This is a genomic window from Herminiimonas sp. KBW02 (genome assembly GCF_003852535.1).
Classification (GTDB): Bacteria; Pseudomonadota; Gammaproteobacteria; order Burkholderiales; family Burkholderiaceae_D; genus Oxalicibacterium.
Map to the genome: position 1 here is coordinate 53,945 of NZ_QAJP01000002.1, position 115,343 is coordinate 169,287.

100 protein-coding genes (1 of these 100 cut by a window edge) are annotated in these 115,343 nt (G+C 55.3%); 39 read left to right on the plus strand and 61 right to left on the minus strand.

Annotated elements, in window-relative coordinates:
• The 4 genes from asd to DBR37_RS00800 all read right to left on the minus strand — a co-directional run.
• Nucleotides 1–550, minus strand: the 5' portion of a protein-coding gene (gene asd / locus DBR37_RS00785; RefSeq protein WP_124572398.1) for an archaetidylserine decarboxylase. It extends 338 nt beyond the left edge of the window; 550 of the gene's 888 nt are visible here — the first part of the coding sequence; its start codon is at nucleotides 548–550; its stop codon lies beyond the left edge, outside the window.
• Nucleotides 551–628: 78 nt separating this feature from the next.
• Entirely contained in the window at nucleotides 629–856 is a 228-nt protein-coding gene (locus tag DBR37_RS00790; RefSeq protein WP_124572399.1) for a hypothetical protein, read from the minus strand.
• Nucleotides 857–968: 112 nt separating this feature from the next.
• Nucleotides 969–2,879, minus strand: coding sequence for an AsmA family protein (locus DBR37_RS00795; RefSeq protein ID WP_124572400.1), 1,911 nt, complete (start codon nucleotides 2,877–2,879; stop codon nucleotides 969–971).
• 130 nt (nucleotides 2,880–3,009) lie between these two features.
• Entirely contained in the window at nucleotides 3,010–4,182 is a 1,173-nt protein-coding gene (locus tag DBR37_RS00800) for a nitronate monooxygenase family protein (protein ID WP_124572401.1), read from the minus strand.
• A 194-nt stretch (nucleotides 4,183–4,376) separates the two neighbouring features.
• Between DBR37_RS00800 and DBR37_RS00805 the strand changes: the two genes are divergently transcribed.
• The 3 genes from DBR37_RS00805 (at nucleotide 4,377) to DBR37_RS00815 (ending at nucleotide 6,426) form a co-directional block, all read left to right on the plus strand.
• Entirely contained in the window at nucleotides 4,377–5,072 is a 696-nt protein-coding gene (locus DBR37_RS00805; RefSeq protein WP_124572402.1) for a VIT family protein, read from the plus strand.
• Nucleotides 5,073–5,154: 82 nt separating this feature from the next.
• Nucleotides 5,155–6,099 carry a DnaJ C-terminal domain-containing protein gene (locus DBR37_RS00810; protein WP_124572403.1) on the plus strand — a complete coding sequence of 315 codons (945 nt, stop codon included), beginning with the start codon at nucleotides 5,155–5,157 and terminating at the stop codon, nucleotides 6,097–6,099.
• 12 nt (nucleotides 6,100–6,111) lie between these two features.
• Nucleotides 6,112–6,426: a chaperone modulator CbpM gene (locus tag DBR37_RS00815; RefSeq protein WP_124572404.1), complete on the plus strand. Its 315-nt coding sequence runs from the start codon at nucleotides 6,112–6,114 to the stop codon at nucleotides 6,424–6,426.
• Nucleotides 6,427–6,439: 13 nt separating this feature from the next.
• Here the strand turns inward: DBR37_RS00815 and DBR37_RS00820 are convergent, their stop codons facing one another.
• Nucleotides 6,440–7,420, minus strand: a complete 981-nt coding sequence (locus tag DBR37_RS00820) for a formylglycine-generating enzyme family protein (RefSeq protein ID WP_124572405.1) — start codon at nucleotides 7,418–7,420, stop codon at nucleotides 6,440–6,442.
• Nucleotides 7,421–7,635: 215 nt separating this feature from the next.
• Here DBR37_RS00820 and DBR37_RS00825 point away from each other — a divergent pair, with 215 nt between their 5' ends.
• Complete coding sequence (locus DBR37_RS00825) at nucleotides 7,636–8,388, plus strand: sulfite exporter TauE/SafE family protein (RefSeq protein WP_124572406.1); 753 nt, start codon at nucleotides 7,636–7,638, stop codon at nucleotides 8,386–8,388.
• Here DBR37_RS00825 and DBR37_RS00830 read toward each other — a convergent pair.
• Nucleotides 8,385–8,975 carry a GNAT family N-acetyltransferase gene (locus DBR37_RS00830; RefSeq protein WP_124572407.1) on the minus strand — a complete coding sequence of 197 codons (591 nt, stop codon included), beginning with the start codon at nucleotides 8,973–8,975 and terminating at the stop codon, nucleotides 8,385–8,387. The genes DBR37_RS00825 and DBR37_RS00830 overlap by 4 nt on opposite strands.
• 245 nt (nucleotides 8,976–9,220) lie before the next feature.
• Between DBR37_RS00830 and imuA (DBR37_RS00835) the strand changes: the two genes are divergently transcribed.
• The 3 genes from imuA (DBR37_RS00835) to DBR37_RS00845 are packed head-to-tail and all read left to right on the plus strand — an operon-like array spanning nucleotide 9,221 to nucleotide 14,615.
• The gene (gene imuA, locus DBR37_RS00835) at nucleotides 9,221–10,015 is read left to right on the plus strand and encodes a translesion DNA synthesis-associated protein ImuA (protein WP_124572408.1); all 795 of its coding nucleotides are present in this window, start codon (nucleotides 9,221–9,223) and stop codon (nucleotides 10,013–10,015) included.
• Nucleotides 9,951–11,465: a DNA polymerase Y family protein gene (locus DBR37_RS00840; RefSeq protein ID WP_124572409.1), complete on the plus strand. Its 1,515-nt coding sequence runs from the start codon at nucleotides 9,951–9,953 to the stop codon at nucleotides 11,463–11,465. The genes imuA (DBR37_RS00835) and DBR37_RS00840 overlap by 65 nt, the downstream gene beginning before the upstream one ends.
• An 18-nt stretch (nucleotides 11,466–11,483) precedes the next feature.
• Nucleotides 11,484–14,615, plus strand: a complete 3,132-nt coding sequence (locus DBR37_RS00845; RefSeq protein WP_124572410.1) for an error-prone DNA polymerase — start codon at nucleotides 11,484–11,486, stop codon at nucleotides 14,613–14,615.
• A 15-nt stretch (nucleotides 14,616–14,630) separates the two neighbouring features.
• Here DBR37_RS00845 and DBR37_RS00850 read toward each other — a convergent pair whose 3' ends face one another.
• The 6 genes from DBR37_RS00850 to soxR form a co-directional block, all read right to left on the minus strand.
• On the minus strand, nucleotides 14,631–15,332 hold the full coding sequence (locus DBR37_RS00850; protein ID WP_124572411.1) for an anti-sigma factor domain-containing protein: 702 nt from the start codon (nucleotides 15,330–15,332) through the stop codon (nucleotides 14,631–14,633).
• The gene (locus DBR37_RS00855; protein WP_124572412.1) at nucleotides 15,329–15,979 is read right to left on the minus strand and encodes a sigma-70 family RNA polymerase sigma factor; all 651 of its coding nucleotides are present in this window, start codon (nucleotides 15,977–15,979) and stop codon (nucleotides 15,329–15,331) included. Before DBR37_RS00855 ends, DBR37_RS00850 begins: the two co-directional genes overlap by 4 nt.
• Nucleotides 15,979–16,512: a DUF3455 domain-containing protein gene (locus tag DBR37_RS00860; protein WP_124572413.1), complete on the minus strand. Its 534-nt coding sequence runs from the start codon at nucleotides 16,510–16,512 to the stop codon at nucleotides 15,979–15,981. Before DBR37_RS00860 ends, DBR37_RS00855 begins: the two co-directional genes overlap by 1 nt.
• 155 nt (nucleotides 16,513–16,667) lie before the next feature.
• Entirely contained in the window at nucleotides 16,668–18,206 is a 1,539-nt protein-coding gene (locus tag DBR37_RS00865) for a CYTH and CHAD domain-containing protein (protein WP_233588237.1), read from the minus strand.
• 206 nt (nucleotides 18,207–18,412) lie between these two features.
• The gene (ycaC, locus tag DBR37_RS00870) at nucleotides 18,413–19,039 is read right to left on the minus strand and encodes an isochorismate family cysteine hydrolase YcaC (RefSeq protein ID WP_124572414.1); all 627 of its coding nucleotides are present in this window, start codon (nucleotides 19,037–19,039) and stop codon (nucleotides 18,413–18,415) included.
• Between the two features lie 147 nt (nucleotides 19,040–19,186).
• The gene (gene soxR / locus DBR37_RS00875; RefSeq protein ID WP_124572415.1) at nucleotides 19,187–19,657 is read right to left on the minus strand and encodes a redox-sensitive transcriptional activator SoxR; all 471 of its coding nucleotides are present in this window, start codon (nucleotides 19,655–19,657) and stop codon (nucleotides 19,187–19,189) included.
• A gap of 212 nt (nucleotides 19,658–19,869) precedes the next feature.
• Between soxR and DBR37_RS00880 the strand changes: the two genes are divergently transcribed.
• The gene (locus tag DBR37_RS00880) at nucleotides 19,870–20,487 is read left to right on the plus strand and encodes an NADPH-dependent FMN reductase (protein WP_124572416.1); all 618 of its coding nucleotides are present in this window, start codon (nucleotides 19,870–19,872) and stop codon (nucleotides 20,485–20,487) included.
• A 44-nt stretch (nucleotides 20,488–20,531) separates the two neighbouring features.
• Here the strand turns inward: DBR37_RS00880 and DBR37_RS00885 are convergent, their stop codons facing one another.
• From DBR37_RS00885 to DBR37_RS00905, 5 genes are read right to left on the minus strand one after another with little or no spacing between them, the layout of a single operon-like run.
• Entirely contained in the window at nucleotides 20,532–21,401 is an 870-nt protein-coding gene (locus DBR37_RS00885; RefSeq protein ID WP_124572417.1) for an HlyD family secretion protein, read from the minus strand.
• Nucleotides 21,402–21,412: 11 nt separating this feature from the next.
• On the minus strand, nucleotides 21,413–21,610 hold the full coding sequence (locus tag DBR37_RS00890) for a DUF1656 domain-containing protein (RefSeq protein WP_012079785.1): 198 nt from the start codon (nucleotides 21,608–21,610) through the stop codon (nucleotides 21,413–21,415).
• A complete protein-coding gene (locus DBR37_RS00895; RefSeq protein ID WP_124572418.1) occupies nucleotides 21,600–23,822 on the minus strand; it encodes an FUSC family protein in 2,223 nt (740 codons plus the stop codon). Before DBR37_RS00895 ends, DBR37_RS00890 begins: the two co-directional genes overlap by 11 nt.
• Nucleotides 23,819–24,322: a MarR family winged helix-turn-helix transcriptional regulator gene (locus tag DBR37_RS00900; RefSeq protein WP_124572419.1), complete on the minus strand. Its 504-nt coding sequence runs from the start codon at nucleotides 24,320–24,322 to the stop codon at nucleotides 23,819–23,821. Before DBR37_RS00900 ends, DBR37_RS00895 begins: the two co-directional genes overlap by 4 nt.
• Complete coding sequence (locus DBR37_RS00905; RefSeq protein ID WP_124572420.1) at nucleotides 24,319–25,791, minus strand: efflux transporter outer membrane subunit; 1,473 nt, start codon at nucleotides 25,789–25,791, stop codon at nucleotides 24,319–24,321. The genes DBR37_RS00900 and DBR37_RS00905 overlap by 4 nt, the downstream gene beginning before the upstream one ends.
• 368 nt (nucleotides 25,792–26,159) lie before the next feature.
• Here DBR37_RS00905 and DBR37_RS00910 point away from each other — a divergent pair, with 368 nt between their 5' ends.
• Nucleotides 26,160–27,947, plus strand: a complete 1,788-nt coding sequence (locus tag DBR37_RS00910; protein WP_124572421.1) for a monovalent cation:proton antiporter-2 (CPA2) family protein — start codon at nucleotides 26,160–26,162, stop codon at nucleotides 27,945–27,947.
• Between the two features lie 282 nt (nucleotides 27,948–28,229).
• Here DBR37_RS00910 and DBR37_RS00915 read toward each other — a convergent pair whose 3' ends face one another.
• Nucleotides 28,230–29,174, minus strand: coding sequence for a LysR family transcriptional regulator (locus tag DBR37_RS00915; protein ID WP_124572422.1), 945 nt, complete (start codon nucleotides 29,172–29,174; stop codon nucleotides 28,230–28,232).
• Between the two features lie 130 nt (nucleotides 29,175–29,304).
• Between DBR37_RS00915 and DBR37_RS00920 the strand changes: the two genes are divergently transcribed.
• Nucleotides 29,305–29,571 (plus strand): DUF2798 domain-containing protein, encoded by a 267-nt coding sequence (locus DBR37_RS00920; protein WP_124572423.1) that lies wholly within the window; start codon nucleotides 29,305–29,307, stop codon nucleotides 29,569–29,571.
• Between the two features lie 193 nt (nucleotides 29,572–29,764).
• Here the strand turns inward: DBR37_RS00920 and DBR37_RS00925 are convergent, their stop codons facing one another.
• The 5 genes from DBR37_RS00925 to DBR37_RS00945 all read right to left on the minus strand — a co-directional run bounded on the left by DBR37_RS00925 (nucleotide 29,765) and on the right by DBR37_RS00945 (nucleotide 32,543).
• Entirely contained in the window at nucleotides 29,765–30,007 is a 243-nt protein-coding gene (locus DBR37_RS00925) for a hypothetical protein (protein WP_124572424.1), read from the minus strand.
• Nucleotides 30,008–30,196: 189 nt separating this feature from the next.
• Nucleotides 30,197–31,096 (minus strand): DMT family transporter, encoded by a 900-nt coding sequence (locus DBR37_RS00930; RefSeq protein WP_124572425.1) that lies wholly within the window; start codon nucleotides 31,094–31,096, stop codon nucleotides 30,197–30,199.
• Nucleotides 31,097–31,213: 117 nt separating this feature from the next.
• Nucleotides 31,214–31,606, minus strand: a complete 393-nt coding sequence (locus DBR37_RS00935; RefSeq protein ID WP_124572426.1) for a VOC family protein — start codon at nucleotides 31,604–31,606, stop codon at nucleotides 31,214–31,216.
• A gap of 80 nt (nucleotides 31,607–31,686) precedes the next feature.
• The gene (locus DBR37_RS00940) at nucleotides 31,687–32,079 is read right to left on the minus strand and encodes a 4-oxalocrotonate tautomerase family protein (protein WP_124572427.1); all 393 of its coding nucleotides are present in this window, start codon (nucleotides 32,077–32,079) and stop codon (nucleotides 31,687–31,689) included.
• A 47-nt stretch (nucleotides 32,080–32,126) separates the two neighbouring features.
• Nucleotides 32,127–32,543, minus strand: coding sequence for a MarR family winged helix-turn-helix transcriptional regulator (locus DBR37_RS00945; protein WP_124572428.1), 417 nt, complete (start codon nucleotides 32,541–32,543; stop codon nucleotides 32,127–32,129).
• A 175-nt stretch (nucleotides 32,544–32,718) separates the two neighbouring features.
• Here DBR37_RS00945 and DBR37_RS00950 point away from each other — a divergent pair, with 175 nt between their 5' ends.
• Complete coding sequence (locus DBR37_RS00950; RefSeq protein ID WP_199739004.1) at nucleotides 32,719–33,651, plus strand: chromate resistance protein ChrB domain-containing protein; 933 nt, start codon at nucleotides 32,719–32,721, stop codon at nucleotides 33,649–33,651.
• Nucleotides 33,648–35,018, plus strand: a complete 1,371-nt coding sequence (chrA, locus tag DBR37_RS00955) for a chromate efflux transporter (RefSeq protein ID WP_124572430.1) — start codon at nucleotides 33,648–33,650, stop codon at nucleotides 35,016–35,018. Before DBR37_RS00950 ends, chrA begins: the two co-directional genes overlap by 4 nt.
• A 103-nt stretch (nucleotides 35,019–35,121) precedes the next feature.
• On the opposite strand, the gene aceB is transcribed toward chrA, so the two are convergent.
• A complete protein-coding gene (gene aceB / locus DBR37_RS00960) occupies nucleotides 35,122–36,720 on the minus strand; it encodes a malate synthase A (protein WP_124572431.1) in 1,599 nt (532 codons plus the stop codon).
• 93 nt (nucleotides 36,721–36,813) lie between these two features.
• On the minus strand, nucleotides 36,814–38,136 hold the full coding sequence (gene aceA / locus DBR37_RS00965) for an isocitrate lyase (protein ID WP_124572432.1): 1,323 nt from the start codon (nucleotides 38,134–38,136) through the stop codon (nucleotides 36,814–36,816).
• A gap of 574 nt (nucleotides 38,137–38,710) precedes the next feature.
• On the opposite strand from aceA, the gene DBR37_RS00970 reads away from it, so the two are divergent.
• Both DBR37_RS00970 and dbpA read left to right on the plus strand, forming a co-directional pair.
• Nucleotides 38,711–39,880, plus strand: a complete 1,170-nt coding sequence (locus DBR37_RS00970) for a GGDEF domain-containing protein (protein WP_124572433.1) — start codon at nucleotides 38,711–38,713, stop codon at nucleotides 39,878–39,880.
• 148 nt (nucleotides 39,881–40,028) lie between these two features.
• On the plus strand, nucleotides 40,029–41,423 hold the full coding sequence (dbpA, locus tag DBR37_RS00975) for an ATP-dependent RNA helicase DbpA (protein ID WP_124572434.1): 1,395 nt from the start codon (nucleotides 40,029–40,031) through the stop codon (nucleotides 41,421–41,423).
• A 28-nt stretch (nucleotides 41,424–41,451) separates the two neighbouring features.
• Here dbpA and DBR37_RS00980 read toward each other — a convergent pair whose 3' ends face one another.
• The 3 genes from DBR37_RS00980 to DBR37_RS00990 form a co-directional block, all read right to left on the minus strand.
• Nucleotides 41,452–41,670, minus strand: coding sequence for a hypothetical protein (locus DBR37_RS00980; protein ID WP_124572435.1), 219 nt, complete (start codon nucleotides 41,668–41,670; stop codon nucleotides 41,452–41,454).
• A gap of 69 nt (nucleotides 41,671–41,739) precedes the next feature.
• Entirely contained in the window at nucleotides 41,740–42,882 is a 1,143-nt protein-coding gene (locus DBR37_RS00985) for a class I SAM-dependent methyltransferase (RefSeq protein ID WP_124572436.1), read from the minus strand.
• A gap of 113 nt (nucleotides 42,883–42,995) precedes the next feature.
• A complete protein-coding gene (locus tag DBR37_RS00990; RefSeq protein WP_124572437.1) occupies nucleotides 42,996–43,223 on the minus strand; it encodes a hypothetical protein in 228 nt (75 codons plus the stop codon).
• Between the two features lie 301 nt (nucleotides 43,224–43,524).
• On the opposite strand from DBR37_RS00990, the gene DBR37_RS00995 reads away from it, so the two are divergent.
• Both DBR37_RS00995 and ppnN read left to right on the plus strand, forming a co-directional pair.
• Entirely contained in the window at nucleotides 43,525–44,508 is a 984-nt protein-coding gene (locus DBR37_RS00995) for a DnaJ C-terminal domain-containing protein (RefSeq protein WP_124572438.1), read from the plus strand.
• Between the two features lie 211 nt (nucleotides 44,509–44,719).
• Nucleotides 44,720–46,090, plus strand: a complete 1,371-nt coding sequence (ppnN, locus tag DBR37_RS01000) for a nucleotide 5'-monophosphate nucleosidase PpnN (protein ID WP_124572439.1) — start codon at nucleotides 44,720–44,722, stop codon at nucleotides 46,088–46,090.
• A gap of 24 nt (nucleotides 46,091–46,114) precedes the next feature.
• On the opposite strand, the gene DBR37_RS01005 is transcribed toward ppnN, so the two are convergent.
• Together DBR37_RS01005 and DBR37_RS01010 are read right to left on the minus strand one after the other, a co-directional pair.
• Nucleotides 46,115–48,523: a DUF1631 family protein gene (locus tag DBR37_RS01005; protein WP_124572440.1), complete on the minus strand. Its 2,409-nt coding sequence runs from the start codon at nucleotides 48,521–48,523 to the stop codon at nucleotides 46,115–46,117.
• A gap of 260 nt (nucleotides 48,524–48,783) precedes the next feature.
• The gene (locus DBR37_RS01010) at nucleotides 48,784–49,500 is read right to left on the minus strand and encodes a pseudouridine synthase (protein ID WP_124572580.1); all 717 of its coding nucleotides are present in this window, start codon (nucleotides 49,498–49,500) and stop codon (nucleotides 48,784–48,786) included.
• Nucleotides 49,501–49,700: 200 nt separating this feature from the next.
• Here DBR37_RS01010 and hisC point away from each other — a divergent pair, with 200 nt between their 5' ends.
• Both hisC and DBR37_RS01020 read left to right on the plus strand, forming a co-directional pair.
• Nucleotides 49,701–50,768 carry a histidinol-phosphate transaminase gene (gene hisC, locus DBR37_RS01015; protein ID WP_124572441.1) on the plus strand — a complete coding sequence of 356 codons (1,068 nt, stop codon included), beginning with the start codon at nucleotides 49,701–49,703 and terminating at the stop codon, nucleotides 50,766–50,768.
• A gap of 108 nt (nucleotides 50,769–50,876) precedes the next feature.
• A complete protein-coding gene (locus DBR37_RS01020) occupies nucleotides 50,877–51,092 on the plus strand; it encodes a DUF2970 domain-containing protein (protein WP_233588238.1) in 216 nt (71 codons plus the stop codon).
• Nucleotides 51,093–51,149: 57 nt separating this feature from the next.
• Here the strand turns inward: DBR37_RS01020 and DBR37_RS01025 are convergent, their stop codons facing one another.
• Both DBR37_RS01025 and DBR37_RS01030 read right to left on the minus strand, forming a co-directional pair.
• Nucleotides 51,150–52,082 (minus strand): methyltransferase domain-containing protein, encoded by a 933-nt coding sequence (locus tag DBR37_RS01025; RefSeq protein WP_124572442.1) that lies wholly within the window; start codon nucleotides 52,080–52,082, stop codon nucleotides 51,150–51,152.
• A 201-nt stretch (nucleotides 52,083–52,283) separates the two neighbouring features.
• The gene (locus DBR37_RS01030; protein WP_124572443.1) at nucleotides 52,284–61,064 is read right to left on the minus strand and encodes a GH36-type glycosyl hydrolase domain-containing protein; all 8,781 of its coding nucleotides are present in this window, start codon (nucleotides 61,062–61,064) and stop codon (nucleotides 52,284–52,286) included.
• 396 nt (nucleotides 61,065–61,460) lie between these two features.
• Between DBR37_RS01030 and DBR37_RS01035 the strand changes: the two genes are divergently transcribed.
• Nucleotides 61,461–61,898, plus strand: coding sequence for a PPC domain-containing DNA-binding protein (locus DBR37_RS01035; protein WP_124572444.1), 438 nt, complete (start codon nucleotides 61,461–61,463; stop codon nucleotides 61,896–61,898).
• 76 nt (nucleotides 61,899–61,974) lie between these two features.
• Here DBR37_RS01035 and DBR37_RS01040 read toward each other — a convergent pair whose 3' ends face one another.
• Nucleotides 61,975–62,730 carry a fused MFS/spermidine synthase gene (locus tag DBR37_RS01040; RefSeq protein WP_124572445.1) on the minus strand — a complete coding sequence of 252 codons (756 nt, stop codon included), beginning with the start codon at nucleotides 62,728–62,730 and terminating at the stop codon, nucleotides 61,975–61,977.
• Nucleotides 62,731–62,865: 135 nt separating this feature from the next.
• Between DBR37_RS01040 and DBR37_RS01045 the strand changes: the two genes are divergently transcribed.
• The 6 genes from DBR37_RS01045 to DBR37_RS01070 all read left to right on the plus strand — a co-directional run bounded on the left by DBR37_RS01045 (nucleotide 62,866) and on the right by DBR37_RS01070 (nucleotide 68,604).
• Nucleotides 62,866–63,681 (plus strand): ABC transporter permease, encoded by an 816-nt coding sequence (locus DBR37_RS01045; RefSeq protein ID WP_124572446.1) that lies wholly within the window; start codon nucleotides 62,866–62,868, stop codon nucleotides 63,679–63,681.
• A gap of 27 nt (nucleotides 63,682–63,708) precedes the next feature.
• Entirely contained in the window at nucleotides 63,709–64,692 is a 984-nt protein-coding gene (locus DBR37_RS01050; RefSeq protein WP_124572447.1) for an MlaD family protein, read from the plus strand.
• Nucleotides 64,689–65,363, plus strand: a complete 675-nt coding sequence (locus tag DBR37_RS01055; RefSeq protein ID WP_233588239.1) for a hypothetical protein — start codon at nucleotides 64,689–64,691, stop codon at nucleotides 65,361–65,363. Before DBR37_RS01050 ends, DBR37_RS01055 begins: the two co-directional genes overlap by 4 nt.
• Before the next feature lie 149 nt (nucleotides 65,364–65,512).
• Nucleotides 65,513–66,274, plus strand: coding sequence for a translesion DNA synthesis-associated protein ImuA (gene imuA, locus DBR37_RS01060; RefSeq protein ID WP_124572449.1), 762 nt, complete (start codon nucleotides 65,513–65,515; stop codon nucleotides 66,272–66,274).
• Nucleotides 66,275–66,373: 99 nt separating this feature from the next.
• On the plus strand, nucleotides 66,374–68,002 hold the full coding sequence (locus DBR37_RS01065) for a tetratricopeptide repeat protein (RefSeq protein ID WP_124572450.1): 1,629 nt from the start codon (nucleotides 66,374–66,376) through the stop codon (nucleotides 68,000–68,002).
• 2 nt (nucleotides 68,003–68,004) lie between these two features.
• On the plus strand, nucleotides 68,005–68,604 hold the full coding sequence (locus DBR37_RS01070) for a sensor histidine kinase KdpD (protein ID WP_124572451.1): 600 nt from the start codon (nucleotides 68,005–68,007) through the stop codon (nucleotides 68,602–68,604).
• A gap of 18 nt (nucleotides 68,605–68,622) precedes the next feature.
• Here the strand turns inward: DBR37_RS01070 and DBR37_RS01075 are convergent, their stop codons facing one another.
• From DBR37_RS01075 to apbC, 14 genes are all read right to left on the minus strand, one after another.
• Entirely contained in the window at nucleotides 68,623–69,312 is a 690-nt protein-coding gene (locus DBR37_RS01075; protein ID WP_124572452.1) for an energy-coupling factor ABC transporter ATP-binding protein, read from the minus strand.
• Complete coding sequence (locus DBR37_RS01080; protein ID WP_124572453.1) at nucleotides 69,312–70,016, minus strand: ABC transporter permease; 705 nt, start codon at nucleotides 70,014–70,016, stop codon at nucleotides 69,312–69,314. Before DBR37_RS01080 ends, DBR37_RS01075 begins: the two co-directional genes overlap by 1 nt.
• 111 nt (nucleotides 70,017–70,127) lie before the next feature.
• Nucleotides 70,128–70,973 carry a formate dehydrogenase accessory sulfurtransferase FdhD gene (locus DBR37_RS01085; RefSeq protein WP_124572454.1) on the minus strand — a complete coding sequence of 282 codons (846 nt, stop codon included), beginning with the start codon at nucleotides 70,971–70,973 and terminating at the stop codon, nucleotides 70,128–70,130.
• Nucleotides 70,974–71,194: 221 nt separating this feature from the next.
• Nucleotides 71,195–71,521: a hypothetical protein gene (locus DBR37_RS01090; protein ID WP_124572455.1), complete on the minus strand. Its 327-nt coding sequence runs from the start codon at nucleotides 71,519–71,521 to the stop codon at nucleotides 71,195–71,197.
• Between the two features lie 12 nt (nucleotides 71,522–71,533).
• On the minus strand, nucleotides 71,534–72,679 hold the full coding sequence (locus DBR37_RS01095) for a formate dehydrogenase subunit gamma (RefSeq protein ID WP_124572456.1): 1,146 nt from the start codon (nucleotides 72,677–72,679) through the stop codon (nucleotides 71,534–71,536).
• A gap of 22 nt (nucleotides 72,680–72,701) precedes the next feature.
• Entirely contained in the window at nucleotides 72,702–72,929 is a 228-nt protein-coding gene (locus DBR37_RS01100; protein ID WP_124572457.1) for a hypothetical protein, read from the minus strand.
• The gene (gene fdh3B, locus DBR37_RS01105; RefSeq protein WP_124572458.1) at nucleotides 72,926–73,555 is read right to left on the minus strand and encodes a formate dehydrogenase FDH3 subunit beta; all 630 of its coding nucleotides are present in this window, start codon (nucleotides 73,553–73,555) and stop codon (nucleotides 72,926–72,928) included. Before fdh3B ends, DBR37_RS01100 begins: the two co-directional genes overlap by 4 nt.
• A 65-nt stretch (nucleotides 73,556–73,620) precedes the next feature.
• A complete protein-coding gene (locus DBR37_RS01110; protein ID WP_124572459.1) occupies nucleotides 73,621–76,584 on the minus strand; it encodes a formate dehydrogenase subunit alpha in 2,964 nt (987 codons plus the stop codon).
• A 15-nt stretch (nucleotides 76,585–76,599) separates the two neighbouring features.
• On the minus strand, nucleotides 76,600–76,800 hold the full coding sequence (locus DBR37_RS01115; protein WP_124572460.1) for a hypothetical protein: 201 nt from the start codon (nucleotides 76,798–76,800) through the stop codon (nucleotides 76,600–76,602).
• 161 nt (nucleotides 76,801–76,961) lie between these two features.
• Entirely contained in the window at nucleotides 76,962–77,582 is a 621-nt protein-coding gene (locus DBR37_RS01120) for a molecular chaperone (protein ID WP_124572461.1), read from the minus strand.
• A gap of 63 nt (nucleotides 77,583–77,645) precedes the next feature.
• Complete coding sequence (locus tag DBR37_RS01125; protein WP_124572462.1) at nucleotides 77,646–79,748, minus strand: 4Fe-4S binding protein; 2,103 nt, start codon at nucleotides 79,746–79,748, stop codon at nucleotides 77,646–77,648.
• Nucleotides 79,749–79,780: 32 nt separating this feature from the next.
• Nucleotides 79,781–80,395, minus strand: a complete 615-nt coding sequence (locus tag DBR37_RS01130) for a DUF3306 domain-containing protein (RefSeq protein ID WP_124572463.1) — start codon at nucleotides 80,393–80,395, stop codon at nucleotides 79,781–79,783.
• Entirely contained in the window at nucleotides 80,385–80,903 is a 519-nt protein-coding gene (locus tag DBR37_RS01135) for a DUF3305 domain-containing protein (protein ID WP_124572464.1), read from the minus strand. The genes DBR37_RS01130 and DBR37_RS01135 overlap by 11 nt, the downstream gene beginning before the upstream one ends.
• Nucleotides 80,904–81,109: 206 nt before the next feature.
• Nucleotides 81,110–82,198: an iron-sulfur cluster carrier protein ApbC gene (gene apbC, locus DBR37_RS01140; RefSeq protein ID WP_124572465.1), complete on the minus strand. Its 1,089-nt coding sequence runs from the start codon at nucleotides 82,196–82,198 to the stop codon at nucleotides 81,110–81,112.
• Nucleotides 82,199–82,411: 213 nt separating this feature from the next.
• Between apbC and moaA the strand changes: the two genes are divergently transcribed.
• From moaA to DBR37_RS01160, 4 genes are all read left to right on the plus strand, one after another.
• The gene (gene moaA, locus DBR37_RS01145; protein ID WP_124572466.1) at nucleotides 82,412–83,524 is read left to right on the plus strand and encodes a GTP 3',8-cyclase MoaA; all 1,113 of its coding nucleotides are present in this window, start codon (nucleotides 82,412–82,414) and stop codon (nucleotides 83,522–83,524) included.
• A 53-nt stretch (nucleotides 83,525–83,577) separates the two neighbouring features.
• Nucleotides 83,578–84,174, plus strand: coding sequence for a molybdenum cofactor guanylyltransferase MobA (mobA, locus tag DBR37_RS01150; RefSeq protein WP_124572467.1), 597 nt, complete (start codon nucleotides 83,578–83,580; stop codon nucleotides 84,172–84,174).
• A gap of 59 nt (nucleotides 84,175–84,233) precedes the next feature.
• On the plus strand, nucleotides 84,234–85,553 hold the full coding sequence (glp, locus tag DBR37_RS01155; protein ID WP_124572582.1) for a gephyrin-like molybdotransferase Glp: 1,320 nt from the start codon (nucleotides 84,234–84,236) through the stop codon (nucleotides 85,551–85,553).
• Between the two features lie 251 nt (nucleotides 85,554–85,804).
• Nucleotides 85,805–86,659, plus strand: a complete 855-nt coding sequence (locus tag DBR37_RS01160; RefSeq protein WP_233588240.1) for an HDOD domain-containing protein — start codon at nucleotides 85,805–85,807, stop codon at nucleotides 86,657–86,659.
• A 15-nt stretch (nucleotides 86,660–86,674) separates the two neighbouring features.
• On the opposite strand, the gene DBR37_RS01165 is transcribed toward DBR37_RS01160, so the two are convergent.
• The 7 genes from DBR37_RS01165 to mltG form a co-directional block, all read right to left on the minus strand.
• Nucleotides 86,675–87,358, minus strand: coding sequence for an ankyrin repeat domain-containing protein (locus DBR37_RS01165; protein ID WP_233588241.1), 684 nt, complete (start codon nucleotides 87,356–87,358; stop codon nucleotides 86,675–86,677).
• Between the two features lie 19 nt (nucleotides 87,359–87,377).
• Nucleotides 87,378–88,157 (minus strand): TatD family hydrolase, encoded by a 780-nt coding sequence (locus tag DBR37_RS01170; RefSeq protein ID WP_124572470.1) that lies wholly within the window; start codon nucleotides 88,155–88,157, stop codon nucleotides 87,378–87,380.
• A gap of 77 nt (nucleotides 88,158–88,234) precedes the next feature.
• Entirely contained in the window at nucleotides 88,235–88,732 is a 498-nt protein-coding gene (locus DBR37_RS01175; protein WP_124572471.1) for a GNAT family N-acetyltransferase, read from the minus strand.
• Between the two features lie 39 nt (nucleotides 88,733–88,771).
• The gene (locus DBR37_RS01180; protein WP_124572472.1) at nucleotides 88,772–89,149 is read right to left on the minus strand and encodes a PilZ domain-containing protein; all 378 of its coding nucleotides are present in this window, start codon (nucleotides 89,147–89,149) and stop codon (nucleotides 88,772–88,774) included.
• 10 nt (nucleotides 89,150–89,159) lie between these two features.
• Complete coding sequence (locus DBR37_RS01185) at nucleotides 89,160–90,194, minus strand: DNA polymerase III subunit delta' (RefSeq protein WP_124572473.1); 1,035 nt, start codon at nucleotides 90,192–90,194, stop codon at nucleotides 89,160–89,162.
• A complete protein-coding gene (tmk, locus tag DBR37_RS01190; RefSeq protein ID WP_124572474.1) occupies nucleotides 90,191–90,805 on the minus strand; it encodes a dTMP kinase in 615 nt (204 codons plus the stop codon). The genes DBR37_RS01185 and tmk overlap by 4 nt, the downstream gene beginning before the upstream one ends.
• Before the next feature lie 29 nt (nucleotides 90,806–90,834).
• Nucleotides 90,835–91,824, minus strand: a complete 990-nt coding sequence (gene mltG, locus DBR37_RS01195) for an endolytic transglycosylase MltG (RefSeq protein WP_124572475.1) — start codon at nucleotides 91,822–91,824, stop codon at nucleotides 90,835–90,837.
• Between the two features lie 114 nt (nucleotides 91,825–91,938).
• Between mltG and DBR37_RS01200 the strand changes: the two genes are divergently transcribed.
• Genes DBR37_RS01200 through DBR37_RS01210 form a run of 3 tightly spaced genes read left to right on the plus strand, consistent with a single transcriptional unit; the run spans nucleotide 91,939 to nucleotide 94,042 of the window.
• Complete coding sequence (locus DBR37_RS01200; protein ID WP_124572476.1) at nucleotides 91,939–92,988, plus strand: folate-binding protein YgfZ; 1,050 nt, start codon at nucleotides 91,939–91,941, stop codon at nucleotides 92,986–92,988.
• A gap of 41 nt (nucleotides 92,989–93,029) precedes the next feature.
• On the plus strand, nucleotides 93,030–93,317 hold the full coding sequence (locus tag DBR37_RS01205; protein WP_124572477.1) for a DUF4936 family protein: 288 nt from the start codon (nucleotides 93,030–93,032) through the stop codon (nucleotides 93,315–93,317).
• Nucleotides 93,308–94,042, plus strand: a complete 735-nt coding sequence (locus DBR37_RS01210; protein WP_124572478.1) for an NRDE family protein — start codon at nucleotides 93,308–93,310, stop codon at nucleotides 94,040–94,042. Before DBR37_RS01205 ends, DBR37_RS01210 begins: the two co-directional genes overlap by 10 nt.
• A 36-nt stretch (nucleotides 94,043–94,078) precedes the next feature.
• Here DBR37_RS01210 and DBR37_RS01215 read toward each other — a convergent pair whose 3' ends face one another.
• Nucleotides 94,079–94,981 carry an SDR family oxidoreductase gene (locus tag DBR37_RS01215; RefSeq protein WP_124572479.1) on the minus strand — a complete coding sequence of 301 codons (903 nt, stop codon included), beginning with the start codon at nucleotides 94,979–94,981 and terminating at the stop codon, nucleotides 94,079–94,081.
• Nucleotides 94,982–95,011: 30 nt separating this feature from the next.
• Entirely contained in the window at nucleotides 95,012–95,446 is a 435-nt protein-coding gene (locus DBR37_RS01220; RefSeq protein WP_124572480.1) for a PaaI family thioesterase, read from the minus strand.
• Nucleotides 95,447–95,718: 272 nt separating this feature from the next.
• Here DBR37_RS01220 and DBR37_RS01225 point away from each other — a divergent pair, with 272 nt between their 5' ends.
• The 3 genes from DBR37_RS01225 to DBR37_RS01235 all read left to right on the plus strand — a co-directional run bounded on the left by DBR37_RS01225 (nucleotide 95,719) and on the right by DBR37_RS01235 (nucleotide 101,461).
• On the plus strand, nucleotides 95,719–97,380 hold the full coding sequence (locus DBR37_RS01225; protein ID WP_124572481.1) for an MFS transporter: 1,662 nt from the start codon (nucleotides 95,719–95,721) through the stop codon (nucleotides 97,378–97,380).
• A 230-nt stretch (nucleotides 97,381–97,610) separates the two neighbouring features.
• On the plus strand, nucleotides 97,611–98,831 hold the full coding sequence (gene purT / locus DBR37_RS01230) for a formate-dependent phosphoribosylglycinamide formyltransferase (RefSeq protein ID WP_124572482.1): 1,221 nt from the start codon (nucleotides 97,611–97,613) through the stop codon (nucleotides 98,829–98,831).
• Nucleotides 98,831–101,461: an EAL domain-containing protein gene (locus tag DBR37_RS01235; RefSeq protein WP_124572483.1), complete on the plus strand. Its 2,631-nt coding sequence runs from the start codon at nucleotides 98,831–98,833 to the stop codon at nucleotides 101,459–101,461. The genes purT and DBR37_RS01235 overlap by 1 nt, the downstream gene beginning before the upstream one ends.
• Before the next feature lie 21 nt (nucleotides 101,462–101,482).
• Here the strand turns inward: DBR37_RS01235 and DBR37_RS01240 are convergent, their stop codons facing one another.
• Nucleotides 101,483–102,802, minus strand: coding sequence for a dicarboxylate/amino acid:cation symporter (locus DBR37_RS01240; RefSeq protein ID WP_124572484.1), 1,320 nt, complete (start codon nucleotides 102,800–102,802; stop codon nucleotides 101,483–101,485).
• Between the two features lie 411 nt (nucleotides 102,803–103,213).
• Here DBR37_RS01240 and nadB point away from each other — a divergent pair, with 411 nt between their 5' ends.
• Nucleotides 103,214–104,818 (plus strand): L-aspartate oxidase, encoded by a 1,605-nt coding sequence (gene nadB / locus DBR37_RS01245; RefSeq protein ID WP_124572485.1) that lies wholly within the window; start codon nucleotides 103,214–103,216, stop codon nucleotides 104,816–104,818.
• A 267-nt stretch (nucleotides 104,819–105,085) separates the two neighbouring features.
• On the opposite strand, the gene purL is transcribed toward nadB, so the two are convergent.
• From purL to DBR37_RS01260, 3 genes are all read right to left on the minus strand, one after another.
• The gene (gene purL / locus DBR37_RS01250) at nucleotides 105,086–109,090 is read right to left on the minus strand and encodes a phosphoribosylformylglycinamidine synthase (RefSeq protein WP_124572486.1); all 4,005 of its coding nucleotides are present in this window, start codon (nucleotides 109,088–109,090) and stop codon (nucleotides 105,086–105,088) included.
• Between the two features lie 209 nt (nucleotides 109,091–109,299).
• On the minus strand, nucleotides 109,300–109,704 hold the full coding sequence (locus tag DBR37_RS01255; RefSeq protein WP_124572487.1) for a DoxX family protein: 405 nt from the start codon (nucleotides 109,702–109,704) through the stop codon (nucleotides 109,300–109,302).
• Nucleotides 109,705–109,855: 151 nt separating this feature from the next.
• Nucleotides 109,856–111,028: an AI-2E family transporter gene (locus DBR37_RS01260; RefSeq protein WP_124572488.1), complete on the minus strand. Its 1,173-nt coding sequence runs from the start codon at nucleotides 111,026–111,028 to the stop codon at nucleotides 109,856–109,858.
• Nucleotides 111,029–111,283: 255 nt separating this feature from the next.
• Between DBR37_RS01260 and DBR37_RS01265 the strand changes: the two genes are divergently transcribed.
• From DBR37_RS01265 to DBR37_RS01275, 3 genes are all read left to right on the plus strand, one after another.
• Nucleotides 111,284–111,433 (plus strand): lmo0937 family membrane protein, encoded by a 150-nt coding sequence (locus DBR37_RS01265; RefSeq protein WP_124572489.1) that lies wholly within the window; start codon nucleotides 111,284–111,286, stop codon nucleotides 111,431–111,433.
• 281 nt (nucleotides 111,434–111,714) lie between these two features.
• Nucleotides 111,715–112,959, plus strand: a complete 1,245-nt coding sequence (locus DBR37_RS01270; RefSeq protein WP_124572490.1) for a D-amino acid dehydrogenase — start codon at nucleotides 111,715–111,717, stop codon at nucleotides 112,957–112,959.
• Nucleotides 112,960–113,060: 101 nt separating this feature from the next.
• Complete coding sequence (locus DBR37_RS01275) at nucleotides 113,061–114,575, plus strand: NAD(P)H-hydrate dehydratase (protein ID WP_124572491.1); 1,515 nt, start codon at nucleotides 113,061–113,063, stop codon at nucleotides 114,573–114,575.
• 13 nt (nucleotides 114,576–114,588) lie between these two features.
• Here DBR37_RS01275 and DBR37_RS01280 read toward each other — a convergent pair whose 3' ends face one another.
• On the minus strand, nucleotides 114,589–115,278 hold the full coding sequence (locus DBR37_RS01280) for an ABC transporter ATP-binding protein (RefSeq protein WP_124572492.1): 690 nt from the start codon (nucleotides 115,276–115,278) through the stop codon (nucleotides 114,589–114,591).
• Nucleotides 115,279–115,343 lie beyond the last annotated feature (65 nt).

A 115,343-nucleotide genomic window follows, 5' to 3' on the forward strand; every position in this document is an offset into this window, starting at 1 on the left:
CCACGCGCTCGTTACGGGCAAACAAACCCGGTACACCACGCGCCGTAGTCGGATTAACCGAGAACAAGGTACCCGGCACATAAATCATGCGCAGCAAACGACCATCGCACGGCATATGAATGCGGTGATAATCACGCGGACTCAGATACAGCGTAGCAAAGCTACCATTCTCGAATTGCGCAGCGAGTTCGGCATTGCCGCCGACCAGCGCGGTCGTTGAATAGCTATGGCCTTTGGCCTGGAAGATCTGGTCTTGTTCAATCTTGCCAAACTGGCTGATCGCACCATCGACCGGACAAATGAAATCGGCGTCTGCCAATGGACGTGCGCCGGAGCGCAAGGCACGTGTAAAAAATTCGTTAAAACTGGCGTAGCTGGCGATATTCGGATTCGCCGCTTCCGTCATGTTCACATTGTATTTGCCGACGAACCAGCGTATCAGCGCAGTTGTCAGACGTCCCGCTTTGGCGCCCGCGACCAGCCCGGCAAAGGCGGTCAGGGCCTTTTTTGGCAGTAGGTATTGCGGTAATACAGGCAAGCGATTGGACACGATAAATAGTGTGATTAATAGTGCAAATAAGTAAGCACGGGAAATAAAAGAAAGCGTGATTGTAGTGCTTGTTTCGCTTTATTTTTCTGTAGTGATTTTTCTGACGGTAATCCGGTCTATGAAAAACTCACCATCACGGCAGCAACGGTGCGGCACACCAGCCAGCTCGAATCCGGGCGGGCCGTCTTCCAGCCAGACCTGTACCAGGGTATCGAACTCTTCAGGTTCCAGTCGCAGCATCTGCGCAGACACGACAAACTGCGCGCCCTCCTTCTGCTTGCTGACGATATCGTCGATTGTGGCCATCGCCATCCCCATTACGAAACAAAAACTGCCGCCATCATAGCTTTTGTTGCGCTGCAATTCCATTTATTAAGCTTTTTTCTTGTACTTTGGGACCCTGGCCAGGGCCGCAGCCTTACTTCTTTTTACCTGCGCGCGAAGAAAATACAATCTGGCAAGGGTCAGATTTGGGATTGGCACCATCCCAGATCGAAGTCGCGACTATGCTTACACCGCTTGTAAGAATAGCCGCACCTATGCGTGCAATGGCACTCAGCGCGCCGGACTCGTCCAGCTTCAGCTCGGGCTTGCCGAGTGCACCGACTATCTTTACTTCATCCGAAAAATTGGAGATGCCCAGGCTGAAGCCGGAACGCACTCTGACGCGCCCGCGTAAATCAACTGTCTGATTACGCAAACTGACCTGGCCGCTGGTCAGCAACTGACTGGCATCACTGCGTGCGCCGACTATGCCCTCGCCTTTCGCCACACCAGATATAAATGGCAGACGCGCACTGGCACAGGCCATATCTATGCGTTTGGAATCTTTGGTCGAAAACAAACCAGTCAGCCAGAATTCTGCCTGCCCGGCAGCAGGTGACAAGATTTGCGCGCTGCCTATCCGTATCTCCACCGGCCCGTTCAATCCTGCCGCCAAATCTTTCATCGAACTGCCGTGCGTCGTGATCTTTGCATCCACCTTCATGGCGCCGCCATTGACGACGATTTTCTTGCCGCTGGCCTTCAGCATCGCACCCAGCGAGGTATCGTTGAGTTGCAGATTGAGTTTAACGGCCTGCTTTTTTCCTTCCAGTACGATATCGCCATGCACATTGCCACCCAGCAGCTTGCCAGAGAACTCAGGCAAGGCCAGCGTATCGTCATGCAGGCGCAGCTCGGCCTTGATGTCATCGACTTCCACGCCAGAACGCAGCTTCAGATTGTCTATCGCAACTGCCACCTTGGCATCAACTGCATTTACTTGGGCTAACAACGGCCACGCAAGCGGCTTATCACGAAACAACTCACCTTCTTTTTTCTCTGGCAGCGGCGCTTGCCCTATATCGAGAAAGGTTTGTTTCATATCGATGTGATCGGCATGCAGGCTGGCATTCAGGTTTGTTCTGCCATTCTGTTTATTCCACTGCCCTGCACCACTCAGCTTCAGTTTGCCCGACTGCAGCTTCAGGTCTTTAAAGGCATGCTGCTGTTTTTTGGCCTGCATATGTACACTGGCTTGCAGTGGTACAGGAGAAGAACGATTTATCTGCAAGTAGCCATACAACTCCCGCAGCGACTCCGCTTCAACTGCGACAGCAACATCGTATTCCTGCAAGTCACTATCCAGCGGCAACTGACCGGTTACCGTGGCCTGCGCCTGACCTGACTGCACGATCAGCATGCCCTTGCTGACAGCACCTGGTTTACCCAGACCCGATAAGTCATCAAGCTGGCCATTGAATTGCACCGTGTATTGTTCACGCACCAGGCGTCCGCTGAATACCAGATTGCGCAAACCGTTAGCGCCTTTCGCGCGCAAGGTATCGAGTTGCCAGCTTCTCATTTCATGTTGAGGTGTACGGAAATTGATCTTGCTGACATCTGCACGCAAGGCCAGTAAATCGAATTGAGAAGTACGCAATTGTCGCGTGGCGGGCAAGTCCCAGCTGCGACGACCGTCTGCCGCCACTTCCAGATTGAGTGTCAAACCATTGATAAGTAAACCTTCGATCACCACATCGCCGCGTAACAAAGGAGCGAGCGCCAGGCGTGCCCGTACATCTTCCGCCTGCAGCAAATACTTGTCCTGCGTCCAGTCCGGATTGGAGATGCGTACATCACTGGCACGCAAACGTGGATAGGGCAGCAAGTCGAGCGACAAGCCACCTATAGTCAGTTCTCTATCCCAGTTTTGTTTGAGACTGCTACGTGCCAGCCCGGTCAGATGTGCGCCGTCGGTCAGTCTATGCAGCGCATAGCCGCCGCATGCCGCCAACACAAGCACCAGCGCCGCCACCGACAGTAATACCTTGTGCCACTTGCGCATGCTCTCCATCCTTGTCTGGAACCAACATTGGGTTGCGGACTAGCGTGATTAAGTGTGGTCGAGGATATAACAGATGCGCATCTGCGTCACCCGTTGTGGCAAAGAGTGACGCATGCTGATTGTGCAAAATTTACACGCTGACCAGCGGTGCAGGCAGGATGCCGTTCAAGAGGTAATCGATCAGTTCACGCACCGGACGGATTTCGTTACCAAAAGGCAGGCGTTCCGAGCCACGGAAAAACAAGCCGCGTTTTACGTCGCCCTTCAGCGCAAAGCCGAGTTGGGTATCGATACAGAATTGCCCTGCTTTCGCGATACCGTCGCGCAAACCACACTGATGCAGACAATCGAAGCCGACCGTACATTCCTTGGGTCCGGCTTTGCCCTGCAGCTTGGCTTCCTTGTCGAGATAGTTGGTCAGCCATTGCGTCTTCACTGCACGCGCTGGCAAACCAGCACAACTCATGAAGGTCACGATGTCTTCAGGTTGTGCCTGCGTCAGCACTTTTTTGAAATTGATATGCGCATCACCTTCCGTACTCACGGCAAACGGCGTGCCAAGCTGTACTGCACTCGCACCCAGCGCAAACAGTTCACGTACCTGTTCCGGGCTGTGTATGCCACCGGCGGTAATCAGCGGGATATTTTCATTCTCGAGACCGAGCTGTTTGAACAGTTGCAGCGTTTCTTCCAGCACCACGGAGAATGCAAAGTGCGGATCATTGACGCTATCCAGTCCTGCGGCACCGAGGTGACCGGCGGCGTATTGCGGATTCTCGATAACGATGGCATCCGGCAAACGCTTGCGACGCATCCATTTTTTCAGGATGAGTGAGATCCCGCGTGCATCGGACAAAATTGGTATCAGGGCGACATCCGGGAATTCCGCCGTCAGTTCCGGTAAATCCATAGGCAAACCGGCACCCACCACGATCGCATCAGCACCACTCTCACAGGATTGCCGCACATAAGCAGCATACTCGGCAACCGCGCGCATCACATTCACGGCAATCACGCCATTGCCTGCTGCGATGTCTTTCGCTGCACGTATCTCACGATCCAGCGCAATCAGGTTCGCTTCATTGATCAGGGCCTTGTCGCGGGTTTTATCGGTCCGCGCCATCAGATCAGGATGATGACGGCGCAGATCGACGCTGGAAATGGTGCCGATCGCACCCAGCCGGGCAACGCTACCGGCCAGGCCATTTGCAGAAATACCGACGCCCATGCCGCCCTGCACGACAGGCAGTAGCAATTTATTCTTCAGTTTCAATTTAGGAAAGTCGGTATCCAACACAATCATCCTTCGTTTTCATAGCGATGGCTGACTGTAGCAAAGCGAAATGAGAATGGATTGATGTGGATCAAAAATGCGCCAGTCTGCAAGACTTGAAGCAGCCGCTCGCCGCCACCATCATGCTTACTGTCAGATCGCTGTTGCGCCCTGCTGTTACGCCCGTTACCATGCATAACAACTATTTAACACGGAGCTAGTCCATGCCTGATCATCGTTCCGAGAAACACTTTAATGGCCGCATAGGATGGTTGCGTGCGGCAGTGCTCGGTGCGAACGACGGCATCATCTCCACTGCCTGCCTGTTACTGGGCGTCGCTTCTGCCAATCTGGCCCGGAATGAAATGCTGCTGACCGGCATCGCCGCACTCGTTGCAGGTGCCATGTCGATGGCCGCGGGTGAATACGTATCCGTCAGCTCGCAAGCCGATACCGAGCAGGCAGAGCTGGATCGTGAACAGCAGGAATTATTGGACAAGCCGGATGCCGAACACCGCGAACTCGCATCGATATATGTTGCGCGCGGCCTGACTCCGGATCTGGCCAGACAGGTAGCGCAACAACTGATGGCGCACGATGCACTCAGTGCGCATGCACGTGACGAGCTGGGCATACATGAAGCATCGGCGGCACGTCCGGTGCAGGCAGCGATTACTTCGGCTATCACCTTCTCGCTGGGTGCGGCACTGCCGCTGCTGACAGCCTTGCTGGTGCCGGCAACGATCCTGGTTCCGGCACTGGGTCTGACTTCGTTGCTGTTCCTGGTCGGCCTCGGCACTGTGGCTGCCAAAGCTGGTGGTGCGCCATTACTACCAGCCGCCTTGCGGGTCGGTTTCTGGGGTGCCCTGGCGATGATAGTCACCTCTGTCATCGGTGATTTCTTCGGCACGATGATTTAACAGTACGCTGTAACGATCACTGAAACGATGACTGAATAAGCAGACACAGTTTTTTCCCTGAACAAGTTGCGAGGTCGTAACCATGAAATTCAAGGATTACTACGAAACGCTGGGTGTAAAACGCGATGCGACGCAAGATGAAATCAAAAATGCATATCGTAAACTCGCGCGCAAATTTCACCCCGATGTCAGCAAGGAAGCCGATGCCGAAGCACGCTTCAAGGAAATGGGCGAAGCCTACAAAGTCCTGAAAGATCCCGAGAAGCGCGCATCCTACGATCAGCTCGGCGCCAACTGGCAAAACGGCCAGGACTTCCAGCCGCCACCTAACGGCGATGCCGGTTTTGAATTCAGCGGCCGTGGCGGTCATCCCGGCTTCGGCGACAGCAGCGACTTCGGCGATTACTTCGAACAAATGTTTGGCCAGCAAACCGGTTGGGGTCGTAGCCACAGACGTTCCATGCATGCACAGGGCGAAGACCATCACGCCAAGGTCCAGATCGACCTGGAGGATGCCTATCGCGGTGCCGAACGCAGCATCTCGTTGCGCCTGCCGGTCGTCGATGAAAACGGCCACGTCACCACGCGCGAACGCACGCTCAGCGTCACCATTCCGAAAGGCATACGTGCCGGGCAAACCTTGCGCCTTGCCGGCCAGGGCGGCGCAGGTATAGGTGAAGGCAAAGCGGGTGACCTCTACCTCGAAATCGCCTTCCGTCCGCATCCACGCTATCGGGTCGATGGCCGCGATGTGTATCTGGACCTGCCGCTCGCACCGTGGGAAGCCGCACTCGGCGCCAGCGTCACAGTGCCGACGCCGGAAGGCTCGGTGGAATTGACGATACCGGCCAACTCAAGTTCGGGCCGCAAATTGCGTCTCAAGGGTAAGGGTATCCCGGGCAAGGAAGCGGGCGACCTGTATGTCGTACTGAATATCGCCTTGCCGCCAGCTGACAGCGAAGCAGCGAAAGAAGCTTATCGCACGCTGCAGCAAGCCTTTGATTTCAATCCACGCGCATCGCTGTAAGGAGGCCGCATCATGAACCAGACCACAAGTGTTTATTGCGCAAGCCAGCTGCTTGATGATGATGTGACGCTTACCCTGATCGAGCTGTCGCAAGCCTGCAATGCGCCGCAGGAACTGATCACCGCCTGGGTGGTGGAAGGTGTGCTGGAACCGGCCGGACAGCGACCGCAGGAATGGCGTTTCAGTGGCACCGCCTTGCGCCGCGCGAGGGTCGCACAACACCTGACGCAAGACCTTGAAGTCAACACGCCGGGGGTCGCGCTGGCGCTGGACTTGCTGGAGCGTATCGATGCGCTGGAAGCACAACTCAAACGCAGAAGCCGCTGATATAGCGCAGCTGTTAATCCGCCTCACGCAGCAAGCGCATGCCCACCAATGTGTAACGCGTATCCTGCGAATTCCAGTTGCGATACGACGAGCGCGCATAGAAAGACCAGGTATGCCAGGAGCCGCCACGTCGCACGCGCACCGTGCCAGTGGTGGGTCCTTGCGGATCATCTACCGGTGAATAGCTGTAGTAACGATCGTCATGCCAGTCGGCCGTCCATTCCCAGGCATTGCCGTGGATGTCGTACAAACCGAAGGCGTTTGGCGCGAAGCTGCCGACCGGCGCGGTAAACGCAAAGCCATCCGGCCCGTCCAGCGCAAATTTCCGCCACTGCTGCCAGTTCTTCGCGGCATCGGTATCGAATACATTCGCCGCACTCAACAGGGATTGCGGATCATCACCGCTGTAATAACGGGTACGGGTACCGGCACGCCCGGCGTATTCCCACTCCGCTTCAGTCGGCAAGCGATACGTGCGGCCTTCCGTCTTGCTCAGCCATTTGCACATCGCCACCGCATCGTTCCACGTCACATTCACGACCGGATGATGCTCGCCTTGCGGGAAGCCGGGATTGCGCCATGAATACTTCTGATTGCGTCCTTCAAAGGCATCGCCGCGGCTTGATTTGGCCGGATCATAATCCGGGTTATAGCCATAGCCGCCAGTGCCGTCTGCTTCCGATTCAGGCAGGTAGCCGGAAGCCTCGACAAAGCGACGGAACTCGCCCACCGTCACTTCGTACTGGCCTAAATAAAATGGATGGGTAATACGCACCTTGTGCGCCGGACCTTCGTCGCTCAGTTCGACGAAACGTTTGTGATCGTATTGCGGATAATGCTGCGCCAGCGCTTCGGCTGATTCATCGCTGCCCATGACAAACTCGCCGGGCGGGATCAGCACGAATTTCATGCCCAGTGAGTTTTGGATATGGTTATCCAGCGACCACGCGCAGGATGCTGCCAGGCTCAGCCCAAGAAAAAGTATCGTCCGCATAAACACTTAAAAATAAGAAAAAATGCACAGCCCCGATACTTCCAGACAGGGGATCATCAATGCATGCTGACACGAAAAAATCGCCAGCGCAATATCACCAGCGCGCCATGTGCAGCTCACGTAAATGCGCCCGTCTCTGGCATAATCCTATAGATGATTTCACACAAGAATGTGCCAGCGAGCTGCCGCCCCAGCAGCATGAAAGTCAGCATCACATGCTAAGTATGGCCAGCGCGGCACTCATGCTGCCGGCCATCTTGCTGACCGGTGCACTGATAGGTGCTTGCGGTATAGGCGGCGTGCTGCTGGTTCCGATCCTGACGCATCTCGGCGGCATACCCTTGCCGCAGGCGATAGCCGCCGCTTCCCTCAGTTTTGCCCTGCCTGCCCTCGTTGCCCTGCGTCCGATGCGACGTCAACCCGAATTGCTGCAACGCTGCCTGCCGCTGCTGGCTGGTGCTTTGCCAGGTGCTGCCGGTGGTGCGCTGACCGTGCACTTCTTATCCGCAGGCAGCCTGATGTCTGGTGTGATGTTGCTGGTTTTATTTGCCGGCTGGCGCGGTTTGCGCCCGCTCGATGTCGCGGCAACTCCGGCCGCCCTTCTCAGCACGCACAGCCTGCTTATGCTGGGCGCTGTGATCGGCTTTGGTTCGGCCCTGACCGGCACCGGTGGCCCGGTGCTGATCCTGCCGCTATTGATGTTGATGCGTCAGCCGCTGCCCTTCGCCGTCGTCGCAGCACAGGCGATACAGTTTCCGATCGCCATCGCGAGCAGTACCGTGCATGCGCTGGAAGGACGGCTGGATATCAAACTCGCACTGATCTGTGGTGTGCTGATGCTGCTCGGCTCTTTCGCCGGACAACGTGCGGCGGCTGCCTTGAATGTGGCGCAACTGCAGCGCATGGTGGCGCTGCTCTTGCTGGCGGTAGGTCTGTGGTTGGGCTGCTTACTGCTGCGCCTGCCTTAGCGCACCATCTTTTGTGCCAGCATCGCCTTCACCTCATTCCACTCTGTATCGATGATGCTGAAGCGTACCGAATTGCGCTTGCGGCCATCCGGCATGATGCGTTCATGCCGGACTATGCCCTCCTGCTTCGCGCCTATGCGCAAAATCGCCGCGCGTGATTTCTCATTCAATTCATCCGTCGTGAATTGCACGCGTATCGCCTGCATGGTTTCGAAGGCATGCGTCAACAGCAAATACTTGGCTTCGGTATTGATGCCGGAACGCTGGGTCGAACTGCCTAACCAGGTGTGACCGATTTCCATCTTGCGGTTCGCCAGGTCTACCTTCCAGAAACGCGTGCTGCCGACGATCTGTCCGGTATCGCGGCGGATGATGACGTAAGGCATGACGGTGCCGTTGTCACGTCCTTCCAGCGCCGTCGCAATGTATTTATCTACGCTGTCCGGCCCCGGAATCACGGTCACCTTCATATTCCATAACTCGCCATCGGCCGCAGCCTTTACCAGCTGTGCGGCATCTTCTTTTTGCAAAGGACGGAGTTCTACGGTCGGGCCTGTCAGTACAGGCTGAATGAGCTGCTGTTTCATTGATAGCTGTTTGCGTGTCGTTACGTTACCGGACTCTCATCATAAAACGCGCAGGAAAACTGATGCAAAAATATTGCCAAGTGGAATCCGCAAGCCGGAAGCAACGCCGCCGATAGCATTCCGGCAAGCCCTGCAAATAAATCCGCACCTTTTCGACCAAAGCTTTTATACTGTACATATATACAGTATATTGACACATGTAAATCAATAAAAGCTTTATCGCCAAGCAATACTTTGGAGGTCGTATGGCTGCCGCCCTGCACTTATCCCGATCCTTTGCCCTACCTGTCGCCGCCCCCGAGCATCCGTCCACACTGCCGGATGCCGTCTGGCGCGCTGATCAGATGGGTTCTTATCGTTCAACCCCGGTTCCATCCGGCTACCAGGCACTGGATCGCGAATTACCAAACGGCGGCTGGCCACCTTCTGTATTGATTGAATTACTCATGGCACAGCCCGGCATAGGCGAGCTGCGTTTGCTCGCACCTGCGCTGGCACGTCTCACGCAAGCCGACAAAACCGTAATCCTGCTGGGGCCACCACATATACCCTACCCAGCCGCACTGGAAGATCTGGGCATACGTTTAAAGAAACTGATCCTGATCGAAACCGACAAGCCTGCTGATCGTATCTGGGCCATAGAACAAACCTTGAAAAGCGCCAGCTTCGGTGCGCTGCTGTGCTGGTTGCCGCAAGCCCGCACTGATCATTTACGTCGCCTGCAACTGGCAGCGGCTGGTGGTGAAGGCCTGAGCTTTGTCTTTCGCCCGCTCAATACGCAAGACACTTCGTCACCCGCACCGCTGCGCATCGCCTGCCAGCCAGCCGCCGCCGGACGCATGTCGGTTGAACTCATCAAACGGCGTGGCCCCATACACGCCGCCCCCTTAATCCTGCCGCTGGCCATACCTGAGATCCTGCGGCAGCCACTCACTCATCGCATGTCAGGCAAAACCTTTTCTGATACTTCTACCTATGCTGTGGATCGCCCTACACTTGCCGCAACTGCCGCTAGACGCCGCGCTACGTTGCCGGCTTAGGCATACCTCCTGCGAGCCGGATCCATATGACCATACCCCTATCGTCATATGCGAACGGAACATCGTAGGCTGGTGCAATCAACTGGCGGATGATGCAGGCATACGCGCGGGCAGTTCGGAAGCCAGTGCACGCGCGCTGGCGGCTGACCTGCAATCATTGCTGCGCGATCCTGCGCAGGAAACAAAAGCATTGGAAGAAGCCGCGCTGTGGAGTTTGCACTTCACCCCGCATGTCGTCTTGCGTCCTGACGGATTGCTGCTGGAAGTCGGTGCCAGCCTGCGCCTGTTCGGCGGCCACCAACGCATCGCCACACAATTACTCAGCGGCTTGCTGGAACTCGGCCTGCATGCACGCCTGGCCAGTGCCGCTACCGCAGGCGGAGCATGGTTACGGGCGCAAACGGAAGGCATCACACAAGTGTTTGCACATGATGGCGACATCAGCGCTGCGCTCGATCCCCTTCCCTTGCATGTGCTGGATCATGCGCAAGCGCATCTGGATACGCTGGATGGCATAGGCTGTCACTGCCTCGCTGACTTGCGTCAATTGCCACGAGCCGGTGTCGCGCGTCGCTTCGGCCAGGCGCTGCTGAGTGAACTGGATCGTGCTTACGGCACGGAAGCAGAGGCACACCAGTGGTTTGAAGCACCCGCCACCTTCGACGTCAAACTGGAGTTGCCGGCGCGTGTCGAACATACCGAAGCACTGCTGTTTGCCGCACGTCGTTTGCTGCTGCAACTGACAGGATGGCTCAGTGCACGTCATGCTGCAGTCGCCGGTATCACACTCCACCTGCATCATGAATCGACACGGCAGCGCGATCATCGCAGCACCGCCGTCAGCATTCAGCTCGGTATGCCGAGTCGCGACATCGATCATCTGGCGCTCTTGTTACGCGAACGCATGGGGCAACTCGACTTGATTGCACCCGTTATCGAGATCAGTCTGAAGGCAGATCAGATCACCGCGCAGGCAGCACCGAATACCGAGTTATTCCCGACCCCGACCTCGGATGCAGAAAATACCGGACGTCTGGTCGAACGCCTGCAAAGCCGACTCGGCAATGACGCGGTGCGCCAGCTCTCGGTATTTGCCGATCACAGGCCGGAAAAAAGTGTCATGAGCAAGGTACTCAGCCATCAACAAGCTGTACGACGCAATGCACGCAATGAAGTTGCTGACACACACCCCCATTGCGTGCGACCGACCTGGCTGCTGCCGCAACCGCTAGCCTTGCACACGCATCAACACAAGCCTTTTTACCAAAGTCCGCTGACCTTGCTGACCGGGCCGGAACGCATAGAATCCGGCTGGTGGGATGATGGACTCGCCACGCGCGATTACTTCATTGCACAAAACGAACAGCATGTATTGCTCTGGATCTTCCGCTTGCGCACCACCAGCAGTACGCACGGTTCAGGCTGGTTCCTGCATGGCTTATTCGCCTGATATGCGACACAGAAGCTCATGCTGCCCAGCCTGCCCTCCTATGCGGAATTGCATTGCCGCTCCAACTTCAGCTTCCTGCATGGCGCTTCGCATCCGGAAGAACTGGTAGAACGCTCCTGCGACCTCGGTTACAGCAGCCTCGCCATTACCGATGAATGCTCGCTGGCTGGTGTGGTGCGCGCACATGTGGAAGCAAAGAAGCGCGAACTGCACCTGATCATAGGCAGCGAAATCAAACTGGCTTGCGGCACGAAGCTGCTCTTCCTCGCACGCAACAAAACAGGCTATGGCAATTTATCCGAACTGATCACGCTGGCGCGACGCCGTGCCGCGAAAGGCAGCTACACCCTCTATCGCAGCGACCTCGATGCACAGCCTGATGACAGCGCGGCGCATCTGATGCATTTACCGGATTGCCTCGCCATCCTGCTGCCGCAACGTTCTGTCAGTCTTGACGAACTAAGCGAGCAGGCAGCATGGCTCAAACAGACATTCGGCAAGCGTGCATGGATCGCTGTTGAGTTGCTGCACTGGTCAGGTGATGAGCACTGGCTGACACAACTCAGGCACGTGGCGGCACAACAATCGCTGTCATTGGTGGCCATGGGCGATGTGCTCATGCATGTGCGTTCACGCAAACCTTTGCAAGACACGCTGACGGCAGTGCGCCTAGGCAAATCGATAGCCGAATGCGGAATGGCGCTGCAGCCGAATGCCGAACAGCATCTGCGTTCGCGTTTACGGCTGTCGCAGGTTTATCCGGCAGCCTTGCTGGAAGAAACACTCAAGTTGGCTGCGCTCTGTACTTTTTCGCTGGAAGAACTCCGCTATCAATATCCGAAAGAGATCGTCCCGGATGGTGTAACGATGGCAGCCTATCTGCGCCGTCTGACGTATGAAGGTGCCACGCAAAGACGCTACAAAAATGGCCTTCCTGAGCATCTACGCACACAGATAGAACATGAACTCAGCCTGATCCACGAACTGCGTTATGAGCCTTACTTCCTCACGGTGTACGACATCGTCAAGTTTGCCCGCAGCCGGGACATCCTGTGCCAGGGACGCGGCTCGGCGGCCAACTCCATCGTCTGCTATTGCCTCGGCATCACTGAAGTCGATCCGTCGCGCAGCAGCGTCCTGTTTGAACGTTTCATTTCACGTGAACGCAATGAACCGCCGGACATTGATGTCGATTTCGAGCACCAGCGACGTGAAGAAGTCATGCAATACATTTACGGCAAATACGGCCGTCATCGTGCCGCATTAACCGCAGCCCTGATCACCTATCGCCCACGTTCGGCGATGAAAGATGTCGGCAAGGCGCTGGGCCTGGACTTTGAACAGGTCAATCGCCTGTCGCAATCGCATAAATGGTGGGACGGCAAACAAATCGGCGCAGATCGCCTGCAGGAAAACGGTTTTGATCCGGCCTCACCTATCGTACAGAAACTGGTGGAGCTGACGCACACCCTGATCGGTTTTCCGCGTCATCTGTCACAACATACCGGTGGCTTTGTCATCTCACACGATAGTCTGGCGCGCCTGGTACCGATCGAAAATGCCGCAATGAAAGACCGCAACGTCATTGAATGGGACAAGGACGATCTGGATGCCCTGGGTTTGCTCAAAGTCGATGTACTCGCGCTCGGCATGCTGTCTGCGATACAGCGTGCGCTGAAGATGATAGGTCAACGGCGCGGTACTGACTTCGAACTACAGGACATCCATGATGACGACGCTGCCACCTACGAAATGATCTGCGCCGCCGACACCATAGGCGTATTCCAGATCGAATCGCGCGCGCAAATGTCGATGCTGCCGCGCCTGCGCCCGACCTGTTACTACGACCTGGTGATACAGGTCGCCATCGTCAGGCCGGGGCCTATACAAGGCGGCATGGTGCATCCTTACCTGAAGAACCGGCGCATGAATAAGGACGACATTATTTACCCCGGTGATGAAATAGAAGAAGCGCTATCCCGTACTTGTGGCGTTCCCATCTTCCAGGAACAGGTCATGCAAATCGCGGTACTTGCGGCTGGATACTCTGCCGGTGAAGCGGATGATTTGCGGCGCTCGATGGCCGCATGGAAACGCAAAGGCAATCTGGAAAAACACGAAAAAAAACTCAAGGACGGACTCGCGGCAAATGGCTACGACCCGACTTTCGCCGACCGCCTGTTCGAACAAATCAAAGGCTTCGGTGAATACGGCTTCCCCGAATCGCATGCCGCCAGTTTCGCGCTGCTGGTCTATGTCTCGGCATGGATCAAGTGCCATGAACCGGCGGCTTTCCTCGCGGCCCTGCTGAACTCACAACCGATGGGATTTTATTCTGCGTCGCAACTGGTGCAGGATGCGAAGCGCCATGGCGTACCGGTACGTCCGGTCGACATCATGATCAGCGCAACAGATTCAACGATGGAAGACATACACGCGCCCTATCCGGCAGTACGCCTTGGCTTGCATATGGTCAAAGGCTTATCACTGGCCGCAGCCGGGCGCATAGTCGCAGCGCGTGCGCGTCGCAGCTTTAACAATATCGATGATCTGGCACGTCGCGCCGCACTGGATCAGCATGAGCTCAGTGCACTGGCACGTGCCAACGCACTGCTCGCGCTGAGCGGTCATCGTCGCCAGGCCAAATGGGAAGTCGCCGGCATGCTGCCGCCGCCAGCCTTGTTGCGCGATGCACCGATAGTGGAAGCGCCGTTAATCCTGCCGCCAGCCAGCGAAGGCCAGGAAATCATCGCCGACTATGCCAGCACCGGCCTGACCCTGCAGCGCCATCCGCTCGCATTGCTGCGACCACGACTCAAGCAAATGAATTTGTCGACGGCACTGGAAATGAAAGGCTTTGCCAACCGCAAGCTGGCGCGCACCACCGGCATCGTCACGATGCGACAACGGCCACCGACCGCCAAAGGCACCATGTTCGTCACACTGGAAGATGAAACCGGCATCACCAACGTCATCATCTGGCCCGATCTGGTCGACAAACAGCGCAAGGAAATCCTGCATGCGCAATTAATGACCGTCTACGGCATCTGGCAATCGAAAGACGATGTACGTCATCTGGTCGCCAAACGCATCGTCGATCATTCCGAACTACTCGGCGAACTCTCTATCTCCAGTCGGGACTTCCAGTAAGCGCCAAGTACCGTTTCAAGTCGTCAGTTTGACGGCACGACCGATATAGAGGATAGGTCCGGTCGGACGACCTATAGGCGAACCGGCTTCAGGCTCCAGGGTGATTTCGAAGAGCTGGTTCGCCTGCATAGGAGGTAAATGATCCAGCGTATAAGTCGCATCCTTGCCTGGACTGACCAGGCCCAGCGATACCGGACCGTTCCAGCCGTCGCCCTTGGTCCAGAACTGCAAGGACTTGTTGGCAGGGACCTCTTCCTTGCCCAATGGTTGCAACTGCAATTGTTGTCCCAGCTTGGCTTGTACTATCCAGCCCGGCGTCTGTCCTTTAGGATCGACCAGCACCACCATGAACTTGGTTTCGGTCGCGACCGGACGTGTCACCATCAGCACAGCCAGCAAGACAGCGGCAGCCATGCTGCCGGCACTGAGCAAGCGCCATAAACGTACGTTATTCCACAAGCCGACCCAGCCGGACTCCAGTGCGCGCGTCGCCGGCCGTATGCTGGCGGCAATACGTGGCCATAACTGCGGTGGCAATTCCTGTGGCTCCGGGATAGCCGTGAGTGGCATCAGACGCTGCTCCCACTGTTGGACGGCATGACGCAGTGCGTCTTCCCGTGGCAGGCGAGCTTCCACTTCCTTGCGTTGCGCAGCGTTCAGCGTGCCGAGAACATATTCACCGGCGAGCTGTTGCAACTCGTCATCCGATTCATTCATCCCATGCACTCCCGTAACGCCAGCAAACCTCGTTTAATCCACGCCTTGACCGATCCTACCGGCGACTTCATGCGCTCCGCAATTTCGCGATGACTACAACCGTCGACATATGCATACAGCAGACTACTGCGTTTAGCCTGATCCAGATGCGACAGGCAGTCATCCAGCTTGCCGAGATTGACATGCGTTTCAAACGGATCATGTGCATCCTCGCCCTGCTGTGCATCCAGTGCATCTACCGTGTCCTCGTCAGTATAAATTTCCTGCTGACGATCACGCATCAGATTCAGCGCCTGGTGCCGCACTATGCTGTGTATCCAGCCACGTCCCGCACCGCGTGCCGCATCGAAACTGCCCGCCTTGCGCCAGATATTGACGAAGGCGTCATGCAACACGTCCTCTGCCAATGCCCGCTGCCGCACGATACGCAGGGCGACGCCCAGCAGACGTTGGCCATCCTGCCGGTAGATCTGCTGTAGCGCTTCTTGCTCACCGCGGGCACAAGCCCGCAAGGCGGCATCGTAATCAAAGGAGTCTTCGTTCAAGGATAAATACGCCAGTAAGTAATCGGCTGCAAACAGTCTTGTCAGCCGATTATAACTGCTGCAACTTTGCCCGCCGACAATTGTGACGGGCAAGGATGACATTACATGGCTTTCCAGAAGATGTAGTCAGCCTGGTACTTGACGATTTGCTTGGCGCCCAGATTGGCTGCGGCACAAGCCGAAGCTGGTGCTACGCCGCCTTTGGTCGCTACGCGCTGGATGAAGGTCACGCCACTCATTGCGCCGTTACCCATAGCAGGATTGGCCTTGACCAGTTGCAGCGGAATGTTGCCAGTGCCGCCAGGGGAGACTGCCAGCTGGGTAGCTGTGATTTTCGAACCATCATTGCTTTCCCAGGTTGCTGGTGGGCCAAAGTATTTGCCTACGGCCTTGCCGCTACGATCCGACAAGACAGCGTCAGGACCAACGAATACCCATTCATGCTGGTCTGTCGTGTCTTTTTTGACTTTGCATTCATAGGTAATATCACCGGCGCCTACTGTTTCCAGTGCGACCTTGTTGCCTGCAGGAACCTGAACTGCTGCTGGAAGTGCATCTTGTGAAAACGGCGCAGCCCATGCGCTGGAAAATGCGGCAAAACCGGCCAGGACGACAACGGAATGGAGCTTATTCATGATGGTTTCCTTTTTGTAGTGGATAAGTGTGACCAACAAGAGCTACCGCTATTGCGATAATCCGGTTGATGCAGGTACTACCCACGGGAAACCAATTTGGAGGCAGGGTCAGGAAAATATTTTTAAATTATTTTTAATCTACGCCCTGCCGCAGCCTACCCGGGTAACTGCTTCGCTTTAAACTTCTTCCACAATTTCCTGACTTTGCGTTCATCTTCCTCTGCACGCGCAGCAAGGTAACCGCGGATAAAGCCGCCAATCCCGCTCAGCCCGAATTGATCCTTTTCGATTTGCAGCAATAATTCTTCCCCTACAGCGACATCATTCAGCCAGCCCAGGCCATCCTGCAGATTCGCCAATGCGGCCACATACTCTTTTGTCTCATTTGACGGATAAAGTGACTGGAAGAATTCGGTGTTATAGCGCATCTTCTTCGCTGCTATGCGTACACGGTGGCGCGTGCTGGCATCTGCATCTTTCAACTGGCGACCGCGTTTTTTCAAACGTTGCTGGTCTTTTTCCAGCATGTCCTGCGAAAACATTTTCAGGCGTTTACGCAAATCCTTACCCTTCAACTGCGGCAATGTTTCACGCCACTCCGAGCCAAGCAGCCAACGGGCGAAGGACAATACGAGTCGGGTGTAGCGCACCGAGCCGACCGCTGCGGCAGCATGCTTGTGCAAGGCAGCCGCTTTTTCCTGCGCAGCTTTTTTGACCTCAGCCAGCTCCTTGTCCACCGCTTCGGTCTTGATGGATTCCAGCGTTTTGCTTGCCAGCACATCCCAGTCACGCGCCGCACTGATGGCATCAGACAGCCATTCCAGTTCCAGCTGCAACTCCTCGGGCAAGACAATCAACTCCTGGAATAGCTTGAGAGCTGAGCGCAATCTGCGCAGTCCTATGCGCATCTGATGCAGGTGTTCCATGCTGTTCCCGGCAATTACACCGGGAGCGTTCGCCTGTATTTGTCGGAAACAGTTTTCAACGATAACCTCGAAAGCCTGGTTGATCGTCATTTTTCTGGACAACTGCAAATTCCCAGCCTTCACCGCGCCGTGCTTTTCCTGCGCGTGCAATATATATCCACGCTCCGCCTTGCTGAGATTCTCTATGCGCAAAGGTACTTTCTTAAGCAACGCCAATGCGAAATCAAACAGATGCGCAGGCTTGCCGGATTTCAGCTCCAGCTCAATTTCACTGACCGCGTCATGACGATCTGCATGGCTGATATTGCCCTGATCCAGCACGCATTCGATTTCACTGCCGCTGGGCAGCTGCAATTGCCAGATCGTCCGGCTAATCGTAGTCGTAAAAATCGGATGCAGGCGGGCGACAAATTTGGGCGACGAGAGCAAGTCATCCCACGCGCCGCGCACATCGATCAACTTGCGTAATGCATACAGATCAGGCTCTGCGCGATGCACGACCGATTCCCATTCGTGCCGCTGATGCAAGCCGCTGCCAACCTCGCCACCTGCTTTCAAGGTTTGCGTCCAGACCTTGGCCGCTTGTCGCACCCGCAAACCAGCATCAGATTTGCGCAACTCATGGGTATCGGTATCAAAATAAATCCCGACCTGTTCCTGCACCACGGGCACTGACTGTGCATACTTCTTAAGCAAAGGATGCTTCTTGAAAGATGCGATATCTCGCGGATGGATAAATAGTTTCAGTTCGACTTCCATGTCACCCATACTTTCATGCGCTGTATATTTAGTCGCTATATTAGCGCGCCGAATTTTTCCGGCAGATGAATTTAGGCAGGCATGTGAAAAAATTAGTGCAAGATGTTGAATGCCTGCACACGTCATCGAACGGTCACATTCAATATAGCGCTGATGAAATAAACAAAAAGCCCATGTGTCACATGGGCTTTTATCTTTAACTATCTCTGCCAGGCTTACTTCGCTTTGGTCAGCGTGTTGTAGCTGGTGATCAGGTTGCGATAGTCAGGAATATGGTTGGAGAACAGAGTTCCGAGGCCCTCCACATCATTACGCCAGTCGCGGTGCAGTTCACAGGCAACACCAAACCAGCTCATCAATTGCGCCCCGGCTCGCGACATGCGATCCCATGCTGCGTCACGCGTCATTTCATTGAAGGTGCCGGAAGCATCGGTAACGACGAACACTTCATAACCTTCGGCCAGTGCAGACAAAGCCGGAAATGCCACGCACACTTCAGTTACCACACCAGCGATCAGTAATTGCTTCTTGCCGGTAGCCTTGATCGCCTTGACGAAGTCTTCGTTATCCCAGGCATTGATCTGGCCAGGACGTGCGATGTAGGGGGCATCCGGGAATTGCGCTTTCAGCTCCGGCACCAGAGGGCCGTTCGGGCCGTCTTCGAAGCTGGTGGTCAGGATGGTCGGCAGTTTGAAGTAGCTGGCAAGGTCAGCCAGAGCCAGCACATTGTTCTTGAATTTGTCCGGATCGATATCGCGCACCAGCGATAACAAACCAGCCTGGTGATCTACCAATAGAACGGCAACATCGTTTTTATCGAGACGGGTGTAAGGTTGGGACATGGCTATTTCTCCTTTAAATTATCGAATTTGTCTGAATTGTGCACGGTTGATTCCGGCCACAGACGAACAATAATTGCAAAGGAAAATGCCCGGTAGATAGCAATTTCTCTCTTAACCGTCCTATTTTTAGAACGATTGTTTTTATTCTTACCCCGCCTTTATATCGTCCAGCAGATGCGGTCCCGCTCCCTGCTCTGCCAATTGATCGCCCGGATTGCGCAAGCCGCAGTGCTCTATCGAGAGGCAACCGCAACCTATGCACTGATCCAACTGATCACGCAACTGCATCATCTTCGCTATGCGCTCATCCAGCTCAGCGCGCCAGGTCGCAGACAATCGTGCCCAATCCTTGATAGTCGGCGTCCGGCCTTGCGGCAAGCTGGCGAGCGCTGTAGCGATCGAAGCCAGCGGAATGCCAGAGCGCTGCGCTACCTTGATCACCGCCACCCGACGCAACACATCACGCGCATAACGCCGCTGGTTACCTGCATTGCGACGACTGCTGATTAAGCCTTTCGCCTCATAGAAATGCACGGCCGACACAGCCACGCCACTGCGCTCGGCGACTTCTCCGACTGTCAGTTCTGCGTGAATACTCCCATCCTGGATTTTTTTCATGGCGACCTCTTGACCTCAAGTTAAGTTGAGGTTTTACACTAAGCCGTCATCGTTGCGCAAGCCCCATGCACTGCCAGGCATCGCTTTATGCCTGCATCAGCAGGTTGAACAAGGGATGTAATTATTTCTTTTTAACTGTATGTATATACAGTATATTATCAGCGCGCCACTTGTCCGACGCATCGTCTAAAACAACAGCATTTGGAGGTTCAATGTCAGCACTACTACCAAGCATAGCCACCAGGGAATTAAGCACGTCTAGCGAAAAACTCAATCTCGTCCTGATTTACGGCAGCATCCGCGAAGGACGGTACTGCGACATCGTGGCGAACTGGGCCAGCACGCAAGTCCGCAAGCATCAGGAATTCGCATTGGAAATCGTCGATCCGGCCAAGCTGTCCTTGCAGCCACAGAGCGATCAGAACCCGGATCTGCATGTGCTCAGGACATGCCTGGAACGCGCCGATGCCTTTATCGTGGTCACGCCTGAATACAACCATGGCTACCCTGCACCACTCAAACACCTGATCGATTCTGTATCGCGGGAATGGCAAGCCAAACCACTGGCTTTTGTTTCTTATGGCGGTGTGTCTGGCGGCTTGCGTGCGGTCGAACAATTACGACAAGTGTTTACAGAGCTGCATGTCGCCACCATGCGCAACAGCGTCAGCTTTGCCAATGCGTGGGAGCAGTTCGACGACCAGGGTCGTTTATACGCGGCGACGCGTGCGGAAAAGTCGATGGAGATGATGCTGGCGCAACTGCAATGGTGGGCAGTCGCGCTGAAGGATGCGCGGCGCACGATACCTTACGGCATCGTCGCCACCTGAGGCGGGATCAGAGATCCGCAGAAAAAACCACCACGAACGACTGCTTACTTCTTGCCCGGCTGGACGATCACGGTACAAGTCATGCCCGCCACCAGTTGATGATCTTTATCCAGGTCGTCTATACGTATGCGCACCGGCACCCGTTGCGCCAGGCGTACCCAGTTAAAGGTCGGATTGATATCGGCCAGTAATTCACGGCCGGTGCTGGCTTCACGATCAGTAATGCCACGGGAAACACTTTCGATATGACCTTGCAAGGTCGCACCGCCACTCATCAGACGTATTTCCACCTTGTCGTTAACCTTCAGGTAAGGCAATTTGGTTTCTTCAAAATAGCCACTGACATAGTAGGAATTGCTGTCGATAACGGCCAGTTGCGCGACGCCAGCCGTTGCAAAATCACCTGCATATACATGCAAATTGGTGACATAGCCATCGACCGGCGCACGCACATCAGTACGCTCCAGATTCAATTGCGCAGTATCACGTGCAGCGGCGGCTGCCTGGTACTTGGCTCCGGCTATCGATGACAGCGAAGCCGCGGCTTCACGATTTTCGCTGGTGACGATGGAAGAATCCAGTCCGCTGCGACGTGCTGCTTCCTTGCTACGCATCCCCTTCTCTGCCTGCTGCGCGGCCAGCGTCGCTTCCGCTTGCGTCAACACGTGTGCATAACGGCTCTTGTCAATAGTGAACAGGATATCGCCCTTGTGCACAAACTGATTGTCCTTCACCTCGACCCTGGTCACGATGCCAGAGACATCAGGTGCAATGTGGATGATGTTGGCCTTGACGCGACCGTCACGCGTCCATGGCGAATACATATTGTCATCCCACAAATACTTGCCAAACAAAATGGCCAGCAGCAGGAAGACGCCTGTGATGATGTAGCGGAGATAAGCGGAGGTACGCATAGCGATGATCCCTAGTAAATAACAAGCGCGAGTGCGCCGAATATGCAAACCAGCAGGCACAAGCGGAATAGCGAGCGATGCCAGACATGTTTATAAATGCCGAAGTGGCCGCACAGCCAGTCCACACCAATGTGGATGACGACTGCCAGCAGGAAGACCAGCAGCAGCGATGGCGCCAATACGCCAAAAATGGAAATCTCACGCGGCATGATGGTTTGCTCCGTTCGTCAATGCGGCTTCGGTAGAAAATTCGTTCAGTGACTGATCCAGCAAGGATGCGTGGATCAGGTGCAAGTCGGTCAGCGCACGCTGCAATTGCGCCGCTTCGCTTGCCTGCAATGACTCTTTATTCAGCAGCAGGCTGCGCAACATCACACCTGCGGCCTGGGTCTCTGCCAGTGCGCGTGCATGCTGCGGCGCTTGCGGCTTGCGGAAGTAATCCGCCAGGCTGGCCACGCATTTCTCTTTCGCGACACGCGCCGGATGGCCTGGTTTCAGGCGCGCACTCAAATCACGTAAATCGATAATGGCATGACCGATTTCGAGCAAGGTAATCGCCTGGTTCAGGATACGACGCGTGGCAGCGTCTGCCGTACCGCGTATGCTCATGCTCAATTGGTTCAGCAAGTCACGTACCCGGCTTTCAAAATGATGACGCAGGTTGGCCGCATCGCTGATGCACAGGCGCAGCGCCTCCCCCCACAAGGAATCGGCGATATGGCGACGCGAACCCTGTTTATGTTCAGGCAGAATTAATGCAAACATCAGACCGGCGAGGATCAGACCAAGGACTTGCGCCATGCTGTCATTGATGAAGTTGAGCACATCGAAGCGCATCAGGTTTTCCGGCGCGATCATTTGCGCAAACATCAGGTTGAAGCCGATGCCGATACCCGCCACCTTGCGCCAGGTACTGATGTACGCACCCACCAGCAAGAACGGCAACATCGCCAATACCAGCATCATGTAACCTTCGACGTGATTCAGCATGAAGAAGGCACAAAAGAATGCAAACGGCGTCGCACTGGCAAAGCCCAGCGTGGTCTGGCGTATCAAGTCGCCAGGATCAGGCGACGATGCGGCGAGCCCGCAAAAAATCACAGTGATGATGACCGCGCCACCCGCACTCGGCCAGTTCAGCCCATGCCATGCCAGCGTCAGCAGCAACAAGGCCGCAGCACTGCGCAAACCTGCCGCCAGCGCAATCATGGGTGGCGTCTTCGCGCTGTAGCTGAGGATCTGCCCGGCATTTTTCGCAGGCTGCTCCGACAGGCGTTTAGGCAGATCGTGATAAATCACTACCAGCTGATAAAACTCATCACTGAAGCGTTGCATCAGCTCCAGCGCCGTATCCAGGTTCAGCCTTTGCACATCGTTATATTCATGACGCTGAAAATTCTCACGCGCCTCGACTATCATCTGCGGCAAGACTGCCTGCAAGGCGTTCAGTTTTTCGCGGGTAACGCCGACTTCGACTGCGGTACGCGCCGGGATATTCGTCACCAGCAAGGCATTTGAGAACGCATCGTATAAAGGCAACATCACATCCGGCACCAGCATATCGCCGCGATTGCGCAGGCGCTGCATCAATTGATGCAAGGTATGGAAGGTGGTCAGGCCGACCATCGCTGCCGCATTGAACGCGTGCAATTGCTGGTTGCGGGTACGGATATCGCCAGCTTCAAAAAAAGCCGCGGCGCGACCGGATTCCAGCGCGGCCACTTCGGTGGCAAATTGCAGGTGCAAACGTTCCAGCTGCTCCGGGCTTAAGCGCCCTTGCATCGCATCGCTGCATAACTGCGCAATATTGCGATACAGGCGACGCACAGCCTGCACCAATTGTTCACTCTGGTGCCTGGGAAATAATGCATCGTTCACCAGTGCCGCGCACAGAATACCCAAAGAAATTTCCGTCACACGCGACACCGCAAGATTAAACACATGCAACGGCGCATCGATAGCGGGCACAGCGATCATGCAGGCGGTATATCCGGCCAGCACAAAACCATAGGAACGCGCATTGCGCATCAGGGCAGAACCAGCGGTACACAAGGCAACCCAGAATGCGAGTGCGATGAAGAGCAACATTGCCTGTTGCGGGAACAAGGCAATCAGGGTCAGCGCAGCGGCACAACCGACCAGCGTGCCTAACAAGCGATAAATACTTTTTTCCAGCGCCATGCCGCTACTTGGCAAGGCCACGATGAATACCGTCATCATCGCACTGCGTGGCGAATCAAAGCCGAGACGGAACGCGATCCATAAAGCGAGGAAAGCCGCCAGCAAGGTTTTCAGCACGAAGACCCAACGCTGACCTTCCGTCTCCAGCCAGTCCTGCGCAATCACACGCGCACGGCGGTGCCATGCAGCAGGTGGTGCCGGCGTCGTGGCTGGTGCAGTGACTTCGGCGGCGCTATTCATTCCGGACTTCTTGCTTCCAGGTTGCTGAGTTGACGTCGGAGCATGGCTTCCTGCTGCGACAGTTCTTTTTCAGTCAGGCCTTCATAGGTCTGATGCAGGATGGCCCAGTAATCCGGCGACACTTGTTCGACGCGTTTGCGACCTGCAGTCGTCAGCGATATCTCTACACTACGACGATCTTCCAGGCTGAAGCGACGTTTGATCAGACCCTGCTTTTCGAGGTCGTTACAAATGCGCGTCAGATTGGCTGGTTTTTCCGAGCAGGCATCACCCAGATCCGAAGCGCGCTGCGTTTCTTCATCCGAACCATAGAGCACCATCAGCGCGGTGTAGCTGACGCTGGTCAGGCCGTGTTCTTTCATCACCGCATTCAACTGATCCTGGGTACGCTTCTGGATGTGATACGCCAGACGGCTCAGGGTTACCAATTGCTTGGGATGTTCGGGCATGCGTTCACCACAACGCGCGATGCGACGTACGGTACTGTCAAAGTTACTCATGGCTTATCCTTGTTGCTGTTTGTTTGTTGCGACTGCGGTTCCGGTTGATATCCACCACCCAATGCCAACATCAGCGCGGCGTGACTTTCCAGCATGCGCGCAGTGATTTGCGCACGTTGCTGTTCCTGCGTCAGCAAGGCAACTTCGCTATTGAGCAATACCAGGAAGTCGGTCATGCCGGCGGCAAAACCCTTGCTGGCCAGCGTACGCGCCTTGCTCGCCGTTAGCAGTGCGCCATCGTTCAGGGTTTTCTGTTGCTGCAATGATTGTGCAACGACCAGTGTGTTGGCCACGCTTTCCAGCGCGTGGATCAGGGTGCCGTTATAACTCTCGACGGCAATATCGTAAGCCGCAGTATGTGCACCCAGATTGCTGCGCAGGCGACCACCATCAAAAATCGGTAGTGAAATGGCTGGTCCTATGCCGCGTATAGCCGAATCGCCTTTGAGGAAATTCGAAAAGCCTATGCCCTGGAAGCCAATAAAGGCCATCAGGTTGATGTCGGGATAAAACGCAGCCTTGGCCGCTTCGATTTGTTTACCAGCTGCTTCTACACCCCAGCGACGTGCTGCCACGTCAGGCCGACGGCCGATCAGGTCCGCTGGCAGTACTGCAGGCAAACGCAACCAGGCATTATTGTCCAGCGCCAGCGTCGGACGCTTGATCTTCTCGCCTTCTGCCGGACCTTTGCCGGTAAATGCGGCAAGCTGATTACGCAACACGACGATGGCTTCGTCGTATTGCTCTATCTGTATATGCAAGGGCGGAATCGCGGCTTCCAGCTGCGTCACATCCATCTCGGTGGCCAGGCCTGCAGCCAGGCGTTTGCGCATCACCTGCAAACCTTTTTCGCGATGCGACAGGGTGTCTTCGGCGATATCCTTCAATGCATATTGCAGGGACAGCTGCACATAGCTGCGCACGATATTGTTTTCCAGCGCCAGTCGCGCCATCTGTGATTCAGCTGCAGATACTTTTACTTCATCCAGCGCTGCCGCCAGCTCCTGACGATGCCTGCCCCACAGGTCAAGATCATAAGTCGCTTCTACCGCGACGCGGTTATACCAGGCGTAATTGCCGGCTTCTGGTGGCGGAATGAAATCATGTGCGGAGAATAATTGACGCGTCATCGATGTCGATGCACTGACATTCGGCAAGGTCGCCGACTCGGCCAGACCGGCATACGACTGCGCCTGACGCACGCGCGCTTCAGCGATGTGCAGGTTCGGGCTGTCACTCAGCGCTGTAGCAATCAGCGCATCCAGTTGTGCATCACCATAGGCACGCCACCACTGCTGCTGCGGCCATAGCGCCGCATCGTTGGCCGCGGACTGGCTGATCGCCGAGCCACTACCCAGCGTATTCGCATCCATGCGCTGCGCTTGTGGCTTGATATTGCCCATATCAGCACAGGCGCTCAGCAGCACCGTCATGCAGGCAATACCCAAATAAGCAATTCTTCGATTCATGATGCAAACACCTGTTAGCTTGTGACCGTGCTTTATTTTACTCCAATATATTTTACTAATGAACTATAATTTTCTGAAAATTTACAAATGATTTATTTCATCAATAAAAATGTCGTCTTACCAATATAGGCAAGACGACAAGATTATCCAGGGAAATGTGGTGCCCAAAATCAACGTTGTACATTTCTCCGAATAAGAGCATAATCAGTTCGCGTTGAGGCAACTCGCGCCAGGTTTTGCACTTTCCACTATAGGACTGGTGAAACCCTCATATCAAGCCTGCTACCTTTTGGTCGCGGGCTTTTTTGTTTGCCGTCCTGCATACAACATCGCCCTTCGAGCTTCACACACAGAATCAGGAAAACTTTATGGCCATCGAAGGAAGCCCCAGCCAACTGGTAGGCATCGTAACTCTCCTCGGCGCTGCCGTCGTTGCCGTGCCACTGTTCAAGCGCATAGGCCTGGGCTCCGTCCTGGGCTACCTGGCCGCCGGACTGGCAATAGGACCATCCGGTTTGGGCCTGATGTCCGATGCGCAGACCATCATCCATGTCGCAGAACTGGGCGTCGTCATGTTTCTCTTCATCATCGGCCTGGAAATGAAACCGTCGCATCTGTGGAGCTTGCGCGGACAGATTTTCGGTCTGGGCAGCATGCAGGTGGTGCTGAGTTCGGTCTTGCTGACAGGCGTAGGCATCGCCTTCGGCTTCCCGTGGCAAGTATCCTTTATCGCTGGCGCAGGATTCGTGTTGACGTCAACCGCCATCGTGATGCAAGTACTCAGCGAACGCGGCGACATTCAAACACCCACAGGACAACGCATCGTTTCCATCTTATTGTTTGAAGATTTGCTGATCGTTCCTTTGCTGGCCATCGTCGCCTTCCTGGCACCAGCCGATGCCGCCGCCACACATGGCGCACCGGTTGCGCAAAAAATCATCTTCGCGGCCTTGTCCTTAAGCGCATTGATAGCTGCCGGCATCTGGCTGCTTAATCCACTGTTCCGTGTACTGGCCAAGGCAAAGGCACGCGAAGTCATGACTGCCGCCGCCTTGCTGGTGGTGCTTGGTGCCGCGCTACTGATGGAGTTGGGCGGATTGTCGATGGCGATGGGAGCGTTTCTGGCAGGCGTACTGTTGTCGGAATCGACCTTCCGCCATCAGCTGGAAGCAGACATAGAACCGTTCCGCGGTTTGTTGCTGGGCCTGTTCTTCCTTGGCGTCGGCATGGCATTGAATGTGGATGTCGTCGCCAGAAACTGGCAACTGGTCATTGCCGGCGTATTGGCACTCATGATCACCAAGGCTTTTTGTATCTACTGTGTCGCACGTCTGGCCAAAAGCAATCATGCAGAAGCAATCGACCGCGCCATCCTCATGGCGCAAGGCGGTGAATTCGCCTTCGTGCTTTTTACCGAAGCACTCAAGCTAAATGTGATTTCCGCTGAAATCAATGCCAACATTACCGCCATCGTCGTGCTGTCGATGGCCTTGACACCACTGGTCGTGGTCTTGCACAAACGCTTCGGCGGCAAATTAATAGCCTCACTCGATGGAATAGAAGAACCCAGGGACGTACAAGCCAGCGTCCTCATCATAGGCTTTGGCCGGGTTGGCCAGATCGCCAGCCAGGGTCCGCTGGCCAAGGGAGCGAAACTTTCCATCATCGATAGCGACCCGGACGTCATACGCGCCGTGGAGCCTTATGGCTTCAAGGTTTTTTATGGTGATGGTGGTCGCCCGGATATCCTGCATGCAGCAGGCGCATTACAAGCTTCAGTCATCCTGGTCTGTATCAACGATAAACACGCCGTCACCCGTATTGTTGAAACAGCGCGGCAGGAATGCCCGCATATCAAACTCGTAGTACGTGCTTTCGACCGTGAACATGCTCTCGAACTGGTCAAACACAATGCCGACTTCGTGGTCCGCGAAACCTTTGAAGCATCGCTGCAAATGGCCAGACAAGCCGTCATCCTGCTGGGCTCCGAGCCACAGGAAGCGGAAGATTTGATAGCTGAGGTACGTAGCCGCGATGCCGAACGTTTTGCACTGGAGACTACTGGCGGCCTGTTTGCCGGTCGTGCGCTGGTTCTGGGAAATATTGAATATATTCCGCCGCCCGGAGCAGATGAAGATGAGCCCAAGGATGGCTAGTTAGGCAGTGCGACTATTTGCTTCGTCTGCGTTTGTCGCACCGATTTTTACCGGACATGTCAGAACGAATGCATTTAGAGCAGCCAGTCATTGCTCAAAATCCTAATCAAGACTTTGTATGGATATTCAACCTGACAACAGAATTTACTTTACCGTCTTCGAAGCGCAATCATAATGTTGCTCTAAACCATACGCATCGAAACACTCGCATCCACTCTCCGACACGATATAGATGTTGCATCTCGTAGAGCCAACAGTCGGCTATAAGAAGTCATGCAATTATCATGGCCGCCACTCCGGCGGTATACTTTGCTGCAGATAATCCAGCAATAGCCGCAGCTTGCCATTCGCAGCGCGCCTGTCCTGGTAGCAGGCATAAAGATTCAATGGTTCAATATCAGCAAGCACAGTATCTGCGTTCGCCTTTTTGCTGCCATTCTGTCGGGCTTCAAACAAGGGTTGCAACAGGCCCTGAGCTATCAATGGATCGGCAATAAATGCCCCTAGCCGCGCGATCCCTGCACCGTCCAGAGCGAAGCGCGCCAGGCATTCGATGTCGTTACTGATCATGGTGGGATTGAGACGGGGTTCAAACCGTACGCCATTCCGAAAAAATCCCCAGCCCAGCAAGCGGCCATCCATATGTGAGCGAAACAGCAGACACTGATGCGCATGCAATGCCTCCGGCGTGTCCGGTATGCCGTGTTGTGCAAAATAGGAAGGTGAAGCGCACAGTCGCAGTGGTACGCAGGCGATGTGCCGCGCGACCAGACCCGGCTCCACTTGCTGGGCAAAGCGGATGCTGATGTCTATGTCTTCACTGATGTGATCGACATAATGATCAGCCAGCACCAGCTCTATCATCAACCGCGGATATACACGTGCAAATGCAGGGATCAGCGGCGCCAGCACGATGCGGCCGAAGGCCGAAGAACAAGCTATCCGCAGCTTGCCCTGCGGCACCCCATGCAGATCCGCTACCTCGGCCTGCGCTTGCTCCAGTTCCCGTACGATGGCCTGCACCCGCTGGAAATATACCTGCCCGCTTTCCGTTAATGCCAGTTGCCGCGTGGTGCGCGCCAGCAAACGTGTGTTGAGCTGCTGCTCCAGCCGGGCAATATTCTGGCTGGCTGCGGCAGCCGATATGCCGAGTCGGCGACCTGCACCGGCAATGCTTCCCTCTTCCACCGCCTTGACGAAGCATTCCACGCCTTTGAAGCTGTCCATACTGCTTTTCTCATAGTGAAGTAATCAACAGTCATAAGTTTAACTTAATAAAACATATAGCTATTAACCACTACTTACTTATGATTCTTAAGGCTAAAGTACGGTCTTTGCAATCAAGAGCCGTCAATTCATGCCTTTTAGCTTTTTCCGCCGTATAAACGCCTTGCGCGTTCCCGCTCGCTTTACCCCGTTTGTCTTTGCTTTTTATATGTCTTCTATCATGGGTATGCTGATGTGCTTAGTCATCGTCGGTGCTGGTACCGGTGTGCATGATGGTTACGGCATGCGCGTCTGGCAGGCGTACAAACTCGCGATGCCTGTCGCATTCGTTTGTGTCCTGATCGTACGTCCGCTCGTGGTCAGACTCGTGCTGCTATCGGTACGACAAGTGGCTTGATGCACTGCAACCGATGGGTGAGATATGTGATTGGATGCATCGAGTTGTCAGCGCTCTGCAACGAGGCCGCTTATCTCCATGCTTATCGGAGAGAACACTAAAGGCTATGCAAATAGCATGAAGGTGCAATGATGCGACTGCTGACGTTGCTCTATAGCCGCATCACCGGATAACGGCAGGCCACTCTTTGCCATTATGGGAGGGTCAAGTCCAGACCGAGCTTATTGCCAAGGACGAAGGTGACGAGAACCAGGCACAGAACTGCCACTGTGAAAACGGCGACTACCTTGACACCGGCGCGTAACACCGCGCGCCGTTCCTTCGCCTTCTCAGGGTCCTTCTTCCCCTGATCGTAATGCCACTTGATGGCAAAAAACATACCCGTGGCGAGCACGACAGCCTTGAAGGCAACGAAGATTATAAGAACCCAATCCATCTTTTGAATATATCCAGGCGATTACTTGACACTATCTATCATGAAGAACACAGCTGCAAAACGCTGCATGACATCTCAATCGAAGTCGGTTTATTCTATGACAAGCGAACAGTGATCAACATTGGACATAAAGCCCTAGGACATAATGTCCCTACTGACTTGTCAGACCTTCTGCCTGGCGAATTTGCATCAGCGACGTGAAGAAACGACAATCCCGCCGACAATCAGTATGAAGGCAATGCCGTGATAAAAATGCGGCATCTCGCCAAGGAAAGCCGATGACATCAATGCGGCGAATAACGGAGTCAGGTTGCTGAAGAAACCGGCTACCGTCGGCCCTACCCTTTGCACACCGATACCCCAGCAACGCAATGCGATGATGGCAGGGCCTATCGCGACGAAGATCAGCGCCGCAATCAATGGCCAGCCCCAATCTATGTGCAGATCGCCGAGCGCCCATTCGCCAGCGGTAAACATACATGACCAGGCCACGCCGAAAGCGACCTGTGCCAGCAGGAAGGCAGCCCAGTTGCTGCGTATCTCTTCCGGGTCTTTCGGCAGCGTCAGCAACCAGCTATAGAAAGACCAGACTATGGCGGCGATGATCATGAAAATATCACCGGCCACCAGACGCAAGGCCAGCAGTTGCCGCAACTCACCCCGGCTCAACACGATGAGCACGCCGACGATAGATAACACTGCGCCCACGCCTTGCTTGAACGACACACGTACACCAAAAAACAGCGTCCCTATCAGCAACATCCACACCGGCATGCTGGCCGCAACCAGCGTGACGTTAATCGGAGAAGAAGTCTGCAGCGCCAGGTATTGCAGGGTGTTGTACAAGCCGACGCCAAGCAGACCCAACAAGGAAAAGCGTCGCCAGTTACTCCAGAACGGACTGTTGCGACGGAAAATCCAGCTCGCCAGCGGCAACAGGATCAGCATCGCTATCGCCCAGCGCAGCAAATTCAAGGTGACCGGCGGCACCATCGCATTCACCGAACGGCCAACAATCGCATTCCCGGCCCACATCATGGGCGCGAGTGTCAGCAGCAGTACAGTCGATGGCGTAATCTTGTGAGTCATGGCTAAAAAGAGAAAGCCTTTGCAAGTCCTGACTATGCAAAGGCAAATGTAAACAATCCGAGAGGATACTTGATAAGGCTGACTCGTGTCTGACGCCGCTTTATTCAAGCGTTAACACTATCCGGCATCGACGATACGATTCGACACCTCTATCAGATTGAAATCAGGATCGCGCAGATAGAGCGACAGGATGGGGCCGGTGGCGCCGGTACGACGTATCGGCCCTTCCAATACAGTCACGCCGCATTGATTGAAATGTTGCAGCACGTCATCCAGTGGCACACTGGTGATGAAGCACAGATCAGCAGAACCCGGTGTCGGATGTTCGGCCTTCGGTTCAAATTCCTTGCCGTACTGATGCAGATTGATTTTCTGGGTACCGAAAGTCAGCGCCTTGCGCCCCGCCCCGAAAATCACAACTTCCATCCCCAGCACGCGCTGATAAAAGGCAATCGTCAGATCTATATCCTTGACTGTCAGGACGAAGTGATCAAGTTGATCCAGTTTCATGGCGACCACGCATGGAATTTAATAGAGCTCCATTATGTGCCAAAACCCTGAACCGAAAAATACCCCGTCCTGCACATCGTTCAGCCATGCTGATAACGATACTCCTGCGTATAACCGCCATAGCCGTATGAAGCCGCCCGCACATCCTGCACATAGATATAACTTTCTTCATGCAGATTACCCAGGATGCGCTCAAAACCGGCAAACGCTTCCCTGATGTACAACGCCTTTTCATCCTTGGTGTTGGTTTCATCTGTAATCTTGATGTCGAAGTAAAAGCTGTTCTTCTTTTGTTCACTCAACAGATGGCCGCCGACTACCCAGCTATCGTGGCTCACGTAATCAATGGCGATCGCCGTGACTTCGCGTTTCTTTTTAAGGATACGGGTCGTCAGATCCAGCAGTAACCCGGCGATTTGCCTGGTCAGTTCCGGTGTTTTTTCTGCGCTTACTTTCACGTTCAGGATAGGCATTTTCAGCTCCTTTTTAGTTTGCTATACAACTATTTATTTAAAAAAACTCAGGCAATGACTGAGCGGACTTTTTTTACTTTACTAACGGTTTCTTCAAAATACGCCGGGCCCAGCTCTTTCTTCAGGCGCCGGGTTACTTCTCCGCTGGCCGCATCCAGTTGCTCTCTCAATGCGACGCCTGCGGCACTTGGTTCGATCGCCGACTCGCGGCCATCACGCTCAGTCGCCACCCTTTGCAGCAAGCCCACATGCTGCAAACCATCCAGCGTGCGGGTCGCCGTTGAACGAGAGATAGCCAAAGTAGCAGCAAGCTCGCTCTGCAACATCCCCGGATGAGCCAATACTGCACGCAACATGAAAGCCTGCGACGGCGTCAGACCGAATGGTTTGAAAGCCTTGGTCCATTCGCGCTCGAGAACGCGGGCAAGGGCTGTCGTATTGAAATAGAGGCAGTGATCAAACATGACTGCAGCATAGATCAAACTAATTCGCTATGCAACTAAATTTATAACTATCGATTTAAACACGCGCTGCTCACAAGAACTATCAGCGTCGCACATGCCAACCGGAAACGGCCTGCTCGCTGGCAAAGAAAAAATAGTAGAGATATTTACATTTATGTAGACTACAATACATATTATGAAATACTTATTACTGATACTCACTCTGCCCACAGGCAATGCCACCGCCCGCATGCGTGCATGGCGCGCGCTGAAAACTTCGGGCGCAGCAGTCATGCGTGACGGCGTGTATGTATTGCCAGAGCGGGATGCCTGCAAGGCGACGCTATCCGATATCGCAAGCGATATCGACAACAATGGTGGCACTACCCATTTATTACACACCAGCACGGACGACGACGCATACCTGGCCTTGTTTGATCGTGCGGCGGAATTCGCAGAGTTAGCCCATGACATAGCGCAGTGTCAGGCCAGGCTGGCAGAAGATAAAGCGTCTGACATCATCAAACAGGCACGCAAACTACGTAAGAACTTTGAACAACTGGCGACGATAGATTTCTTTCCCGGCGAAGCGCAAAAACAAACGGCTGCCTTGCTGCAGGATTTGGAAACGGCAGCGCTACGCAGTGCATCGCCGGATGAGCCACATTTCGTTGCAGGAGAAATACCGCGCCTGTCATCGGCCGATTATCGCGGCCGGATATGGGCCACGCGCGCACGTCCGTGGATGGACAGACTGGCAAGCGCATGGCTAATACGTCGCTTTATCGATCCCGAGGCAAGCATACTATGGCTGGCCTCCGCCAGCGACTGTCCATCCGACGCATTGGGATTCGATTTTGATGGCGCGACCTTCACACATATCGGTGCCAAAGTAACGTTCGAAACCCTGTTAGCCAGCTTCGGCCTTGACTCTCCTGCGCTCTCCCGTTTGGGCGGCATCGTGCACTTTATCGACGTCGGCGGCATCCAGCCGCCAGAGGCCAGCGGCATCGAACGCGCATTGGCAGGCGTGCGGTCAACCATTACCGATGACGACCAGTTACTCGCCATCGCATCAGGCATTTTCGATGGCCTGCTCACCACTTTTGAACAGGACCTTTCCGCATGAACGACATTACCGCTACTACGTTACCGGATACAGATGAACCTTCACGTCCCGACCACGTTCCGTTCTGGATAGCACTTAAACTATGGTTCAAATTAGGCTTCATAGGCTTCGGTGGGCCTGCTGCACAAATCTCCCTGATGCATCGTGAACTGGTCGAGCAAAGACGCTGGATCAGTGAACGGCGGTTCCTGCATGCGCTCAACTACTGCATGCTCTTACCCGGCCCGGAAGGACAGCAACTCGCCACTTATATGGGCTGGCTGATGCACAAAACCAAGGGCGGTATCGCCGCCGGTGTATTGTTCGTTCTGCCTTCGCTGTTTTTCCTGATCACGCTGTCCTGGCTGTATATCGCTTACGGTCACGTGCCATTGGTCGCTGGTCTGTTTTACGGCATCAAACCGGCGATCACAGCTGTCGTCGTGCACGCCGTCCATCGTATAGGTTCCCGCGCCCTGAAGAACGGCTGGATGTGGGCAATCGCCGCCGCATCGTTTGTTGCGATATTTGCGATGAATGTGCCCTTCCCCGTCATCGTCGCGACAGCTGCACTGGCAGGCTTCCTCGGTGGCCGTTATATGCCAGCCAAGTTCACGGTTGGCGGCGCGCACAAGCAAGCCGATAAATCATATGGCCCGGCCCTGATCGACGACGATACGCCGACACCAGCACATGCACAGTTCCGCTGGCCCAAGCTGATCAAAATCCTGCTGGTCGGAGCTGTATTGTGGTGCGTTCCGATGGCTATCCTGACCCTCAAACTGGGCTGGGATCATACGCTGACACAAATGGGCTGGTTCTTTACCAAGGCTGCATTACTGACCTTTGGCGGTGCTTATGCGGTGCTGCCATATATCTATCAGGGCGCGATCAGTCATTACAACTGGCTGACGCCGACGCAAATGATAGATGGCCTGGCACTGGGTGAAGCCAATCCCGGCCCGTTGATTATGGTGGTGGCTTTTGTCGGCTTTGTGGGTGCTTATGTGCAATCCGTATTCGGCCCGGACCTGCAGTTTGTTGCGGGTAGCACGGCGGCGGTGCTGGTGACCTGGTTCACTTTCCTGCCCTCGTTCATCTTCATCCTGGCGGGCGGCCCGCTGGTTGAATCCACGCATGGCAATCTGAAATTCACCGCACCGCTGACTGGCATTACCGCGGCAGTCGTCGGCGTGATCCTGAACCTGGCGGTGTTCTTCGCCTACCATGTGCTGTGGCCGACCGGATTTGCCGGTAGCTTTGACTGGATTGCTGCATGCATGGCTATCGTCGCAGCTATCGCACTAGTGCGTTACAAGCGCAATGTCATCCACGTCATCGCGGCCAGCGCCGTGATCGGTTTGCTGCTGAAAACACTGATCCTGTAAAAAAAACGGAGTTGCCTTGTGAGGCAACTCCGGATAAAGAGAAGGCACTATGCAGCGCTATCCCAGACACATCAATTATTTCTACGTCTCAGATTTCTTCGCTTTAAATCTCTTCATATAAAGGCAGCGTCAGGAATTCTGCAAATGCAGTTGCCGTAGACATTTCCTCGAAGATTTGTGCCGCACGCACATAGCTGGGGCTGCTGCCGTTCGGCGCGTCCTGCTTCACCTTCAACAACTCTTCCTGGATCATCGGACGCACCATCTCTGCAGTGATTTTGCGGCCGTCATCCAGCACACCTTTGCCCGAACGTATCCATTGCCAGACTTGCGAGCGGCTGATTTCTGCCGTCGCTGCGTCTTCCATCAGGTTATGGATAGGCACGCAGCCATTACCGTCCAGCCAGCTGCCGAGGTAGTGAATACCGACGTTGATGTTGTAGCGCAAACCAGCTTCAGTGATCGGCGTTTCCGGCTGGAAGGCCAGCAAGTCGGCTGCCGTTGCATGCACGTCGTCGCGCTGCTTGCTGATCTGGTTAGGCTTGTCGCCCAAAACTTTTTTGAATTCCGTCATAGCCAGATCAACCAGACCCGGATGCGCAACCCAGCCACCATCGTAGCCGTCTACCGCATCACGTTCCTTGTCTATCCGTACGGCATTCATCGCCAGCTCATTCTTGACCGGATCATTTTTGATCGGGATCAGCGCGGCCATGCCACCCATCGCATGCGCGCCGCGACGATGACACGTTTTCAGCAGCAGCAAGGCGTAAGAACGCATGAAAGGCACCGTCATCGTAACCTTGGCACGATCGGCCAGACAGAAGTCTTTGTCGAGGCGGAATTTTTTGATACACGAGAAGATGTAGTCCCAGCGTCCGGCATTCAAACCTGCACTGTGGTCTTTCAGTTCGTACAGGATTTCATCCATTTCGAACGCAGCCAGGATGGTTTCGATCAGCACCGTTGCCTTGATTGTGCCTTGTGGCAGACCCAGTTCACGTTGCGTCATGACGAAGATATCGTTCCACAGACGTGCTTCCAGATGCGATTCGAGTTTAGGCAAATAGAAGAACGGGCCGGAACCTCGCTTCAGCAATTCATGCGCGTTGTGGTACATGAATAGCGCGAAGTCGAAGATACCGCCAGACACGCGTTTGCCATCAACCAGCACATGTTTTTCATCCAGATGCCAGCCGCGCGGGCGCACCATCAGGGTTGCGATCTTGTCGTTGAGTTTGTATTGCTTGCCGTTGCGCTCGGTGGCGATGGTTTTGCGTACGGCGTCGATCAGATTGAGTTGGCCCTCGATCTGGTTTTCCCAGTTCGGCGTATTTGCGTCTTCAAAGTCGGCCATGTACACATCAGCCCCCGAATTGAAGGCATTGATTACCATCTTGCGATCGACCGGACCGGTAATTTCCACCCGGCGACAAGCCAGCGCTTCAGGGATCGGTGCAATGCGCCAGTCGGCAGCACGGATTGCTGCTGTTTCGGGCAGGAAGTCAGGACGCTCACCGGCGTCAATGCGTTTGGCACGTTGGACGCGTATCGCCAGCAATTCCTGACGGCGTGCTTCAAAGCTACGGCTCAGTTTGACGACCAACGCCAGCGCTTCAGGCGTCAACACCTGTTCGTAGTCTGCTTTGAATTCGCCTTCAATTTCTATTCCTGCCGGGATGTCTATCGTGCTCTCAGTCATGCTTGTCTCCGTATAATTAAATCAGTAATGGTCTACGCTGCTACTACTGAAACTAACCGCACCCTCACGGATGCGGCCTCCTTTTACAAGACGCTAAGCTGCACGCCCTGCAATACAAACCTTGGCTAGCTTGCTGTCAAAAAATTGTTCGTCTTCGGTCGAACCGTGCAAGGCAGTGGTCGAGGACTGTCCTTGCTGGATGACCTGGGTAATCGCATCGAAATAACCGGTGCCGACTTCACGCTGATGCTTGACGGCTGTAAAACCTTTGTCCGCAGCTGCAAACTCGGCTTCCTGCAACTCGACGAAAGCAGACATTTGATTGCGGGCATAGCCGTGCGCGAGGTTGAACATCGAATAGTTCAGCGAATGGAAACCAGCCAGCGTGATGAACTGGAATTTGTAACCCATCGCACCCAGCTCTTTCTGGAACTTGGCGATGGTCGCGTCGTCGAGATTTTTTCTCCAGTTGAACGATGGCGAGCAGTTATAGGCCAGCATCTTGCCGGGGAATTTGGCGTGAATCGCGTCAGCGAATTGTTTGGCGAATTGCAGGTCCGGTTTACCGGTTTCGCACCACAGCATGTCAACATACGGTGCATACGCGAGACCACGCGAGACTGCCTGGTCAAAACCGGAACGGGTTTTGTAGAAACCTTCCACCGTGCGTTCACCAGTGAGAAAAGGCTGGTCGTTGGCATCGACGTCCGAAGTCAGCAAGTCAGCCGCTTCCGCATCAGTACGTGCAATCACCAGCGTGCGTGTGCCGCAGACGTCGGCAGCGAGGCGCGCCGCATTGAGTTTTTCTACTGCTTCACGGGTAGGCACCAGCACCTTGCCGCCCATGTGTCCGCATTTTTTGACCGATGCCAGCTGATCTTCAAAGTGCACACCGGCAGCACCCGCGTCTATCATCGCTTTCATCAACTCATAGGCATTCAGCACGCCACCGAAGCCGGCTTCCGCATCTGCCACGATAGGCGCAAAGAAATCGATATCGCCCGAACCTTCCGACCACTGGATCTGGTCGGCACGCTGGAAGGTGTTGTTGATGCGCCGGACTACCAGCGGCACCGAATTGGCCGGATACAGCGATTGATCCGGATACATTTCACCTGCGACATTGGCATCACCGGCAACCTGCCAGCCCGACAGGTAAATCGCTTTCAAGCCGGCCTTAACCTGTTGCATCGCCTGATTGCCGGTCAGCGCACCCAGCGAATTGACGAAGGGTTCGTTATTACACATCTCCCACAGCTTGTCGGCGCCACGTTGCGCGATGGTGTGTTCAATCTGCAGCGAACCACGCAGGCGCACGACGTCTTCTGCCGTGTAGTTGCGGGTCACGCCCTTCCAGCGTGGGTTGTCCTGCCAGTCCCGTTTGAGAGCTTCGATTTGTTGTTCGCGGTCTGCCATGATGATTCTCCTCAGTTAAATGCGTGAAATAACAAAGACAAGAAAAAACATTGAATTAATCATAGGCGATATTGCGCAGAGCAACAATGTCTTATATAAGATATTTTAATTTTTTATTTTTCTTATTTATCAAATACTTATAACGCATTTTTCTGAATGTGAAACGATATTCTACCCTTTGGAATTTTTTATTGATGCAGCGCGATATGAATATTCCGTATTATGAAAACATATATTTGGTCGTGAAAAATCAACGCTTTTCAGCTGTTTACATGATTTCAAATCGGCAAATAAACGATGCGAAGAAATGAGGAGGTAGTGAGTCGAAAGTGGACGCGGCACAGACCACCGAACATACGCATCAGCGCATGCCTCCCTTATCAAACTTCCAACTTGAGTTGCGAGAAGGTAAGATGGCGCCCATGTTGCTGCGACATGCATACCACAGCGCGCAAGTTTTTACGCAACTCATCTCTGTCTCTGGAGCCAGCTCCGGACGGCATGTTTCCCGACTATTTAAGCAAGCGGCCCAGGGCGCTGCGTTTCAAACGCTTATTTTTTGAGAGTACAGCCAGTGCCAAAAATCGACGTCTTTTCCCTGTTTGTCGCCATGACACTCAACCTGTGCATCATGGCCGTCGCGCTGCCTTACTTCATGGGCCGGGTGAATCGTGCCGCGCGGTATGCGCAAAGCGGGATCGTGCTGCAAACGGCAGGCTGGATTTCGCTGTTTTCATCGAGCGCTGTGATATCGGGCGGATGGGCCGACCAGTTGCTGTCTACCCTTGCGATGGCCTGCGTTTCCAGCGGTATGGTGTTCAACGCCATGGCTTTTCAGATATGGTGCGGCCGACAAGTGGCCGTACGTGCACCGACCATCATTGCCGTGTTGATGACCACGGGTTACACCATCGGCTTTTCCGACTATCCGTTCCGGGTCGGCTGGGCCAACGGTCTGCTGGCCTTGCAGATCGCCACAGTGATCGTTGAGCTGTGTCGCCCGCCACTGGTAGCAGTCGGACGCTGGCGCTGGCTATTGGCTATTTGTCTCACCATACAAATGATCGTGCTGGCCTGCCGCGCTGTGCTTGGTGCGTTCTACACCGCCGAGTTCCCGAATTTCTTTGGCCCCTACCTGGTCAACCAGGTGTTTGCCTTGTCATCGAATTCGATGATGGTGCTGTCAGTCGTCGCCATCCTGCTCGCACATCGTGACGAAGCGGCGCGCGAGCTGGAACGGCTGGCCACACTGGACGGCCTGACCGGCGTCCTGAATCGTCGCGCCTGGCTGCTGCAATCCGGTATCGACTTCGCCAGTAGCGTGCGTTACCGACAGCCTATTGCCTTGCTGATGATAGATCTCGACTATTTCAAGCAAATCAACGACACACACGGCCACATTGTGGGAGACGGTGCGCTCCAGCTTTTTGCGACCGGATTGCGCGCCGTCAGCCGTACCGGGGACGTATTCTGTCGATACGGTGGTGAGGAATTCTGTGTGCTGCTCAAATGTGCGGATCTCAACGCGGTCATGGCATACGATCAACGCTTGCGCCAGTGGCTGGCACAGCACTCGCCCCAGGAGCTTGGATTCAACCTGTCTTATAGCGCCGGTATTGCCATGCGTATGCACGATAACGACACCATAGACACCATGCTGCAGCGAGCCGACTTCGCACTGTACGAAGCCAAGTCGCAAGGACGTGGCTGTACGCTGACCAGCTCGGTACGCTTGACTGCTTAATCTGACACCTAATTGGGCACGTACGATGATGCCAATATGCAAGTCGCTACGCTTGCATGAATTTATTGGCGGTTTATGCAGCCGAATTCTGCATCTGCCGCCCATGCCTGTTAGACTGCGTGTCCTTTGCTGCATTACCTTATAGCCCATGACCGCCACTTCCTTTTCCAGTCTCGCCCTCTCACCTGCCATGCTGAGCAATCTGGAGTCGCTCGGCTATCGCGAGATGACGCCGATACAGGCACAAAGCCTGCCGGTGATACTGGAATTGCGCGATTTGATTGCGCAGGCCAAGACTGGCAGTGGCAAGACTGCGGCGTTTGGTATCGGTTTGCTGCAAAAGCTGAACCCGACCTGGTTTGCGGTGCAAGCGCTGGTGATTTGCCCGACGCGTGAGCTCGCGGATCAGGTATCGAATGAACTGCGCCGCCTGGCACGCGCAACCGAAAACATTAAAGTACTGACCCTGTGCGGAGGTGCACCGATGCGTCCGCAAATCGCCTCGCTCGAGCATGGCGCACACATCGTGGTCGGCACGCCCGGCCGTATCCGCGATCACATCTCGCGCGAGACCATCAATCTGTCCAAAGTACAAACCCTGGTGCTGGATGAAGCTGATCGCATGGTCGATATGGGTTTTTATGAAGAGATCGCCGGCATCGTCAGCGCCTGCCCGACACGTCGCCAGACCCTGCTGTTCTCCGCTACCTACCCCGATGACATCCGCCGCGCCAGCGCTGAATTCCTGCGCGATCCGGTCGAGATCAAAGTCGAAGCACAGCATGATGACAGCCAGATCGAGCAACGCTTCTATGCGGTCGACTATGACGATCGTAATGCCGCAGTCGCCACCCTGCTGAAGCACTACCGTCCGGTATCCACGCTGGCTTTTTGCAATACCAAAATCCATTGCCGCGAACTGGCAGCCGAGTTGCGTGCGCAAGGTTTCAGCGCACTGGCCTTATACGGTGAACTGGAACAACGCGAGCGCGATGAGATCCTGGTGTTGTTTGCCAATCAAAGTTGTTCAGTGCTGGTTGCCACCGACGTCGCCGCACGCGGACTCGATATCCAGTCGCTGGGTGCAGTGATCAACGTCGATGTCTCAAAAGATACCGAAGTCCACATCCACCGCATCGGCCGTACCGGTCGCGGTGGGGACAAGGGGCTGGCACTGAGCTTGTGCGCACCGAATGAAAAGAAGTGGGTCAAGCTGATCGAGGAATATCAGAACAAACCGGTACAGTGGTACGAGCTGAATGAGCTGGAAGTGGCTGAAGGCGGCGACTTGCACGCACCTATGGTGACGCTGTGCATTATGGGCGGCAAGAAAGATAAGTTGCGCCCCGGCGATCTGCTGGGTGCCCTGACCGGTGACGCCGGCCTCACCAAGGAACAGGTCGGCAAGATCAATGTCTTTGAATTCATGACCTATGTCGCACTGGATCGCAAGATCGCGGACAAGGCTTATGCGCGCTTAAGCAATGGCAATATCAAGGGGCGCAATTTCAAAATGCGTTTCATCGATACCGACAGCAATTAAGCCGACGGTATCGACGCTGGCCTACACATCAATGATGATGGTGCGACCAGTTACCGTCTTCCGAATTCATGTAGGACTCGACCGCGTCTTTCTGGCCGGTCGCATAACGCGTAATTTCACCGCAGGTGCAAATGCCCTGATACGGCTGGATGTGTGAGCAGGCAGAGACTTTCTGCAAAAATACCTGTACCGATTTCGTGCACTTCTTGCACTTGAAAGTCAGTATGCGGGCTGGTTTGTTAGCCATGTTGATTCCTGAATGATGTGAGTACGACGCTGCGTCTTCCATATGCTGCAGCGCCGCTATTATAAAAGATCAGCGTGCAACCAGACGCCACAAGGACGTGGTTTCTGCCGAGCGCGCATGGTGCAGCGGATCGCTGGCATCTGCCGCGCGTGGATGCACTGGTTTGGTATCGATGCGGGCGACCACCTTCAGACCTGCAGTCTCTATCATCTGCAGCAACTCTTCCCGCGTACGCAAACCCAGATGCTCGGCCAGATCCGACAGAATCAGCCAGCCCTCGCCTTTCGCTTCCAGATGCGCCGCCAGGCCGTTCAGGAAACCGCGCAGCATGCGGCTGTCCGGATCATAGATCGCATACTCGATGGCGGAACTGGGACGTGCCGGTATCCACGGCGGATTACAGACGATCAGCGGCGCCTTGCCTTCGGGGAATAAATCCGCTTCCAGCACTTGCACACGATCCCGCAGATCAAGCCGTGACAAATTTTCTTTGGCGCAGGCCAGTGCCCGCACATCCTGATCCGTCGCAATCACCTTCTCGACACCACGTTGCGCCAGCAGAGCGGCAATGACACCGGTACCGGTACCGATATCAAACGCCAGTTTTTTCGATGGCAGCGGTGCATCTGCAATCAGGTTCAGGTACTCACCGCGTACAGGTGAAAACACACCGTAATAAGGATGGATGCGTGCACCCAGCGCAGGGATTTCCACGCCGTTTTTACGCCACTCATGCGCGCCTATCAAACCCAGCACTTCACGCAACGAGAGCACGAAAGGCCCGGTACTCGCGCCATACGCTTCATTGCACGCCAGCTTGATGTCCGGTGCACGGCGCAAGCCTATGCTGTAGTCTGCATCAACTTCCAGCAACACCATGCCCAGCGTGCGCGCACGTTGTGATTGTGCCTGGCGGTGAAAATTGAACGCATCTATAGGCGTGGTCGCCGCCTTGCGCGGTTTGCGCTCTATCCGGCGTGCCAGTGCTTGCAGCAGTTGACGCGCATTCTGGTAGTCACCACGCCACAGCAAGGCCGTGCCTTCACTGGCAAGACGGAAGGCTGTATCAGCCGTTAACTTGTCGTCGGCGATGATGACGCGCTTAGGTGCGGCGTGGCCGCTCTCGGATTGCCAGCGCGCCGTACGGTCGGCACCGGCTTCACTCCAGGTGATCAATGCAGGCGTGCTCAAAGCGGTGTCCGTGACAGGCATACAGCAGCCTTGATGGCAGGAAGGTTAAAATACATGGTTATTCCGATGTTACAAAGGCAGCGATCTGCTTCAGAGCGCTGCCCGGGAGTAAAAAGAGTCTGCTGCAGCCTGCCTTATTTCTTTTTGTAGATTTCCGGCTTGGATTTATTGCGTTGCTCGAAGATGGTTTTGGCGTCTTGTTCCGCCCGTTCCTGCGTGCGCATGGCCGGATCATCGTCGTGCAAGGTAAAGTAATCTGCGGCCTGGGCGCGCATCACGTACTTGATGGCAGCGGCATCGCTGAGGTCGAATCTTTCGGTCATGAGCGTCGTCACTTCGTCCAGATACTCTTCGTAGGTCATGCTTTTCATCTTAAAAATGCGGTTTATTGAACGAAGTTGAGAGTATGCCCTTCAAACTGTCAGCAACCTAGCTGTATCGCAGTAATTGCTTTCAATTTAAGCAACACCAATGCCAAATATTGACTATATTGAAAGTATTCCGGCATTTTGCCTAGCTTGGAAATTGACAAACAATACTCGCCTTATTCATCCATTCAGCCGTGACATGATCATGTCAAAATGACCCTGCCATAAACCGCTTGCAGCTTGAAAGCGAACCAATTCCGGCTAAATCGACGCAGGCGAGTAACGAAAACAGCAGATGAAATTCAAGGATCATTACGCAACCCTGGGCATCCCGCGCGATGCGACGCAAGACGCAATCAAGAATGCGTACCGCAAACTCGCGCGCAAATATCACCCTGACGTGAGCCGGGAGATGTATGCCGAAATCCGCTTCAAGGAAGTCGGCGAAGCCTATGCCGTCCTGAAGGATACGGCCAAGCGCATGGCCTATGATCTGGAATACCGCCCTGCCTTCAACTATCGCGAAGCCTCGGCCAAACGCGCGCAGGAACAGGCCCGTCCACAGCCGCAAGCAAACACCAGCAGCCGCAACGCAGCGCCGAAAGAAGCACCTTCAGCCGCCAAAGCGCGCCCCGAAGATAACTTCGGCCACATCCTGGATGAAATGATGGGACGTCCGGGCACCCCGCCGCCGAAACCACGCGGCGTGCACATCCACGGCAGCGACCAGCACACCAAGGTGCAGATAGACCTGGAAGACACCTACCACGGCACCACACGCAATGTCTCGATGCCGACCTATATGACCGACGAATACGGCATGCCCATCGTCTCCAAGCGCACGCTGAAAGTCAGCATCCCGAAAGGCATGCGCTCCGGTCAGACGCTGCGCCTGGCTGGCCAGGGTTTCCCTGGTACCGGCGATGGCAAGGCAGGTGACCTGTACCTGGAAATCGTGATCAAGCCGCACCGCCGCTATCGGGTCGATGGCCGCGATATCTATGTGGATGTTCCACTCAACAGCAGCCATGCCGAACAAGGTACGGTCGTGCATGTGCCGACACCGGAAGGTTCGGTACAGCTGGCGATCCCGCCCGGTTCCGGCATAGGACGCAAACTGCGCCTCAAAGGCAAAGGCATCCCTGGTGATCCGGCTGGCGATATGTATGCGGTCATTACCAAGCTGAGCCAGCCCATCCATACTGCCGTCGCACAAAAAGCGTATCGCGCATTGAAGGCCGCCTTCGACTTTGCGCCGCGTACCGACACCGAGCGTTAAACCACTCTGTCCGGCACCCTTCAATATCCATTGCAACAATCCGCCGTTTTCATGGTCTGAGCATGACAGACATGAAAACGGAGAATTCCTTGCATGCATTTCTCCCGCCCACTACCTGCGGCGCGACACTGACGCTATACTTGCCCGTAAAGCCAGTCTAAAAAATATAAACGCGCCTGCCCACTCTTACCATACGGAAGTAAAGCACTCTATGACATATGAAGTAGTCGATACACAGCTCTCCCCTGACGGCCGCCTTGATATCTTGTCGAAGGCCGAAGTACACAGACTCCTGGACACCCGCAACGGCGGCTTATACCAACTCTTCCGTAATTGCGCACTGGCGGTACTGAATTGCGGCAATGACACTGACGATGCCAAGGAGCTGCTGAATCGTTATAGCACCTTTGAAATCAGCATCATCCAGCGCGAACGCGGCATCAAGCTTGACATCAAGAATGCACCGGCCAGCGCCTTCGTCGACGGCAAGATGATCAAGGGTATACACGAACATCTGTTCTCAGTCCTGCGCGACATCCTGTTCACCCACGATGAAGTGATTTCGAACCCTACCTTCGACCTTGAGTCATCAGCTGGCATTACCGACTCGGTGTTCCACATCCTGCGCAATGCGAATGTGCTGCACCCGCATCTCAATCCAAAGCTGGTGGTGTGCTGGGGCGGCCACTCGATCTCACGCGAAGAATACGACTACACCAAGAAGGTCGGTTACGAGATCGGCTTGCGTGAAATGGATATCTGCACCGGCTGCGGGCCTGGCGCAATGAAGGGCCCGATGAAAGGCGCGACCATCGGCCACGCCAAGCAACGCATCCCGACCGGACGTTACCTCGGCGTCTCCGAGCCTGGTATTATCGCAGCGGAAGCACCGAACCCTATCGTCAACGATCTGGTCATCCTGCCGGATATCGAGAAACGCCTGGAAGCATTCGTACGCATCGGCCACGGCATCGTCGTGTTCCCGGGCGGTGCCGGTACGGCAGAAGAAATCCTCTACATCCTGGGCATCCTGCTGCATCCGGACAATGCCGGTCAGCCGTTCCCGCTGGTCTTTACCGGCCCGGCCAATTCGGCTGATTACTTCAAGCAGATCGACCACTTCATCGGCGTGACGCTGGGACCCAAAGCGCAGAAACTGTACAAAATCATCGTCGATGATCCGGTGCAGGTGGCGCAGGAAATGCAGGACGGCATCAAGGCGGTACGCGAGTTCCGCAAAGGTAAAGGCGACGCCTATTACTTCAACTGGGGTCTGAAGATAGACCACGCATTCCAGATGCCGTTTTTCCCGACCCATGAAAACATGCGCAATTTATCGCTGCATCAGAATCAGGAACGACATGAATTGGCAGCCAATCTGCGCCGGGCGTTCTCTGGTGTAGTAGCAGGTAACGTCAAGGAAAGCGGTATCCGGGCGATAGAAGAACATGGCCACTTTGAAATCAGCGGCGACCTCAGCATCATGGATCCTATGGATAAATTGCTGGCGGCCTTCGTGGCGCAGGGACGCATGAAATTACCTGGTAAGGCATACAAGCCCTGCTATCACGTCATCAAGTAAGAAGTGTAAGAAGTGTAAGAAGTATCAGGCAGCATACTGCTGGGCACCGCTGGTGTTCAGCAGTGACTCCATCGCCCGGTCAAAGATAGGCGCAGACTCCACCATGCCGACCGACCCCTCACGCAAACCCTTGATCAGTGCGATCGACGAATACACCAGCAAACGTGGCCGCGCTTCCGGTGCATTGATCCGGAACAAATAGAAAGATTGCGCCGCGTCTATCCAGAGCAAGCTTGCCGGCAGATAAGCACCTTCATGCCACCACTCTGCCTGCGTTCCTACGTGCATGCCACCCAGCCATTTGGCATCCGAACTCATCAGGGTGCCAAGGTCGCTGTCCAGATGCAGGTGTGCGGCGACATGGAATTGCTGCAATGCCGCTTGCAGACGCTCATGCGGCACAGTAGGCGCATGGATTTCAGTTGCCTGCGGTGCCAGTGCGCTGCCTATGTGCAGGGTCGAGAAGTGTTGCTGCAGACTCAGCAATGAGCGCGCGCCTTTCAGCTGGTTGCCTTGTATCGTACGCAGTACGTCGGCATGCATGGCGACCAATTGATCCAGCACCTGCTTGCTTTCGATGTCCGACATCAGCAGCAATTGCAGGCCGGTCTTGATGCGTTGTACCAGCTTGGGCAACAGCCGCATCAGGGCGCTGCGTTCACTGGCATCCAGTTCTTCCTGCACACTCCACAGCAAATCGGCTACGACTTCGCGATACGGCTCGATCTCGATGCTGTCATGTTCACTGACGTAAACCAGCACCCGGCTCCAGACCTTGATCAGGAAATCGACGGCGCGCTGATCAGTCTCTATCGATGCCAGGCGCTCGCGCAAGGCATTGACGGTTTGTACCACCAGTACATCATGCTGCTGTGGATTCTTTTGCGCATTTTCCAGCGCCTCGATAGCACGCAAGGCTTCGGCATCACCGGCATGCAAGGCTGCTGCCACCGTATGATTCAGGTGCAGGCTGGCCGTTTCAAACACTTGCATGTCCGTATTGAAATCCCGGCAAATACAGGCGATCGCTTCCGCCATGCCGGTATAAATTTCCTGGCCCGGCGAGGTGCTCGCGTTCAGGCCGCTGGCGATCGATGCTGCGCGATTCAGAAACTGCCGCGCCGGATGACCGGCCTGCTGCAAGACGTCTTCATCCAGCATCGCCGCTTTTACAAACGGTATCTGTAATTGCGCCAACAAACTGCGGAAAGCCGGCATCAGCATTTCATCATCAGCGATGTATTCGAACAGCATGGTGCTTACATCCAGCCCCACCCGGTCGATCTCGCTGACCTTATCCAGATCCAACACTTCGCGCAAATCCTCTACCGGCTCGGCAATGTCGGCAGAGGCATCTCCGCCTTGCGCGGGTGCACCGGCCTGCTGCATTTGCTGCAATTGACGGAACAAGGGATGAGCGTTGGCTTGCTGCCCCGCTGCTTTGGCAGCAGGCGTATTCGGCACGCCATCGGGGTAACGCAAATTGGGTGGTATCCGCCCCGGTGCAGACTGATTGAATATCTTCCAGACAAAATCTTGCAGTTCAATTTGTCCGTCCGACGGCAAGACCGGCATGCTGCCGGCCTGGCTGCCTGGCCTCTGCAATTGCGCCAGCACCCGCTCCAGCGCGGGTGAAGCCGGTACGGTTTCATGCAGCGTGGGGAAACCATTCACCACGCCAGTCGTGATGCCGCTTACCAGGCCGGTAGACAAACCGGCGTCAACAGCTGTCGCGCGATAAGCGCCCTGGTTGGCCAGCGCCAGCATTTCACGTTCACGCTTGCTGAGCGCACTCGGACGCGCCAACAGGCGCGCATGCACACCATTCGATTCAAACACATCACGGATCGCGGAAAAATACTCCGGCAGTTGCTCAGCCAGCGCACCGGACAGGTGATCAAACAGCATCGCGCAGACATTGCTGTTGCTATTCATTGCGCACAGCACATCATGCAGTGCGCGTGCCATCAGATAAGGGCGGAACGGATTCTCACGTTCACGGACATCGTGTTCATCGTGCAACTGCGCAATCATCAGGTTCAGCCGTCCCAGGCTTTGCTGGTCGGCATCACGCAAACGCAGGACGCGTCGCTCCACCTCAATCTGACGGGTCACGGTATCGTCATCCATCAGGGACAGCGTCTCAGCTGAGACATCCTGCAAACTCAGGCGCAAGTCGCGATACATGGTTTGCATGCCGCGCTCTATGTAGCCAATGTAGCTTGCATTTAAACGTTTAAGGAATTCCTGCCCGTGCGTACCGAGGAAATCGCGTGAGGCGGAAATCCATTTTTGTTCATTGGCTGAACCGGCAGTGGGTATTTGTTGCGCCAGGCTGACATTGGCGTCTTGCAGCATGCGCTCTGCAAGGGTGGAGAATCGGAATAAGGCGCGCTCTTTGGCCAGTTGAATAACAGGTTTGATCGCGTGCATTACAGTGACCGTCTCCGACGAGGGTTTGCGTAAATTTTTTTGATCATAACGTAATGCATGGTATGTGACGAGATCGCGCTGTCAGGCGTGCTGCAAATGTTAGATTTAACCTTACATTTGTCTCTGATTACACACATTTAACGCTAATTTACAAATTGCCGACACAATTGAAAAACAACGGGCTTGCTGACGGCAAGTTCAGCAAGCCCGTTTGACTACTGACTGGGATTCCGCCGGTGACCGCATCCGGCAACCTTGTTTTAAACCGGTGCCAGCAAAGCCAGCTGCGCTTCGCTCAGGTAGGCCCACTCGCCCTCTTCCAGCTCCAGCGATTCCAGCGTCAGGCTGCCGATGGCAACCCGGCGCAAGGCAGAGCAATGATTCCCTGCCGCCGCCAGCATGCGCTTGACCTGATGGTATTTACCCTGCTCCAGCACGATTTCCAGCTCGTTGGCACCCAGCATGCGGCAGGTCTGCGCTGCCAGCGGCGCCAGCTCATCGTGCAACTGCACGCCACCCAGCAATTGCGCGATCAGTTCCGGCGTGACCGGATCATGCGTGGTGGCAACATACACTTTGGGGATATGACGCTTGGGCGAGGACTGGGCATGGATGAAAGGGCCGTCATCCGACATCAGCAACATGCCGGTCGTATCGTGATCCAGCCGTCCGACCGGTTGCAGTTCGCGCCAGGTGAATTGCTCAGGCAGCAACGTCAGCACGCCGGGATGGTGGCTGGGCTTGCGCGAGCATTCAAAGTTGGCTGGTTTGTTCAACACGATGTAAACGTGTGCGCGGTAACGCCAGACTTCATCAAAAATCGTGAATTCGAGGTCGCTGGTATCGAAAGCGGCACGGTAATCAGTCACGCTCTCGCCATTGATGCTGACTTCGCCGTCTTCTATCAGGTTGCGGCAGTATTTTCTGGTGCCGAATCCCTGCGATTGCAGGATGCGGTCTAAGGTCAATTTACTCATGGCGGCACTGTACCAGAATGGGGCCGATTTATCAGCCGTAGCGCGTGCAGCCATGCATAAAATCCTTGCCCCGGCCACGTTCTGCGACGACTTCCTTGTCACAAGCGCAAGGAACTTTCGCCGCCCTTATGCCCGGCGATTTTCTATTTAGTCACCGCTCACGATAAAATGCGCATATCTATCGAAAAAGGAAAGCAGTCATGAGCCAGTTCTGGAGCCCTATAGTGCAAACACTCACGCCGTACGTACCGGGTGAGCAACCGAAGTTGCCGGGCCTGATCAAGCTGAACACCAACGAAAACCCATATCCGCCGTCACCAGCCGTCATGTCGGCGATGCACGCGGTCACCGCAGAATCGCTGCGCCTCTACCCTGACCCGGACTCCAGCGCGCTGAAACAGACGTTGGCTGACTATCACCAGGTAGCAACCAATGAAATTTTCATCGGCAATGGTTCCGACGAGGTGCTGGCCTTTGTCTTCATGGCCTTGCTCAAGCACCAGGCGCCTTTGCTGTTCCCGGACATCACCTACAGTTTCTATCCGGTCTATTGCAAACTGTTTGGCATCGACTATCAGGAAATCCCGCTGGATCAGCAAATGGGTATCAGGCTGGCCGACTACCATGCGCAGTCATGCGGCGGCATCATCTTCCCGAATCCGAATGCACCGACCGGCATCGCCCTGCCACTGGCTGCGATCGAGGAGTTGCTGATCAAACAGCCGAATGTGGTGATAGCGATAGACGAAGCCTATGTCGATTTCGGCGGTGAAACGGCGTTGCCGCTCATCCATAAGTACCCGAATCTGCTGGTGATTCGCACCTTCTCGAAATCGCGCTCGCTGGCTGGTTTGCGCGTCGGCTTTGCGATGGGTCATCCGAAACTGATAGAAGCACTGGAACGCGTGAAGAATAGCTTCAACTCGTATCCATTGGATCGCATGGCGCTGACTGGTGCAGTTGCCAGCTACGGTGACGAGGCTTACTTCCAGCAAACCCGCAAGGCGATTATCGACAGCCGTGAACACATGACGCAGGAACTGGAAAAGCTCGGTTTCTCAGTCTTGCCATCGACTGCCAACTTCATCTTTGCGCGTCACGCCTCCCTGCCAGCGAGCCAGTTGGCGGCCGGTTTGCGTGAGCGTGCGATTATCGTGCGTCACTTCAATCATCCGCGCATCAACCAGTACCTGCGCATCAGCATAGGCAATCCGGATGAATGCAAGGCGCTGATCCAGACCCTGCGTTTGCTGACCTCGGAGCACTAAAAGGCGGGATTTCCCGTACGCGCACAACTGCTACGGGAAATATCGCCGCATCTGATGCTGTGTAGCCGGGCATACCAGGCGTATGCTTAGGCTGACCTGAAGGAGAAAATGATGTCGGAACCGATCAAGCAGGAACCCGAAAAAATGTCGTTTTTCGCGACGCTGGGCGCGATTTTCTGGTCCTTCATCGGCTTGCGCCGCCGCTCGGATTACGAGAAGGACAATACCAGCCTGAATCCGTTCTACGTGCTGGCCGCCGCGCTGCTCGGCGTGGCCATCTTCATCGGCATCCTGCTGCTGGTCGTCTCACTCGTCCTCAAATAGAAATAGCGAGCCTGCTGCGCTCGCTATTTTCATCCTCACCCTATCCGGCATCAGCTATCAGGCATAAGCAGCCACATGCCGGGTCTGCGTCGCCCATTCCGCTTCCACCACATGCAAGTGCTGGGCGCGCAACGAAGCTTGCAGCGACGGTATCGAACCACCCGCCTTGTACTCCAGGCTCACATATAGCTGATCGCCTTTTTGCACGCTGACCGGCTCCGCCAGCGGCAAGACCAGGTAATGATTCAACCAATCAACAGTCGTTGACTGCTCCATCACGACGGCCAGGATGTTCTTGGTCACGAAGCGCAAGGCATTCACCGTACCATCATGTTCAATCGCAAACACGCCTTGCCACGCAATCTGCGCAGGCACTGCTTGCGTGAAATCCAGCAAGGAATAGACGGAAGGCTGTGCCAGCTCGACGCTGCCAGACTGAATGAAGGTCGGCTCCTGGAACTGCACGATAGGTGCGTTATAACCTTCGAAGCAGTAATCCTGCTGCAAAGGCTGAACTGCCATGATCATCGCTTCCGGAATGAAAAGTGGCAGCGGGCCGCCGAATTTTTCCAGGTAGCGCTGCTTGAAGGATTCGATGACCTGCACCTGTTTTTCACGCAGCATCGCGACGTGGATCATTTCGCAGATGACGACATCGACCGGTTCCGGCGGCAGGTATTCAAAGGCGTCGCCCTGTATCACTTCAACCCGGTCACCGTTCACGTTCTGCGCGAGGAAACGTTTGGCTTCCGCTACCAGATCCGGGTTGTACTCTACGCACCAGACCTTCTCGGCCTTCGCGGCAGCAAACCATGACAGCACGCCGGTACCACCGCCCAGCTCCAGCACCTTGGCACCCGGCGCAACCAGATGCGTGATCGCCGCCTTGAAGCCCGACATGCGTCGATTGTCCATCAGCATATTGTGGTGATAGTGCACAGGAATGAATTGGCCCAGATAACAGCTCTCTAGTTCGCGTTCGGTCAGCATCTTTTCATCCTTATGGATAGTCGGTGAGCGCTCGTACCCGGTATGGGTATGACGGCATGGAACACCATTATCGTGAATGGATGCAGAAGCTAAGAGTCGAGATGCGAGGCTTTTGGACAGCTATTCGCGGTTTGGAAAAATCTGTCTGATGATGAAAAGAAGCGGATGCCATGCGCGGCACCCGCTTCTTCAGGGCACGATTCAGACGGCAGGCAAGACCGGCGTCCCCATCAGCACGGTGACGTTATGTGTCGCGCCATCATCGCGCATGGTGACAAACTGATCCGGCATCATGACGCCATCCAGTTCGACGCGCAGCACACCTTTGCTGACCCCGGTCGGATTCTGCAGCGTGATGTTGTAGACCGCTGCACCGTAGCGATAATGCAGCTTCGCACTACGCCATTCATGCGGCAGGCAAGGATCAAGGCTGAGCTTGTCTGCCTGCACGCACAGGCCCAGTATCGATTCCACCCCGGCCCGGTACAGCCAGCCGGCAGCACCGGTGTACCAGGTCCAGCCGCCACGCCTGACGTGCGGTGACTCGGCATAGATATCAGCCGCCACCGCATACGGTTCAACCTTGTAAGCGGCCATGCCGGTACGTGAACTGCTGCGATTCGCCGGGTTGATCATCTTGAACAAATCATGCGCCTGTCCGCCCTTGCCCATTTTTGAATAAGCGATCAGACACCACACTGCGGCATGCGTGTACTGCCCGCCATTTTCCCGTACGCCCGGCAAATAGCCCTTGATGTAACCAGGATCCAGCGGTGTCTTGTCGAACGGCGGCGTAAATAGCAAGATCAAGTCATCACCCGGCCGGATCAGGTATTGGTCCACCGAGTCCATCGCACGCTGGCTGCGCTCCAGCTCACCCGCACCGGAAATAACCGACCAGCTTTGCGCTATCGAATCGATGCGACACTCGGCATTGCTGGCAGAACCCAATGGCGTGCCATCGTCGAAGTAAGCGCGGCGATACCATGCGCCATCCCACGCATGCTGTTCGGTCGCTTTCTTCAGCTTCTCGGCATGCTTGCGCCAGCGCGTGGCACGCGCCTTGTCCTTGCGTGCCTCTGCCACCGGTGCGAAACGCAGCAAGGTCGCGTACAGGAACCACGCCAGCCATACGCTCTCACCCTTACCGCCATGCCCGACCCGATTCATGCCGTCATTCCAGTCACCGCCACCCATCAAGGGCAAGCCATGCGGGCCGGTATGCAGGCTGTGATCTAGTGCACGCGCGCAATGTTCATACACGCTGGCGGTTTGCTCCGAGATGTGCGCTTCAAAGTAGGCGTCTTCTTTTTCCGGCGGCAAGGGATCGCCTTCCAGGAACGGCAACAGTTCATCGTAAATCTGCGCATCGCCAGTCACGTCAACATAATGCGCCGCGCAATACGGCAGCCAGATCAAATCGTCCGAGATATGCGTGCGCACCCCACGCCCGCTAGGCGGATGCCACCAATGCTGCACATCGCCTTCCGGGAACTGGCGTGACGATGCGCGCAGGATTTGTTGTCGCGCCAGAGTCGGTGCGACCAGAGCCAGTGCCTGCGTATCCTGCAACTGATCGCGGAAACCGTAAGCGCCGCCAGCCTGATAGAAAGCCGTGCGCGCCCAGAAACGGCAACTCAGGGTCTGGTACAGCAGCCAGCCGTTCAACAGATAATCCATCGAACGATCCGGTGTCTCTACCTGTACCTTGTGCAAGATCTCATGCCAGTTGCGCTGACTGGTTTCGTATACTTCTTCGATATTCGCTGCACGATAACGCTGCACCAGTGCACGCGCTGTTTCAGCATCATCGGCCTGTCCCATCACGAATACGATTTCCACTTCGCCATCCACTACGATCTCGACCTGGGTCTGCAGCACGCCACAAGGATCGAACCCGGCACCGACACGATTCGACAATACGCTGCCATGCGTCAAGGCTTCCGGCTTCTGGAAGTTGCCGTTGCGGCCTATGAATTCCTTGCGGTCACCGGTCCATGCAGTCTGCTTGCCGCACAGATCGATGAAAGCCACGCGCTGGCCGAATTCAATATTCCACGGATTACGTGCAAACAGCGCGCCGCTCTCTGCGTCCCGTTCAGTTGCAATGAAAGGAACGTTATCGGCACGAGTCGCACCCAGCGCCCATTCCACATAGGAACTGAGGGACAGGCGACGCACCCCGTGCGACACATTCTTCAGACGCAGGCGACAGATTTTTACCGGATCGTCCCAACTGACGAATTGCAGCAACTCGCTGACGATGCCGCTGCAATTAAGTTCGAAGCGGCTGTAACCCTGACCGTGCCGCGTCGTGTAAATAGCGTTAGGTACACGGATAGGAGAAATCGTCGGACTCCACAACGCGCCGCTTTCTTCATCACGTATGTAGAAGGCTTCACCGGAAGGATCCGAGACCGGATCGTTGGACCAGGGCGTCAGTTTGTTTTCCCGGCTGTTCTGACTCCAGGTGTAGCCTGCGCCACGTTCGGATACGGTAAAACCGAAAACCGGATTGGCGATGACATTAATCCAGGGTGCGGGTGTGACCTGATCCTGCCCCAGCACAATCACATATTCACGACCATCCTTATCGAAGCCACCGAGGCCGTTGAACAGCGCCAGTTGCGGCGGCACGCCAGGCGGCCCGGCACGCGGCCCCTGGATTTCACGCTTGAGCCATGAGAACGGCGGATTCTCTTCCACTTCCGGACGCGCCTGCAGCTGTTCAGCCAGACTGCCCTGCCCGCCTTCCAGCACCACGCGTGCCGATGCCAGCAGCAAAGTACGCTCATCATCGGTAATGACATCGGCCCTGACGATGTAAGCACTACCACGTTCCGCTTGCTCCTGTTGCGCGGAGAATGCTTGTGCGGCACGCACCATACCCTCCATGGCCGCCTGCAGTTCCTGTGCGTAAGATGCGCCCTTTTCATTCAGGATCACCAGGTCTACCGGCAATTGCTTCATACGCCAGTATTCATGCGCACGCAGCAGTTGCGACACCAGGCGCAGGTCTTCCTGCTTGGCCATACGCAGCAGGACGATAGGCCGGTCACCAGAAATCCCCTGGCCCCACAAACCGGCATGACTCAGGCGCATCGAACGTATCACGCGGCCACTGGCACGCGCACTGCGATCGGAAAACAGAATGCGACTGGCCAGATGCTGAAATAGCTCCGCTTCGTAGTGCTCGACACGCAGGTAATGCAATTGCACCTGGGCATGCGTCCACACCAGCGCAGAGATCCGCGCGAAGGCAGAACCGTCATGGTATTTGTCGGCCAGACTGAGAATTTCTTCACGTGAATTTGCTGCCATGGTGGAAAACACCAGATGCACGATCTCACCCGGCTCCAGCCGCACTCTGACGCGCAGACTGAAGATGGGATCCAGCACCGCACCGACGGTATTCGACAAAGGACGCCCATCGATGATGGATAAGGGATTACTCACGCCCTGGCCACGTCCTATGAAACGGGCGCGATCAGTTTCATACTCGATCCCGACCGCGCTGTCGCTACCTTCGCCGCGTGCGACTACATGTGCCGCCCACGGCCGTGTTTCGCCATCTTTGCGCGGCCGACGTGAAGCCAGCAAGCCGCGTATCTCGTGCAGGTATTCAGTTTCGACAAACAGATTGGAAAATGCCGGATGCGCGATATCCGCCGCCACCGGCGCCAGCAACACTTCCATATAAGAAGTCACTTCGATGTGACGGGTACGCGTGCCGTTATTGGTCAGTGTCAGGCGGCGCAATTCAGTATCATCTTCCGGCGACACGATCACTTCCAGCATGCTGGAGATGGAACCGTCTGCGCGTGAGATACGTACCCGGTCCTCGGCAAATTTGACCTGATAGGAATCAGGCTCGACTGCGGTCGGCTGAAAACCCGCAGACCAATATCCACCACTCTCCGAATCGCGCAGATAGATATGGCTACCCCAGTGATCGCGGGTTGCATCTTCACGCCAGCGCGTGACGCCCAGTTTATTCCACAGGCTGTAACCGGAACCGGCCGCCGTCATCATTACGGCGTAATGGCCATTCGACAGCAACTGGGTTTCCGGCATTGCCGTCATCGCGCTGTCAAATTGCCGCGCCACGCCGGATTCCGGCATCACCACGGTCGGCCGTTCGCGTTCCTCGCGTAATGCCAGCGATGTCGGTTGCACCCAGCGCGGTTGCGATTCATGCAGTAGTAATTCGGCGGCACGGATGATGGGTTCGTGATGGAAGCGATGGCGCATCACATTACGGTTGATGACATTCCCCAGCGCCACCAGCAACATACCCTGGTGATGTGCCATATAGGCGCGTACGGTGGCCATGGTCTGGTTCTCGGCGCGGCGCCCCGGTGTAAAGTCCAGCGCTTCATAAAAACCATACCGTCCCAGCGCACCTATCTCGGCCAGGCGCCGGAAGTTGGCGACTGCGCTCTTCGGCATATACATCGCTGCCAGTCCGGTTGCATACGGCGCAATGACGATGTCCTTCTCCAGTCCGCGCTTGAGGCCAAGGCCGGGGACCCCGAATGCAGAGTATTGATAGGTGTAAGCACGATCACGCACATTCAGCGCAGATTCGGATACACCCCACGGTACATGACGTTCCTTGCCATACTGGATCTGGCGCGCCACGATGTCGCGGCAAGTCTGGTCCAGCATGCTGCCACGTGGCGTGGACATCACCAGCGACGGCATCAGGTACTCAAACATGGAACCCGACCAGGACGCAAGAACCGGCCCGTTGATCCCCGGCAGCATGCGACGACCAAGGCGGAACCAGTGCGAAGGCGGCGCTTGCCGCTCTGCAATTGCAACCAGGCTGGCAAGCCGCGCTTCCGACGCCAGCAAGTCGTAATAGCTATCGTCCAGCCGGCCTTCGTCCGCGTTATAACCGATGGAAAACAATTGCCGCTCCGGCGACATCAGGAAACGGAAATCCATTTCTGCAGCCATCTCACGTGCCGCCATTTCCATACGCTCCAGCCGATCCAGCCACTCGATCGCCAGTACCGCAGCCTGCATCAAGGCGCCGTCCAACGCATCGAACAGCTGCTGCGGAATCACATCCGGATCCAGCCGGTTTTGCGAACTGAACAGGCGCGCGATGTCGCGCCTTGCTGCCAGATAAGCGGCAGGCAGGTTTTCCAGCGCCACATAGATATTGATGTGCGTATTGATGAGCTGCCACAGCTCGGGATTGCGCCCGCCGTCCTGTGCTTCCAGATGTACCCACGGCATCATCACAATGAAATCGTTGCCATGCATGCGCACGGCGGTACGCAATTCATTCGCCCAGGTCAGTACTTCATTGTCAGGACTGTTGATCTCTACCGAGAAGGCCTGCGCCAGGTCAAACAGATTCTCTGAACGTTCAACCATTTTTTCCCAGAATGCATAGGTCGGCAGCACGGCATTGGTCGCCAGCAGGAAATCACTGAATTGCTCGGCGCTTTTACGCAATTCATTAATGCTGACTGCCTGTGTGCGCAATTCATGCCCTATGCCGTCTATCGCCAGACGCAGCAGCAAAACGGCATCGCGCATGCCGGCCACGATAGTAGGTCGCAATACGCTTTGTTCTTTCGCATCCTTGCAGGCCTGCGCCAGCGCAAATAAGTGTCCAGCCAGATTGCCGCTATCCACTGTCGAGATATAACGCGGCGACAGCACTTCCAGCCGCTCGGTTTCATACCAGTTGTAGAAATGGCCGTGATAGCGCGGCAATTTATGCAGCGTCTCCATCGTCGCTTCCAGCCTGCGCATCATGTCGGTCAGACCGACCCAGCCAAAGTCGCGTGCGCTGACGACAGACAGCAGGTATAAACCAAAGTTGGTAGGCGAAGTCCGATGTGCAATGACTGGTTGCGGATCTTCCTGGAAATTATCCGGTGGCAGGAAATTATCCTGCGCCACCACAAAGGTCGTGAAGAAGCGCCAGGTGCGGCGCGCCACCAGACGCAACTCGGTCTCTTCCGCGACATCCAGTTCCTCGACATTGGTATCCACCGGCGGCAGGCTGATCGCACGGGCAATCAGCGGGCCTGCCAGCCATAACAGGCAGAACGGCGCAGCCAGCCACAAACCGGCAGGATCAAACACCGCAAGCGCGACCACGATCACGACCGCGATGAGCATGCCCATGCGACCGCGCCAGAAGAAGCTGCTATATGAATATTTCTTCGCACGCCTGACCTGGGCGGAAGTCACCCACTCCAGCAATTTCTTGCGCGTGAAAACCAGGCGCACCAGCGTACGCACTATCGCATCCAGCATCAGCCAGGAATACTGCGCCAGCATCGCGAGCGAGATGCAGACTACAGCGATGGTGTCTGGCAGCACCGCCAGCCCCCTGCGCCAGTGCGCTCTGAAATTCAGATCGTCACGGTGCGGCAGCAAATCAGAAAAGAAACGGAATACGGCAGGTGGCGCCAGGCCAACGATAGCCAACAGCAGCCACGGCCAGGCCGGCGCGCCTATCAGGAAGAAGCTGATGATCAGGGTCAACAGAATCGCCGGTGCCGTCAGTGAGCGCCGCATGTTATCGGCGATTTTGAGCCGGTCTATGCTGGACATGGAGACGCGCCCGGCGTGCAACAGCCATGGCAACAATTGCCAGTCGCCACGCGTCCAGCGATGTTGGCGCGCCGCCGCTTCTTCCACATGCGAGGGGAAATCTTCGAACAGTTCGACATCATTCACCAATGCGCACCGTGCCAGCGCACCTTCAAACAGATCATGACTGAGCATGGTGTTTTCCGGCACCTTGCCGGCCAGGGCACGCTCGAAGGCATCAACGTCGTACAGTCCCTTACCTGAGTAACTACCCCAGCCGAATACGTCCTGATACACGTCAGACACGGCACCGCCGTAGGGATCAACCCCGCCGCGCGCCGAGAAAAAGCGACGGTACAAGGTACGTTCCTGCTGCATCGGCAAGGTAGGCGTAATCCGTGGCTGCAGGATGCCGTAGCCCTCAATGACCTGCATGGTGTCCGGATCATGCCGTGGCTGATTCAACGGATGCACGGCGACACCAACCAGTGCACGCAAGGCACCGATAGGCAAACGCGTATCCGCATCCAGCGTCACCACATAGCGCACATTGCGCGGCACCGGAATGTCGTCAAGCAGGAACGATGTATCGTGCGCGTCACGCAGCAGGCGATTGAACTCATGCAACTTGCCGCGCTTGCGCTCCCAGCCCATCCACTTGCCTTCGCTCTCATTCCACAAGCGGCGACGATGCAGGATGTAGAAACGTATCTGCCCGCTTTTGCTCAGGCCATAGCGCGTATTCAGCTCCGCGACGCAACGGCGCGCCTTCTCCAGCAAAGGAAAATCCTGCGGCATATGTTCCTGCTTTGCATCGGCCCAGTCAGACAGCAAGGTGAAATACACTTCGCCGTCAGGATTCGACAGGTAATGCGTTTCCAGTTGTTGTATCTCTTCTTCTATTCCTTCTTCACTGGTGAGCATGATGGGCACCGCAACAAAGGTACGCATCTTATCGGTGATATCCGCCAGCTCCACACGCGGCAAGTGACGCGGCCAGAACAGCCGCATCAGGACCTTGTTGATGAAAGCGACCGCAATATCGACAGCCGGAAACAGACCGGCAATGACCAGCATCGTCAACCATACTGGCGATACCTCTTTGCCGTAGGTCGTCCACAACGGAAACGCCAGTATCAGCACGGCCATCGAGAGTATGGTCAGCGGGTAGTACAGACTGGCATGGGCGATGTAATGACGGCGTAGCTTTTGAGTCAGATGAGGTATGTAACCTAGCTCTGCCTCGAGGTCAGTGCGGCCACGACCCAGCAGGTAGTAACCAGGGTCGAGTGCACGCTCATCGGCAACGATGTCGTCAGTTGACATCTGACTGCGGTGCGATGCTATCTTGCGCACCAGTGCATCGGCAATTTGCTGCTCGGAATAACGTGCATTCAGCGCAATATGCTGAATAATCTTGCGATAGCGATCACGCGTCAGAAAATCCAGCTCGGCGTAATTAGCCAGGGTTTGCAGTTTCTGCTCGACCAGGCTGACCGACTCAAAGAAGACGCGCCAGTCGTACGCCGCTATCGTACGCATGCTGGTAATGATATTGCGTATGGTCTGGTTCGAAGCGACCTGCGTCGTGTGTTCGCGCAATACGATGTCGTCTATGGTCGGCCCCTGATCCAGCAGGCGTGCTCCCAGGACATCGAGCAAAGGCGTAAAGCCCGGCTGCTGATAACGCAGGCGCTGCACCAGCTGCACCACGAAAGGCTGCAACAGACGACCAGGCGGCAGGACGATGCCGGGCTGTTCGTTCTCCGGCATTTTTTGCGCAATGACGATCAGGTCGTTCGCAAAATCATCTGCTGCCTCACGCGCCGCCTGCGCCTTGACGACCCGCACTGCGACGCGGCGCAAATGTTCGAGCAGCACGGCGCGCATCACTACCGGCAAGCTCCACAACTCGGCCATCGTCAGACGTTGTACGGATTGATAGGAACGGACGAAGCGCAGGAACAGCTCAGCATCGAAATGATTGTCGGTGTGTGCAGCAAATTCCCAGCACAAAGCGTATGTGCGCAGCTGTCCGGCGTAATCGCCGCCGACCAGCTTCGGCAATCCGCGATACAGACGACGCGGCAAACCTTCGACCACGCTGGCGACATTTTCATCGATGACATGCAGGTTATCGAGCAACCATTCAGCCGCTGAAGTAATTGCGCGACGCTCTGCTGTTGCCTGCTCGATCGCACCATGAGCAGCGGTCAGTATCTGGCCGTTCTCGCGCGCAGCGACTACCAGACTGGCAGCACCGGAGGCAGAACCGATTTTTTGTATAGAGGCAAGATGCGCGGCGTGTGCTTCGAGTCGTTCCGCGCTGAATATTTCCACACGCACAGGTTCTTCCGATGGCGAAGATGCATCGTCGGAAAAAGAAAAATCAAGATTACGTTTGAGCAGTTTTTTAAGCAAAGCGAACCTCACTTTGCTTACAGGAAAAACTCAGATGGGTACTGACAACCGTGGCCCGGCAAAAACCAGGCTTGTTGTTGATGAAATGCTGCTTATGAACAAAGCGCGGCGGGATATGAAGCGTCCCGCATAGGGCAAGAGCATGCGTGCAGGTAGTACTGACCATATTTCTTCCTCCCCGCTGACGCGGTTTTTAGATTGACATGGTGGTCCGTATTTTGCTCAGTTGGAGATGCAGAACAAACAAGAGTTCCCAACTATTTCAGAGATGCACGCAAAGCAGATGACAAGCAGGCGCCAGACAGACGTCTCAAATTACAGCTTGCTTGTGCAAGGGAACTGAAACTGTATAGCTGTTGACAAACAAGATCGAAAACAATGTGAGGTTAGCTTAACATGCAAAGCAAAATCATTAACGACGCACCGGAAAAGACCTATGTACTCATTTTAGAAACCGGTGAAGAAGTCGTCTCACAAATTCAGCGTTTCGCCCGGGAAAACAATCTGAACGCCAGCCGCTTCACTGCAATAGGCGCGTTTAGCAGCGCGACTCTGGGCTATTTCGACTGGAACCAGAAGGACTATGAAAAAATCCCTGTGAATGAGCAGGTTGAAGTGCTGTCACTGATAGGTGATATCGCGCTGCAGGATGGCGAGGCGAAGATCCATGCACATGTCGTCGTTGGCAAACGTGATGGCAGCGCACATGGCGGGCATTTGCTGGAAGCCTATGTACGCCCTACGCTCGAAGTAATACTGACCGAAGCACCCAGCTATCTGAAACGCACATTCGACCCGGAAAGCGGACTCGCTTTAATCAATCTCGAATGTTGATGCCGGATGCTTAATACGTGCAGCTTTGTAAAAATTGCAGGCATTATTTTCAAATGCTGATTTTTGCGTGTGCTCCTCACACCAGATGGCGCGGATAAATCAGTTCCAGCGAAAATTGTCGGCACATACGCATCATGGTGTCGCGCAAATCTGCATCAGGCACGGTGTCAGCCGCTTTTAGCATCACGGCAAGGTGACTGTTGCCCTCCACCGTCTTTAGCCACCACAGACGACCCAGCGTGAACAGGGACTGGCCTGCGGTCAATGCGACAGTCGCCGTATTCATGTCGTCAGCCATATTCATCAGCAAGACGCCACCATCACGCAGCACACGACGACAGTCATCGAAGAAGGCACGGCTATTCAATTCTGCTACTGCACCGTCAGCATTGAAACCGTCGAGCAAGATCACATCTGCACTTGCGTCCGCCATCTGGCGCAAATAGCTGCGCGCATCCGCGTGCACGACTTGCAGCCGCTCATCATCCGCAGGGATCATGAATTGCCCGCGCAAAGCGATCACGTCAGCATCTATTTCCAGCACTGTGAGCCGGGTCGCGGGTAAATACCGATGGCAATATTTGACCAGTGAACCACCGCCCAGGCCTATCAGCAGAATATGTGCAGGCGCCGGGTTAAATAGCAGGAAACCCGTCATCGCCTGCGTGTAAGGAATCAATAGTTCATCCGGCGCGGACAAACGCATCGCGCTCTGCACTATGCGCTCATCAAACTGCAGCGTACGTATATCGCCATCATCAAAGACAAAGGGCTTGCCGCCATCCGACATGGCTTTGAGGTGGGCTATGCGTTCCGGCTTGAAGAAATCCATATAAGTTTATTTGTCTGTGGATCACAAGATGCAAGCTTACGGCATTGCACGCCGGATACAAGTACGCAATGCGAACTCACGCTACTTTCGGCTACAGAATGAAATATGCAGGCAATTCACTGCTAACATATTCGCATGAGCGTAAAAGTACCCGTCCCGCAATCCGTAGTACGTACCGGCGGCGCAGCCTTCAGCTGGCTGCTGGGCGGCTGGCGCATACTGCTGTTCGGCGTCATCGTACTGTCGCTGACCTTTTCGCCCACTACTTATAAGCGTGAGCATCGCTATGCGATCGCGCACCAGTTGGTACTCGGCACCAGCAATAACCTGATCTGGTTTTCGCTGCTGTCTTCGCTAATCAGTGTCATCCTGATCCGTATCGTCATGGTCACCGCACTAAGCTACGGTCTGTCCAAATACGCGCTGGATATGGTGGTGCGTATGCTGGTGCTGGAACTGATTCCGCTGACTGCTGCCCTCTTCGTCGCATTGCGCCGCACCTTGCCCGACGGCGTCGAGCTGGCGGAAATGCGCAGGCGCGGCGATCTGCTGGCGATGCGGCAACAAGGCCTGGACCCGATACGCACGGAATTCTTCCCGCGTGCGATTGCCGGCATCTTCTCGGTCTGGATGCTGGCCGCCGTCAGTTGCATACTGGCGCTGATCCTGACCTATCTGTCGATCTACGGTTTCACGCAATGGGCGCTGGCCGACTACACGCGCGTGGTCGGCCAGATATTCAATCCGTCGGTATCGATGATTTTTCTGTTGAAAACTTTATTCTTCAGTCTTGCTGTATCGTTGATTCCGATGGCGTCATCGCTTTACGATAATCCGCGGGAACCACTTGCCAGCCGCCTCAAGGCCGCCAGCGAACTGGCGGCCATGGTCAGGCTGTTCTTCGTTATCCTGCTGATACAGATTGCTTCCCTGATGGGCAATTATTTCTAACCCTGAAAAAGGCTGTGCCTGATTGCCATGCAAGTACCACCAGAACAGACACCGAATCCAGCCTCGCCGAACGCGCAATTGCGTGCGGTCGTGCCGCACAACCTCGAATTCAAGGCCGCCATCCTGCTGATCTTCCTGGTCGCATTGATTGCGGGCTCAGTCGCGTACCTGATGTATGCACGTGGTGCCTTTGAAGCGACGCAGGAACTGGTTTTGCTGGCCGATGATTCGGACGGCGTCAGCGTCGGCATGGACCTGACCTTTTCCGGTTTCCCGGTCGGCCGTATCAACCGTATCGAACTGGGTAAGGATGGCAAGGCGCGCATCCTGGTCGCGATCGCCAGCAAAGATGCGCACTGGCTGCGCAGCTCCAGCATCTTCACCATGGAACGCGGCATAGTCGGCAGCCCGCGCATCCGCGCCTTTACCGGCGTTCCCACTGATCCGCCGCTGGAAGCCGGTGCCGAGCGCACCTTGCTGGTCGGCGACGTGGCAGCCGAAATTCCGCTGCTGGTTTCCGCCGCCAAGCAGTTAATCGACAACGTCAACAACCTGACCTCAGCCGAATCCGCACTCAATGCCAGCCTGACCAATCTGCAAGGCCTGACCGACAAGCTCAATGGCAAACATGGTGCGCTGGGCGCACTGGTCGGTAACGACAAGGATGCACAAAAAATCCTGCAGACACTGGATCGCGCCAACGATGTACTGGCCAAGGTCGATGGCTTGCTGGTGAAAACCGACAAGCAGGTCTTCGGCAAGGATGGCGACAGCCAGGCCACCATCGTCCAACTCAACGCCATGCTGGGCGAGGCGCGCACCAGCCTGAAGAAAATTGATACGGTACTGGCCGACGCGCAAGTCATCAGCGGCAATGCCAAAGCAGCCAGTGGCGACCTCGGTTCCTTGCGCGCCGATGTGGATCGCAGCCTGCGCAAGGTGGAACAACTGGTGAATGAAATCAACCGCAAATGGCCATTTGCCCGCGACACGGAGTTGAACCTGCCATGAAGACTATCCGTCTCGTCCCTGCTCTATTGATCACCCTGCTGTTAGCCGCATGCGCAGGCAAACCGGTACCCGACTGGCGAATCAATGCCAAGGATGCGACCGAGCGCGCCAGCAATGCCTACCTCACAGGGAATACGCGCGTCGCCGATCAGGAATTCCTGTATGCGCGCAATGAAGTCACCCGCACCGGGCGCATAGACCTGCTGGCACGCGTAGAACTCAGACGTTGCGCAGCCCAGGTCGCCAGCCTGGTACTGGATAGCTGCACCGAATTTGAAAAACTGCGGCAGGACGCACCCGCCGCCGAAATCGCGTATGCCAACTACCTGGCGGGCCACATTCAGCCATCTGAGATCGCACAGTTACCGGCACAGCACCGTGCCATCGCCGGTGCCAGCTCGGACAGCGCCGCTGCCAGTGCCATGCTCGGTATCGAAGATCCGCTATCCCGCCTGGTTGCCGCAGGTGTCCTGTTACAAGGCAAACGCGCGTCCCCGGCGGTCATCAGTGCCGCTGTAGAAACCGCCTCCGCTCAGGGCTGGCGTCGGCCTTTACTGGCCTGGCTGGGGGTACAGGCGATGCGTGCAGAGCAAGCCGGGGATGCGGCTGAAGCCCAGCGTTTACGCCGAAAAATGGCGCTGACAGAAGGTAAGGCCGAGACTGGCAAGTAATAGACTGGATATAGAAAGGCCGGAAAGTCACGCCAACGACTGTCAGAAAATTTTTATAAAAAAACCTTTTATACTGTATGTTTATACAGTATATTGCTAACTCACCTGCTCATCGGGTGCGTTATCCCAAAACAGCATTTGGAGGTTTTATGGCCGCAGTCGCAAGCAATTTCAGTTTCCCAGCAGTTTCCTTCCCAGACGCCGCATGGACTGCAGAGTCGGCACAAACCGCTCGTGCACATCCACAGCCATCCGCTTATCGTGCGCTGGATCTGGAATTGCCAAATGGCGGCTGGCCTGCTTCCGTGCTGATCGAATTGCTGCTGGCCCAGCCTGATATCGGTGAACTGCGCCTGCTGGCACCTACCCTGACACGCCTGACGCAAGAAGGCAAAACCGTGATTTTGCTGGCGCCGGCGCATATTTCCGCCGCTTTGTCCGACCTAGGTCTGGATAAAAACCACCTGATCCTGATCGAAGCCGACAAGCCCATGGATCGCATCTGGGCCGTAGAACAGGCAGTCAAGAACGTACATTTTGGCGCCTTATTGTGCTGGTTGCCGGAAGCGCGTCCTGACCATCTGCGCCGCCTGCAACTGATGGCGGCCACCAACGATGGCCTGACTTTCGTATTCCGTCCGCTGGAAGCGCAAAACCAGTCTTCGCCGGCCCCTTTGCGCATGCTGTGCCAACCCGCCGCTGATGGCCGCATGTCGGTTGAAATCATCAAGCGACGCGGCCCTGTGCATTGCAAACCTATCGTGTTGCCCTTATCGGTTCCGGCCATCATCCACCGGCCACGCGTGGCACGCTCACTGAGTTCGCCTGCATTCGAAATGCCGTCCTACACGATTGCACATTCCGCACTGGCAGCCACCGCCGCCCGACATCGTGCAGCATTACCGGTTTAATCTGGGAGACCGTTGCAAACACTTGCATAGAAAACATTTTTTAATGGCAAGCACGCAGACATAGCCGTATGATGGGGCATCCCAATTCCCTGCCCCACAATGGCTACCATCCTCAATACCCGCCTTGCCAAGCTGCGCGCACTGGTTGTGGACGACATGCAGACGATGCGACAAAACATCCGCACCCAGCTCGGTCAGCTCGGTATCGAACAGGTCGACCAGTCTGCAACGCCGAATGATGCAATCAAACGCATACGTAATACCCATTACGACGTCATCATCTGTGACTACAATCTGAACAAGGAAACCAACGGCCAGCAAGTGCTGGAATACCTGCGCTCGCAAAAACTGCTGTCGCCGACCGCCATGTTCTTCATGGTGACGGCTGAAAGCAGTTACGACAGCGTGGCCAGCGCCGCCGAGTTCCAGCCTGACGCCTATATGGTGAAGCCTCTGACCGGAGGAAAAATCGCGGATCGCCTGGAACGTCTGCTGGACCGGCAACAAGCCTTGAAACCCATCACCGACCGCCTGCAAATGAAAGACCTGGCAGGTGCCATCGCCGAATGCGATACCGTACTCGCCGCCGAACCGAAGTGGATAGTCGACATTCTTAAAATCAAGGCCAGCTCCTCACTGGAACTAGGCAATATCGAACAGGCACGAGCGACTTATCGCAAAGCATTGGCTTTACGTAACGACCTGGTATGGGCCAGGCTCGGCCTCGCACGCTGCGACCAGGCTGCTGGTCAGCTCGACCAGGCAAAAAAACAGGTCAGCGAAGTATTGGAAAGCAATGTGCAATTCGTCGATGCCTACGATTTGCTCGCGCAAATCGCCGAAGCGCAGGGCAATGAAGAAGCGGTACTCGACGCCTACAACAAATCCTATGAAGTCATACCATCAGCGCGGCGCAGTCGCCTGATGGGCGATGCGGCCTACCGTGTCGGCAACCTCGAGCAGGCGAGACAGGCTTTCAACAAGGCGCTCACGCATACCCGCGGCTCACTCACCGCACAGGCATCCGACGCATTGTCACTGGCGCAGGTGCAGGTCGATATCGGCGATGCGGCAGATGCACTCTCGGTACTCAGCGCAGCCGCACAGGATCATCACGACGATCCCTACTTCGCCGCACGTCAGGCCACCATAGCAGCACAAGCTTTTGCCCGCCTTGGCGATATGAACTCGGCACAAGCGGCCTTCGCTTCAGCCAAAGAACTGGCCGATGGCATACGTGCCGACATCCATACATTGACCCTGGCCAAAGCAGCATTTTGCATCGGCCTGGATGAAGAAGGTGCGCGCATCGTCGCCAAGGCGATCAAGGCCGATCATGAAAACACCCGCCTGGTCGCCTTCGCTCGCCGCGTCCTGCAAGACACCGGCAATGAAGCCTTGATCGAAAAAGTCGTTGATGAAGCGATCAGTGAAGGTGCCCTCATCGTCGAGCAGGCCACGCAATTAATGCGCGCCGGCCAGTTCGATGAATCGCTGGCCAAACTGGAAGAAGCACTGACCGCAACACCTGAAAACACCGGTGTGCTGCTGGCGGCAGCGCAATTGCATCTGCTGTGGATGAGCCAGAAAGGCCTGGATCGCAACTATGTCGAACGTGTGAACGCCTATCTGGCGCAACTTGATGTCCTGATGCCCAATAGCGAACGCGTCGCCAAGATGTATCGCTTCCTGCGCGAAACCCTGGTCAAAGCCAGCGTGGAGGCCTGAGCATGGATCCGCAACTGGCCGCCATCATCGTGCACGATCTGAAAAATGCGCTGGGTGAACTGGAAGGTGAACTCTCCGCGCTGACGCTAGACCTGGATCAGGGCAAGGCCACCGAAGCACACCATCACTGCCAGAACTTGCGCGACAAGATGGTGGGTTTCCTCACCTTGTACAAGGCGGCGGAACAAGGCTTGCATCCGCGCATAGAAGCGGTCAATCCGGAAGACTTCCTGAAGGGCTTGTTGCGCAATCACAGCAAAGCCGCAATCAGCATCACGCTGGATACCGACGACATGCCGCCAGTAGTATTTTTCGATGAGAATCTGATGGGACTGGCACTGGATGCAGCGCTGCAAAATGCCTTGCGCTTTGCCAAATCGACTATCGTCGTCGGCTGCAAAACCGTGGCGGAAGAAACGGTGTTTACCGTACAGGATGACGGACCCGGTCTCGGCACCGAAGAAGAAAAGCAATCAACCGGCATGGGCATGGCCTTGTGTTCTGCCATCGCCGCTGCGCATAAGAATGGTGAAAGACAGGGACGCACCCGTTTGCACAACTTGCCGCAAGGCGGTGCGCTGTTTTGCCTGTACTTACCCTAAGCTCTGACTACGGCTGACTTAAGCAGGCATCCCTGCTTGCGGGTGTAAATTCACCGGACGCATTTCCAGCTTTCCGTCACGTATCTTCAGGCGCTGCACTCCCGGCAATGCGATCAAATCCCTGTCATGGCAAGCCATGATGACGCTGCCACCTTCGTTGACCAGGGTCGGGATCAGCGCAATCACCTGTTCACGCGCAGCACCGTCGAGGTTGGCAGTCGGCTCGTCCAGCAGCAACAACTTCGGCGACAACACGCGTGCACGTGCCAGTGCTACGCGCTGCTTCTCACCACCGGACAGGAAGTTCGGTATGCTGGCGCGCAAATGCGCAATACCTGCCCATGCAATCGCTTCCTCTACTTTTTCGGCGATGATGTTTTTCGCTACGCCACGCACGGATAAACCGTAAGCTATATTCTCTTCGACGCTGGTAGAAAACATGACCGGATGCTGGTGTACGTACACGATAGCATCACGCATCAGACGCGGGTACGGTGCCAGCTGTACCGCATCTCCCTGGAATTTCACCTCTGCGGTATCCGCTGATTCAAGTCCGGCCAGTATGCGCATCAGCGTGCTCTTGCCCGAACCGTTGGAACCCGTCAGTACATACGCCTGTGCCTGAGCTATCGACAAATCTTCTATATCAAGCAGGCGGCGCTGATGAAAGCTCTTTTGCAAACGCTGGATAGATAAAAGTGCATCCATTACATATTCCTCGCTGGTCGCGTATCGCCCTGCAACAACATCATCGCAGCATTGATCAGCAAGGCGAAGGCAATCAGGACGATGCCCAGCGCGATACCCTGCGCAAATTCGCCTTTACTGGTTTCCAGCGCTATCGCGGTCGTAATCGTGCGCGTTTCACCGGCGATATTCCCACCCACCATCATCGCGCAACCGACTTCTGAAATGACGCGGCCAAAACCATTGATAACAGCTGCCATCACGCCAAACCTGACTTCATGCAGCACGGTCAGCATCACACGCCATTTGGAAGCACCGTGCACAATCGCGGTTTCCGCCAGACGCGGATCAGCCGCCTGCACTGCTGACAAAGTGAAGGCAATCAGTACCGGCAACACGATGAGAACCTGGCCCAGGATGATGCTCGACTGGGTAAACAGCCATTGCAGCGAACCCATAGGCCCCTGTCGTGACAACATCAAATAGAGCAACAGTCCGATCAATACGGTAGGCAGGGACAAGGCGGCCTGTGCAATCCAGATCACAATGCGACGCCCGATAAATTCACGGGTCGCAATCAGGTAACCGATCAGCACGGCGATCGGCGTTGCAATCAGCAAGCCGATGATGGAAGTCTTGAGCGAGATCCAGATAATGCGCCACAGCACAGCATCGCCCGAAAAGAGCAAGCCAAAGGCAGCCTGGGTAGCGTCAATAAGGGACATAAGGAGGCATATTACGACTGAGGTGTCGCTGATTCATTTTTGTAGCCGCAATTCTAACCCAGTCGCACGCATGCACCGAAATAATGCAGCCTTGAGAGCAGATAAATTAAATCAGGCGACGCGCAACGAACTATCCAGCAGATGTGGCTCGTAAATCATGCGCTCCTTGCCGGTCACCAGCAGGAAGTGTTTGCCGGTGCAGCGCGCCAGCAAAGTCATATTCACTTTCTCTGCGACCAGATGTCCCATCTGCGTAGTACCGGAGCGAGAAATCAAAAACGGCATGCCCATCTGCGCGCCCTTGATCACCATCTCGGAAGTCAGGCGCCCGGTGGTATAGAACACCTTGTCGGCACCGCTGATATTTTCCAGCCACATGATGCCGGCAATCGAATCGACGGCGTTGTGACGGCCTACATCTTCGATGAAATGCAGCAATTCGCCTTCGGCTGTAAACAAACCGCAGCCATGTACCGAACCGGCTTTGGCGTAGACCGAATCCTGCATGCGTATCGTGTTGACGATTTTATACAATGTCGATTGCCTGAGTCGTGCATCGGTCGGCAAACTTATGCTGTCGATTTCATCCATCAAGCCGCCAAACATCGTGCCCTGGCCGCAACCGGTGGTGACGACGCGCTTGGCTGTGCGTTCTTCGATATTGGCGATGCCGTCACGCGTCGTGACGTGCACCGCATGCTGGTTCCAGTCCACATGGACAGCCACGACTTCTTCTATCGTCTGCACCAGTCGCTGGTTGCGCAAATATCCCAGGGTCAATGCTTCGGGCGCCGCCCCCAGCGTCATTAGCGTGACCAGTTCGCGCTGATCCACATACACCGTCAACGGACGCTCGGCCGGAATCTCCAGCGGCGTTGTGCGCGCGGTTTCGTCGACCGCATTGACGTCATACGTCAACTTGACCGGTGTACTGGAAAATTCGGGGCGATACGACATGGCGGTCACTTATCTTGGACAGGGCAAAACGCCGCTGCTCCATTATCGGGATCATGCAAAACATGATGCGTTCAGGCGTGAAATAGCAAATAGTCAGCTCGACTATCCGGTATTCGGTGCTGCAGGTGGGATTATAGCGGTATGCGCGCCATCAGGCTGTTTTCAGCAGATAACACGCATACGCCCGGACAGGCGTATGCGATGGAAAACCGAGATCTACTTTACTTCTTGGCACCGGCAGCAGGTACCGGCTTGGCATCGGCCACACCAACGGTAGATGTGGCGACTTGCAGTGCTACGTAAGGACCAGGATTGGTACATGGCGGCACCGCAATATCCGGCTTGGCCTTGCCGGTACGTTTGAAGTATAGCGCTGCCACTTTGTTTTGCGATTCACACAACTGATAAGCAGCAACTTTATCTGACCATCCGGCCTTGTTCTTGGTTTCCGCCGCCTTGGCCTTGGCTTCATCACTCGGCGGCGGCAATTTCGCTGTAGCACTGGCCATGACCATGGTGCCGAGCAATGCGATCAGTATTTTTTTCATCTGCATATCTCCTTAAACAGCCTTGACCGGTGTGCCTGCTTTTTCCGTCTCTTCGGGCGTACGCACGCGTGGAATCTTGCCGCTTTCGATATCTGCATACCAGAGGTCGTGATGCTCTTTCGCCCATGCGTCATCGACGTAACCGGTCTTCATCGCTTTGTACGCGCCTTCCATGCCCAGCGTACCGATGTAGATATGCGCCAGCGAAGCACTGAATACCAGCACCGCCGCCACCAGGTGGATGATGTGTGCAATCTGCATATTGCCGCGGGTGTACAGAATGCCCGGCACCAGCATATCGAGCACGAAGCCGGAAGCGCTGACGATCAGGCCGAGGAACACCATGCCGCCCCAGAACCAGAGTTTTTCACCGGCGTTAAAGCGCCCTGCACTGGCATGACCGCGCGCACCGCCGAGGTTTTTCAGCCATTGCAAATCACCTTTGCCCGGAAAGTTATCCTTCACGAAGATCGCAAACATCACGATCAGTGACACGGTGAACACCGGGCCGACGAAGTTGTGTATGTTTTTACAGGCGTAAGCGAGCCAGCCGAATACCGTATGCCCGAACACAGGTAATACGATGTACTTGCCGAACAACATCAGCAAGCCAGTGAAAGCCAGCGTCAGGAAACTGATCGCCACCGTCCAGTGAGTAATGCGTTCAAGTGAAGTAAAACGTTCGATCAGACGACCGGTACGGCCGCTTTTCAGTTTAATGGTGCCGACTGCGAAGTAAAACGCGGTGATGCCAAGTATCGCAACAATAATCAGCCAGCCGCCATAAGTGGTCAACGGACCATTACGATACAGACGCCAGGCTTCACCTGCAGTCGTCGCGCGAGCCTGTCCAGGGAACTGTGCCTTGGGCTGGATCAGCACACCGGACTCAAGTGCCGGCAGACTGGAATAATGCTCGCCGCCTTCTTTGACCTGTCTGTATACAGGTGCCAGATTACCTGGTTGCACCTGTGTACGTTCAGCCTGGTTCTGCTTCATGTAAAGGATATCGTCAGACTCAATATTCGACATACTTTGCACGGCAGGTGGTGCCGCAGGCTTGGCGGCTGCGGGATCACTCGCCTGTGCCAGCGCCAGGCCGGAAGTCGCTGCCAGCAGCGTCAGTCCGGCGGCGAGTTTGGCAAACCATGTTTTCATGATAAATCCCCTCGCGGCTGCATTAATTGGTTTTTGCGTACTCGTTCTGCGTTTGAGCACGCGTACGCATCTGCGTTTCCCACTCGGTTTTATTCCCGGCGGTCCAGCCTTTGATTACGTAGGGATCATTCTTCGCACCCGACCATGGCGGTGCATCACCGGCGTCGCGGGCGTTGGCCTGTGACTGGACTTTTTCACCGCAACCGAACAAGGCCAGCGCCATCACGGAGAGCATTAAAGCGCGCATCATGATTTGCCTCCGTTCGGTGCTTTGGCGTCAGGATTATGCGACTTGCCGTAGGCAGTACCCCAGCCCCAGACTTCGCTGCCTTTGCCACGCCGCAATACGCGTGTGCGCAGGATATCGGCAATCACATCGCCATCGCCGCCGAGCAAAGCCTTGGTCGAGCACATTTCCGCACAGGCTGGCAATTTGCCTTCAGCCAGACGATTACGGCCATATTTTTCAAACTCGGCTTTGGAACCGTTTTCTTCCGGGCCACCGGCGCAGAAGGTGCACTTATCCATTTTGCCGCGCAAGCCGAAGGTGCCGTTGGATGGGAATTGCGGTGCGCCAAACGGGCAGGCGTACGAGCAGTAACCACAACCGATGCAGATGTCCTTGTCATGCAGGACCACGCCTTCTTCGGTACGGTAGAAGCAGTCGACCGGGCACACCGCCATGCAAGGTGCGTCCGAGCAATGCATGCAGGCGACCGAAATCGATTTTTCCTGGCCGATCACACCATCATTGATAGTGACCACACGACGACGATTCACGCCCCACGGGACTTCGTTTTCATTTTTGCAGGCCGTTACGCAGCCATTGCATTCGATACAGCGCTCTGCATCACAGATGAATTTCATTCGTGCCATTTTGATTTCTCCTTAGCTTGGATATCTGTCAGTTTTTACTTCACCGTTATGGCCAGATACCGCGGCTATGCAGTCGCTTTTTCAATATTACAAATGGTGGTCTTGGTTTCCTGCATCATGGTCACCGAGTCATAACCATAGGTGGTCGCCGTATTCACCGCCTCACCACGCACGATAGGATATGCGCCTTCCGGATAGGAATCGAGCATGTCCTTGCCCTGCCACCAGCCTGAGAAGTGGAACGGAATAAAGGCCGTGTCTTCTGCTACCCGCACCGTCACCAGCGCCTTGACCTTGATGCGCGCACCGGTAGGCGTAGAGACGATGACATACTCGTTATTACGTATGCCCCTGGCCTCGGCTGCCTTCGGATTGATCTCGACAAAGTTCTCTTGCTGCAGCTCAGCCAGCCATGGATTCGAACGCGTTTCTTCACCGCCGCCCTCGTACTCAACCAGACGTCCCGAAGTAAGGATGATCGGGAATTTCTCGTAGAGTTTGGCGTCGACGTTTTTGTCCTGCAGTGTTTTGTACAGGGTTGGCATGCGCCAGAACGCTTTCTTGTCGTCATGCGTCGGATACTTCGCGACCAGATCAGGGCGTGTGCCATAGATAGGTTCACGATGCAGCGGTACCGGATCAGGGAAGTTCCAGACCACGGCGCGCGCCTTCGCGTTACCCCATGGATGCACGCCGTGCACCTTCATCGTGACGCGCTGGATACCACCGGACAGATCGGTTTTCCAGTTCTTGCCCTCTGCAGCCTTTTTCTCCGCTTCGGTCAGGTCGTCCCACCAGCCCAGTTTCTTCAGCAGGATGTGATCGAACTCCGGATAACCGGTGGTGATGTCGGCACCCAGCGAATGCGAACCATCTTCCGCCAGCAGACTGACGCCTTCGCGCTCGACGCCGAAGTTGGCACGGAAGTTACCGCCACCGTCCATCATCGCTTTCGAGGTGTCGTACAGATTAGGCGAGCCCGGATGTTTGAGCTCCGGTGTGCCGTAGCATGGCCAAGGCAAGCCGAAATAATCACCAGCCATGTCGTAACCGGTTTCCGCATCCTTGCCAGCCTTGCAGCGCAGCGTCTTCACATCAAACAGATGCATATTGCGCATGTGCGCTTTCAGGCGCGTCGGCGATTGCCCGGTGTAACCGATGGTCCAGGTACCGCGATTGATTTCTTCCAGCATCGCTTCCGGTTCCGGTTCCATCATGCCGCCTTTGCCCGGGACCAGTTTGATTCTGGCGACCAGCTCTTTGCCAAAGCCGAGTTTTTGCGCCAGCTGGTACATGATCATGTGATCGGTACGCGATTCAAACAGCGGTTCGATAACTTTTTCACGCCACTGGATGGAACGGTTGGATGCGGTCACCGACCCTGATGTTTCGAACTGCGTAGCCGCCGGCAACAGGTACACCGCACGATTCGGATTCAGTTCCTGGCCATCGACTTTCATCGCCGCCATCGCAGCTGTCGCGGACGGATACGGATCAATCACGACCAGCAAATCGAGTTTGTCGAACGCTTTTTTCATGTCCAGACCGCGCGTTTGCGAGTTAGGCGCATGTCCCCAGAACAGCATCGCTTTCACGCTGTTGTCCTGATCAAGGTTTTCACTTTTCTCCAGCACTGCATCGACCCAGCGCGATACGGTGGTACCGGATTTTTCCATCATCTCTTGCGAGACGTATTGTTTCTTCACCCATTCGTAATCGACGCCCCACACTGCGCACCAGTGCTTCCAGGAGCCCGTTGCCAGACCGTAGTAGCCAGGCAGCGAATCAGGGTTAGGACCAACGTCGGTCGCACCTTGTACGTTATCGTGGCCGCGGAAGATGTTGGTACCACCGCCGGACTTACCGACGTTACCCAAAGCCAGTTGCAGGATGCAGGATGCACGCACCATCGCATTACCGATACTGTGCTGGGTCTGTCCCATACACCAGACGATAGTAGAAGGACGATTCATGGCCATGGTTTCAGCGGCTTTATACACTTGCGCTTCCGGTACGCCGCAAGCCTCTTCGACTTTTTCCGGCGTCCATTTCATGACTTCATCCCTGACCTTTTCCATGCCATAGACGCGGTCGTTGATGTACTTCTTGTCTTCCCAGCCGTTTTTGAAGATGTGATACAGCACGCCCCAGAGGAATGGAATATCGGAACCGGAACGGATGCGGATGTATTGATCGGCTTTCGCAGCAGTGCGCGTATAGCGCGGATCGACCACGATCATTTTGGTACCGGTTTCCTTCGCATGCAGCATGTGCAGCATCGATACCGGATGCGCCTCGGCGGCGTTCGAACCGATGTACAAGGCCGCCTTGGAGTTCTGCATGTCGTTATAGCTGTTCGTCATCGCGCCATAACCCCAGGTGTTGGCAACACCTGCAACCGTGGTCGAGTGACAGATACGCGCCTGGTGATCGGTATTATTCGTGCCGAAGAAGGAAACGAATTTGCGCATCAGCGCAGCCTGTTCGTTGTTGTGCTTGGACGAGCCGACAAAGTAAACCGAATCCGGACCGCTGGCTTTACGGATCTCCAGCATCTTGGCCGAAATTTCGTTGAGTGCCTGATCCCAGCTCATGCGCTGGTATTTGCCGTTGACCAGCTTCATCGGATACTTCAGGCGATATTCACCGTGGCCGTGTTCGCGCAGTGCCGCACCTTTGGCGCAATGCGCGCCGAGGTTGATAGGCGAATCGAACACCGGCTCCTGGCGCACCCACACACCGTTTTCCACAATCGCATCGGAGGCGCAGCCCACGGAGCAGTGTGTACAAACGGTGCGCTTGACCTCTATCTTCTTACCGTCGCCACCTTTGGCACCATCTGCCGCCTTGGCTTTCTGGATCAGGCCCAGTTGCGCCGCCGCGATACCGGCACCGATACCAATACCGGAACGTTTAAGGAAACCACGTCTATCCATGGTCGGCAGCGCACGCGACAAGCTGTCGGCCAGGCTGGATGAAAAACGTGCAGACGAACGCTCTACAGCGTTGCTTTTGCGAGTTAACAGCATGTTGTCACCCCGTATTTAGATTGTGGTGGTGCGGTAGTATTTTTTGACGTGCTCAGTCAGCCGGTAGCTTTTGCCATCAGGCTCTTGCGTAGTAAGCGCATTGGAAACTGCAGTGGTGACTGATTCGGGAGCCAGTTTGGCGGCGACGCCGCCAGCGGCGACCACACCTAAACCTGCGAGGAAATTACGGCGAGGGGTTTTGGACTGCTCAGACATGATCGTCTCCTGTAAATTGGGTCAGGACGTAATATGCTTTTTTTATCTTATATCAAACTTGACTAGAAGTTAGCATACCTTTTAGCAACTTGCACAATTAAAGTCGTCGAAATGAAAATTAAATTTTCGTTAAAGCCGCAAACCCGGAGAATTAACAAATGTCAATCCAGGCTCATATCAAAAGCCTGCATCTCCACCTCAAAGAATTGCCGCGCCAGACGTGCCACCGGCTTATAGAAACGCGCATTTGCACTGTCTTCTATTGCATTGCAACAATTGACGACCCAGGCTTGCATGTGATCGCTGAAGAATTTTTTTTGCGTGATCAGGTTGGCATTCACCACATCATCCGATGCAATCAGATAGCGCATGACTTCACACAAGGTGGCCAGATGATCTTCACTTTCCACCACATCGTCCGAGCGTTGCAAACCCAGCTGCATCAGATCAGTACGCAATTCCGCCAGCGGCTTTTCCATTAAAAATCCGGACAGATAATACGAGCCGTACAGCATCACTTCCGGCTTGCCGACCCCGATGAACAGTTGCTCATACTCTTCGCGCACTGCTTCCTGCCGCGCGGTTTTGCAGGCGGCGACCAGGTCAGCCCAGGCCAGCTCCAGCCCGCTCTCGCCTTGCATTGGCGCGGCAGCTATCGTATCCAGCAAGGTCTGCGCTGGCGGCGCGTACAAGAGCGTCGCCAGCAAACCATAAATATCGGCGCGCGCAGTTTCTTCGCCCTGATCCTGGGATTCAAATTTAATGGCCTGGGCAGTCGTCATGGCATTCCTGGGTAAATGAATTATTCAAAAACTGCAGCGATGCGGATGTACTTCGCAGCGCATCTATCGTCTCTTCAAATCGGTGATAAGCGCTTCCTGTTTATTCGCCATCATGTCGACCACACGACAATCAGGACACATCTTGAGCCTGTCTACGTTGCCGGCAAACGCACCGTGCAAGGACAGCTTGCTCACCATGTTCTCTATCATCTGCGCCGTGCCGAAAGGTTTCTGGCAACTGATGCAATGGAACGGCTGCGCCTCATTCAATACAACGGCCTGCTTCACCACATCCGTCAACAACAGGCGCGGCGTCAGGCTAATGGCGTTTTCCGGACAGGTTTTTTCACACAGGCCACATTGCACGCAGTTCTTTTCGATGAAGCGTAGCTGCGGCAGATTAGCGTTATCCGTCAGCGCAGATTCCGGGCAGGCGCCGACACAAGACATACACAAAGTGCAGCTTTGTTTGTTGACTGTTACCAGGCCAAAAGGTGCACCTGCAGGCAAGGCTATTTGCTCAACCTGCTGCGGCGCATGGGTTTTCAGGTGATCGATCGCCAGTTCCAGCGCACTGCGCTTGTCGGCCGCAATATTGAACAAGGCGCGTTGCTGCGGCACTTGCGCCGGCTGGATGGTGGACAGGCCGGTATCCAGTTGCGCCGGTGTTTGCGCCTGTATCAGCGACAAGTGCACGCCGGTATAGCCGAGCCCGCTCAATATGGTTTGTGCGATGTCTATCTGCGCATTCAATGCGGTCACATACTGCGGCGCATCCTGCTGCGTCACGAGAATGGAGATATGGGTAGTGCCATAAGCCACCGCCGTCAGCCAGAAATCGATGCCGACTGAAGCGATGTGATGCAACTCCAGCGGGATCACATTGGCCGGCAAACCCTTGAGTTTGCCATTAGCTTTGGCGAGGCGGCCCAACTGATTGACCAGCCCGGCGCCCTGCTCCTGATTATGGATCAGCAATGCGGGTTGTGTACCGCCTGCCCTGGCATAAGTCGTCAGCATGGTTTTCAGTCTGGTGCCGGTATCGGCAACGCGCGGATAGGCATACGCCAGCGCACCGGACGGGCACACCGTGGTGCAGGCACCGCAACCGACACAAAGATTAGGCGTGACTTTAATCTGGTCGCCGTTATGACTGACCGCTTCCGCCGAGCACACGTCTATACACGCGGTGCAGCCAACCTTGCCGTTACGACCATGCGCACAGAGTTTTTCTTTGTAGAGGAAGAATTTAGGCTTGCTGAATTCACCCACCATTTGCGTGATGCGCAAGGAATCCGTCATCTGCTGCTGGGTGTCGTTGCCCGGTGCGAAGTAACCTTGCGGTGGTTGATGCAAGGTCAATACAGGTGTATCCGATAAATCAAAAATCAAATCGAATTCCGCACTGCGTTGCGTGGCGCTGCGCGAGAAATCGATCGCGCCTATGGTGCCGCAAGCCTTGACGCAATCACGATGTGATTTACATTTGCTCAGATCGATTTGATACGTCAGGTCGATCGCGTTTTCCGGACAGACATCGACGCAGGCATTACATCGGGTGCACGCTTCAAGGTCGATAGGATTGGCCTGCTGCCATTGCACCGTGAAAGCACCGAGCCAGCCATTGATAGCGATACGGTTGCCGGAAAAAACCGGGAAGCTATGTTCCTGCAGCATTTCACCACTCGCGCCGGCGGTCAACAATACGCTGACATCCAGTTGTTCGCCCAGGCGCGTCGCCCATGGCAAGACACGATCTGCTGTTCCTATCAGTAGTGCATGACCGCCGGACTGGTAATCAACCGTAGGAACAGGATCGGGATCCGGCAAAGCGGCGGCGGCCAGCAAGGCCGCCATTTTAGGTACAGAATTTTTAGCCTGGGCGCCCCATCCGCCAGTTTCACGGATGTTGACAAACCGGAGTGGCGCGACGGAATTTTTTTGCTGCGCGATTTCACCAAACAGGCTGCGCTCCTGGGTACAGGCGACCACGACATCATCAACCCCGTCCAGCGCCTGCATATACGAAGTCACTTCGCGTCTGCATAGTTCGCTATGCATGCTCAGTGGCGCATCAGTACCAAGCGCTTGCCCCATCTGCACACCCGACTGTGCGTCCAGCGGCATGGTGCGATTGCAATTACATACTTTGAATTCTGTGGTCATTGGCTGGCTTCTATGCTGGCTGGGACTACGATTTAAGTTTCGTCAACGTGCGAGGACACGTTGGGCTCCTTGTTTGTATTTGTTGTATTTATTTTTGTATCACTACTTTCCGCCGCTTCTTCGGACGGCAGGTCTTGCACTGCTCCATCTGCCGCGTTCTGAATATCCGCCTGTTCGATGGCTTCGGTAACGAGCGGCTCAGTTTCACCCTTGACCTCATCTTGCTGCATATCCAGCAGCTTCATCAACGGTGATTTCAATTGCGCTAAAGGATCCAGCAAACCCTTGGCATGGCTCAGCCCCGCAATAAAGGCTGGCGTCATCGGCTCAAATTTATTGAAGTCTTCAATGTAGACATCCAGCCCGTCCATGATATTGAAATGCGGATCGGTGAATAATTTTTTCATCGCCGAACGCTTGACCGATTCATCCACACCCTGCGCCATGAAACCCGAGTAATCCGAGTCATGCGTCAGCTTTGCGACGTCATCCATCGTAGGCACAGGCTGCTGTTCCGGCGCGACATCTGCGGACGCTGCACTATCCGGCACGAGTTCGCTTGCGTCCTTGCCGGACAAGCTCTTGCTCGCCTGGGCGGACTCGGCGTTCTTCTTTGCCCAACGCGCAAAAAACTCATCAGCGGCCATGTTCGTCACCTTCGGCACGCGCCATCTTGTCTACGCCCTCACCACCTTCAAACGAAGGTTTCTTGTGTTTGCGCTTCGGTTCCGGATGGTAATACTCGCCGGTAAAATTCGTCAGGAGCGCGATCACTTCCGGCGAAGCCGGCAAGGTATCAACACGCTCGCCACCATCCATCAGGCGTGCTGCTTCATTATAGGAAAGCGTGACCGACTTCGGAACCGCCAGTTCAACGCCGTCGATTTCTTCGATGCGCCACATGATGAACCAGCACGGTGCGGGAGCACTGATATTCAGGAAGTAACCTTCCGCTTCGCTGCTGGAGAGATTGACCTGTATGCCGCTGAACAGCCAGCGCATATCGTCGGGATCATTGCGCAGGCAACTCGGAGCGTGGTCGTGGGAAACAATAGCGCCGACAATTTCAATGGGGAGCCATTGAAACGGTTGCCAGCGATTGGCAAGTGGTGTGCGTTGCATGATGACGCCAACGCTGATTGCTTCAGTCTCCATGTTTCCTCATGACGGCAAGGCTGCCTGTTCGGATAGGGGCACACGATGTATTGTGCGCCGAAATTGCAAACCGGATTGAAACTGCAATCGCGGAATGGAACGATGAGTAAACTGCGTGGATACCCAAGTATCCACGCCAGAGAAAATTACTTCGAAACAACCATACCTGCAAACTATGCAGGTATCAAGTGAAGCGGACGAAAAAATTAATCGTTTTTAACCACGATCGTTGGGAACTTGGACGACATATCCTTCGCCTTTTCCGCCACCTTGATCGCGATTTTTCGTGCGATCTGTTTGTAGATAACGGCAATAGGACCATCCGGATCGGCGACTACAGTCGGCTTGCCGGAATCGGCCTGCTGACGTATCGACATCGTCAATGGCAAGGCACCAAGGAAATCGACGCCGTACTCGCCACACATTTTTTCGCCGCCGCCTTCGCCGAAGATGGCTTCAGCATGACCGCAGTTGGAGCAGATATGTGTGCTCATGTTTTCGACGATGCCCAAAATCGGGATGCCGACTTTTTCAAACATCTTCAGTCCCTTGCGTGCATCCAGCAAAGCGATGTCTTGCGGCGTGGTCACGATGACGGCACCGGTGACCGGTACTTTTTGCGACATCGTCAGCTGGATGTCGCCGGTGCCTGGCGGCATGTCAACGATGAGGTAATCCAGGTCGCGCCAGTTGGTTTGTTCCAGCAATTGCGACAAGGCTTGCGTCACGATAGGACCACGCCAGACCATAGGTTCGTCCGGATCGATCATGAAACCGATACTCGACACCTGCAAGCCGTAGTTTTCCATCGGCTCCATGGTTTTGCCGTCCATGGTTTCCGGACGACCGGAAATACCCATCATCATTGGTTGCGACGGGCCATAAATATCTGCATCGAGAATACCGACCTGCGCGCCTTCGGCAGCCAGCGCCAGCGCCAGATTGACGGAAGTCGTGGATTTACCGACGCCGCCCTTGCCGGAAGCAACTGCGATGATGTTTTTGACATTGGACATCAGCTTCACGCCGCGTTGTGCGGAGTGGGCGACGATTTTCGAATGCACATTAGCTGTCACTGCGCCTATGCCTTCGATGGTGCGCACTGCAGCAATCGCTGATTTACGGATACCATCTATCTGGCTTTTCGCCGGATAACCCAATTCCACGTCAAAAATGACGTTATCGCCGTTAATCTGGATGTTTTTTGCGGAACGGCTGCTGACCAGATCCTTGCCCGTGTTCGGGTCGATAACACCGGTCAACGCTGCTTTTACTGCATCTATCGTAATACTCATTGGTTCTCCTGAATTTTATAGCGCAAGTCTAAACTAATTGCCCGCCCTACGCTGCTGACTTGCCGCCCGGCATGGTCATATTTTCACTTCCAGGCTTGAGAAATGCTGTTGCAGCCGCCAAATAATGTGATATGAAGCAGTAAGTACAGTCGATGCCGATTCGACACGCGCCACGTCTACGACTTACAATGGCGTACTTAGAAGACTTTCCCCATGACTGAAAAAATCATTCCGCTCGCAGACCTCCGATATCTGAACAAGATACCGGTCATTCCTGCACGCCTTGAAGCACCGACGGGCTTGCTGGCGGATACCCGTGCGCGTCCTTTGCACGACTTGCGCATCTCGATCACGGATCGCTGCAATTTCCGTTGCGTTTATTGCATGCCCAAGGAAGTCTTCGACAAGGATTACGCCTTCCTGCCGCAAAGCTCTTTGCTCTCTTTTGAAGAGATCACACGCATCACTTCCCTGTTCGTCGCCCATGGCGTGGAAAAAATCCGCCTGACCGGTGGCGAACCGCTGCTGCGCAAGAATGTAGAAAAACTGATCGCCATGCTGAGCGCGCTGCGTACACCGGATGGCCGCGAGCTCGACCTGACGCTGACCACCAACGGTTCCCTGCTGGCGCGTAAAGCACAGGCGCTGAAAGATGCCGGACTCAAGCGCGTGACGGTTTCGCTGGACGCACTGGACGATAAAGTCTTCAAGCAAATGAACGATGTCGACTTTGCCGTTTCCGATGTACTGGAAGGGATAGAGGCGGCACATCGCGTCGGCCTCGGCCCGATCAAGATCAATATGGTCGTCAAAGGCGGCATGAACGATCAGGAAATCGTACCCATGGCGCGCCACTTCAAGGGCAGCCCTTACATCCTGCGCTTCATCGAATATATGGATGTCGGCGCCTCCAACGGCTGGAAGATGGATGAAGTTATCCCTTCGTCGGAAGTAATACGCCGTATCAATGCCGAAATGCCGCTCGAAGCGATTGCACCTAACTACGTCAGCGAAACTGCCGGACGCTGGCGCTATGTGGATGGCGGCGGCGAGATCGGCGCCATCTCCAGCGTGACGCAAGCTTTCTGCAGCGATTGCAGCCGCGCACGCCTGTCAACTGAAGGCAAGCTCTACACCTGCCTGTTCGCGACTGGCGGCCACGATCTGCGCGCACTGATGCGCGGCGGCAATACCGATGAAGAAATCTCCACCGCGATTGCGCATATCTGGCGCGCGCGCACCGATCGCTATTCTGAATTGCGTACTGCCAATACCGACGGCTTGCAATCCGAGCGCAAGGTCGAGATGTCTTACATCGGCGGCTAAGTCAGCCACCTTCAGCACACCCCACACAACTGATATCGGATCAAGACAAGAAAATGGATAGCAGTCAAATTACCGGACTCATACTGGCAGGTGGACGCGGGACTCGTATGGGTACCGTCGACAAGGGTTTGCAGCTGTTCCGTGATGCGCCTATGGCCTTGCATGTGCTGATGCGCCTGTCACCGCAAGTCGGTTACATCATGATCAACGCCAATCAGAATATTGCGCCGTATGAAGCGTTCGGCGTACCAGTCTGGCAGGACGAAATGCAAGGTTTTGCCGGGCCACTGGCTGGCTTGCAAACCGGACTGATCCATTGCGAAACCGACTATCTGGTCACTGCACCGTGCGACTCCCCTTTCCTGCCCAAGGATCTGGTCGAGCGACTGGCTGAAGGCCTGGAACAAAACAATGCAGACATTGCAGTTGCCGTCACTGGCGCGGGCGAAACCAAACAGGCACATCCTGTCTTCTGCCTGGTCAAGGCATCGCTGCTGCCGCATCTGACGCTCTACCTGCAGGAAGGCGGCCGCAAATTCGACAAATGGTATTCATCGCTGGCGGTGGCCGAAGTTCACTTCGACGATGAAGATGCCTTCCGCAATATCAATACGCTGGATGACTTGCGTAAATACGAGACCACCGCATAATGAATCTGCGCTATTCACACATCCTGCGCGATGCCGCACTTAATGATCTAGACGAACTCATGCCGAACGACACTACAGCAGACTCCGATAACAAGCGCACGACACTATCGAATGTCATTAGTTGCCTGTCGGATTACGATCCTGATGCCTTGCCGGTGCCGGACGCACAAACCATCATTCGCCAGTTCATACAGCCTATCAATGCGGTAGAAAAAGTGGCGATACGCAGCGCACTGGATCGCGTGCTGGCAGCAGATATCGTGTCCCCTATCAACGTACCTTCGCATGACAACTCGGCAATGGATGGTTATGCCTTCCGCGGCAGCGACCTGCAGAAGGAACAGGATCTGCCACTGAAAATCATCGGCACCGCTTATGCCGGTCGCGCTTATGAAGGTAGCGTAGGCAGTGGTGAATGCGTACGCATCATGACCGGCGCGGTCATGCCGGTTGAATGCGATACCGTCATCCCGCAGGAATTTACGCGCGACGAAAACGAACTAAGCGTCATCATCCCGGCAGGTGTAGTGCGTACTGGTGACAACCGTCGCCTGAAAGGTGAAGATCTCGCTATCGGCACACCTGCCCTGCAAAAAGGTCGCATCCTGCGCCCGGCCGATCTCGGCTTGCTGGCTTCACTCGGCATCGGCGAAGTGCCGGTACAACGCCGCTTGCGCGTCGCTTTTTTCTCGACCGGTGATGAGTTGCGCTCCATCGGCGAAACGCTGGATGAAGGCTGCGTCTACGACAGCAATCGCTACACCTTGCACGGCATGCTGACCCGCCTCGGTTGCGACATCGTCGATATGGGCGTCATCAAGGATGATCCGGCCGCGCTGGAAGCCGCCTTCCGCACCGCTTGTGAAAACGCCGACGCCATCATCACCTCCGGTGGGGTTTCGGTCGGTGCAGCCGACTACACCAAGCAAATGATGGCGGAACTGGGCGACGTCACCTTCTGGAAGATAGGCATGCGCCCGGGCCGTCCTATGGCCTTCGGCAAGATCCAGTCGCACGGCAAGGAGGCTTATCTGTTCGGCCTGCCGGGTAATCCGGTCGCCGTGATGGTGACGTTCTATTTCCTGGCACGCCAGGCGCTGCTGCACATGGCAGGCGCGTCGGCCGTAGAAGCGCCACCTATGTTGCGCGTCATCTCCAAAGCCGCGATCCGCAAGCGTCCGGGCCGTACCGAATATCAGCGCGGCATCCTCAGCGTCAATAGCGATGGCGTACAGGAAGTGCGCATTACCGGCTCCCAGGGTTCGGGTGTGCTGCGTTCCATGTCGGAAGCAAACTGCATGGTCGTACTAGAACATGATCGCGCCGAAGTCAAAGCCGGTGATCTGGTCAACGTCATCCTGTTTGAAGGTTTGATTTAAGCCCCTCCTGCCCCGCGTTTCTCTGCGCGGGGCATGGAAAATTTCCACATGGAAATTTTCATCCCGGTATTTCCCCATATTTATCAAATTCATTGCAAACATTTGTCATTTTGCTTATGAGAAATGATGCAAACGGGCACAATTCGTCTATGCTATCTTGCATATAAGTAATCACTTTGCGCGCTCGCCTTAATAAGAACCAATAGCGGGAAATAACAGCGCCGCAGCTTAGCTACGTCAGGAGGGAAATCGTGGATAAATCACCGGGAACTTCAGCTTCGACGACTGAACTCGCCCGTCCGGTTAACATTCCGCCGCGCCCGGCCCTGCTCATCGCCGTCCAGCACGAGATGAACAAGGAAGAGCCACACCTCAAAAAAATCGCACGCCTCATCAATCGTGATGTCGCCATTTCAGGCAACCTGCTGGGCATCGCCAACTCGGCCATGTTCAATCTGGGACGCCATATAGAAACGGTCGAAGATGCCCTCACACTGATCGGCCTCAACAACTGCAATGCACTGATGACCAGCCTGATGATGCGACGCACGCTGTCGCACGGCAAGATGATGATGCCGCGCTTCTGGGATGTGTCGGAAAAGCGCTCGTGGGGCATGATGTACGTGGCCAAACTGACGCGGGTCAGCACACCGGAACTGGCGTATAACTTCGGCCTGTTTTCCGACATCGGCATACCGCTGATGATGGCGTCATTCCCGAACTATGCAGAAACACTGAACGCCGCCAATAAAATGGAAGCCAGCGGTTTCATCGAACTGGAAAACCAGTGCCACCGCATCAATCACGCGGTCGTCGGCGGCATGCTGGCCGAGCACTGGAGCGTGGATCCCATCGTCGTGCTGGCGATCAAGAAACACCATACGCACAGCATCCTCAACGACCTGACCTTTTCAGAAAAGCTGAGGCAACTAATCGCGGTCTTCTATCTGGTAGATAAAGCGATACAGGAACACCGCCATGCCATCTCGGTGGAATGGCAGGAAGGCGGCCAGCAGGCGTGCGAGATACTGAGTTTGTCAGACGAAGAAGTGGAACAGATTTGTGTCGACCTGAAGGCGCGTTTTTCCAGCCCCCTCATGTCCTGATTTGAGCGATACGAATTACAGCTTGCCAGCCTTTTTCAGGCGATAGGTCAGGCCATCAACAATATCGGTGCTGCCATTCTCACGCGCGAAATCAATCGCACTCATACCGACATCATTCTTGATGCTGGCATCGGCACCGGCATCCGACAAAACCTTCACTGAATAGATAAAGCCACCGCGCGCTGCCATCATCATGGGCGTGGTGTTATTCGGTGAGCGTGCATCCAGTTCCGCCCCTTGCTTGACCAGTACTCTCACGATCTCGCTATCGCCGCACGCCGCAGCGTAATGCAGCGCCGTCCAGCCACTTTTATTCACGGCGGCGCCCTTTGCCAGCAAAGCCTGCACCGCCGGCATATTCGCCTTGAAGGCGGCGATCATTAAAGCAGTGTCACCATTGCGAGCCTGCTGCTCAAGGTCTATGCCACGCGCATTCAGCAGCACCGGGAATACCTTCATCGAGCCTTCACGCATGGCCAGAATCAAACCACTATCGCCGCGTGCACCCTCTATCGTGTTCGGATCAAAGCCGCGTTTCAGCAAAGCCGTCACCGTCTGCGCATCATCCAGCGACACTGCGCGGAAGTAATCTTCATACGCACCGGCACGCGCCAGCGGCGGACATACGGACAAGGCAGCAGCACTCAGCAACACGGCCAGGGTCAGCCTGCGCATAGGCAAACATTCAGCAGCTTGCATTCTGGTATCCGGCATACGATTAGCGTGCGATCTTGAAGAGATTGAAAAAATTATCGCTGGTCTGTTTTGCCAGCTGTTCCAGTGGCACGTCTTTCAGCGTCGCCAGGTATTCACCCACATGACGTACCAGAGCAGGCTCATTCACCTTGCCACGAAATGGTACCGGTGCCAGATACGGCGAATCGGTTTCGATCAGCATTTGCTCCAGCGGCACTTCACGCGCGACTGCCTGCAAATCCTTGGCGCTCTTGAAGGTGACTATGCCGGAGAACGAAATATAAAAGCCCATCTCCATCGCAGCACGTGCGACTTCCAGCGATTCGGTAAAGCAATGCATGACGCCAGCCGCACCACCGGCATCGGTGCCTGCACCCTCTTCGCGCATGATGCGTATCGTGTCTTCCGAGGCAGCGCGGGTATGGATGATTAACGGCTTGCCGGTCGCACGCGAGGCACGGATATGACGACGGAAACGTTCACGCTGCCATTCGAGGTCGCCTTCGAGACGGTAGTAGTCGAGCCCGGTCTCGCCGATGGCGACGATCTTAGGGTGCTCGGATAAACGAATCAGGTCTTCGACCGATGGTTCAGGCGTATCTTCGTAGTCAGGATGCACGCCGACCGAAGCGTAGATATGCGGATAGCGTTCTGCCAGTTCCAGCACGCTGGGAAAATCAGGCAGGTCGACCGACACGCAGAGGGCATGGCTGACTTTATTCTCGGCCATTTTGCCGAGGATTTCAGGCATGCGCGCAGCAAGTTCGGGGAAATTAATATGGCAGTGGGAATCGATAAACATAGGCCGAATTGTACGCGTCCGGCGGCTTTACTGCATCCACGCTCTCGACCCGGAACACTTGCTGCCGGGAAGCAGGGTCAGGCGATCCGTTTACCGACAATGACCAGATCGCGCTCGACACCATCCAGCGTGGCCACGCGTGGCATATTCGCCCAACGCTCAAAGCCATGACGTTCAAACAATTTAAGGCTGGGCAGGTTATGTCCAAAAATCAGCCCGACCAGCGTATGTATGCCCAGCTTGGGCGCATACGCCATCGCTTCCTGCAGCAGATAAGCGCCCAGCCCCTTGCCGCGTGCATCTTCGTGCAGGTAAATCGACAGTTCGACCGTCGCCGCATAAGCGGCACGTGCGTGGAAGTTGGAATAAGACAGCCAGCCGAGGATGCGACCCTGTTCTTCCATCACCCAGATCGGACGCTGGTCCGGTGTGTGTTCGAGGAACCAGGCATGCCGTGATACGACCGTGACCGGTTCGATATCAGCTGTCACCTGACGCGATGGAATGGTGCTGTTGTAGATGGCGACGATGGCGGGCAAATCGTCAAGGGTGGCAAGGCGATACGGCAACGGCATAGATTGAGAACCTTGCTCCGGCAAATGACAGGGGGTGAATTACAGCGTATGCGTGGCGCGCGAAGAACCGAGCGCGGCACCCAGCAATTCTTCTATACGTTGCTTGATGCGCTGGCCGCTTTCATCAGCCGAGAATTGCACGCCTATGCCCTGCGCCTTGTTGTTATTCGCACCAGCCGGGGTAATCCAGGCGATCTTGCCGGCGATAGGATATTTGGTCGGATCATCCAGCAAGGTCAGGATCAGATAGATTTCATCGCCTATCTTGTACGACTTGGTCGACGGCACAAAGATACCGCCATTCGCAAGGAATGGAATATAGGCCGCGTAAAGCGCGGATTTTTCCTTGATCGGCAAGGACAGCACCGACGGCCTGCCGACGACCGGGCTTCCTGTAGCCAGCGAGTTATCTGCCATCTCTAACCTTTCAAGAGAAAATCGTCGAATATTCCAGCAACATATCTTCGATAAAGAGCTTGGGTGCCAAAGGATGCTCGGCGATCGCGCGCCTGTCATTGACGGCCTTGATCTCCTGCAGCAGGGCTGCAGTCTCGACTCTTTGCGCCAATGCACCCAACTCTTTTTTGTAGCGTGGATAGTAACGGATTGTGCCGGAAAGTTTGACGGAAAGCACGTCATACAACCAGCGTTGCAACCACGCGACTAATTCCGGCACTGGTGTCTTTTGCAAGCGGTCTGCCGCCTTCAACGCGTTATCAACACCCGGCTGCGCCAGTTGCCGCAGGAAGTCGTCCATGGTTTCACGGGTACCGGCTTGCGACGCTTCAAATGCAGCCAGCGGCGCACCGCCCTGCTCGGCCAGCCAGCCATCGGCCTCGCTGACTTGCTGCGACTTCAGCCATTGCAAGGCCTCATCCCGGCCCGGCATCGCCAGCGCAAATTTACGACAGCGCGACAGTATGGTCGGCAGCAACCTGTCCAGGCTATTGCTGACCAGCAGGAACATGGTTTGCGGCGGCGGCTCTTCCAGCATTTTCAGCAAGGAATTAGCGGCTGCGGTATTCAATACCTCTGCCGGATACAGCACGATCACGCGCATGCCGGAGCGGTGCGTGGAAATATTCATGAAGTCGCCCAGCGCACGGATCTGGTCGATCTTAATTTCTTTGGATGGGGCTTTGGTCGCCTTGGCTTTTTTGGTATCAGCCGCTTCGCCATCCTCACCTTCGGCCGCGTCACCGTCATCCAGAATTTCAGGACGCACGCGCCGATAATCGGGATGGCTGTATTGCGTGAACCAGCCGCAGGCAATACAGCTGCCGCAGGCATGGCCATCCGCCGTCGGCGTTTCGCACAGCAAGGATTGCGCAAAGGCTTCGGCAAAAGCAGTCTTGCCTATGCCTTCAGCACCATGAAACAGGATCGCATGCGGCAGGCGCTCACGCAGCTGTTGCAACTGCTGCCAGGATGCCTGCTGCCACGGATAGAGCGTCGTACTCAAGCGTCTATCCCCGCTACGATGGCACGCAACTGTTGCTGGATAGTCGGAATGGCCTGGGTCGAATCGATGACGTGGAAGCGTTGCGGGAATTCGCTGGCGCGACGCAGGTATTCAGCGCGCGTGGCAGCGAAGAAGTCCGCTTTTTCCTGTTCGAATTTATCCAGCGTACGGGTCGCATCCAGACGTGCACGCGCGACATCCAGCGGCACATCGAACAGCAGCGTCAAATCAGGTTGCAAATGCGGATGTACCCACTGCTCCAGCGCATCCAGTTTGGCGCGCTCCAGCTTGCGACCACCGCCCTGATAAGCAAAGGTGGCATCGGTAAAACGATCCGAGATCACCCAGTCACCGCGTTCCAGTGCGGGTGCGATCACTTGTGCGATGTGTTCGCGGCGTGCGGCAAACATCAGCAAGGCTTCGGTTTCCAGATGCATTTTTTCGTGCAGCAGGATTTCGCGCAGCTGCTCACCCAGGCTGGTGCCACCCGGTTCACGGGTGACAACTACTGTCTTGTTACGCGCGCGCAGCAATTCGGCGACGAAGGACAAGTGGGTGGACTTGCCGGCCCCGTCTATGCCTTCAAATGTGATGAATTTCCCTGTCGTCATAAGCGAACCGTCATTATGTATAGGATGAATTATCTGCCGCGCTGGTATTTGTTGACCGCATTATTGTGGTCATCCAGGGTCGCGGAAAACTGGCTGCTGCCATCCCCGCGCGCGACAAAATACAAGGCATCGGTTTTTGCCGGATTCATCGCCGCATGCAGCGATTCAGCTCCCGGCAAGGCGATAGGTGTAGGCGGCAAACCCAGGCGAGTATACGTATTGTGCGGGGTGTCGGTCTGCAAATCACGTTTGCGGATATTGCCCTTGAAGTCTTCCCCCATGCCATAGATCACGGTCGGATCTGTTTGCAGCAACATGCCCTGACGCAGACGATTGACGAACACGCCCGCGATCATGTCGCGTTCGGATTTCTTGCCGGTTTCCTTTTCGACGATGGAAGCCATGATCAGTGCTTCGTAAGCCGATGCATACGGCAAATTCTGACTGCGCGCCAGCCATGCTTCATTCAGACGCTTGAGCATCAGGTTATGCGCCTGCTTGTAGATTTGCAGATCGCTGGAATTTTTGGCGAACAGATAGGTATCCGGATAAAACAAACCTTCCGGCAGTGTGAAATCTGTGGAGATTTTTGCCATCAGGTCCCGGTCCGACAAACCTGCGGTATCGTGCTTGAGGCCAGGATGTTTGTCTATCGCTTGGCGCATCTGGCGGAAACTCCAGCCTTCTATGACGGTCAGCGCTTCCTGTACAAACTCGCCGCGCACTATCTGCTTGATCAGGCCGGTCGGCGTGGTACCAGGTTTCAATTCATAGGTACCAGCCTTGAGCTTGGTGCTATTCCCGGTAATCTGCGCCAGCGCGATCATGAGCAATGGATTGACCGGGACGCCGGCTGCTTCGATTTGCTGCATGCTGCTTTTGAGACCGCTGCCGGCAGCGATGGTGAACTCGACGCCGGAGGTTTGTTCCGCCGGGAGGATTGCTTGTTCTGCCCAAAACATGAAAGATGCGCCGAGGATGATGCCCAGCAGGATGATGCGTCTGAATAATTTTTTCAAAACTAGGTCTCAGTGAAATCCAACACAATCGGACGCGTTTTTCCCACGCCACTATAATCAGACCCTAATGATAATCGCTGAACCACCTTACGCTCCAATTTATTGATTGAATTTATGACTACATGGCTTAATTTTCTGGCTGAACAAGGCGCAAAAATCAGTGCCGACGCTGTACCCCGCGTCGTGTCTTTCGGTTCAGAAACACCGGGCGAAACCGCTAAAACCAACTTTATCACCCCGCTCACCCATCTCGGCCTGATTGCCGCCAGCGGTGACGATGCAGCCCACTTCCTGCACAATCAACTGACCAACGATGTTGAGCACCTGGGCAGCAAGGAAGCACGGCTGGCCGGTTATTGCTCCCCGAAAGGTCGCCTGCTGGCCAGTTTCCTGATCTGGCAGACTGCGGATCGCATCATGCTGCAACTGCCGCGCGAACTGCAGGCAGCGATCCAGAAGCGCCTGCAAATGTTTGTCTTGCGCGCCAAGGCCAAACTGGCCGATGTCAGCGAAGAATACGTCATGCTGGGCATAGCCGGCCCGGCCGCCGCCAGCGCCCTGATGCCATGGTTCCCGACGCTGCCTGTCGCCATCTATGGCAAGGTCGACAATGAAGCCGGCACCGTCATCCGTCATTCGAATGCTTTCGAAGTCCCGCGCTATCAATGGATCACCACAGTTGAGCAGGCCATCGAAGCCTGGCCGCATCTGACCGAAATCCTGCAAGCCAGCGGCGCTGATGCCTGGCAACTGGCCGAAATCGATGGCGGCGTGCCGCACATCACCGCTGCCACGCAGGAGCAATTCGTACCGCAAATGATCAATTTTGAATTATTAGGCGGCGTCAACTTCAAGAAAGGTTGTTATCCGGGCCAGGAAATCGTCGCCCGCAGCCAATACCTGGGCAAACTCAAACGTCGCATGCTGCACGCCAGCGTCGCAGCAACCGAAGTCGCGCCAGGTACAGAAATCTTTTCCGCCGACGATCCGGATCAGCCCTGCGGCATGGTGGTCAATGCCGAACGCTCCAGCGCTCACCTTACCGACTGTCTGGTCGAGATCAAGCTGGCAGCCACCGATAGCGCCGTGCATCTGGGTAGCGTCAGCGGTCCGCTGCTGTCCTTCCAGCCGCTGCCTTATCCGCTGACCGACCCGGCAGCCTGAGCGTCATCAGCAGACTCCAGACAAATCACGGACAATAGGCGATGGATCTTTACATCTACTATCGGGTGGCAGTAGCCGATGCGACAGACTTGCGTGCAAAAGTTTTGACTATGCAAGATAATCTCGCCCGGCTGCACGGCATACAGACTGCGCTCAAGCGACGCCCGGAAGCACAGGATGGCATGCATACCTGGATGGAGGTCTATCTGGATGTGGCCGAAGAATTTGCAGCGGAACTGGAGCAGGCGGTGCAAGCCAGCCAGTTAGCGGCCTTGATAGATGGCAAACGCCATACGGAACATTTTTTGGATTTATCTTTATGTGCTTAATCGTCTTTGCATGGCATGTGATACCGGACATGCCCCTGATCGCCGCCGGTAATCGCGATGAGTTCTACGACCGTCCGGCCAAACCGGCAGACTGGTGGGAAGACTATCCGCAGATCTACGCAGGTCGCGATTTGCAAGGCGGCGGTACCTGGATAGGCGTAAGCCGCGAAGGACGCTTTGCCGCATTGACGAATATCCGCGCACCGTCCGAGATGCGCGACGATGCACCGTCGCGTGGTGCACTGGTGACCAATTTTCTGGCCGGCAGCATGAGTCCGGATGAATACGTCGCCGAACTCAAAACCGCGCAACAGGATTACAACGGCTTCAATCTGCTGATAGGCGACAGCAAGCAACTGGTCTGGTACTCGAATCGCGGCGACGGCGATGAGCGCAACGGCAAATCATTGGGCCCCGGCATCTATGGTTTGTCCAACTCGCTGCTCGATTGCGCGTGGCCGAAGGTCGTACGCACCAAGGCACAATTTGCCAGCCTGCTATGCCAGGGCGCACCGGAAGATGCTTACTTTGAGATGTTGACCGATACCACATGCGCCTCGGATTGCCGTCTGCCGAAAACCGGCGTCAGCATAGAGCGCGAACGTTTGTTGTCGGCGGTCTGCATCGAATCGCCAGACTATGGCACGCGTGTTTCCACGCTGGTCAAACTGAATGGTGGCACGCAACCTGTGCTGATAGAAAGACCGACACTGGCCATGCGTTGACAGCTGCTGCCTGAACAGGCAGCAGCGAAGTTTGCATCAGCGCTTCAGCTTAGCCTGCAGCAATTGCTTGATATGCGGTACTTCTTCGTACGGATCGTAAGGATTGCGCTGCTGCACCAGATCTTCCATACGCTTGCGCACGCTGGCCAGAGGCGCCAGATCCGAATAAATATAAAAACGCTCTTCGCGTATCGCATCAAACGTCAGTTGCGCGACCTGCGCAGCTGTAATCTTCCCTGACACCACTGCTTTTTCCGAGAACGCCTGCGCTGCACGCTGGCTGGTAGTCGGTGCTGCATCGTTCTGCATTTCTGCCGGACGATTGCGTTCCGACTGATGGATGCCGGTCGGCACAAAGTATGGACACAACAAGGAAGTACCGATAGGCGCTTCTATCAATTGCAAATCCTGATACAGCGTTTCCGTCACCGATACGACCGCATGCTTGGATACGTTATAAATGCCCATGGTCGGCGCATTCTGTAAACCGGCAACCGAAGCGGTATTGACGATATGCCCTTCGTAATCAGGATCGTCTTTCGCGCATGCCAGCATCAGTGGCGTAAAAATGCGCACACCATGAATCACGCCAAACAGGTTAACCCCCAGCACCCAGTCCCAGTCGCTGGCCGAGTTTTCCCAGATCAGACCACCGGCACCGACACCAGCGTTATTGAATACGAGATGGACCGCAGCAAAGCGCGCCATCGTCGCATCAGCCAGCGCCTGTACCTGCTCCGCATTGCTCACATCGCAATGCACTGCCAGCACCGCTACGCCCTGCCCGCTTAACTCTGCTTCCAGTGCAGCCAGCGCATCCCGCTGCACATCGGCCAGCACCAGCTTCATGCCCAGTTGCGAGGCAACATATGCAAACTCTCGACCAAAGCCGCTGGCGGCACCGGTAATGACCGCTACCCTGTCCTTGAATTGTTTCATGCCTGCTTTCGGTTAAGGTGTGTGCAGCGCTCAGGCTTGCTGCAATTTTTTGGCGACATCGGTACGGCGGATGAATTTGAATGTACCGCTGGCTTTCGCTACCAGCTTGTCCGCATTCCACAGTTCGCCTTCGCAAAAGTAAATGCTGGCAGATGCGTGTAGCACTTTGCCTTTAGCCAGCATGCGGTCGCCTTCAACGCCACCTGGCTGCATAAAGCTGGTTTTCATTTCTATCGTGACGCCGCCGCGTATGCCTGGCTCCAGTGAGCGACCTGCCAGCGACATCACATTGTCCAGCATGGTCATGACAACGCCGCCATGCGCGACGTGCCAGCCATTCAGATGGCGCGCTTCCAGGGTCAGGGCGATCCGGCCTTCGCCGCCGCCAAAATCGACAATTTCAACACCAAGTTCCTGCAGGAAGGGAATGACGGGCTGGGTAGACAGAGTGGAAAGATTATTCATTGCTGCTTTTCGTTACAAAATGGCGTCATTTTAAGCCATCCCTGGCTTTAGCAAGCCTGCAACCGTATTTACCCCTGAATTAGCGCTGCTACGAAGGCTGAGCGAGCTCGCTTACAGCCATAAATTTACTAATTTGTTGCAATTCAAGCATGTAAGCGTTACGTAAGTTTCACGCAAGTCCCACGTAAGTTTCCCGTCGCACACTGCATTTGCGTACCCGATGTACGAATCCACTCGTGCGTCGAATATCAATAATTATTAAGGAGACGAACATGGCGACAGTATCCACAACTGATCGCGGTATCACGCCGGAGGAGCGGAAAGTTATTTTCGCTTCTTCGCTGGGTACCGTATTTGAATGGTATGACTTTTATCTATACGGCTCACTAGCTGCGATTATCGCGAAGCAGTTCTTTGCTGGTACCGATCCGAACACGGCATTTATTTTCGCCTTGCTCGCCTTCGCTGCCGGTTTCATTGTTCGTCCTTTCGGCGCTATCGTGTTTGGCCGACTCGGCGACATGATCGGTCGTAAATATACCTTCCTGGTCACCATCGTGATTATGGGTACGTCGACATTTGTCGTCGGCCTGCTGCCGAACTATGCATCCATCGGCATCGCTGCTCCTATCATCCTGATCATCCTGCGTATTTTGCAAGGTCTGGCTCTGGGTGGTGAGTACGGCGGCGCGGCAACTTATGTTGCCGAACATGCACCGCACGGTAAACGCGGCTCATTCACGTCGTGGATTCAAACCACCGCAACCATGGGTCTGTTCATGTCCTTGCTGGTGATTCTGGGTACACGTACCGCGATGGGCGAAGAAGCATTTGCTGATTGGGGCTGGCGCATTCCGTTCCTGGTCTCGGTTTTCCTGCTGGGTATCTCGGTCTGGATCCGCTTGTCGATGTCTGAGTCGCCTGCCTTCCTGAAAATGAAATCGGAAGGTAAAGCTTCGAAAGCTCCGCTGACTGAAGCGTTTGCAAAATGGGGCAACCTGAAGATCGTTATCCTGGCACTGGTCGGTCTGACCGCAGGTCAGGCAGTGGTCTGGTACACAGGTCAGTTCTATGCGCTCTTCTTCCTGACGCAAACGCTGAAAGTTGACGGTCCGACCGCCAACATCCTGATCGCAGCTTCACTGTTGCTGGCAACTCCGTTCTTCGTGATCTTCGGTGTGCTGTCCGATAAAATCGGCCGCAAACCTATCATCATGGCGGGCTGTCTGATCGCAGCACTGACCTACTTCCCGATCTTTGGCGCGCTGACCCACTATGCCAATCCGGCATTGGAAGCAGCACTGAAAAATTCGCCAGTGGTCGTGATCGCTGATCCTGCTACCTGCCAATTCCAGTTCAACCCGACCGGCACCAAAAAATTCACCTCGTCTTGCGACATCGTGAAAGCTAAACTGGCTGCCGCTTCCGTTGCATACTCGAACGAAGCAGCACCAGCAGGTACGGTTGCAACGGTTAAAGTCGGCGACACACTGTTGACATCCTACGATGCCAAAGGCCTGTCGAAAGAAGAAGCAACTGCAAAAGACAAAGCCTTCTCGAAAGAGCTGGGCGATGCCATCAAGGCCCACGGTTACCCAACCAAAGCCGATCCGAACCAAATCAACTATGGTATGACACTGTTGCTGCTGTTCATCCTCGTGCTCTACGTCACGATGGTGTACGGTCCTATCGCTGCCATGCTGGTTGAAATGTTCCCAACCCGTATCCGCTACACATCGATGTCCCTGCCTTACCATATCGGTAACGGCTGGTTCGGTGGCTTGTTGCCAACCACAGCATTTGCTCTGGTCGCATTCAAGGGCGATATTTACTACGGCCTCTGGTACCCGATCATCATCGCGCTGATTACCTTCGTAATCGGTATGCTGTTTGTCCGGGAAACCAAAGACAATGATATTTATGCCAACGACTAATCATCGTCACGCATAGACATCTGTCTTGCATAAAAAGCTGCCAGTCACCCTGGCAGCTTTTTTATTTCCGCTTTTATTTCCACCGGGTATTTTTTCAATAATTTCCCTCTGGAAATGCGCAACCATCCTATAATTTGCGCTGTCCAAAGCAGACAAGATTTGCTATTGTCTGTAAGTCAATAATCGCGTTCTCACCTGCCCGAGAATGCATCATTTCTATCATCCCCTTCATGACTACAAGCAATACCATCCATCGTATCGGCACCCCTTTGTCTGCAACCGCAACCAAGGTCATGTTGCTTGGCTCCGGCGAGCTCGGCAAAGAAGTCATCATTGCATTGCAACGGCTTGGCATTGAAGTCATCGCTGTCGATCGTTACAGCAACGCTCCTGGCCATCAGGTTGCGCATCGTGCTTACGTCATCGATATGACGGACGGAGTCGCGCTGGCTGAATTGATCAACCAGGAAAAGCCTGATTTGATCGTGCCCGAAATCGAAGCGATCGCCACCGCCAAACTGGTCGAACTGGAAAATGCCGGTACCGTACGTGTCATCCCGACCGCGCGCGCGGCATGGCTGACGATGGATCGCGAAGGCATACGTCGCCTGGCAGCCGAAGAACTCGGTTGCGCCACCTCGCCTTATCGCTTTGCCGACAGCCTGAAAGAACTGCAGGCGGGATGCGCCGAAATCGGCTATCCATGCGTCGTCAAACCTGTCATGTCTTCGTCCGGCAAGGGCCAGTCCAAGCTCAACAGCAGCGCTGATATCGAAGCCGCCTGGGATTGCGCAGCCGCTGGTGGCCGTGTTGATTCCGGTCGCGTCATCGTTGAAGGCTTTATCGACTTTGAATACGAAATCACTTTGCTGACGGTACGCGCACTCGGAGCCGACGGTGCAGTTCACACGCACTTCTGCGAACCGATAGGTCACGTGCAGGTGAATGGCGATTATGTTGAATCATGGCAGCCGCAACGCATGCATCCGGGCGCGCTGCAAAAAGCACATGAAATTGCAAAACGCGTGACCGACAATCTGGGTGGCCTCGGCCTGTTCGGCGTTGAACTCTTCGTCAAGGATGATATGGTCTGGTTCTCCGAAGTCAGCCCGCGTCCGCATGACACCGGCATGGTCACCATGGCCAGCCAGGAACAAAGCGAATTTGAATTGCACGCCAAAGCCATCCTTGGCCTGCCTGTGAATGTCGCACTGAAAACACCGGCCGCTTCCGCCGTCATCTATGGTCGCCACGACGGTAAAGTGGTGTCCTTCGAAGGCGTGGCAGATGCCTTGCACATCCCCGGCACCGATATCCGTCTGTTCGGCAAACCGGAATCCTTCGCCCGCCGCCGCATGGGGGTCGCATTGGCCAGCGCTGCCGATGTCGAGACTGCACGCAAGAATGCCAAAGCTGCTGCCGCGAAGGTTAATCCGGTGACATCCAGCTAATGAAGACGCCGCACATCAGTGGCATAGAATTTTTTGCCGGTCGTGATATTTTTCGCACCGTCTCCCTGCTACTGTATGCGGCACTCCTGTTTAATGTTGTCGTACTGATCTATGACAGCGAGCTCAGCCTGGCGCCCGTCGGCCTCGGCGCAATACTCGTACTGACAGGCTTGCTGCTGGCTTCTTTCGTACGTTATTTCTGGTTACGTACACGCGTTTTCAAGGAAGCCACTTATTTGTGCGAAATGGCGTTGGCAAGTTGCGTCATCGTCGTGCTTGCCAGCTATCACCCCATGCCCTGGCTCATCGCCGTCGCCGGCATCTTCCCGCTGGTGCTGCGCGCACGCAGCGCTGTCATTGCAATCGGGATACTCGCAATACTTGGTTACTTCCTCGGTGAGCAACTCGGTGCGGAAACGATAGACTTGCTGCCTGACTTCTTTGCCACGGCCTGCATAGGCTGGCTTTCCGTAGTGCTGGCCAAAACCCTGAACCTGAATCGCGTCACGCTGAATCAGGCGCATACCAACGAACGCCGCTTCAACGCCATCGCGCGGGTAACGCGTCATATCTTCATCATCACCGACGCGCACTACAAGATCAAATTCGCCAATCCTGCATTGCAGGAAGTCATCGGCTATAGCATCGATGAAATCATCCGTACCGCGATGAAGCCGGTATTGCACAGCGATGATGAAGCGCAGCATAAGGAAAAACTGCGCGAATTGCGCGACACACCACACAGCACGGTTTTTTCACGTCATCGCACACGTCACAAGGATGGTCACTGGATCTGGCTGGAAACACGCGGCTATAACATGCTGCACGATGCCGCCATCAATGGCCTGGTCTTCAGCATAGAAGACATCACGCTGCGCAAGGAAGCGGAACACAAGCTGCAGGAAGAAACCGCCCTGCTGCGTGCCGTGCTCGACCTCAATCCTTCGATGATTTACGCCAAGGACAACGAAGGCCGCTTCACCATCAGCAATCAAAGTTTCCAGAAACGCTTTGGCTTTAATAGCGAAAGCGAATTGCGCGGCAAAACTGCGCACGAGCTATGCGAGAAGATGGCCCATCCCGGCGATGAACTGAGTCCGCAGGAAATCGCCGATGAAATCCAGCGGCAAGACCTGCAGATCATGCAAACCGGTGTGCCTATACAAGATATGGAAGTACGCGGCTTCTGGCGTCAGGATATGGATCGCTGGTTCCACACCAGTAAATACCCGTTACCGGATCTACGCGGCCAGACCATAGGTGTGCTGGGCGTCACGCGCGACATCACCAAACGCAAGCAGACTGAGTTGCAGATCGAATACCAGGCCATGCACGATATGCTGACCGACCTGCCGAATCGTCGCTTCCTGGTGAATACCCTCAGCACGGCGATGGAAAACAGTCGTCAGCGACTCTCCAGCCTGACCATGCTGTTTTGCGATCTGGACTTCTTCAAAAGCGTAAATGACACGCACGGTCACGACTTCGGCGACCAGTGTCTGGTTGAAATTAGCAAACGCATCACCGCAATCCTCCCGGCCGACGACTTCATCGCACGCTTTGGCGGTAATGAATTTGTCATCCTCACCAATTCTTCACTGACAGAAGCCACCATCAAGGCAAATGCAGTGATGGCCGCCGTATCTGAACGACTGATCTTCGACAATGTGGTCGTTAAAATACAGACCAGTATCGGCATTGCGCAACTCAACGCCAGCCACCAAAGTCCGACTGATCTGATACGTGATGCCGACGCTGCCATGTATCAGGCCAAGGAACGTGGCCGCAACCGCACCGAGATTTACGACGCCGCGCTGCAAAGCAAAACCACCAAACATGCACGCATGGAAGTAGCGCTGCGCTTTGCACTGGAACGCAATGAATTATCGGTGGCTTACCAGCCGAAAGTTGTGCTGGCCGATGGCAGCGTGCAGGGTTTTGAATTGCTGCTGCGCTGGAACAGCCCTGAATACGGCATGATTTCACCGAATGAATTCATACCGATCGCCGAGACCTCAGGCATGGTCGTTGCCATCGGCATGTGGGCGATGGAACAGGCATGCAAGCAGCTGGCAGCGTGGCAAAAGCAGTACCCGGAAATGGGCAATATCACGATGGCCATCAACGTCTCGATGCGCCAGCTCTTGCAAGCATCCTTCTTCAGCCAGGTGCGCGACATCCTCGACAGCAGCGGCGTGATTCCGCAGATGGTAGAGCTGGAACTGACCGAGACCTCGGCGATGGCGAATCCCTTGCAGACAATGGAAAACCTGGCCATGCTGAAAAAGCTCGGCGTACGTCTGGCGCTGGACGATTTTGGTACTGGTTATTCTTCGCTCGCCTATCTGCAGAAATTGCCTATCGATATCCTCAAGATAGACAAAGCCTTTGTGCGCAGCATAGGCAACAATCAAAGCGATATGGAAATCATGCGTCTCATGATGGCGCTGGCGCACACACTGAACCTGCAAACAACTGCTGAAGGCGTGGAAACCTTTGAGCAGATACACGAACTGAAGAAAATGGGCTGCAATCTGGGACAGGGCTTCCTGTTCTCTGCGCCATTGACGGCACAGGAAGCGGAAGCCCTGATTTGTGCATCACATCGTTACCCGCTGGTTCTGGTCTAAACGGGTAGTACGCGATAAAGGTCAGGCACCTAATTTGGTATTAGTCTGATCGAGGATTTTTTCAGGTTCATCAGCGGCTTGCGCACTTTCATTATTCAACTCCGCATGCAGCTTATCCATATTCAGATCACCTACCCATTTCGCCACCACTAAGGTCGCCACGCCATTACCGATGGTATTGGTCAGCGCACGTGCTTCAGACATGAAGCGATCGATCCCCAGGATCAGCGCCAGCCCGGCAACCGGCACGTGGCCGACTGCCGACAAGGTGGCGGCGAGCACGATAAAGCCGCTCCCGGTAATCCCTGCTGCGCCCTTCGAGGTCAGCAGCAAAACCGCAAGCAAGGTCACTTGCTGCATCAGACTCATAGGCGTATTGGTTGCCTGTGCGATAAACACGGCAGCCATCGTCAGGTAAATCGCCGTGCCGTCCAGATTGAAGGAATAACCGGTAGGAATCACCAGGCCGACCACGGATTTCTTCGCGCCCATGTTTTCCATCTTGGCGATCATGCGCGGCAGCACCGATTCAGACGAAGAAGTACCGAGCACAATCAGCAATTCTTCCTTGATGTACTTAACGAACTTCCAGATGCTGAAACCATGCAGCCGTGTGACTATGCCCAGCACCACGAAAATAAAGAACAGACACGTCAGATAAAAAGCCCCCATCAGCTTGCCCAGCGACAGCAGCGAACTGATGCCGTACTTACCGATCGTGAAGGCCATCGCACCGAAGGCGCCGACAGGTGCAGCGCGCATGATGAAACCAACGATGGTGAACAATACGTGCGAGATTTTTTCAATGAAATCAAACACCAGCGTGCCGCGTCCACCCAACTTTTGCAAAGCGAAACCAAACAGCACCGACACCAGCAAAACCTGCAGCACATCGCCTTTGGCGAATGCATCTATCATGCTCATCGGGATGATATGCATCGCAAACTCGGTCACCGTTTCCAGCTTGCCGGGTGCGGTGTAGGACGCAAGGCTGGCGGTATCGAGCGTGCTGACATCGACATTCATGCCGGCACCAGGTTGCAAAACGTTAACAATGATCAAGCCGACCAGCAAGGCAACCGTACTCATGATCTCGAAATACAGCAGCGCCAGGCCGCCGGTCTTACCAACCTTCTTCATGTCTTCCATACCCGCGATACCAATCACCACAGTACAGAAAATAACGGGCGCGATAATCATCTTGATCAGCTTGATGAAACCATCACCCAAAGGCTTCATCGCAGTACCCGTCTCCGGCAGGAAGTGTCCTAGCAGAACACCAATAATGATGGCGACGATAACTTGTGCATACAGGGATTTATAAAGAGGCGGCTTTTTCATTTTGTTCTTTTCATTAAAGTTGAACACACCGATTGAGCCTATGTCCGTCGCTGACAGGCACATCCTCAATATCTGCCTTTGAATGCCTAGAAAAATGCCATGCTAGACCTCTTTTAGGCAATCTGGATGGAAAAAGATTCATCTGTACAAGACAAATAATTCCGCCTGTTTTTGTCCCCTCCGCATAGCCAGACCTTAGTAAACAAGCGTATTTACGCTATTTACGTTCGGTCACATTGCGGTAACATAGCGAAAACCGTTACGCACCATAGCCGCCCATAAGGTCAGGCTCGCATTTTTAACATCTTCCTCACATTCGCCCGGGACAATCCGCGTTTGGCGCACTAAATGCACGACATTTAGCCAAATCGAATATATTCATGGGCAAACTTATTTTTACTAAGAATATCTATGAAATTTGATGTCGCGATTGTCGGCAGTGGGCTGGCAGGTCTTTCCGTCGCCCTCCACCTCGCCGAAACCCGTAAGGTTGCGGTCATTTCCAAACGTGCATTACTGGATGGTGCCAGCAGTTGGGCTCAGGGCGGCATCGCCGCCGTACTTGACTCGAATGACAGCGTAGACGAACACGTAGCCGACACCCTGGTAGCCGGCGGTGGCCTGTGCGATGAAGCGGCCACCCGTTTCATCGTCGAGCACGGCCGTGAAGCCATCGAATGGCTGATCGCGCAAGGCGTCCCGTTTACACCTGATCCGACCGCAGAACTCGGTTTCCACCTGACCCGCGAAGGCGGCCACGGCCAGCGCCGCATCATCCACGCAGCAGACGCCACCGGCCACGCCGTGCAGGTCACGCTGGAACAAAAAGTACGTGCGCATCCGAACATCACACTGCTCGAACATCACTACGCGATCGACGTCATCACCTCCGACAAGCTGGACCAAAAGAAAAACGGTCCACGCTGCCTCGGCTTGTATGTACAGGACGTGAAAAGCGGCAAGGTCATCACCATCGCCGCCGAGCACACCGTGCTGGCCACCGGCGGTGCCGGCAAGGTCTACCTCTACACCACCAACCCTGACACTGCGACCGGCGACGGCATCGCAATGGCATGGCGTGCCGGCTGCCGTATCGCCAATATGGAATTCATCCAGTTCCACCCGACCTGTCTGTATCACCCGTACGCCAAATCCTTCCTGATCACGGAAGCGGTGCGCGGCGAAGGCGGTGTACTCAAACTGCCAGCCAGCGCCGGGCGCGACGGCGGCAAGCGCTTTATGCCTGCGCATGACGAACGCGCAGAGCTGGCGCCACGCGACATCGTGGCGCGTGCCATCGATGCCGAGATGAAAAAACGCGGTCTGGACTACGTCGACCTCGACATCAGTGATAAATCGCCGGAATTCCTGAAGGAGCACTTCCCGACCATCATGGCGCGCTGCCTGGAGCTGGGCATAGACATGACCAAGCAACCGATACCGGTCGTGCCTGCGGCGCACTACACCTGCGGCGGCATCATCACCGACCTCTCCGGTCGCACCGACCTGCCTGGCCTGTACGCTGTCGGCGAAGCCACCTACACCGGCCTGCACGGCGCCAACCGCCTGGCCAGCAACTCTCTGCTCGAATGCCTGGTACTGGGTCGCGCGACAGCGAAATACATCGACCAGCAACCACAGCAAAAACTCAGCGCCCTGCCAGCCTGGGATGAAAGCCGCGTTACCGATGCGGATGAAGAAGTCATCATCGCCAACAACTGGGATGAACTGCGTCGCTTTATGTGGAACTACGTCGGCATCGTACGCACCACCAAACGTCTGGAACGTGCGCAACATCGTATCCGTTTGCTGAAGGAAGAAATCGACGAGTACTACGCCAACTTCCGCATCACATCGGATCTGCTGGAACTGCGTAACCTGGTGGAAGTAGCATCGCTGATCGTCAACAGCGCACTGTCACGCCGTGAAAGCCGTGGTTTGCACTACAGCCGCGATTATCCGGATACCTTGCCTAAGGCTTTGCCTAGTGTGTTGTCGCCGGATCGCAAGAAGTAAAATTGTTTGGTTTGATGAAAACGCCTCGAGAGATCGGGGCGTTTTTTATTGTTTGCTTGGCTTGCGTGTTGAAGGTGCTGATTCGGTTTGCTCTTCGTGGTGAAGTACGTTGCCGGGCCACCCCCGGCAAACCAAGCCTCCACGGAGTGGAAACTCCATCAGCAACAACTAAACGTAACCCACCAATAAAAAATGCCGCTTGATAAAAACCAAGCGGCATTTTCAATACGGGCCTGTGCCAAAAGCACAAACCCAACTACACCTCGATTACCCCACCCACTTCCGCGCATTACGGAACATACGCATCCAAGGCGAATCCTCGCCCCAAGACTCAGGATGCCAACTCTGCTGCACGCTACGGAACACACGCTCCGCATGCGGCATCATGACCGTGAAGCGACCATCAGGCGTCGTCACCGACGTGATGCCTTCCGGCGAACCATTAGGATTGTATGGATAGCCTTCTGTCGCACGACCTTTGTTATCAATGAAGCGCATCGCTACCAGCGCTTCATTGATATCGCCAGTCAACGAGAAGTCAGCAAACCCTTCACCGTGCGCCACCGCAATCGCAGTTTGCGTACCCGCCATGTCATTGAAGAATATAGACGGCGAATCCGCTACTTCAACCATAGTGAAACGCGCCTGGAATTGTTCAGCCTTGTTACGGGTGAATTTCGGCCATGCCTGTGCGCCCGGGATGATGGATTTCAGATTGCTCATCATCTGGCAACCGTTACAGATACCCAGTGCAAACGTATCCTGACGGCTGAAGAAGGTCGCGAACTGTTCCGCCAACTGATTGTTGAACAGTATGGTTTTCGCCCAGCCCTCGCCCGCACCCAGTACGTCACCGTAGGAGAAACCGCCGACTGCGATCACGCCCTTGAAGTCGCTCAAGTGTGCGCGGCCGCTGATCAGGTCGCTCATGTGGACGTCGACTGCGGTGAAGCCGGCTTTGTGCATGACGTAAGCGGTTTCGATATGCGAGTTGACGCCCTGCTCACGCAGGATGGCCACGTGCGGGCGTACACCGGTTGCGATGTACGGTGCGGCGATGTCTTCCTGCGGATCGAAACTCAGCTTAGGTGTGATACCCGGATCCAGCTTGTCGAGGATGCGATCATATTCAGCATCTGCACAATCCGGATTGTCACGCAGACGGGCGATGCGCCAGCTGGTTTCGCTCCAGAAACGATGCAGATCGATGCGCGACTGGCTGTAGATAGCCTTGGCATCGCGCGTGAATTCGATCATGTCGTTTTCGTTCGGTTTGCCGATAATGTGGCTGCATGCGCCCAGATTGTATTCACGCAGTACATTCATGACTTCCGATTTTTGCTCGGCACGTACCTGAATCACGGCACCCAGTTCTTCATTGAACAGCGCGCGCAGAGTCAGATCATTGCGACGTTCCGCCACCTGAGTCGTCCAGTTTTTCGCATCACCGCCGTCGCTGGCATGCTCGCCTTCCAATGTCAGGATGTCGAGGTTCACCGACAAACCACTGTGACCGGCAAATGCCATTTCACACAATGTCGTGAACAGGCCGCCGTCGGAACGATCATGGTAGGCCAGCAGTTTGTCTTCCTTGTTCAGGCGCTGGATCGCGTTGAAGAAACCTTTCAGGTCTTCTGCGCTATCGACGTCCGGCGTTTCATTACCGATTTGCTGCATGACTTGTGCAAACGCCGATGCACCCAGGCGGTTTTTGCCTCGGCCCAGATCGATAGCGATCAGCACGGTGTCACCTGCATCGGTGCGCAATTGCGGCGTTAACGATTTACGTACGTCATATACCGGCGAGAAGGCTGAGACGATCAGCGAAACCGGCGATACGACTGCCTTGTCTGCCCCTTCATCTTTCCATGTCGTACGCATGGACAAGGAGTCCTTGCCGACCGGGATGCTGATGCCAAGTGCCGGGCACAATTCCATGCCGACCGCTTTGACCGTATCAAACAAGGCAGCGTCCTGTCCCGGTTGACCGCAAGCAGCCATCCAGTTGGCGGACAGTTTAATGTCGGAGATATCAGCGATAGGTGCGGCGGCAATATTGGTCAGCGCCTCGCCGACAGCCATACGGCCGGATGCCGCTGCATTGATGACTGCCAGCGGGGTACGCTCACCCATCGCCATCGCTTCACCCAGGTAGCCTTCAAAGCTCATGGTGGTGACTGCGCAATCGGCAACCGGCACCTGCCATGGACCTACCATCTGGTCGCGCACGGTAGTGCCGCCCACAGTACGGTCACCGATGGTGATCAGGAACGATTTGTCGGCAACTGTTGGCAAGCGCAGCACGCGTACCGATGCTTCCAGCAAGTCGATGCCGGTGACGTCTATCGCTGGCAAGTCTTGCTGTACATGGCTGACATCACGATGCATTTTGGGCGGTTTGCCGAGCAATACATCCATCGGCATATCGACCGGGTTATTGTCGTGCTCCGGATCGATCACTTTCAACTGACGTTCTTCAGTCGCGGTACCGACGACGGCAAACAGGCAGCGCTCGCGTTCACACAGGTAGGTGAATTGCGGCAGGCTTTCCGGTGCAATCGCCAGCACATAACGTTCCTGCGATTCATTACTCCAGATCTCCTTCGGTGCCATACCGCTTTCTTCCAGCGGTACTTTGCGCAGATCAAAGATCGCGCCGCGTTTGGCATCGTTGGTGATTTCCGGGAACGCATTCGACAAGCCGCCTGCACCCACGTCATGGATGGAGAGAATAGGATTGTCGTCCTGCATCGCCCAGCACGCATTGATGACTTCCTGCGCACGACGTTCCATTTCAGGATTGCCACGCTGTACCGAATCGAAATCCAGATCAGCAGTATTGGTACCGGTTGCCATCGACGATGCGGCACTGCCGCCCATGCCGATACGCATGCCCGGACCACCGAGCTGGATCAGCAGGCTGCCGACTGGCAAGTCGTGCTTCTTGGTGTGTTTGGCCGAGATGCTGCCGATACCACCGGCGATCATGATCGGCTTGTGATAGCCGTTCACTGTGCCGGCGACGTTTTGTTCGTAGGTACGGAAGTAACCGCCCAGGTTAGGACGACCGAATTCATTGTTGAAAGCAGCAGCACCGATAGGACCATCGACCATGATTTCCAGCGGTGAAGCAATGCGGTCCGGCTTGCCGTAAGCAGGCGCAGTGTCAGTGACCGGTTTGGTCACGTCCTGGCTGTTTTCCCAAGCCTGCACGCCGTCCGGCAACATCAGGTTGGACACGGTAAAGCCGCTCAGGCCTGCTTTCGGCTTGGCGCCGCGACCGGTTGCACCTTCGTCACGGATTTCACCGCCGGCACCAGTCGATGCGCCCGGGAATGGCGAGATCGCGGTCGGATGGTTATGCGTCTCTACCTTCATCAGGATGTGCGTCAACTCTTGCGAAGCTTCGTACACATTACCGGCAGCAGCGCCGCGTGGATAAAAACGGGTGACGGTCGCGCCTTCGATGACGGACGAGTTATCGCTGTACGCCACCACGGTGCCGCGCGGCGCCAGTTGATGCGTATTCTTGATCATGGCAAACAGCGATTTATCCTGTTTGACGCCGTCTATGGTCCAGTCAGCATTAAAGATTTTATGACGGCAGTGTTCGCTATTGGCTTGCGCGAACATCATCAGTTCGACGTCGGTCGGATTACGCTTGGCAGTCGTAAATGCAGCCAGCAGGTAATCGATTTCATCATCGGACAAAGCCAGACCGAGTTCTGTATTGGCATTCACCAGTGCCGCTTTGCCACCTTGCAGCAAATCGATGAAGGCCAGAGGTTTGGCTTCCAGCTCACCGAACAGGCCCGCCGCTTCATCGGCGCTGCGCAATACCATTTCTGTCATGCGGTCGTGCAGGAGCGCTTGTACCGCCACGGTGCTTTCTTCAGACAGATGGCGCGCACCGCCGAGCAAACCTGATTTCACATGTACGACGTAGACAATGCCGCGCTCTATGCGACGGATACCGGCCATGCCGCAGTTATGCGCGATGTCGGTCGCCTTGCTGGCCCACGGCGAAATCGTGCCGAAACGCGGAATCACGACAAATTCGTCACCTTCCAGCTTGGCACTGAACGGTTCACCATAAGTCAGCAGCGCATCCAGGCGCTTGACGTCGACTTCTGCGAGCGGCGCCGCCGAGTCGACAAAATGCAGGTAACGGCCGGTAACACCGACGATGGCATGATCGACTTGTTGCAGTTGGGTTAAGAGGCGTTCAGTACGAAAAGCAGACAGGGCGTTGGAACCTGGCAAAATCAGCATGGCGAGAAGGTAGTTGAGGCGAAAAAACGGTCAAAATCGGCCGTCGCTCCGCGAGTTGGATCAGAAACCGTGATTATACCGCGACCGGGCGTCTTTACCTCCGAATTCATGGCTAAAGCAGCAAGCCATGCTTAGTCAGAAATGCAATAAAGGGGCACATTTTCATGTGCCCCTTCATCTATAAGCATCAAATCCGGCTTATCGCAGCGTTAATTCCACCTGCCGCCACGCCCGCCCATGCTGAATCGCCCGGCGCCCAGCAAGACCAGCGCCAGTGCCGCAACCAGGAACATGCCCTGTAATTCCAGCGACCAGCCACCCGTTTCATTGAGTGTAAACAGCTGTTTGGTATGCACCAGCACAATGGCAAAAACCATATTACCGGCAATAATCAGCGCCGCCAGCCGCGACCAGATGCCGACGATCAGCAGGATGGGGGCAATCACCTCACCCAGATACACCAGGTAGCCCACCGCTGCCGGCAATCCTGCGCTGGTCGTCGCACTAATCACAAAAGCGGGTCCGGCAATGATTTTTGCAATCCCGTGTAACAGGATCAAACCACCCAGCACTACCCGCAAAATCAGTTTGCCAAGATCGTCAGTATTTTGCATATCGCCATCCTTGTTTGAGATTGATGACCAGCGCTCCGGGGCTATGTACCAGGCCGGGACGCTACCACTGCGTAGTCATATTGCCATAGCAATAATACTCCCGACAAACAGGAAATGTGGTGTCAGATATATATGCGCTTATTAGTTTTAATTATTCGCCCAGCAATTCGGCAATCACCTGCAAACCATCGACGTGTTCGCAAATGACCTTGATGATGACGATAATCGGAATTCCCAGCAACAAGCCACATACGCCCCACAACCAGGCCCAGAACAACAGCGAGACGAAAACCGCGACCGCATTCATCTTGGCGATACGCCCCGTCATCCAGGTAGTAACAAAGGTACCGACGACGGTGGCGATCAGCAGCGTCGCTCCGCCCACGGCCAGCACTGAAGAGAAAGTACCGAACTGCATAAAGGCCGTGACCCCGGTAGCGGCCATGATCAGCAGCGGACCGAAGTAAGGAATGATATGCAGGACGCCTGCTGCCAGTGCCCAGGCGCCTGCATTCTCCAGCCCTATCCAGTGCAGGGCACCCCACATCAGCAAGCCGAACAGGACATTGGTAACCAGCAGCATGAACATATAGTTCTGGATCGAGGTATTGATCGCATCCAGTATCTGCACCGTGATCTTGCGCGTATGCAGGGTACGCCCACTGATCTTGACCAGCTTGCGCCGGAACATATCGCCGGACTGCAGGAAAAAGAAGACCAGGAAAATCACCATCGTGGCCTGCCCCAGAAAGCCGACCACTCCTATCGAGCTGGCCCACAGCCATTGACTGAGGTTAAAGACGGATTGCTCTACCGGGCTTTTTGCAACAGGCCGGCCACCGGCAGCCTGGTTCGTTGCTTTTTCAATTTCCGTCGCTGCCGCCTGCATTTGCTGGATGGTGCTGCCCTGCCCCCTTTGCAGATTCTTTACCGCACGCGCCAGCTTTTGCGTAGCGGTCGGCAGACTGACCAGGATGGAATTGAACTCGTCACGCAAATTATTCGCGGTCAGCGCCGCGCTGCAGACGATCGCAATAATCACCACTGAGGTTCCCAACAGTCGCGGTACCCGGATACGCTCCAGCCAGACCACCAGTGGATTCAGCGTATAGGCAATAAAGATACCGAAGAGCAGCGGAATGAAGAAGGCATGCGCCACCGACAAGGCAAACACAAAGGCAACCGTGGCAATAATCGTCAAGGCCACTCCACGCGCATTCACCGGCAGATGGATCACTCCGGCTGGCGCCACCGGATCATGCGGCATCCTGACCGGGCTAGTCGCATGTTCAGGCGTAGCCGCTTCTTTATTTTTATCAGTCATATGGATACCCGGAAATAAATCCTGCGAGCAACAAACTCACAGTAAAACGATGGCTTAAGAGACAAAGATTGTCCCATATGCATAACAAGAAAGCATGTTGATTTCAGTCTTGCAGACATCTGCAAACAACAAATTGCCCTTATGTACGATAACGTACGGACAACATTCCCGGCCCGGCGCATACTGCAATTGAAGGTGCATAACCATATGCGGCAAGAACTCCGCATCTACCGATCGAATTAACAAGGAGACCTTATGCTCTATACCATTGCAGTCGTACTCGTCATCCTTTGGCTGGTTGGCCTGGTCAGTTCCTATACCATCGGCGGTTTCATCCATATCCTGTTGGTGATTGCCGTTGTGCTGATCCTGTTGCGCATTATCAGTGGGCGAAAACCGTTCTGACGACATCAGCAGCAACCACGCGGCCTGTTCTGGCCGTGACAAAAACCGCACCAGTTGGTGCGGTTTTTTTATGCCGCCAACAAATCTGCCGACCATCTGCAATCGGACGGCTTAAGTACTGGATTCGGGCTAACTTCCTGCATTGATCTGCTTGCAAGGCCCGATATGAGCCGCTTTGCCACGCTTTTTTGCTAATTTTCAAAAATTTGCACGACTACTGCTGGCACAGCCATGTGTCCGCTTGGTAACATGACGGGCTAATTCTGGGAAGGATAGAAGTAATGCAAGTAGCGGTTATCGGTGCAGGCGTCATTGGGGTAAGTACCGCCTATTTTCTGGCCGAAGCAGGACACGAAGTGGTCGTCATCGAACGCCATAACAATGTGGCAGAAGAAGCCAGCTACGGCGACTCCGGCATCCTCGCCGCCAGCAGCATTGCACCATGGGCAGCACCAGGCGTCCCGCGCTCCTTCCTCTCCCATCTGTTGAAATCCGAAGCGCCGGTCATGCTGAACCAGCCCTGGCGGCCATCCATGCTGAGCTGGATGCGGCGCTGGATGAAGGAAGCGGACATAGAACGCTACCGCGTCAATCGTGAACGCATGCAGCGTATTGCGTTTTACAGCCGCGACGTCATGCAAATGCTGCGTGAGCGCCATCAGCTTGATTACGAACAAACACCCGGTTACCTGCAACTGTTCCGCACCGAACGTGATCTGCAACTGGCGCAAAGCGCTTTCGATTACCTGAGCGAACATAACATCCCGCACAAAAAACTGGACGCGGCCCAGGCGCACGCCATCGACTGCGCGCTGAATCCAAACACACCACTGGCCGGTGCCTTGTACTTCCCCGAAGATGAAGCGGGTAACTGCCCTTTGTTCACACGTCAGATCCGCGCGCAGGCGCAGGCGATGGGCGTGGAGTTCCATTTCGGCAGCAAAGTCAAATCCATCGAAGAATCGAAGCGCGGTGTGCACCTGCAAATCGATGATCACAGCTTCTCCGCCGAATGCGTAGTCGTTGCAGGCGGTGCAGACAGCGCCAAGCTACTGACACCATTGGGCTTGCATTTACCGTTGCGCGCGGTGAAAAGCTACTGCGCCACGGCGACCATCCGCAACTTCGAGTCAGCACCGGTTGCTGCAGTCGTGGACGAAGCCTACAAGATTGCCATCACGCGCATGGGCAAACGCATACGCGTGGCCGGCACGGCAGAACTAGGATCACACACACCTGAATTGCGCCAGAAGGCCTTGAACACACTGCTCAAGGTCGGCTACGACTGGTTCCCTGATGCCTGCAACTACAACACAGCAACCTTCTGGTCCGGCAGCAGCCTGGCCTTGCCTGATGGCCCGCCATTACTGGGTGCGTGCCGGGTGCGCAATGTTTACATCAACATCGGCCACGGCAGCACCGGCTGGGCGATGGCGGCAGGTTCCGGCAAAGTGGTAGCCGATGTTATTTCGGGTCGCACACCGGATATCGATCTCGATGGTTTAACACCTACGCGTTATTCCTGATACCTCTTTGCTGGTACCTCTTTCATTGAGTAGGGTCTAATTGGACTAAAATCAAATGCATCAGCACTCTGTGCCCGCACCCATTTGATTAAGCCGCCGATATGACCGACACCCACGCACTCTGCACCGTCAACGAAATACGCCAGGTAGAACAGGCAGCACTGGCCAACTCGCCGTCTTATGCCCTGATGCAACGCGCCGGCACCGCCGCTGGTGAGCTCGCCTATGAACTGCTGCAAAGCAGTGAAAAGGAAAGACGCGTATTGGTTCTGGCAGGCCCTGGCAACAATGGGGGCGATGCTCTGGAGGCAGCCAGCCAATTGATGAACGCCGGACTCAAGGCATTCATCGTACTCCCCTTCTCCACCGATAGCTTGCCAGCCGATGCACAGCAAGCGCTGCAACGAGCCAAAGCCAGCAGAGCGACTTTCATCGGGATCAATGACGCAGCGATCACTAACACTGACTGGGCCATAGTCATCGACGGCTTGTTCGGCATAGGACTAAGCCGCGCCATCAGCGGCCCGCTGTACGACCTGATCGCAAACGTCAATCAACTCAGTTGTCCGATACTGGCGCTCGACGTGCCCAGCGGCTTGAATGCAGACACCGGCGCCATCGTCGGTGACGCAGAGGGCATCGCCATACAGGCAACGCATACCATCACCTACCTCGCCGACAAAGCCGGCCTGCACACGTGTGAAGGCCGGGATCATGCCGGCGTCGTTCATGTGGCGACATTGAATATTTCTGCGGAGCGCTTCCCGCCAGCATCCATGCAATTGAATCATCGTGAGCTATTCGCCAAATGCCTGCGCCCACGTCGCCACAATACGCATAAGGGCAGCTACGGTGATGTCAGCGTACTGGGTGGTTCACATGGCATGGTCGGGGCGGCAGTACTCGCGGCACGCGCTGCGGCCAAATGCGGTGCGGGACGGGTCTTCATAGCCTGCCTCGCTGACTCGCTGTTATACGACAGCATGCAGGCAGAGCTGATGAGCCGTCTTGCCAGCAACATCGATTACAGCAGCACAACCACCGTTGCTGGCCCCGGCCTTGGCACCTCGCGGCTGGCGCGCGACACTCTGGGCAAAGCCATCATCGCCAACACGCCGCTGGTGATAGATGCCGATGCACTCAACCTGATCGGTAACGAACCGGCCCTGCAGGAAAAGTTACTGGCACGTAGTGCCGCCACCATCATCACGCCGCATCCACTGGAAGCGGCACGCCTGTTAGCCAGCACGACGCAGCAAATCCAGGGTAACCGGATCGCTGCTGCGCGCGCACTGGCCGCTACTTTCCGCGCAACGACGATACTAAAAGGCTCAGGTACTGTTATCGCGGCACCGGACGGCACCATCGTCATCAACACTACCGGCAACCCGGCACTGGCGACTGCGGGTTCCGGCGATGTGTTGGCGGGATTGTCGGGAGCCTTGCTGGCGCAAGGTTGCCCGGAATGGGAAGCGGCGCTGGCGGCCGTCTATCTGCACGGTCTGGCAGCGGATGAACTGGTCAAGCGCGGCATCGGCCCGATCGGCCTGACGGCAGGTGAACTGATACCGGAAATCCGCTCGGTACTGAATCAACTGGTCAATGGCGAAATATAACTAAAGTACTTCCTTAAACCTGAACCAGACGCCCGGCTGAAATCGTAATCGTGCGTTTGCACAAGGCGGCAATCGAAGGATCATGCGTCACCAGCACCAGCGTCGAACCGCGTTCGCGGTTCAATTCAAACATCAGTTGTATCACTGCCGCCCCGGTTGCTGCATCCAGGCTGCCGGTCGGCTCATCGGCAAATAGCAATGGCGGTTCACTGACGAAGGCACGCGCCAGCGCGACCCGTTGCTGTTCGCCACCAGACAGATATTTGGGGTAATGCTTCAAGCGCGTACTCAGGCCCACCCGCGCCAGCATGGCCTCGGCCTTTTCTTTCGCCTTACCGTCACCACGCAACTCCAGCGGCAACATCACATTTTCCAGTGCGTTCAAATGCCCGAGCAACTGAAACGACTGGAACACGAAACCAAGCCTGGACTTGCGCAAACCAGCGCGACCATCTTCATCCAGTGCAAAAATATCAGTACCATCCAGCTTGACCGTGCCATCTGAAGGCGTATCCAGGCCTGCCAGCAAGCCCAGCAAGGTAGACTTGCCGGAACCCGACGCGCCTATGATGGCAAGCGTATCGCCCGCTTGCACGGTAAAATCAACTGATTGCAGAATAGTCAGCTCACCGGTCGCATCTGCCACACGTTTGGTCAGATTGATAGCTTCAATTGCAGGATACAAAGTAGAGGATTCAGGCATGCCGATTAATTTCAAGTTTTCGTATCAAGTAGAGACAGTAATGAAAGCGCTAATGAGAGCGTTGG

Bases quoted from the DNA above. Each gene is read 5' to 3' on its own strand.
- DBR37_RS00950 (WP_199739004.1), top strand. From the start codon at position 32,719: ATGAAATACTTATTACTGATACTCACTCTGCCCACAGGCAATGCCACC.
- DBR37_RS01020 (WP_233588238.1), top strand. From the start codon at position 50,877: ATGATGTCGGAACCGATCAAGCAGGAACCCGAAAAAATGTCGTTTTTC.
- DBR37_RS01265 (WP_124572489.1), top strand. From the start codon at position 111,284: ATGCTCTATACCATTGCAGTCGTACTCGTCATCCTTTGGCTGGTTGGC.
- aceB (WP_124572431.1), bottom strand. From the start codon at position 36,720: ATGACTGAGAGCACGATAGACATCCCGGCAGGAATAGAAATTGAAGGC.
- DBR37_RS00815 (WP_124572404.1), top strand. From the start codon at position 6,112: ATGAACCAGACCACAAGTGTTTATTGCGCAAGCCAGCTGCTTGATGAT.
- moaA (WP_124572466.1), top strand. From the start codon at position 82,412: ATGACTGAAAAAATCATTCCGCTCGCAGACCTCCGATATCTGAACAAG.
- DBR37_RS01220 (WP_124572480.1), bottom strand. From the start codon at position 95,446: ATGAATAATCTTTCCACTCTGTCTACCCAGCCCGTCATTCCCTTCCTG.
- DBR37_RS00865 (WP_233588237.1), bottom strand. From the start codon at position 18,206: ATGGGTGACATGGAAGTCGAACTGAAACTATTTATCCATCCGCGAGAT.
- DBR37_RS01070 (WP_124572451.1), top strand. From the start codon at position 68,005: ATGGATCCGCAACTGGCCGCCATCATCGTGCACGATCTGAAAAATGCG.
- chrA (WP_124572430.1), top strand. From the start codon at position 33,648: ATGAACGACATTACCGCTACTACGTTACCGGATACAGATGAACCTTCA.
- DBR37_RS00830 (WP_124572407.1), bottom strand. From the start codon at position 8,975: ATGAAACAGCAGCTCATTCAGCCTGTACTGACAGGCCCGACCGTAGAA.
- DBR37_RS01080 (WP_124572453.1), bottom strand. From the start codon at position 70,016: ATGTCCCTTATTGACGCTACCCAGGCTGCCTTTGGCTTGCTCTTTTCG.
- DBR37_RS00985 (WP_124572436.1), bottom strand. From the start codon at position 42,882: ATGCCTGTCACGGACACCGCTTTGAGCACGCCTGCATTGATCACCTGG.
- DBR37_RS01085 (WP_124572454.1), bottom strand. From the start codon at position 70,973: ATGTCGTATCGCCCCGAATTTTCCAGTACACCGGTCAAGTTGACGTAT.
- DBR37_RS01035 (WP_124572444.1), top strand. From the start codon at position 61,461: ATGCAAAGCAAAATCATTAACGACGCACCGGAAAAGACCTATGTACTC.
- apbC (WP_124572465.1), bottom strand. From the start codon at position 82,198: ATGAGTATTACGATAGATGCAGTAAAAGCAGCGTTGACCGGTGTTATC.
- DBR37_RS01130 (WP_124572463.1), bottom strand. From the start codon at position 80,395: ATGGCCGCTGATGAGTTTTTTGCGCGTTGGGCAAAGAAGAACGCCGAG.
- DBR37_RS00805 (WP_124572402.1), top strand. From the start codon at position 4,377: ATGCCTGATCATCGTTCCGAGAAACACTTTAATGGCCGCATAGGATGG.
- DBR37_RS01270 (WP_124572490.1), top strand. From the start codon at position 111,715: ATGCAAGTAGCGGTTATCGGTGCAGGCGTCATTGGGGTAAGTACCGCC.
- DBR37_RS01235 (WP_124572483.1), top strand. From the start codon at position 98,831: ATGAAGACGCCGCACATCAGTGGCATAGAATTTTTTGCCGGTCGTGAT.
- imuA (WP_124572449.1), top strand. From the start codon at position 65,513: ATGGCCGCAGTCGCAAGCAATTTCAGTTTCCCAGCAGTTTCCTTCCCA.
- glp (WP_124572582.1), top strand. From the start codon at position 84,234: ATGCCGAACGACACTACAGCAGACTCCGATAACAAGCGCACGACACTA.
- DBR37_RS01100 (WP_124572457.1), bottom strand. From the start codon at position 72,929: ATGATGCGCGCTTTAATGCTCTCCGTGATGGCGCTGGCCTTGTTCGGT.
- DBR37_RS01065 (WP_124572450.1), top strand. From the start codon at position 66,374: ATGGCTACCATCCTCAATACCCGCCTTGCCAAGCTGCGCGCACTGGTT.
- DBR37_RS00885 (WP_124572417.1), bottom strand. From the start codon at position 21,401: ATGCGTACCTCCGCTTATCTCCGCTACATCATCACAGGCGTCTTCCTG.
- DBR37_RS01095 (WP_124572456.1), bottom strand. From the start codon at position 72,679: ATGAAAACATGGTTTGCCAAACTCGCCGCCGGACTGACGCTGCTGGCA.
- DBR37_RS00795 (WP_124572400.1), bottom strand. From the start codon at position 2,879: ATGCGCAAGTGGCACAAGGTATTACTGTCGGTGGCGGCGCTGGTGCTT.
- DBR37_RS00800 (WP_124572401.1), bottom strand. From the start codon at position 4,182: ATGATTGTGTTGGATACCGACTTTCCTAAATTGAAACTGAAGAATAAA.
- DBR37_RS01255 (WP_124572487.1), bottom strand. From the start codon at position 109,704: ATGCAAAATACTGACGATCTTGGCAAACTGATTTTGCGGGTAGTGCTG.
- DBR37_RS01225 (WP_124572481.1), top strand. From the start codon at position 95,719: ATGGCGACAGTATCCACAACTGATCGCGGTATCACGCCGGAGGAGCGG.
- DBR37_RS01075 (WP_124572452.1), bottom strand. From the start codon at position 69,312: ATGGATGCACTTTTATCTATCCAGCGTTTGCAAAAGAGCTTTCATCAG.
- DBR37_RS01045 (WP_124572446.1), top strand. From the start codon at position 62,866: ATGAGCGTAAAAGTACCCGTCCCGCAATCCGTAGTACGTACCGGCGGC.
- DBR37_RS00840 (WP_124572409.1), top strand. From the start codon at position 9,951: ATGCTGTGGATCGCCCTACACTTGCCGCAACTGCCGCTAGACGCCGCG.
- DBR37_RS00845 (WP_124572410.1), top strand. From the start codon at position 11,484: ATGCTGCCCAGCCTGCCCTCCTATGCGGAATTGCATTGCCGCTCCAAC.
- DBR37_RS00890 (WP_012079785.1), bottom strand. From the start codon at position 21,610: ATGCCGCGTGAGATTTCCATTTTTGGCGTATTGGCGCCATCGCTGCTG.
- DBR37_RS00825 (WP_124572406.1), top strand. From the start codon at position 7,636: ATGCTAAGTATGGCCAGCGCGGCACTCATGCTGCCGGCCATCTTGCTG.
- DBR37_RS01050 (WP_124572447.1), top strand. From the start codon at position 63,709: ATGCAAGTACCACCAGAACAGACACCGAATCCAGCCTCGCCGAACGCG.
- DBR37_RS01010 (WP_124572580.1), bottom strand. From the start codon at position 49,500: ATGAGTAAATTGACCTTAGACCGCATCCTGCAATCGCAGGGATTCGGC.
- aceA (WP_124572432.1), bottom strand. From the start codon at position 38,136: ATGGCAGACCGCGAACAACAAATCGAAGCTCTCAAACGGGACTGGCAG.
- nadB (WP_124572485.1), top strand. From the start codon at position 103,214: ATGAAATTTGATGTCGCGATTGTCGGCAGTGGGCTGGCAGGTCTTTCC.
- DBR37_RS01210 (WP_124572478.1), top strand. From the start codon at position 93,308: ATGTGCTTAATCGTCTTTGCATGGCATGTGATACCGGACATGCCCCTG.
- DBR37_RS00940 (WP_124572427.1), bottom strand. From the start codon at position 32,079: ATGCCTATCCTGAACGTGAAAGTAAGCGCAGAAAAAACACCGGAACTG.
- DBR37_RS01125 (WP_124572462.1), bottom strand. From the start codon at position 79,748: ATGACCACAGAATTCAAAGTATGTAATTGCAATCGCACCATGCCGCTG.
- DBR37_RS01200 (WP_124572476.1), top strand. From the start codon at position 91,939: ATGACTACATGGCTTAATTTTCTGGCTGAACAAGGCGCAAAAATCAGT.
- DBR37_RS00990 (WP_124572437.1), bottom strand. From the start codon at position 43,223: ATGACCTACGAAGAGTATCTGGACGAAGTGACGACGCTCATGACCGAA.
- DBR37_RS01170 (WP_124572470.1), bottom strand. From the start codon at position 88,157: ATGTTTATCGATTCCCACTGCCATATTAATTTCCCCGAACTTGCTGCG.
- soxR (WP_124572415.1), bottom strand. From the start codon at position 19,657: ATGAAAAAAATCCAGGATGGGAGTATTCACGCAGAACTGACAGTCGGA.
- DBR37_RS00850 (WP_124572411.1), bottom strand. From the start codon at position 15,332: ATGAATGAATCGGATGACGAGTTGCAACAGCTCGCCGGTGAATATGTT.
- purL (WP_124572486.1), bottom strand. From the start codon at position 109,090: ATGCTGATTTTGCCAGGTTCCAACGCCCTGTCTGCTTTTCGTACTGAA.
- DBR37_RS01215 (WP_124572479.1), bottom strand. From the start codon at position 94,981: ATGAAACAATTCAAGGACAGGGTAGCGGTCATTACCGGTGCCGCCAGC.
- tmk (WP_124572474.1), bottom strand. From the start codon at position 90,805: ATGACGACAGGGAAATTCATCACATTTGAAGGCATAGACGGGGCCGGC.
- DBR37_RS00790 (WP_124572399.1), bottom strand. From the start codon at position 856: ATGGCCACAATCGACGATATCGTCAGCAAGCAGAAGGAGGGCGCGCAG.
- DBR37_RS00920 (WP_124572423.1), top strand. From the start codon at position 29,305: ATGCCTTTTAGCTTTTTCCGCCGTATAAACGCCTTGCGCGTTCCCGCT.
- DBR37_RS01280 (WP_124572492.1), bottom strand. From the start codon at position 115,278: ATGCCTGAATCCTCTACTTTGTATCCTGCAATTGAAGCTATCAATCTG.
- hisC (WP_124572441.1), top strand. From the start codon at position 49,701: ATGAGCCAGTTCTGGAGCCCTATAGTGCAAACACTCACGCCGTACGTA.
- dbpA (WP_124572434.1), top strand. From the start codon at position 40,029: ATGACCGCCACTTCCTTTTCCAGTCTCGCCCTCTCACCTGCCATGCTG.
- DBR37_RS01175 (WP_124572471.1), bottom strand. From the start codon at position 88,732: ATGCCGTTGCCGTATCGCCTTGCCACCCTTGACGATTTGCCCGCCATC.
- DBR37_RS01165 (WP_233588241.1), bottom strand. From the start codon at position 87,358: ATGCAAGCTGCTGAATGTTTGCCTATGCGCAGGCTGACCCTGGCCGTG.
- DBR37_RS00860 (WP_124572413.1), bottom strand. From the start codon at position 16,512: ATGAATAAGCTCCATTCCGTTGTCGTCCTGGCCGGTTTTGCCGCATTT.
- DBR37_RS00820 (WP_124572405.1), bottom strand. From the start codon at position 7,420: ATGCGGACGATACTTTTTCTTGGGCTGAGCCTGGCAGCATCCTGCGCG.
- fdh3B (WP_124572458.1), bottom strand. From the start codon at position 73,555: ATGGCACGAATGAAATTCATCTGTGATGCAGAGCGCTGTATCGAATGC.
- DBR37_RS01180 (WP_124572472.1), bottom strand. From the start codon at position 89,149: ATGGCAGATAACTCGCTGGCTACAGGAAGCCCGGTCGTCGGCAGGCCG.
- DBR37_RS00880 (WP_124572416.1), top strand. From the start codon at position 19,870: ATGTCAGCACTACTACCAAGCATAGCCACCAGGGAATTAAGCACGTCT.
- purT (WP_124572482.1), top strand. From the start codon at position 97,611: ATGACTACAAGCAATACCATCCATCGTATCGGCACCCCTTTGTCTGCA.
- DBR37_RS01040 (WP_124572445.1), bottom strand. From the start codon at position 62,730: ATGGATTTCTTCAAGCCGGAACGCATAGCCCACCTCAAAGCCATGTCG.
- DBR37_RS00930 (WP_124572425.1), bottom strand. From the start codon at position 31,096: ATGACTCACAAGATTACGCCATCGACTGTACTGCTGCTGACACTCGCG.
- DBR37_RS00935 (WP_124572426.1), bottom strand. From the start codon at position 31,606: ATGAAACTGGATCAACTTGATCACTTCGTCCTGACAGTCAAGGATATA.
- DBR37_RS00995 (WP_124572438.1), top strand. From the start codon at position 43,525: ATGAAATTCAAGGATCATTACGCAACCCTGGGCATCCCGCGCGATGCG.
- DBR37_RS01240 (WP_124572484.1), bottom strand. From the start codon at position 102,802: ATGAAAAAGCCGCCTCTTTATAAATCCCTGTATGCACAAGTTATCGTC.
- DBR37_RS00810 (WP_124572403.1), top strand. From the start codon at position 5,155: ATGAAATTCAAGGATTACTACGAAACGCTGGGTGTAAAACGCGATGCG.
- DBR37_RS00895 (WP_124572418.1), bottom strand. From the start codon at position 23,822: ATGAATAGCGCCGCCGAAGTCACTGCACCAGCCACGACGCCGGCACCA.
- DBR37_RS01120 (WP_124572461.1), bottom strand. From the start codon at position 77,582: ATGACGACTGCCCAGGCCATTAAATTTGAATCCCAGGATCAGGGCGAA.
- DBR37_RS00925 (WP_124572424.1), bottom strand. From the start codon at position 30,007: ATGGATTGGGTTCTTATAATCTTCGTTGCCTTCAAGGCTGTCGTGCTC.
- DBR37_RS00900 (WP_124572419.1), bottom strand. From the start codon at position 24,322: ATGAGTAACTTTGACAGTACCGTACGTCGCATCGCGCGTTGTGGTGAA.
- DBR37_RS01135 (WP_124572464.1), bottom strand. From the start codon at position 80,903: ATGGAGACTGAAGCAATCAGCGTTGGCGTCATCATGCAACGCACACCA.
- DBR37_RS01275 (WP_124572491.1), top strand. From the start codon at position 113,061: ATGACCGACACCCACGCACTCTGCACCGTCAACGAAATACGCCAGGTA.
- DBR37_RS00915 (WP_124572422.1), bottom strand. From the start codon at position 29,174: ATGGACAGCTTCAAAGGCGTGGAATGCTTCGTCAAGGCGGTGGAAGAG.
- DBR37_RS00905 (WP_124572420.1), bottom strand. From the start codon at position 25,791: ATGAATCGAAGAATTGCTTATTTGGGTATTGCCTGCATGACGGTGCTG.
- DBR37_RS01025 (WP_124572442.1), bottom strand. From the start codon at position 52,082: ATGCTGACCGAACGCGAACTAGAGAGCTGTTATCTGGGCCAATTCATT.
- DBR37_RS01090 (WP_124572455.1), bottom strand. From the start codon at position 71,521: ATGAAAAAAATACTGATCGCATTGCTCGGCACCATGGTCATGGCCAGT.
- DBR37_RS00910 (WP_124572421.1), top strand. From the start codon at position 26,160: ATGGCCATCGAAGGAAGCCCCAGCCAACTGGTAGGCATCGTAACTCTC.
- DBR37_RS01110 (WP_124572459.1), bottom strand. From the start codon at position 76,584: ATGCTGTTAACTCGCAAAAGCAACGCTGTAGAGCGTTCGTCTGCACGT.
- ppnN (WP_124572439.1), top strand. From the start codon at position 44,720: ATGACATATGAAGTAGTCGATACACAGCTCTCCCCTGACGGCCGCCTT.
- DBR37_RS01115 (WP_124572460.1), bottom strand. From the start codon at position 76,800: ATGTCTGAGCAGTCCAAAACCCCTCGCCGTAATTTCCTCGCAGGTTTA.
- DBR37_RS01005 (WP_124572440.1), bottom strand. From the start codon at position 48,523: ATGCACGCGATCAAACCTGTTATTCAACTGGCCAAAGAGCGCGCCTTA.
- mobA (WP_124572467.1), top strand. From the start codon at position 83,578: ATGGATAGCAGTCAAATTACCGGACTCATACTGGCAGGTGGACGCGGG.
- DBR37_RS01260 (WP_124572488.1), bottom strand. From the start codon at position 111,028: ATGACTGATAAAAATAAAGAAGCGGCTACGCCTGAACATGCGACTAGC.
- ycaC (WP_124572414.1), bottom strand. From the start codon at position 19,039: ATGTCCCAACCTTACACCCGTCTCGATAAAAACGATGTTGCCGTTCTA.
- DBR37_RS01055 (WP_233588239.1), top strand. From the start codon at position 64,689: ATGAAGACTATCCGTCTCGTCCCTGCTCTATTGATCACCCTGCTGTTA.
- DBR37_RS00945 (WP_124572428.1), bottom strand. From the start codon at position 32,543: ATGTTTGATCACTGCCTCTATTTCAATACGACAGCCCTTGCCCGCGTT.
- DBR37_RS00980 (WP_124572435.1), bottom strand. From the start codon at position 41,670: ATGGCTAACAAACCAGCCCGCATACTGACTTTCAAGTGCAAGAAGTGC.
- DBR37_RS01205 (WP_124572477.1), top strand. From the start codon at position 93,030: ATGGATCTTTACATCTACTATCGGGTGGCAGTAGCCGATGCGACAGAC.
- imuA (WP_124572408.1), top strand. From the start codon at position 9,221: ATGGCTGCCGCCCTGCACTTATCCCGATCCTTTGCCCTACCTGTCGCC.
- DBR37_RS00855 (WP_124572412.1), bottom strand. From the start codon at position 15,979: ATGTCATCCTTGCCCGTCACAATTGTCGGCGGGCAAAGTTGCAGCAGT.